Source organism: Lachnoclostridium phytofermentans (genome assembly GCF_000733755.1).
In the GTDB taxonomy this organism is placed as follows: domain Bacteria; phylum Bacillota; class Clostridia; order Lachnospirales; family Lachnospiraceae; genus Lachnoclostridium; species Lachnoclostridium phytofermentans_A.
Genome location: NZ_JPOF01000008.1, coordinates 346,028 through 437,535, shown reverse-complemented (window position 1 = coordinate 437,535; position 91,508 = coordinate 346,028). Strand labels below are relative to the sequence as shown.

The window sequence follows — 91,508 nt, the reverse complement described above, 5'->3', positions numbered from 1 at the left end:
GCGTATCTCTAATCCCATTCGTTAAAGCAACCCCAGGTAGTAACGGCATGATAGATCCTGCTATAATTAACTCCATCTCCGCATTTAAATGCAATAAATTAACAATACAAGTCGAACTAATAGCCATGACGGAACAAACCAGCATATTTGTTACAAAGCGGTTGATTCGCACCTTTTTTGACATAATATTGCTGATCATAATAAAGATACCATTCCACATAGCAAGCGAGCACTCTAAGAAATTTGCGCCAAGAAGGATTGCAAATCCTGGAGCTGCAATAATCATACATAGATAGACGAGCCAATCTGGATAACGTACTACTGTAGTAAGTTCTTTTAACTTTTCATTTGCAGCTTCAAGATCAATCTCACCACTGCATAATTTTCGAGAGATATCATTCGCATAATAGATGTTTCCCAAATCCGTTTGTCGCTCTGCAACTCGCCTTACCTGACTAATTGCATCAATAGAGGAATCCGCTAACGTTACAATAATTCCTGTAGACACAACAAAAACATCGCAGCGGTCAAACCCCGATGTTTTTAATATACGATAGATAGTGTCCTCAACTCGATAAGTTTCTGCACCTGAGCGTAGCATAATCTCACCGGCTAACACTGCGGTATCCACTAATAATTTATAATTCATTCACATCCTCACCTTCTTTGGATGTCAAAGCAGATCTAATTCCGCTTTGCTACTTATTCTAACCTTCAAACAGGTTCATTACTGTAATGATAATATCTGCTTAGCATTTGTTTTAAAGACAATAGTTCTTATAAAGGTTAAAATCTACCATTATTATAATGTGAGCTGATATAAATAGCAAGAGAATAGGGTTTATTGTCGCAAATAAGTAGTTTTCCCATATAATTACAACCTTAATCTAAATATGAACAAACAATTACATAAATTGTTCACAAATTATTTTAAATTACTTCATAGTTTACTCATATTTATTGACTATAATAAAGACATGAAAGTGAATCTTAAGTTTCACTCTCTCCTCCTCCCCCAATTATAATATATAAAAAAGCCTTAGTCTAACAGCTAAGGTTTTTTTCTGCTACTCGGCTTAGCTTTAAAAAATTTACGAATCTACTTGATTATAAGAAATATTTATATTCCTAAGACTTAGTTTATACTATTCAGATTTTTTTCATACTTAAAACACAAAATGAACACAAATCAAATTTATAATATAAACTAGATAGTGGTTAAACACTTTCTACTCCCACCCTATTATACGCAAGATGGTACATTGATTTGTACAATATTGTAATGCTGATATGGGTTACACTATACCTCCTCCCCGGTTGTATAGCTACCTAATATCACGTTGGAAGAACCTCCCTAGTTCTAATTACGTTTTAGCATTACAATAGCAAAAAGGCAAGCATCCCCTGCTTGCCTTTTTGTTTTATTTACAATTAAGATGATATAAAGAAGGAGTTTTACAGATTGTTAAGCCTGCAAAACTCCTTCACCTAATTTATTAATTATTCATCTTTTTCTTATCAAGGATTACATCCTCTACATTACTAAGAATCCTCTCATCTGTTGTATCAATCGCATCAGTCATTGCCGCCTCAAGTTTTTGTGATGACTGACTATCTTCTTTATCAGAAGATTTTAAGTCCTCCTCTGGGATCTTACGAACCCGAATCGAGGTAATCATGCGATTCTGTATTTCCATAAGTTCATATTCATATCCGCAATATCGAATGGTAGCCTTTTCATCGTCTCCTGGAATATGGTCTAATAACGATACAATAAGCCCATTTAACGTATCGTAATTTTTTATATCTTCTTCTGCAAAAGGAAGAGATAATATGTCTTCCAAATCTTCTAGGGAAGCTTCACCAGACACCAAATAAGTGCCATCTTCTAATCTTGTGTAAAGCTCCTCTTCATTATCATATTCATCCTGTATATCACCCACGATTTCCTCTAAGATATCCTCCATAGCAACGATACCGGCAGTCTGCCCGTACTCATCAATCGCAATTGCCATATGGATTTTCTTTGTTTGCATATCGTGGAATAATACATCGATACTTTGTGTATCTGGTATAAAATATGGTTCTCTGGCTACCTTTGACAAAGGTTCTTTCCTAAGTCTAGGATCCAGATGATATAACATAACATCCTTTAAATGAAGCAAACCTACAATATTATCAATATCCCCATCATACAGCGGGAATCTTGAATAATTCTCATCTAACATAAATCGAAGTGCCTCTTCGATAGAGAGTTCACAGTTGACTGCAACCATCTTCTTACGATGAGTCATAATATCTTTCGCAGCTTTTTCATTGAATTCTATGATATTGGATATCATCTCAGCTTCTTCTGCTTCAAGAACACCCTGTTCATGACCCTCATTTACCATAGACATAATTTCTTCTTCTGTTACATTCTCTTCAAGGTCACAAGGACGAATTCCAAGCAAACGCAGTATACCATTCGTATTCTTCTCCAATAGCCAAATAAATGGTGCAAATAAATGAGAACAGGTTAAAATCATTCCCGCCATTTTAAATGCACAAGAATCTGCATATTTTAGCGCTAGCTTTCTTGGTAACAGCATACCAAATAAAACGATAAGATATGTGATTAATATCGTAACCAATACCATTGCAATACTGGTTGTTATCGCCATTGCTTCTGGCAGTGTACTTCTTTCTACGAGTTTTTCAATTACTCCATAAAGCTGTAAAGAATACGTCATACCAATAAGTAAGCTAGCTAATGTTAGAAGAATCTCGATGACATTTATGTATCGATGAGGACTATCTAACAATCTAACTAAGCGTATTGCCTTTTTATCTCCCTCTTCTGCTCGTTTTCTGGCAAGGGCCTCGTTTACATTTTCAATGGCTGCCTCTGCAGCTGATGCTATCGCATTTAGTGCGACTAGTACAAGTATTAAGACAAGACCACGTATGGGATGTCCATCCATATGATTTCTAATCTCCTTTGATTTATTTTTCTGCAGTTTTTATTATACCATATTTAGCCGCCCTGCTGCGACTGTTTTTTGGAGCAGCTAATGGCTCAAGTTTGTCGCAGCACAAACCTGGTGAGTGAAAGATTAAAATCTATCACTCTTTTCTGCGATGTAAAACATGCTTCCTGAATGCTATGTAAAATATAGTTTTTTATACAACTAACTTCAAAAAATTGGCAAGCGTACCCTGCTTGCCCCGTGTCATCTATCAAACTTAGCCTATCTAGGCATCTTTTCCTAATTAATCTCCGTGCGTTTCACATCTTAACAAGAACAAAGAAAACAATTTATGAATTAACCTCACTTGTCTTGTCCCTATCTTGATAGTGAGTGCATACCGCACAGCGTTATAAGAATTACAGTTTCATAATAACTTATTTGCTCACCTTAAGAGCACGCTATTATGAGGCGCGGAAGTGAACTTAAGTCACAACCGCATTCATAATAAGTACGACCTATGTATCCAGGGCGAAGCTAATAAGTAAAGCTTTGTCAATACGCTTTAGGATATCTTGGTCTAAATGACACACTTTCTCTTTTAATCTGGATTTGTCAATCGTACGTACCTGTTCTAATAGGATTACAGAATCTTTGACAATTCCATATTTGTCAGCATCGATTTCCACGTGCGTTGGCAACTTCGCCTTATTCATCTTTGAAGTTATTGCTGCACAGATTACGGTCGGACTGTGCTTATTACCGGTATCATTTTGTATAATTAATACAGGACGTACACCACCCTGCTCACTTCCAATGACCGGTCTTAAATCCGCATAAAAAATATCGCCTCTTTTTATAATCACATAACTCACACTCCATCTTATGGCTTTAGCTTTATTATTACCACTTTTGACCATCGTATTCCATAAAACGTAACATTCTATGTAGATTGCGGTTATGTATTTCACATCTCCTAACAAAATATAGTTACTTTTTTAATGTCGGATCGATACGGGCTTTCCATTCTGATAATAAACTCTTGGAATTCTCTTTCCTACATTACAGACAAATTCATAGTTGAAGGAGCCAGCAAGGTCTGCAGGTTCTTCTACTGGTATGAAATTATCGCCATCCCTTCCGACTAACGTCACGATATCTCCTTGCTTCACATCTGGTATGTCTGTAACATCTATCATAAACTGGTCCATACATATTCTACCCACAATTGGGGCAAATTCTCCATGAACCAAGACTCTGCCAACGTTTGACAGTTGTCTTGGAAAACCATCCCCATAACCCACCGGTACTGTTGCGATCGTCATCGTTTTTTTCGTGACAAATGTACTTCCGTAACCGATTCCATGGCCTGGTTCCAGTTCCTTTACAAATGATATATGTGTTTTAAGTTCCATCGCTGGTTCTAATTTAAGTTGATTCTTATCAACCTCTTCGGACGGATATAATCCATAGAGACTTATTCCGAACCGTACCATACTAAGATTCATTTCCGGAAGGTCGATTGTCCCAGCACTATTTGAAATGTGTTGTATCTGCAATTTCACCCCATGTGCTTCTAACTGACGAATAAAGGTCGTAAACAATTCAAATTGTTTTCTCGCCGAAGTTTTATCTGCCATATCCGCACATGCCATATGCGTAAAGATTCCTTCTAACTTAAGATTAGAAAGCTTTTTCATCTGCACAATTTCATCTATGCTTTCGGCTGTCGGCTGGTATCCGATTCTACCCATACCAGTTTCTAGCTTTATGTGAATTTTGGCAATCTTGCCAAGAGTTCTTGCAATCTCATCCAAATTCTTCGCAATAGACAGTTGAAAAACTGTCTGAGTCAAATCATATTGGATTACCTGAGTCAAAAGTTCTGGTGCTGTATATCCTAATATTAAGATAGGCTTTGTTATGCCAGCTTCGCGAAGCTCAATTCCTTCTTCCACAATTGCAACTGCAAATGCTTCTACGATGTTTTGAATCGCTCTAGCGATTGGAACTGCCCCATGACCATAACCGTCTGCCTTAATTACAGCAATAATTCCAGTTTCTTTCCTTATGTTCTTTCTTGCTTCCGTAACATTGTGGATAATCGCATCCAAATCAATATTCGCGCTTACGCGCAAAAATCTTTGATTATACGTTTCTTCAATCATGATATCTTAAAACCTCCGGCAACGCTTCGATTATATCTCCTGCTAACATAGAGTAGGTTGATTTTACTTTGGCGGCTTCTTCTCCTGCCAACCCATGAAGATACACACCTAGTGTTGCTGCCTTTCCTGCTTCAAGCCCTTGTGCCATCAAACCAGCAATGATTCCCGTGAGTACATCGCCACTACCTCCAGTCGCCATTCCATGGGTCCCGGATACATTGATATAGCGCAAATCTTTTGAAGCAACGATAGTCCTGCTATCTTTTAACACATAAATCATTAAGTTATTATAAGTACAATAGCTGGTTATGTCAATTAAATTACTAGGAATTTTATTAAGTGGGTATAAAGTAAGCCTAGAAAACTCCTTTAAATGAGGTGTCAAGATAGTACCTTCTGGCAGAAAATCCTTTATATGGTAAATTCTTTGATACAAACGTTCCACATCATCTGTTATCTGTGATACCTTAGGTATCATTTCATCTAGTAACTGAGCTAGTAAATTAATTCCATCCGCATCTACAATAAGAGGCACTTTCGCTTCCTTACATACCTTTAACAGTAATCTCTTCGCTGATTCCTCAGTCGATAGACCTGGTCCAATCACAATAACGGATGCAACTTCCAAGGCTTTTTTAATCTGTTCCTCACTATCTTCCATATCATAGGCTGCAAACAAAGCTTCCGGAAGCATTCCCTGAAGTACGGGAATCGCCTTCTTTGCTGTAAGAATCTTTACTAACCCCGCACCCATACGATATGCTGCTGCCGCGCTAAAATAAGCTGCACCAGTCATGTTTTCTGTTCCTGCAATCACAAGTACTCTTCCATAACTTCCTTTGTTTGAATATGGCATTCTTATTGGTAGTTTATCTAAATCAGAAGCTTCATAGTAAGTATAAGTAAGACTGTCCATTTTTTCTTGTGCAAATCCGATATCTGCGATATGCACCTTTCCCGCGTAGGTTGCTCCTGGGTAAAGTAAAAGTCCAAGTTTTTGTTCACCAAAAGTAACCGTTTCGTTAGCTTTAACAGCACAAGAAAAGACTTGCCCATGACTTGCACTGACCCCAGACGGTATATCAACCGAAACCACATAACAGCCGCTTTGATTGATACTTTGGATCACCTTCGCATATTCACCACTCACCGGTTTGCTAAGACCAATACCAAAGATACCGTCAATTACTATATTATATTCTGATATCTCCCATTCGCTACGGATGGATAACCCTAAATTTTTCGCAATCTTCCACTGTTCTCTACATTCTTTCGAAAATTTCTCCGGATCACCGAGGATCCCGATGGTTACCTCATACCCCCACAAATGCAAAATGCGAGCAGCTGCAATTCCATCACCGCCATTGTTACCGGTTCCACAAACCGCAATAATCTTATCGGTCGGTTTTGCGTGTTCTTTTACATGCTCCGCTACAAAAAGTGCCGCACGCTCCATGAGAACCATTGCTGGAATTCCTATCTGCTCGATTGTCTTTTGATCTAACTTTTTCATCTGAACTGCGTTAAGTGCATACCGCATAGCTACCCTCCATTCTGCAGCACTAAGGCATCTTATGGAGCCTTAGAAATTCTCCTCACACTGCTCGCCTATTACATAAGCACTGACCAATTCCTTTGTATTTGTAATAGAGACATGAATCCTCCCGACATTATGTTCCCTCGCTGATTTTAGAGCATTTCCATATAACTTTACATAGGGTTTCCCAAGATTATCACGAAGTACTTCTATCTCCTTGGGTAAAATTGCACGAAAACCTGTTCCAAACATTTTTACAACCGCTTCCTTTACAGCAAAATTCGAAGCTGCCTTTCGAATATCCGAAAGAAACAGCTTCTGTTCCTGCTCCGTATATACCTTTGTGAGGAATGCTTTCCTTTCGCAGGCTTTCACTACACGGTTAATTTCTATCAAGTCAGTTCCAATTCCAAAAATCATCTTAAGAATTCCACTCTTTCTCAAGGGTAAGAATATACGTAATATACCTCAAATATTCTTAGTTTATACCCCTTATACGATAAAGTATCAGATTATAGCAAGTCTTGTTCTTCATCAATCTTACGCATCATCTCTGTTCCAAGCATATCATAGAGATATGTATAACTTCCACGATAATCCTTCTCTATTTCAAGTTTTTGCTTCTTTAATTCCCTAAGCCTTAATTCCAAATCCTTGATTTCATCTGTGATTGCTTTTTTTCGTAAGTTTTTTTCAAAAATGTTATCATAACAACGCTGTAAACTTTCTGCCATCAATTCTTCATTCTTAGCAGTTATCTCTCCTGGAATTTTTTCTAGGTTATCTTCTGCAACTAATAACTTTTGATTGATATCTTCGATAAGTTTACGGTTTTTTGCTAGTTTTCTTTCCTTTAGCCTACCAAGCGGTGTTTGATCTACTTCCATGTTCTCAACAATTTCCTGCAGTAGCTGAGCCTTATATCGTTTCATGCCTTTGATATCATCTAAGATTCTACTCTGATCCTTCATCAATTCTACAAGCTCGTCTCGTAATCTTTGTTGTCTTTGTGACATCTTTTCTTCCGGAAATAAGTTAATAAAGCGTTCATCAAGTGTAACAATTGGTATTTTTCGATTCCGAAAGATTTGACGAATACTAAACTCAGAGAAGATGTTATACTTATCCGCTTTCCATTTCCTTGGTTCAAGCATCTGAGATTCCACGGAACTTGAGGCTTTCAGATTCTCAAATTCTTGATCGAAATCCTCGTCTAAATCATCTAAATCTCCTAACGCCTTGGTTTTGGGTTCTGACTTATCGCCAAAACGTAATCCTTTTTTCAAATACCTTCCCTCGATTCTTCTGCCGCTTTTAAGTTATACGACAGTCTCATAAGACTTTCCGCCAAATGAACATTTTCCACCATAACATCTTTTGGCAAATGTAGATCGGTCGGTGCAAAATTCCATATCGCATGAACTCCAAGTCGTACTAAATCTGCAGCCACCTGTGGTGCTTTTGCTTTTGGTATCGTAAGAGCTGCTATATTAACTGTATTTGTTTTCATGAATTCTTCCAATTCGTCAATTAAACGGATTTCAATTCCACGAATGGAAATTCCGATTAATCTTGGATTAACATCAAAGATACCGCAGATATAAAATCCTCTTCTTTCAAAATCTGTATAATTTGCAAGCGCCTGACCTAAATTACCTGCTCCAATAATGATAACATTATATTTCTTATCCAACCCAAGTATTTTTCCAATCTCAGTATAAAGATACTCTACATTATATCCATATCCTTGTTGACCAAATCCGCCAAAGTTATTTAAATCCTGACGAATCTGTGATGCTGTTACATTCATCTTTTCACTTAATTCTTTTGATGAAATACGCACAACATCATTTTCTAACAATTCTCCCAGATAACGATAGTATCTTGGAAGACGCTTAATTACTGCTGATGAAATTGTCTTTTCGTACATGCTAACCCTCCTTCTTTCTCCATCCAGGTTATCCTATTCCTATACTTTTTATGCCCCGTAGCTAGAAGATTGTAACCCTGGTATTACAACAAATTATACACAGATAGGATGTGTTTTAATTATAAATATTATAGTAAATTGTGAATAACCTGTCAATGATTTGACGAAGGATACTGCGTATGATAGAATAATTCTACAATAAATTGAGCCTACACACTACTTCTATCCTATAGATTCGTAGGCATTAAGAAAATGTAAAGAAAAAACGTCTTCTTATCTAGAAAGTTAATTGAACTCATTCAAAGTTAATTATATTCCCTATTCTTGCACAGTTTTTTGTGCATAAAATGTTTGTGTTGTGAAATCACAGACTTGAGGTGAAAATTAATTTTATTGTTTACACTATTTCTAGATTTATATTTTGTGTCAGAACTGTGAGGAAACATCATGATACTAGCATGTAAGAATATTAGTAAAAGTTTTGGAACGACTCCAATACTAGATAAGGTCGCTTTCCATGTAAATGAACGTGAAAAAGTAGCTATCGTAGGAATTAATGGTGCAGGAAAATCTACCTTAATAAAAATTATCATGGGAGAATTAGCTGCTGATGAAGGAGAAGTCATCTTTGCCAAAGGTGCAACTGTCGGATATCTTGCTCAACATCAGGACCTCTCCACAGATAGTACTATCTATGAAGAAGTTTTAGCAATTAAATCTGATATTATCAAAATGGAAGAAACAATTCGTCGTCTTGAAGTGGATATGAAATCAGCTACCGGAACAGAATTAGAACGGATGCTTTCTACCTATTCAAGACTAACGCATGATTTTGAATTAAAGAATGGCTATGCTTACCGAAGTGAAGTAATTGGTGTGCTAAAAGGACTTGGCTTTACAGAGGAAGACTTTGACAAAAAAGTCTCAACCCTTTCTGGTGGTCAAAAAACCCGTGTCGCCCTAGGTAAGCTTCTCTTAAGTACACCAGACATTATCTTCTTAGATGAGCCTACGAACCATCTTGATATGGAATCTATTGCTTGGTTAGAAACCTTCTTAGTGAATTATTCCGGAGCTGTTGTTGTAATCGCCCATGACCGTTACTTCCTTAATAAAGTAGTTTCTAAAGTTGTAGAGTTAGATAATACAAAGGCAACCATGTTCGAAGGAAATTATTCTGACTATGCAATGAAAAAAGAGCAACTTCGTGAAACCATGATTCGTCATTACCTAAATCAACAGCGTGAAATTAAACATCAAGAAGAGGTCATAGCAAAACTTCGTTCCTTCAACCGTGAAAAATCCATAAAGCGTGCGGAAAGCCGAGAGAAGATGCTTGATAAAATAGAGCGCCTTGATAAACCAGTTACCGTAAATGATAAAATGCATATCGCCCTTGAACCAAATATTATAAGCGGCAATGACGTACTGACTGTAACTGATCTGCAAAAATCCTATGGTTCTCTAACACTGTTTGACCAACTAAATTTTGAGATAAAACGTGGTGAAAAAGTTGCAATTATCGGTAATAACGGTACCGGTAAAACAACCATATTAAAAATAATAAATCAAATTATAAAAGCCGATGCTGGTGAAGTAAAACTTGGTGCAAAGGTTTTTGTTGGATACTATGATCAGGAACATCACGTTCTAAATATGGACAAAACAATCTTTGACGAAATTCAGGATACGTATCCAAATATGGATAATACAAAAGTACGTAATATCCTTGCCGCATTTTTGTTTACTGGCGATGATGTATTTAAATTAATTAAAGATATCAGTGGTGGAGAGCGCGGTCGTGTATCTCTCGCAAAGCTTATGCTATCTGATGCGAACTTCCTTATCATGGATGAGCCGACAAACCACCTTGACATTACCTCCAAGGAAATACTAGAAAATGCAATTAACAATTATACAGGTACGGTGCTTTACGTATCCCATGATCGTTATTTCATTAACCGTACTGCAACTAGAATTCTTGATTTAACTAATCAGACTTTCTTAAATTATCTTGGTAATTATGATTATTATCTAGAGAAAAAACCAGAGATGGAATGGAGAGCTTTTGGTAATAACAATGGCTTTATTCAGTCCGACGCTAACGATAATGTGTTAAATGGACTTCGTATCAATAAGCATCTAGATCAGGCAAATAAAGAATTTCTAACTTCCTCTCTTCCACAAGAACCAGTCTCTGAGAATAAGCTTGACTGGCAACAACAAAAGGAAGAACAAGCTAGACTTAGAAAACGTCAGAATGAGTTAAAGAAAGTTGAAGATGAAATTACACGTTTGGAAGCAAGAAATGAGGAACTAGAAGAATTACTTGCCGACTCTTCTATCTATACGAACGCATCGAAACTAATCGAAGTTCATAAAGAAAAGAAGGAAGTGGAAGAAAAATTAGAGGTTCTTATGGAACAATGGGAAGAACTTAGTGAATAGAATAAAATCAAGTTCAAAAATATTCATGAACATCTTGAAAAATCAATATTAAAATCTAACGATCAGCAAAGTCAAAAGGTTAATCTATGGCCTTTTATAGACTTTTGCTGATCTATTTTTTTACTCTCTATCCTTCTAGTGTTTTTAATAAGGCTGTCGCTTAAAGGAGCTGCTCACTAATAACTTAGTGCGACAGCCCCATGTCCTTATTCAGCAACTGTCTTTCTCACGCAATTCCATCTTTTTATAAGTTTAGTAAAGTGACATAAAAAGTTTAGTAATAGAAAGATTTTATATTGACATACGAGTTTATCTGTGTATAATAATAGAAGTCGAGTTTAGAAATGCTAAACTTATGGTTTAATAAAATCTCAACTTCCTATTACTGGAATTCTAAAGAACATAATTGGATAAGTTGTTACTATTGGAGGTTATAAAACAAACTTCTGATAAGTCACATTACCAACTTATCCTTTCATAACAAATGATGATACATGTAAACATGAACCACAAAGAAAGGTTTGGTGAACAGCATGAAGATAGGTGCTAAAATAAAAGAATTACGAGTTCAAAAAAGCTTAACCCAAGAAGAGCTTGCAGATCGAGCGGAGCTCTCAAAAGGATTTATTTCTCAATTGGAACGTGATATCACTTCGCCTTCTATCGCCACCTTAGTCGATATTTTGCAATGTTTAGGTACGAACCTTGAGGCATTCTTTACGGATACAACATCAGAGCAGGTGGTATTTAAACGTGGGGATTATTTTGAAAAAGTAGATAATGAGCTGAATAATAAAATCGAATGGATTATTCCGAATGCTCAGAAAAATATGATGGAACCAATTTTATTAACTTTAGAACCAGGTGGATCCACCTATCCAGATAACCCACATGAAGGGGAAGAATTTGGATATGTACTTAGCGGTTCGATCACAATTCATATCGGCAATAAAACACATCGGGCAAAGAAAGGGGAATCCTTTTACTTTACACCGAATAAAAATCACTATATAGCAGCTACCGGTAAGACCGGCGCTACGCTCCTTTGGGTATCCACCCCGCCGAGCTTCTAGGAGGAATGAACATGATAGATAATAAATTAATCGACCTTATAAATCTTACAAAAAGCTATGGTAATAATGTCGTAATCGATGATTTAAATCTTTATATCCGCGAGAATGAGTTTCTAACACTACTAGGTCCCTCCGGATGTGGTAAAACTACTACTCTCCGAATTATCGGTGGTTTTGAACAGCCTGATCAAGGTCGTGTAATCTTTGATGGCAAAGATATTACGAAACTTCCACCAAATGAACGTCAATTAAATACTGTATTTCAAAAGTATGCATTGTTTACTCATATGACGATTGCAGAAAACATCGCATTTGGTCTTAAAATAAAGAAAAAGAGTAAGCAGTATATTAAAGATAAGATTTCTTATGCCTTAAAATTAGTAAACTTAGACGGTTTTGAAAATCGTATGCCGGATTCCTTAAGCGGTGGTCAACAACAACGTATTGCAATTGCCCGTGCTATCGTAAATGAGCCTAAGGTTCTATTGTTAGATGAGCCTCTTGGTGCACTCGATTTAAAGCTTCGTCAAGACATGCAGTATGAATTAATTCGTTTAAAAAATGAACTTGGTATCACTTTCGTATATGTTACTCACGATCAGGAAGAAGCTTTAACCATGTCCGATACCATTATGGTTATGAATCAGGGTTATATTCAACAGATTGGTTCTCCTGAGAAGATTTATAATGAACCAAAGAATGCCTTTGTTGCAGACTTTATTGGGGAAAGTAATATTATAAACGCAACGATGGTACAAGATCGTTTAGTTAATATTCTCGGAACTAATTTCCCATGTGTGGATGAAGGCTTTGGTAAGATTCAGCCAGTCGATGTGGTAATCCGCCCAGAGGACATCGATTTAGTAGATCCAGAGGATGGTATTATCACAGGACGTGTCACTTCCTTAATCTTTAAAGGTGTTCATTATGAGATGACAGTTATGGCAAATGGATTTGAATGGCTGGTACATTCTACTGACCTTTCACCAGTTGGTGCTGAGGTAGGTATTAAAGTAGATCCATATGACATTCAGATTATGAACAAGCCAGAATCCGAAGATGAGGAGGCGGTAGGTGTCAATGAGTAATCAAGAGGAAAGCAAAGTAACCACAGCTGAGGCTACTGTCACACTGGTGAAAAAGTCTCATCGCTTCAGTGGGAAGTCGCTCCTGTCCTTTCCATATATTCTATGGATGGGTGCCTTTATCATCATTCCACTGATTATGGTCGTTTACTACGGCTTAACTTCAAAGACAAGCAACGGCTTTACCTTAGAGAATTTGAAATTAATTGCAGATCCAATTAATCAAAGAGCTCTATTCTTAAGTTTAAAGCTATCCCTGATAAGTACTTTAGTATGTTTATTACTAGCATATCCGCTTGCCTTAATCTTAAAAAGTATGAAGTTAAAAAGTAACAGCTTTGTCGTATTGGTTATGATTCTTCCAATGTGGATGAACTTTTTACTTCGTACCATTGCATGGCAGAACATCTTAGAAAATAACGGAATTATCAATACCGTACTAAAAGCGTTAAATCTGCCAACGATTAATATTATTAATACGCCAACCGCAATTGTGCTTGGTATGGTATATAACTTCCTGCCATTTATGATATTGCCGATTTATAATACCCTTGCAAAAGTGGATGACAATGTAATCAATGCAGCTCGTGACCTTGGAGCAAATAGCTTCACAACCTTTCGAAAGATTATCTTCCCATTAAGTATTCCTGGTGTTATCAGTGGTATAACGATGGTATTTGTACCTTCTCTTACCACTTTTGTTATCTCGAATATTCTAGGTGGTAGTAAGATCGTTTTAATTGGTAATGTCATTGAACAACAGTTTCAGAAAGTTGGAAACTGGCATGCAGGTTCTGGTCTATCCTTAGTTTTGATGGTATTTATCCTTATCAGCATGGCAATCCTTGCGAAATATGACAAAGAAACGGAGGGTACTAACGTATGGTAAAGAAAATAAGCCAAAAAGTTTATGTTGGCCTCGTTATGATCTTCCTCTATGCACCAATCTTGGTCCTCATTGTCCTCTCTTTTAATAAATCCAAATCCCGTAGTAAATGGGGTGGATTTACCTTGGATTGGTACAAATCCTTATTTCAAAATGAGGAGATCATGAGTGCACTTTATACCACTTTAATCATTGCATTCTTATCTGCTTTGATTGCTACTGTAATCGGAACAGCAGCTTCTATTGGCATTAACCACATGCGTAAAGTACCAAAAACAATATTGATGGGTATCACAAATATACCAATGCTTAATGCTGATATTGTAACCGGTATCTCTTTAATGCTTTTATTCGTAGCTGTTAATTTTACACTTGGGTTTAAAAGCGTTTTAATTGCGCATATTACTTTTAATATTCCCTATGTTATATTAAGTGTAATGCCAAAACTAAAACAAACCAATAAAAATACGTATGAAGCCGCACTAGACCTTGGAGCTTCTCCTATCTCCGCCTTTTTTAAGGTTGTATTACCGGATATTCTTCCAGGTGTCTTTTCCGGATTCCTATTAGCTTTTACTATGTCATTGGATGACTTTATTATTACACACTTTACAAGAGGTGCAGCTGTTAATACTCTTTCCACTAAAATCTATGCTGAAACCAGAAAGGGTATTAAGCCTGAGATGTATGCTCTCTCTACTCTACTCTTTCTCTCTGTCCTAATTCTACTAATCTTAATCAATCGTAGAAACGACAGTATTGAAAAGAAGCGAAATTCTGTAGCACTTGCACCTTCAAAATAATTAAAAACGGAAAGAACGAGGTAATTTACATGAAAAAATCTAAACTTTTTGTAGCCCTCCTTCTTGTTTGCACACTGGTATTCTCCGCATGTGGCTCCAAGGAAGATAAAGGAAATAATTCAAATCAGGGAAATGGTCAAGAAAACACGGGTAACAACGGCTCTTCAGGCAATGGTTCCTCTAACAAAGGTTCCGGTGAAGTTTATGTTTATAACTGGGGCGAATATATTGACCGTGAAGTTATTGACATGTTCGAAGAAGAAACCGGTATTAAGGTTATCTATAACGAATTCGAATTAAATGAAGACATGTACCCTATTATTAAAACTGGTGCAGTAAATTATGACGTTGTTTGTCCTTCAGATTATATGATTGAGAAAATGATTCAGGAAGACTTACTTGCAGAGATTAATTATGATAACATTCCAAACATTGCAAATATCGATGAGACCTATTTAAAAACAGCAGAGAACTTTGATCCAGGAAATAAGTTCAGCGTTCCTTATTGCTGGGGTACTGTTGGTATTCTTTATAACAAAACAATGGTAGACGGTCCTATCGATAGCTGGAGCGCTTTATTTGATGAAAAATATAAGAATGAAATCCTTATGATTGACAGCGTACGTGACGCCTTCATGGTAGCTTTAACTTATCTTGGATACGACCAAAATACAACAAACGAGGAAGAATTAAATGCAGCCAGAGACTTATTAAAGGAGCAATATCCATTAGTTCAAGCATACGTTGTTGACCAGGTTCGAGATAAGATGATTGGTGAAGAGGCAGCTCTTGGTGTTATATACTCTGGAGAAGCAATCTATACTCAACGTGAAAACGAAAACCTTGAATATGTTGTTCCAAAGGAAGGCTCTAATGTATGGATTGATGGTTGGGTAATTCCTAAGAATAGCCAGAACAAAGAGAATGCGGAAGCATGGATTAATTTTATGTGCCGTCCTGACATCGCATTAAAGAACTTTGAGTATATTACCTATTCCACACCTAACAAAGCAGCGAGAGACTTAATTGAAGATGAAGATATCAAGAACAGCCAAGTTGCATTCCCAGAACCTTCTGTGCTAGAACGTTGCAAATCCTTTAAATATCTAGGTGAAGAGATGGAAAATCTATATGTAAACAAGTGGAATGAAGTTAAGTATTAAAGTCCGAAGATTATATAACAAGGGAAAGTACGCCAAGCGTGCTTTCCCTTGTTTGTTTGTTTAATCGTATGTCAAAAATCCTCTTATTTTGAATGATGAATTATTTGGTGTAATGTGTACAGAACACTACTCTTTGAATAAAATAGTAAAAAGGCTTTCCATAGCCATGTTTTTTAAGGGGATACCAATGGATAGACGAAATGATAAGAAATGTTGTAATTACTTAACCGATAGCCTTGGAAGACCAATTCCAAATGATACGAATTCTTTAACTATTGGACCGGATGGTCCGGTTCTTCTAGAAGATTTACACTTTATAGATAAGATTTCGCACTTTGATCGTGAACGAATCCCAGAAAGAGTCGTACATGCAAAGGGTGTTGGTGCTTTTGGTTATTTCCAACCTTATCAATGTATGGCTGATTATACCTGCGCAGAATTTTTACAAAATCCAAATTGTAAAACTAAAGTCTTCGTACGTTTCTCTACAGTAATTGGCTCTAAAGGTTCCGCCGATACAGTACGTGACCCTCGTGGTTTTGCAGTAAAATTTTATACCACTCAAGGAATCTTAGATATTGTGGGGAATGACCTACCAATCTTTTTCATCCGAGATGGTATCAAATTTCCGGATGTTATCCATTCTTTAAAACCATCACCAGATTCCAATTTACGTGATCCTCAAAGATTTTGGGATTTTGTCTCTCTCTCTCCAGAAGCAACCCACATGATTACTTGGCTTTATTCTGACCGCGGTACTATTAAAGATTACCGTCATGTTGATGGCTTTGGCGTTAATACCTTTATCTGGGTAAATGCTTGCGGAAAACGTGTCTACATCAAATATCACTGGAAGACTCAACAAGGATTACAAACCATTGACCGTTTTGAAGCAGAGCAATTATCAGGAACTGATCCAGATATTGCAGTAAGAACCCTTCACGAATCAATTGCAAATGGATGTTATCCTAGCTGGGAATTATGTGTTCAGATTATGGATCCAGAGGTGGTGGAATGTCTTGATTTTGATCCTCTAGATGATACAAAGATATGGCCAGAAGATTGCTTCCCATTAATGCCAGTAGGTTTAATGACCTTAAATTGTAATCCAGAAAATTTCTTTGCAGAAGTAGAGCAAGCTGCCTTCTGTCCAGGTAATATTGTTCCAGGTATAGAACTCTCTGCAGATAAAATGCTTCAAGGAAGATCTTTTTCCTATTTCGATACGCAGCGTCATCGTTTGGGACCTAATTTTACACAGCTTCCTATCAATAGTCCTATTTCCTGTATCAATAATAACCAAAGAGATGGTGCTTCCACTTTTATATTTAATCCAAACCCTATCAACTATTCACCAAACAGCTTAAATTGCGGTTTTCCAAAAGTAGCCGAAGTGTGTCAGTCAGAACCTGAATGTGTTAGTGGATATATTGCTCGTATACCTATCAAGAATCCATGTGACTTTAAACAAGCGGGTGAACGCTATGAATCATTAACCTGTGAGGAGAGATGCCATTTAATCGATAATATCGCTGTTGAGCTTTATAAATGCAACCAAGATATCGTAGACCGTGTTCTTTGTTACTTCCATAAAGCCAACGAAGAATTTGCAGAGCAAGTAGAATGTGCTATCAGCTATTACCGCCAAATGTGCTAAAAAAGGACTCTTTTTTTCTCCTCGTGTGGTTTAATGATATTATCTTTCAAATAAGAAGAAGTATACTTCGCGACTTTTCTTTATCATGAATTAAAGTGAGGAAACTAGATATTCTAAGAGTTGGTTATGACCTTCTCTTAAGTATCATGTTTCCTCACTTGATTCACATAATCTCATTTATACAACGAAATTCACGATACACTATTCTCAAATATTGGTTCGCTTCTCTATTGATGGCCTCTTGTTATGATAATACTTCACTTCCTTATGAGTTGACAATATTTCTTGTCTCACCTGATAAGTACGCCTTAATATTAAGGTACACTTCCCTCGCACATCGATTTCTCGCTTCCACAGTTGCCCAAGCTATGTGAGGAGTTATGATTAATCGTGTACTATCTTGAACTTTTAACAATGGATTATCAGGAAGCATTGGTTCTACAGCTAATACATCTAATCCCGCTCCACCGATGGATTTATTTAATAATGCCTCGGCTAATGCTTCTTGATTTACGATTGGTCCACGACCTAAATTCAATAAGATAGCATCCGACTTCATCATTGCTAATTCAGCCTCTCCAATCAAATCCTGTGTGACTTCATTAAGTGGTGCATGAATGGATACTACATCTGACTCTCTTAACAAAGTTGGTAAATCAACCCTTTCATAATCAGTATTATTATTTTTACCAGAAGTTGAGTAATAGACTACCTTACAACCAAATAATTCCGCTATTTTAGCCACTCCTTGTCCAATTTCTCCAAGTCCTATTATCCCAAAAGTCTTCCCATATAACTCATGAAATTTTACTTCGAAATTACTAAAGATATCACTTCTTGTATATTCACCAGACTTAACATAGTGATCATAATAAGCTAATTTTTCATAGACATAAAACAGTAGGGCAAAGGTATGTTGTACCACTGACTGGGTGGAATAGCCCTTTACATTGGCTACTGATATTCCACGTTCTTTGGTATACTTAAAATCAATATTATTTGTCCCTGTTGCAGTCAAACAGATTAATTTTAGTTTTTTTGCACCTCTTAAGATTTCCTCGTTCATTGGAATTTTATTAACAATGATAATATCTGCATCTTTTATTCTATTCGCATTTTCTATTGGATTGGATTCCCCATAGATTACAACATCTCCAAATTCTTGAAAGAGACCTAAATCTACATCCTTTCCCAACGTGTTTGCTTCCATGATTACAATTTTCATACTAACCTCTATTCTGCCATCTGTAATGAAGTTAATTCCTCAAAAGAGTCTATTACATATTCATACTCAGTTGCTTTACCAAACCCATAACGAGCATACACAAAAGGTATTTTTGCCTGATGGGCAGCTTCGCCATCTCCTTGCGTATCTCCTACATAGATTGGATTTCTTAATTGGTTACGTTTCATCACAATGCGAATATTATCCGCTTTTAATTTCCCAGTACCGCCAGGACACTCAAAGTCTTCAAAATACTGTCCCAACTTATGCGCTTCTAAAAAAGCTTCAATATAGCCACTTTTACAATTACTTACGATAAATAGACGGTATTTTTTTGAAAGCTTTTTTAATGTTTCTTCTATATTTCCTAACAGAATTCCTCCGTGCTCTGCTAAATAAGGGCACTGCGCTACGACACATTGTTCCATCGTCTCAATAGCAATTTCCTCTGGAACGCTTAAAAAGAGTCCAGTTGCTATTTCTTCCAAAGGTAACCCATAGAGAGCCTTTAGCTTTGGTGCAGTAACCTCGTCCGTGATACGGTGATCTTTTTGAGCTATTTCCTTCCACACGATAGCGGCATTCTCTGTAGAATCCCACATGGTACCATCCAGATCAAAGATAATACTGTCAAACTCTCTCTCTTCTACCATAACACCTAACTTTCTAAGCTCTCGTTTTGCCTGCCACAAGTTGTGAAATTGAATCGTATGAAAGTGAAATGCTTTTGCCCCTTCTAAGTTTGCTGCTAAATCATCTAAAAATACAGATTCCTCTGGCACAATCCCATACCGAGATAGTAAAGCTTCATAGATTTCTGGCTCTGGTTTTATATGTTGCTCCTCATAGGAAATAACTGCCCCATCCACGTGTTCTAAGAAACGAAATTTTTCCTTAACATAGGAGAAATTCTCTCTACCATAGTTAGATAATATATAAATCTGATACCCTTGATTCTTAAGACTTTTAACCAATGCTTCTGAATACTCAAATTCAATCACTAACTGACTGGTATCTTGAAAAAATAAACTAATTTCCTTTTCTATTTCTGGATCAAGCAAAATACAACGCTTCATAATCTCTTCTTTTGTTAAAACACCACGATCCACTTCATTCCAGTATGGAGATAACACAGTTGCCTTTGCTAATCTTTCTTTATATTCTTCTTTGATTGTAAGTTCATCAATATAGTCATGCCAGCGAAATTCTGCAAGCACCTGGCCAATATCAAAAACAATATTCTTTATCATATGAGTTCTCCAATCCTATTCATTATGGTTTTGATTATATACGATTTCTATAAAAAAATCTATGCAGTTTCGTAGGATACTGATTTTTTCTTTCTATCTTAGTCATACTATGTTATAATTCAATGCAGAGAAAATAAGGAGGTTAAATGTATCGAAATGGTACATTAATAAGAACGATGAAACCTATTGCAAGCTTTACAATTGATCATTTAAAATTACTCCCTGGTGTCTATGTTTCTAGAAAAGACAGTGCTGGAGATGCTATTATTACGACTTTCGATCTTCGTATGACACGTCCTAACTTTGAACCTGTTATGAATACTGCTGAGATGCATGCTATCGAACATCTTGCTGCTACCTTTTTAAGAAATCATACAGAGTATGGAAGTAAGGTAATCTATTTTGGACCTATGGGATGTCGCACTGGATTTTATCTATTACTCGCAGGTGATTACACTTCAGAAGACATTATCCCTTTGATGAAGGAACTATTTACATTTATTAGCGAGTTTGAAGGTGAGGTTCCTGGCGCTGCTGCAATTCACTGTGGTAATTATCTGGATATGAACTTACCAATGGCAAAATTCCTTGCGAAACGTTATCTAAGTGAAGTACTTGATTTCATTACAAAAGAACGATTGGAATACCCAAACTAGATTTAAGATAGACCGCTTCTTATACCAGATAAGAACCCGCGGTCTATTTTTATGTCTCATAGAATATATTGTTATAGGCAAGATGGCTAATGATACCCTATAACAACTCTACATTATGACTCTTGCATAATCGGACAACAAGGAGGAGCTCTTATGGAGGAGACGAATCAGGCTGAGAATAGCTCTGATAACATTACCTCTTTTTCTAGGCAAAGTCGTTCTTCCAAGATGATTCAAGCAGCAGCTCCATACCTTGATTCTGATACAAGAAAAACCTTGGATATATTCGTAAAGTTCAGTGATTTTATGGATGTTATCCAAAACTTAAGACAACAGGGAGGACTCAACGTGTTTGGTAGGAAGAAGACTGATTCAAAAGATAATACCGTTAGTGCTACCGGTCTTTCAGGACTGCAGGGACTTTTTGGCTTTGGTGGCAAAGAAGGTTCTATTAATTTTGAAGGCATCTTAAAAAGTATACGCCCATACTGTTCAACAACAGAAATATCAATTGTCGATAATGTACTTAACATATTTAATATGAAGCGCTTTATGGAGATGTATCAGAATATGTCTGGGATGATGAATACACCCGGATCGATGAATACGCCAGGAATGATGAATATGCCAGGAATGATGAATCTACCAAATATAATGAATATGATGAAAGGCTTTCCATTCGGAGGAACTCCTCCGGGTTCCCCTCAAGCAAACTCTCCTACTCAGGGCAATCATTCCACGGTGTCTCCATCGGATCTATCTGCTCCGTCAGCAGCATCCATAAATAACGATAATTCTTATTATGAAAGTACCTCTCCTACTCCATATGATCTACTATATCAAGCCATGTACGGCCAGAGCCCACCATCAGATAATCTTACTCAGACTGCAAATACTACGAGTCCAGTCATGACTCAATCACGTTATATCAATCAGCCCCCATATGATAATGGAAATAAGTATAAGGATGTTACGAGTGCACCTTATGATACCTCTGGTATCACACCTTATCGAGATATTAACTCGGCTGCTGATGCAGCAAGAAAAGGGAATTCTTCAAAACTCACTCAAAATGTTGCTAAAGCTGCAAATACTCAGTCCCAACAATCAGTCAATCAAACAGCAGCAAGGCCAAACAACCAGCAAATGTTTGATATGATTGCTAGTATGGTGCCTCCAGAGCAAAAAAGCACCTTTGAATCGATGAAGAAGATGTTTGAATCCGGGATGTTTATGCCAACCTAAAGTAGGTTGTAAGATAGGATAAGTAAGGAAAGAAATGAGGTAGAAAGTATGAACACAGATTGGATGAACAATGAAGCGCTACGAAATATGCACCCATTAAAAAAGCAAATTCTCCTTGAATTCATTAAGGAAACACAAGGATTACCTATGGAAAAAGCTCTGCCTAATTTAATGAAAGCAAATGCAAAACTAAAAGCAATGAATATGGACTTTACACCGCAAGAGGTTAATATCATTACAGATTTACTAACAGTTAATATGTCACCCGCAGATAAAATGAAATTAGAAATGATAAAAAATATGATGCCTAACCGTTAATAGTAATCTGCTTCTATCAAGAAAAGAGCCAACAACCATGAGAGGAATTCTCATAGGTTATAGGCTCTTTGTCTTTGCACCTAACTTTTTAACTCTTTGTAATGGGATTTCGTTAAAAGAAAACACAAGTTATGAACTTTCTACTTTTTCTTCCACTCGTAAAATGCCCATATCATTCCTATCCCTGAGATAGTTGATAAGGTAAGCCACCTTACCATACTAGTTTGATCACCAGTTTGTGGTGTTTTATCTTTTGGACGATTCCCTTGATTTGTATTTGAGTTTGTATTACCAGATGAACCAGTATTATCTGGATTTTTTGTAGGAGTCACACCTTGTGTTGGTTCTGGTGTTACCGATGTTGTTGGTTTTGGCGTTACCGTTGGTGCCTTGGATGGGGCTGGTATCTCCTCACTCTCCACGATATCATCAGTTAGGACAAAAGAGTAAATAGCATTTGCATTTACTTTAAATTTGACACATATCACTTCATTTACCGTTACAAGGGAGAATTTTATCGGTTTATTCCTTCCAGACTCAAGCTGATACATCTGAACATTTCTCGGTGTATCTAAGTATACATCTGGCAGAGGACATATAAGTTCTACATTAACAGCTCCATCCACTGGATAATATTCCTCATCCGCTTCCTGTTTGTATAGCGTAATTTCAACACCATAACACGCATCAGCGTCTACTGATATTCCCTGGGCTTCAAACGCTGCCAGCGTAACATCCGTAGAATCATAATCATCGAAAAGTGATAACAGATACCCTGATGTATCCTTCCGATTATTCATCTTTGCATAGATGGAATCCCAATCTGCTGTAAATGTCGGAAAATCCTCTACTCGTAAGTTATATTCTTTTTCATCTACCTTATATTCACTGATTGCAGCAAACGTCATGATTGGTTTTATTAATAGACCAAATATGGTTAATATACTTATGATCATTGCTGTTATTCTATGTTTCATTTTCTCTCCTTCTAACACACTCTTACGTAACTAGAGTTTATCTTTTAAGAGTTTTTCTTTCGTGCTACCACAACCAATCTTCCATCCTCAATGGAACGGTCGCAAGTTGATAACGTAATTAATTTATCACCATAGTCCACGGTTTGATCGGTATTATAGTAAGATAATTCACTGATATTTTCTAAGTAATTATAAAATTCTGCCTTATGAAACGGCTCGACAAAGTTGTAATATCGAAACGTATCTTCGTCCTGATAAGCAACTCTTGTTTGAAATACTGCTATAATGTCATAAACACCCTTCTCATAGATTGTATCAAATAATACTACTGGATGTTTTTTATAAAACTCTTCCTCTGCATAGTTCATCAAGGCGCTAAACATCGAGCCATTTTTCATGTTATGGCCATAGATAATCAAATTAGAGTCTGTTTTTGCATCACATCTTGCATCCATAAATGGTAATCCATTGATATCACTCTCTCGGTCAAAATCTCGAAGAAGATAATATTCCTCGTCTTCCCTCGTTTGCATCACCGGATAATTAATTACGGTTCCTTCAATTCGGATCCAGCCAATGAGATCTGGATTTCTCTCATATAAAGCACTATATTCATAAAGCACATCATTCTCAGTTTCCTCAACAGAAAACTCCTGATTTTGTGTTCCATCATCTTTTAATGCAATATTCTGATTCTTTGATTCTACCGGAAGTAAAATACTATTCACTAAATCATCAATCTTTTTGGCACTGAGATAACTAAGTACCTGATAACTTACCATTTGATAAATATGATAGAAAAAAATACAAGAAAATAATAATAAAAATACTAAGTATACTGTTTTTTTCTTCTTTTTTGTTTTCCTACGATTGCTTCTTTGATCTTTATCTATTGGTAGCAAATAATTTTGTGTTTGGCTACCTTGTGTTCTGTTTCCTTGATTTCTGCTACCTTGTGTTCTGCTACTTTGTGTTCTGCTACTTTGCTTTCTTCTACTTTGTGTTCTGTTTCTTTGTTCTTTAACTCTTTTTTTTCTTCTGCCCTCATGTCGTCCAGACAAAGCAGTCTCATCCTCTAAGTAGGATTCGGAATGAATTGCAGTATGCAATAAACTTTTAAGAAAGCCCCTCCCTAATTCCGTTTCAAAAAATGTTTGATCTAAAATTAACTTTTCATAGAGGTCTAAAGCAGTGTCTGGGTTATGGAGATCGAATTGGTTTTGTAGCCGGAGTATCTTTAATTTGTCTCTACTCTCTGCGCTAGTTTTGTTATCCGACATCTCTTTTTTTTCTATTTGTATCTTACTATCCATTCTTACTCCTGCTAGTAATTAACTACTCCATAACTGTTATCGGTTTGTCTCTTCACTCTCTTTACCCTTTTGGTACCATTTCTTTATGACAGTTTCTGCCTTTTTTCTATGAATATTAAAACCAACATCATTTTTTGCTTCTTCCTCCGTATCATAGATTACCGTGCTCCAATCCCACCAAAAGATTCCTTGAAACCATGGTTCCTCAAAGAACACCTCTAAACAGGACTCATAAAACGCAGCCTGCTCTTCTTCTTCTCTTTCAAGTTCTTTATGCATGAAATCCCACGGCATAGAAGCACAGCCTTTTGCACTCCGGCAACCGATTTCCATAAATAGAATTTTTTTATTTAACTTCTCACTTAATACTTTAAGATCATCTCGAATCTTAATCCACTCTTTCACCATACTATCTTTTGTGGCTCCACCTGCTCTTGCAACTGGATAATAAGCAGAGGTACCTATATAGTCAAGAGCATCAAACCAGGAGACTTTATCCTCTTTCCCATGATTGGTATTATAAGTAATCGGTCCTTTATAGACTTCACGGACTCTTTTAATTACTTCTCTCCAATATTCTTCCTTTCTCTCTGTACCAAGCATCTCACAACCAATACAAAACATCTCACAGCCTGTATCTTGTGCAATCTCTGCATAATGTATTAAAAATGCTGTATAGGATTCAAACCATTGTTTCCAATAGGTATCTTCTCCTAAAAAGTCTTCCTCAGGAAAATCGATATAAGCCCTCCAGATATGATCTTTGCAATTTACCATAGGTTTCAGACATACTTTAATATTCCGATCCTTGGCACGTTTTATTGCCGTTAAAATATCTTTTTCTGTGATGTCATATCGATAATCAAATCGAATTTTTGTTGATTGATAAGTATCTTGATACAGTGGAAATGCCAAACACATCCAATTGATTCCAATATCAAACATAGCTTCTTGTGATTTTTTACCCGCTTCACTTTGGTAAGCCCCTCTCTTAGCCATATAACCATAGGTAAATCCTCTAACTTCCATTTTACTACCTCCACATAAATAGTATTAGTTACCTTCCATAAGCATATTAATATAATTCAAATATCTCTTCGATATCATTTCTTCTTGACCATTTTTCATCATTTCCACGCAGTTTAGCAACACATCTCTACGTATTCCTTCTGGCAATGCTATTGTATGAAAATCAATTTTTAAGAGGCTATTTTGCTTACACCATTCTTGATACTCCAGCAATTTTTGCTCGTTTTGCAGCTTCTTTCGCTCTTGTATCGTTGCAAGAATTCTATCTTTCTCTATCTGTTCCTCATGATATCTTCTCTCTCTATCTCTTATTTCTCGTAGACGATTTTGCTCCCTTTCTTCCTTTTGTTCAAGTTCTATCTTCCTTCTTTCACACTCTTCATAAAAATCACAATCAAATGTGCCGTCTTTTGATAGTGTTATATCATGAATACTATATGTTTTTTGATATACCTTACTTTTTCGTTTTCTATTTTCTACATAGGTAATATGGTGTTTCATATGTAAGATCTCTTCTTTGGCATCAAGAAAAACACAGCTTCCACTTAGATTTTGAATATAGGTTTGATACCAGGATAGCTGACCTTTTTTTTTATCCTGTCTTACCCCCAATAAAAATACTGGAATAATCTCTTGCTCGTCAAAGTACTGAACTCTTAAATCCAGTTCCTTAATTGGTAACATCTGTAATCGATAATCAATTGCTAGATCATAACCTTCCTCATTTTTTACATAGCAGGTGGTATATAATCCATTCGAAAGACGATGTCTTATCTGTATTTCTTTTGATGGAAAACTTCGTTTTAGCATATGATAAAGAAGCCTTTTTCCACGGATCAGTTCCTGTGACTCCATTCTCTTACCATAGGCACAAGAAACAATATCATAATGAGCAAAATAAGGCTCTTTCTTTAAACCAGCGGCTAGATATACTGGACTACCACAATCAACACAGATTAACTTCTTCTTCGCAGCGTTTCTCTTCCACTCCAACACAATATCTTGATAATAAATTCCGGCTTCATCTTTCAAATCATAAGTACAAATCTCTCTACCATTATAAAGACAGATATCCATAAGATGCGACCCCACTCACCTAATTTTCACGATTCCTATTGTTATCTTGATTGTACCATAATAAACTTTTCATCACAAGAATAACACAAATATGCAATATTACACTTGATAAATTCCCTTGTTCTGAAAGGTTATATTTCCACATAAACTACAAAAAACAGATTTCTTATGGAGGGTCTTATGGATTCTGTTGTCCGTTTTATCTATGAAAATGGACTATTCGCCATGTTTGTAATTATTCTGCTTGAATACGGTTGTTTTCCAATCTCTAGCGAGATTGTCTTACCTTTTTCCGGTGCTGTTGCATCTCTTCAGAATATTCCTTTTCTTCTTATGCTTCCTGTTAGTGTATGTGCTGGAATGATAGGAACTAGCATCTGTTACTTCGTTGGTCGTATCGGTGGACACTGTATCTTAGAGAAACTAACGACGAAGTTCCCAAAAACAAAGAAAAGCATCGATGCCTCTTATCAAAGATTTGAGCGTTACGGCTCTTATGTTGTTTGCTTTGGACGAATGGTTCCAATCATTCGTACTTACATAGCGTTTGTTGCAGGAGCGGCCAAACAGCCTTATCCTGTATTCGCTTTATTTTCTATCATTGGTATAACCCTGTGGAATACTCTATTAATTGGTATAGGCTATCTCCTTCGTGGTAATTGGTCAAATACTGTTACTTATTACACTAAGTACAAAGATATTCTTATTCCGGTACTTTTACTAGTGATTTTATTTGTAATTGCTCGTAAAATCCGTAAGAAAAATCTAGCTCAAGATTCAAAAAGCTAAGTTAACGTTTGTAACATAGATAGCTATCTACTGTGATGCAAGGCTTCTTTTTATGCTTAATAGACAGATGGGGCACTACAGTAGAGGTACTTGCACCAACAAGAAAAAGCACGCTGCGCGCACTTTTCCTTGTCATGAATAAGATGCGTCAGCAATCTGTCGCACTTATTAAAAAAAGGAATGCATAAAAGATGCATTCCTCTTAATAAATATAGAATTATTCATGTACAACAGATTTATTCTTCCACTTTCCAGTAGCATATCGTATTGTACCAATTGCTCCTGTAATAAACCAGTTAAGTCCTGTTGCCCACCAGATTCCCATATAATCAATCGCAGGAATCTTGGTTAATAGACTGGCAAATATAACACGACATAGGACTTCTGAAACTCCCATAATCATTGGTATCTTCATATCTCCAGCACCACTCAAAACATTACGGGAAACATAAATCATGCCAACTGGGATATAAAACATGCAGGTAACACGTACTGCTTTTTGCCCAATCTCTGCAACTTCTTTTACATCGGTAAAGAGTTTCATTACAGAACCTGCAAAAAAGTACATACAAGGCATCATAATTAAACTAAATGCAACAATTATTTTAGTTGCAGACCAAAACCCTTTTTTCACTCGGTCAATACGCATCGCTCCGATATTTTGTCCAGTATAGGATGCAACGGATAAACCGAGCGACATTCCAGGCATTAGGACGAGCTGTTCAATACGTTGTGCCGCTGTTGCAGCTGCTACTACAGTTTTTCCATATTGGTTTGTCACACGTTGTAATACAATGGTTGAGATAGCAACAAAGGAGTTCTGAAGTGCCGCTGGTATCCCAAGATAGATACATTTTTTCATAATTCCTTTATCAATCTTAAATTCTTTGATTGGCATACGAATCAATGGTATTTTTCGAAACCCTGTTAGGATGCATCCGATTGCTGATACTGCCTGTGCTATAATCGTAGCAATTGCCGCTCCAGCAACTCCCCAACCAAACCCGATTACAAATAAAAGGTCTAAAACAAAAATTCAAGGCCCAAGTCGACCCTACAGCAGCAAGTGCACTATCTCCAACTACATTACCGACCACAATAGAATCTACCATACTATAGAGCTGTTGAAATAGATTACCAATTAGCATCGGTACTGCAAAGTGTACCAATAGCCTTGTAGGGCTCCCTTGCGTCATATCATTAATATATGTTTTCTTACTCATCGTTTCGCCTATACTCTATTTATTCTTTTTGAGATAGAGCCTGATTAATATCTTCTCTCATATCAATAACTGCTTGTCTAGAAGCATCTGCAAAATTCACGTCACCAAACTTCTCATATGCAGGCTGCTTATATGCAGCGATAATTCCACGTGAGGAATTGATGATTGCACCTAAGCCATCCTCATTAAAATATGGAGCCAAATCAGAAGCTTTTCCACCTTGTGCTCCATAGCCTGGAACTAAGATATAAGTCTTAGGCATTAATTTACGAAGAACTTTTCCCATCTCCGGATAGGTTGCTCCAACAACAGCACCAATATAGCTGTACTTTTCACCCATGCACATCTCGCCCCACTCAGCAACCTTTCTTCCAACTAATTCATAAAGTGGTTTCCCATTAATTAGCTGATCCTGGAATTCACCGCTCGATGGATTTGAGGTTTTCACTAAGATAAATAAGCCTTTCTTTTCTTCCTTACAAACATCGATAAATGGTATCACACCATCTGAACCAAGATATGGATTTACTGTTACAAAATCCTCATCAAAGCCGTAATAGGATTTACTACCTACATTAACTTTTCCAAGATGTCCAGTAGCATACGCTGTGGAGGTAGATCCAATATCACCTCGTTTAATATCTCCAATTACTACAAGATCTTTCTCTTTACAGTAATCAACAGTCTTCTTAAATGCAATCAACCCCGGAATACCAAACTGCTCATACATCGCAATCTGTGGTTTCACAGCCGGTATTAAGTCGTAGGTTGCATCTACGATTGCCTTGTTAAACTGCCAAACTGCTTCTGCTGCCCCTTCAAGAGTCTCACCAAACTCAGCAAATGCTTTCTCTAAAACATGCTTTGGGATATAGCTTAACATCGGGTCTAATCCTACAACAATAGGTGCATTGTTCTGTTCAATTTTGGTTATGAGTTTTTGTATCATATCGAATCCTCCAGGGTATATTTTTTCAAATGATGAAAGTATAGCATAAAAATTACTTGACTGCAATAGGAAACCAAATACCTAATCCGTAAAACAGGCAAGTAAATAAAACCGCCTTTCGATTAATTATCATCAAAAAGCGGTTGAAATATAAAATGATATAAGAAAAAGTAATCTTATTCTCTATACATTAATAAGATAAATTAACTTAGGAGTAGCAAAATTATTCTTCTGCCTGATACACAACTTCTCCAGCAGCCATCGTAAGCATTACCTTACCGCTTACCTTTCTCCCATGAAATGGTGTGTTCTTCCCTTTGGAATAAAACTTTGTTGCATCAATCTCATATTCCGCATCAAAATCAGCGATTACAATATCTGCCATCTTGCCAGGCTCTAAGCTCCCTTTGTCTATTCCAAGAATTTTTGCTGGATTGTAACTCATCTTCTCCACCATCTGCATTGGAGATAAATAACCGGTCTTTACTAACTCTGTATAAGTTAAGCAAAATGCTGTTTCAGAACCTACAATACCAAATGGAGCATTTGCCATAGATTTTTTCTTCTCCTCTTCTCCATGAGGAGCATGATCGGTAGAGATTACCTCCATAATATTTTGCTTTAATCCTTCTTTTAATGCCTCTACATCTTCTTTACTACGAAGTGGAGGATTCATCTTATAATTAGCATCATCACCAGGAATATCCTCATCACTTAAGATAAAATGGTGAGGGCAGACTTCAGCTGTCACCTTGATACCAAGTTCCTTTGCCATCTTAACTAATGCGACGGAAGCTTTTGTGGAACAGTGACATAGGTGAAGTTTCGCACCTGTTTCTCCAGCTAAAAAAATATCTCGTGCAGTAATTATATCTTCAACTGCATTTGTTATTCCACGAAGATTTAATTCTTCAGCTTTTTTTCCAGCATTCATCGCACCATTTCGTACTAACTGCCTATCCTCGCAGTGAGCTAACATAACAAGGCCAGCTTCCTTCGCTGCTTTTAAACCTTCGACATATACTAGCACATCCATCACAGATTTTCCGTCTTCGCTAAGTGCAAGGGCCCCGGCCTTTGCCATCCCCTCAATGTCAGCTAACTCTTTTCCCATCTGACCTACCGTAACGGCTCCTACTGGTATGATATGAATCTTTGCATCTGACTTAGATTTTTGAATTAAAAATTCAACCATTTCAGGAGAATCAATGGTCGGATTTGTATTAGGCATTGGACAAATTGTTGTATATCCCCCAGCAGCCGCAGCCTTAGCACCTGTTTGAATCGTTTCTTTATATTCAAAACCTGGTTCTCTAAGATGCACATGAAGATCGATAAAACCAGGCATTACATATTTACCAGAGGCATCAATTACTGTAGCGTTGGAATCTTCTATATGTTCTGCCACATTGCTTATTGTCTCACCCTCAATTAAGAGGTCAAATCTACCTTCTTTGTTCGTTGCAGGATCTAATATAAATCCATTTTTTATTAATACTTTCATTCTAATCCTCATTCTAGCGCTTTGGCGCCTTTTTATAAAGAGGTGCATTTGTGCACCAGCACAAATAGCCGTGTGAAAACTATTGATGTTCACACTACCCTCATTTCTGTATTGTATCTTATGTTTCTTAATTCTGTGATTGCATTGTAAGAACAGAATTGTTTCGTCATCCATCTATTTTTTTTAATAATAAATATTCACTATTTAAAATTCCATCACCATTCTTAAATCATGCAGGATATCCTGGTTATCAATATATTCTTCAAACTGAGATGGCTCAACCCACATCATCTGTTGCAGATCTTCTGAAAGGATGGTTTCTGTCTGTAGCGCAAAGCATTCGTAGCAAATTCCAACATGAAAGGTATCACCCACCATATAAGTCCAAGTATATAAGACACGATCCATCACCGAATCAATACCTAATTGTTCACGTATTAGTCGTACTACTGCTTTATCTGGTGCTTCTCCAAATTCAATCTGTCCATCGACAAATCCCCAACGATATGGATCTAATATTCTGTCATCATACCAACGTTGTACAATAGCATACTTCCCTTCATTTTTCACTAAACCCTTCACTACGATTTTATATTTTTCCATACTGCGCCTCCTAATGTAATTACAACACCTCTCCGGTGTCAATGCAGCAGACTTCCCACCCTAAATTAACTCTATGGTACAATGCTGACATGCTCTTTACTATTATTTATAATGCACTTCTGTTAAAAATAGACCTTTTGCATCAATGGTTTCACCGGCTTTCTCCCTATCTTTACTCTCTAAGATCTTCTTTAGTTCGACAGGCTCGATTTTTGATAATCCTACCTCAAGTAGGGTTCCAACCATAATACGTACCATATGTGGCCAAAAGTCATCTCCATGAACCGAGATTACTATTTCTTTTTCATCCCCATAGATATCAAGAGAATAGATTTCTCTTTCCGTGGATTTTTTCATTCTTTTATTATCAGAAAAAGATTTAAAATCATGCTTTCCTATCAGATACTTAGCTGCTTCCTTCATCTTTGCTATATCAGGACGTTTAAAGCAGTAATAATTATATTTTCGATCAAATACCGATGGTACTTCTCCAATGGAGATCTTATATTCATAAGAGAAGGATACTGCATTAAAGCTTGCATGAAATCTTTCAGGTACTTCTAAGGCTTCTAGAACAGCAATATCTCTTGGCAGATATCGATTTAGATATTGCTTGATTTCGTATACCTTCATATTAGTATTTGTCTTAAAATTTGCCACCTGTTGATAGGCATGTACCCCTGCCTCTGTTCTAGCTGCACCAATAACTTCGACGGCTTCATTCTCCATCTTATTTAAAACATCTTCTATCTTCTCCTGAATGGTCACTGACTTCTGATTTCCTGCTTGCTTTTGCCATCCATCATATCGAGAGCCATCATATTCTATGATTAGCTGAATATTTCTCATACTTTTCCTCATTTCTTCGCTGTCTTTTGTAGCTCAAGCTTATGTACAGCGTAACCACAAACTTGTTGAATAAAAGATTTATCTAATGCTTTCATGTTTTCTAACCAATTCTCCTGTTTAACCCTAGGATTCACCAATTGAATAAGAAATATCAAGCTTAGATAATCAAGCTTACCTATTTTTCTAGTACTATTGTATCATATTTTATTACGCTTTCAAGGTAAATTTCCTTACCTATGATAGATAATAATTTTGACGTTTAATAATTAGGAATATGAACTACAATTACATCTATTTTTATCAAATCGCTTGCTATCTGGTATGGTCAAAAACATTCAATCTGGACATTTTCATATGTCCAGATTAATGATAACATACGTCTAAGCTGATCAGAAGTAATCAATGTTGTGAAACAACAGAAAGAAATGAAACAAGAAAAAGCAAAATTTACTTGTTATAAATAATAGGAGGGATACATATGGACTCTATAAAGACCATAAATAAAAACAAAGGGGAAGCAAATTTAAACCAAAACAAACCTGTTACATTAATCATTGGAGCGATATTAACTTTAGCGTCCATAGCAGCAATTATCTATGGTTATCAAACAAAAGAAACCATCGAAGTAAGCCAGACAGATAAATTACTCATCTTCGGTTTGATTACCTTACTTTTTGGAATCGTAATTCTTATCAATGGTGTCCTTCAATTAAGAAAACCTGTCGTTTCTACTGCGAAATCCTCGATGAATGTTATTACACTCGCACAAGCTGCCCTTTTTGCCGCATTGGCTTATATCGGATTTAGCTACTTCCGTATTGATATCCCGGTAGGCCCTGGAAGCACTGCGTTCCATTTTGGTAATACCTTTGTTGTCGTAGCAGCTCTTTTACTCGGTGGCTCTTGGGGTGGTCTTGCCGGTGCAGTCGGGTTATCTCTTGCTGATCTGATGAGTGGTAAATATTTTACTGTAGCACCACAAACCTTTTTCTTAAAACTATGCATCGGGTTAATTGCTGGTCTGGTTGCTCATAAGATTTTTCACATTAGTACTCTGCATAAAAAATCAAAGATTCTGGTAGCATCTATCGTAGCTTCTGTTGCAGGATTAGGTTTTAACGTTATCGCTGATCCTGTGGTTGGTTACTTTTATAAGAAAATTATTCTCGGATTACAAGGTGATTTAGCGATTAACTGGGCTAAAATGACCGCTGTGACCACTTTTGTGAATGCGATTACATCGGCAATTATGGCTGTACTTCTTTATAACGCCCTACGTCCTGCTTTAATCAGTGCCAATATGTTTCTTAGAAAAGAATCGAAAGATGCAGAGAAAAAGTCTGAGAATGCTTAACATTTTAATTTCGATAGGAAGCCATTATAATATAAAAGCTAAATTAAAATAAACCCAACAAAGAAAAGGTAGGAAAATCCGAATGATTTTCCTACCTTTTGATTAAATATTTGATGATATGCTAAAACACTTTATGAACCCTAATCTTTTATTCGAGGTTAACCTAAAAACCAGTTTTACAAGCTCTGTAATGAATAGATTTACGCAAGCTGTAACTTTGAATAGATTTCCTCAAATAGATCATACTTTTCTTTAAAATCATCTTCCGGCAGTAATGTTCGTTGACCAGCATATTCCACTAATAAGCTGGTATATGCAACGAATGTAAGATGTTGGCGTAATAAATCAACACGATCCATATCATTATATTTCTTTACAACGTTCCAATTTGTAGTCGTTAGTTCATAGACATCCTCATCCTCCATAGAATTAAGGATTTCTATAATTGCTTCATATTTTTGTGCTACAAATAGTTCCCGTAGATCCATATCTCTGTTTTGTAATTCTTCGTTCATCCCTTACCTCTTTCCCTTAATGCGGCAATAATTTTGAATGATTATTTGGACTGTACGATTCCCCATATACTCATTGAGTGTAGGATAATACGTAAATGCTAAATCTACTTCATTATATTGCGAAAGATACATCTTTCTTACTTCTTCTTTTCCAAATTCCGCTTCTACAAACTCATTAAACTCTGTGATATCACCAAAATATAGGGCATCTATCGCAAAACCCTCTGGATTAATAACATTAAGTTTTAACACATTCTGGTTCTTCCCAAGAATTCGAGCTTGGCGTATCTGAAAGTGTTGTTCTGCAAACACTGGTTTATTATTTCCTTTTCCAAAGGGCTCAAGCTTTTCTAACTCTTCTAAAAAAGCTTCGTTTAGATAACCAATCGGAAGTGGAACATCAATTCTTACAATCGGAATAAAGTCCTCCTCAGTGAGGGTAGTGTTATGATTTAGCCTCTCTCTTAACAATTCTAAGTTTTCTGCTTCTAACGAAAGCCCCGCTGCCATTGGATGACCGCCGAATTTAGTTAATAAGTCCTTACACTTTAATAATTCTTCAAACATGTTATAACTTTCAATGGAACGACCAGATCCTTTTACACCATGTTCCACATCAACAAAAACTAGAGCAGGTTTATGATATCGCTCTCTTAATCGTCCAGCAATAATTCCAACCAAGCTTTCATGAGTATCTTTTAGCTTTACCACTAAAACTTTATCATGAATCAAATCTGAAGTTTCTATTCGTTCGATTGCTTGCTCTACACCTTGTAACGTCATATCCTTGCGGCTGTCATTTAATTTCTTTAGGGAGACAGCTAATTTTTTGGCTTCTTCCGCTGTTTTGGCACTTAGTAAATCAAGAGCAACCGCTACTGTATCAAGCCTTCCGGCAGCATTAAAACACGGACCAATCACAAAACCAATATGATATGCACTAATTCGCTTTTGTTCTAACCCACATTCTTCTATCAATGCTTGTATTCCTAAGTTTTTTGTATGACTTAATAACTTCAGTCCATATTTTACAATCAGTCTATTTTCTGAAACCAAATCCATTACATCCGCTACCGTAGCAATTGCAATAAACTCTAATAAATCATAGAGTTCTTCTTTCGGTATATGATAATGCTCATATAATAGCTCAATCAGCTTATATACTACCCCAGCACCACACAATCCCTTAAAAGGATACGGGCAGTCTTCTTGTTTCGGATTTACCACAACATCTGCCTTCGGTAGTAAAAACCTTCTACTACCATCCTCATCTTCTACAAACGCAACTTCATGATGATCTGTTACCACAACTGTCATCCCTAGTTCTTTCGCATAATCAATCGCATCAAATGCAGCAATTCCATTGTCGCAAGTTATAATAAATCGACTGCCTGCTTCATAGGCTTCCAATACAATTCGCCTGTTTAAGCCATATCCTTCTGAAATACGATCAGGAGCATAGACGACGACTCTTCCTCCGATTCTCATGATAGCTGTCGATAAACTATGCCCAGATAAGATTCCATCATTATCAAAATCTGTACCAATCGCAATTAACTGATTTTGTTCTATCGCTTCAATCACAAGATTACACGCTTGTTCCATTCCCTTCATCAAGAGCCCCGAATACATCTCCTTCAAATCACAAGATAGATAGCGTTGTATGTCTTCCTCTTTCGATAACCCACGATTCACTATAATACGTGCCAAAACCGGACTGATAGCAAAACGATTTGCCAATGCATCAAAATCAGCGCGCTTTGCCTCTAACATCCATTTTTCTTTCATTTTACTCTCCATTCCTTCGTATGTTCTTGATAATTTCACTTCATTCCTATTGATAACTTTGCATTAGGCAATAGTAAAACTCAACATTCATTTCTATCTTATAAGCACCTTTTTCACAGCGCTTTCCATCAGAATTTGGTTCTAAACTTCCGTTAAGCCATTCTCTAAGAAATTCGAAGCACTTCTTGTCGTTAGAATAACGGTATTAAAAGTAGCCACTCATTAGTATCTATTTCGTAGCTTCCAATAAGCTATCTTAACAAAACATGCATTATTTTGCAAATCTTATTTCAGTAGAAAATTAAGGATACAGGCATGCAAAAGGAAAAGGGAAAGGGTCTGTCTCTCAATGATTCTTCCTATAAAACAAGAAAAAGCACGCTTCGCGTACTTTTGCTTGTCATGAATAAGACATCCTCCCCTTAGGTTTGATTTTGGCCTAACTATTGGGGGTATGCCTATCGTTTGGGGTGCACTTCAAAATGCTTTCTATAGAAAAATTCTTATCGATCCAAGCCCTGATACACAATATCTTTAAATTTACCAAGTAAGGAATAGTTCTCACCAGCATAAGCATACATACCTACCATAGCACCAGTAAATCGTTTCCCACGCTTGATTCCTTCATCACATAGATAATAAACTCTATCTAACTGACCAAGGGTATGCCAGTTCGTATCCTCTTTCTCATCGATTGCTTGATAATAAAAACTTCTCTTAAGTCCTTCTGTCACAATACGTAGACGATATTCCCCTTTTGAGACCTTCGCCTGCAGACTCACCTTTGTTTCCTCATCGATATGTTCCACAACTTGTAAGAATAAACCTTCTTTGGTCTCAAAAAGTCCAAATTTTAGATACGTATTCTCATCATAATAACAGGTTAAACCATAGTCCTGACCAATACTAAGATCAACATCCCCCACCGTTACTTCAAAAATAAAATGAAAATCCTGCTGTCTACGTAGTAAGATATTTCTAGACTCTGTTGTATCTAAATCTTTTTTACTTCCCTGTATTCTTAAGTATCCATTACCGAAAGTATATGCATTCTCTAACGGTACACGAGGAGATACCCATAAACTACTTAATATACCATTCTCAAAATCATCTGTTTCCGGTTCTGTAATAAATGGAGGCAGGTCAGGCAGTTTTTGTAATACACTAGGGCCTTCTAAATTATTTACGATTGGCCATCCATCTGCTGTCCATGTAATTGGATCTAATGCTGTTTCACGGCCAAGTAAACTATATTCACCCTCTAATTGTCTGCCACACAAGTAAACCATATACCACTCACCATTTGGAGTTTTCACAGGCTTTCCATGGCCGCAACGTTTTATTGCTCCCTTTTCATCCTGCTGTCTCATAATAGGGTTATATGGACACGGTGTATACACACCAAATAATTCTTTTGATCTAGCAACAGAGATACGATGACCTAGACCAGTACCACCTTCTGCTTGGAAGAGATAATACCAACCATCTTTCTTAAGTAAATGAGATCCTTCTGGAGCTCTCTTTTGATGACCATAATATAAAAGTGTAGCTTCGGTAAGCTGCTTCTTTCCATCTTTACTTATCTCAAATATTCTTGCACCACGATTTAATAACATATAACGTCTTCCATCATCATCCGTAAATATAGATGGATCAATACCATCCTCATCTAGAAATACTGGTTCACAATATGGTCCTTCTGGCTTATCTGAAGAAACTACCATCTGTTTTCTATAAACGGTTCCGGTATCATTTAAACGATAGGTCGCGGTGATATAAAACTTTCCTTCATAATAAGAAATGTCAGGTGCCCAATAGCCTCGTCCACCTTCTAACTCGTCTAAGTACGCCCATTCCGGATTTGTAATTGCATGTCCGATTACTTTCCAATGAATCAGGTCCTTGGAATGAGAAATTGGGATACAAGGGAAGAAGATAAAGGAGGAGTTAACCATATAAAAATCATCCCCCACACAAACGATGGATGGATCGGGATGCATTCCAGTACGAATTGGGTTACGATACATCTTCTCATAGGGAGCCCCACAAACTTCTTCAAAAAAAGCTAGGATTTCCTGATTTTTATTATTATATGCAATTTCATATGGAGTTACCAAGTTAATATCTCCAGAAACCGGTGACATCCCTACTCTCTCAACTAGGTAACGAACAACGGAAATATCGCCGGATTCTACTCCATAATGAAGTATGTTTCTATTTAATTCATCTGTCTCGTTAAAACTTGCTCTAGAATATTCTACAATATATCGTACAATTCCTAAATCTCCTAGAGAAGCTGCTAAAAACGGTAGCCATATCCCCCCGGTCCTATCCTCAATCGAATTAGGATCCTTTACTAATAGTTCCTTCACTACCTCTAAATCTTTGTTTAATATTGCCTCGCGTAATGTCATTCTTCTACTCCTTAGCAACGTATTTGCTCTGCTGTCATTCATATAAGTTACTACCTCAGTGTAACATGAAAACCTGCAAAATAATACAGAATTTTTGCTTTCAAGTCTATAATTCTAAGAGTTTTTGTTAATTTCCAATTGCTGTTGATTTCTATCTCTTTTTGGTATAACCTATAGATAACAAATCGTAAGGGAATATAGAGCAACAAGTAATGTATTACGTACATAATACGATAATCTATTTAAAAATTATTAAGGGAAGGAGTCAACCAAAGAAGATTATTTGGTAAACACTCGTATGCAAAGACATATCCTATGGTATCAGGATCCAGCAGAAGACTGGAATGATGCCTTGCCTGTTGGCAATGGCAGACTTGGTGCAATGATTTATGGAAAACCCAATCATGAAATTATCCAAGTGAATGAAGATAGTATTTGGTCTGGTTTTGCAATGGACCGAAATAACCCAGATGCAAAAAAGAATCTGCCTATCATTCAACAACTGATTGCAGATGGTAATTTAGAGGAAGCACAGAATTCCACCTTACAAGCGCTTAGCGGAACTCCAGATAATATGCGATGCTATCAAACTGCAGGAGATATCCATATAACAACCGGGCATACCGAAGTAACAAACTATAAAAGACAGCTAAATCTTTCCGATGCAACGGTAACAGTTTCCTATGACTTTGAGGGGACCAATTTTATTCGGGAACATTTCATTAGTACACCAGCCGATGTTTTAGTCATGCGATTCACCAGTAAGGGGCCTAGAAAGCTAGATTTAAGTTTTCTTTTGTCAAGACCTCATTTTATGGATCGTTTATATTGCGAGGATGGGGACTCAGTCGCTTTAGTTTATCGTGGTGCAATTCCTTTTTGCAATCGTCTTACTGCAGCCTCTTGTGATGGCAGGATTCAAACGATTGGAGCCAACCTGGTAGTATCGGAAGCTACTACAGTAACCCTGTTTTTTGATATCAGAACGGCGTTTCGTAGCGAAAACTATATCAGCGATGTAAGAACTCATCTCATGGATGTAAAATCATTACATTTTGAGGAGTTAAAGCGTTCTCATAAAAAAGATTACCAAAGCTTTTTTAATCGTAATGATCTTATATTAACTCCGCAAGCGGAGGAAGTAGCAGAGGTTTCTGTTTTGGATACTGCGAAACGCCTTAGAAGAATGAAAAGGGGACATAATGATCTTAAACTATTAGAAGATTATTTTCATTTTGGAAGATATCTACTGATTAGCTGTAGCAGACCTGGTACTCTTCCAGCAAATCTTCAAGGAATCTGGAATAATAGTATGACACCACCCTGGGGTAGTAAATTTACTATTAATATTAATACGGAGATGAATTATTGGTTTGCAGAAAAGTTGAATTTTCCAGAGCTTCATCTACCACTCTTCGATTTACTTAGACGTATGCACCACAAGGGGAAAGCCACAGCAGAAAAGATGTATGGCTGTCATGGATTTGTTGCTCATCATAACACAGATTTATGGGGTGATTGTGCACCACAGGATTACTGGCTTCCTGGAACCTACTGGGTCCTAGGAGGTGCCTGGCTTTGCCTTCATATCTGGGAACATTATGAATATACGAAGGACATCAACTTTTTAATCAAGATGTTTCCTATTCTCCAAGATGCCTGCCTATTCCTAACTGAATTTGTAATTGAAGATAAGAATGGTAATCTGATCCTATCACCGACTGCCAGCCCAGAAAATAAGTATCGCCATCCAAATGGACAAATTGGTTACCTTTGCGCTGGTTGTACGATGGATCATCAAATTATGAGGGAGTTATTCCATCACTATATGGATGCCTATCATACTTTGTTAGATGCAAAAAACACGTTAGTAAATAAAGAATTCTCCGTCACTCTGAATGAGGAGCTTACGAAGTCGGTAGAAGACTGTCTTAGTCGATTGCCTGAGACAAGAATTCATAGTAACGGTACGATTATGGAATGGAATGAAGAATACGAGGAATTAGAATTAGGCCATCGTCATATTTCCCATTTATTTGGATTATTCCCTGGTACTCAGATTACACCAGAACAAACTCCGAAGCTATCCGAAGCCGCGAAAAAGACTCTGGAGAGAAGGCTAGCACACGGCGGTGGTCATACTGGCTGGAGCCGTGCTTGGATTATCAATTTCTGGGCAAGGTTGGGAGAGGGGGAATTAGCTTTTCAAAATGTTAAAGCACTTCTAACCGGAAGTACTCTGCCGAATCTTTTTGATAATCATCCACCATTTCAGATTGATGGTAACTTTGGTAGTGTTTCAGGGATTTGCGAGATGATATTCCAATATAGAAATAACACCTTATTCTTACTTCCTGCTTTTCCTGAGGAGATAAAGGATGTGACCTTCCTAGGATATAAAGCAACCTACGGTCTAACAGCTAGCTTAACTTATACAGAAGGTGAATTAAAATCCCTTGTTCTTACCTCAAAGGAGGATCGTGGCATTACACTAAATTATAGAAATAAAACCGTGACAATTAATTTAACTAAGGGTGTGAATGATGTTAATTGTAATATTTTTCCCTAAATAATGGAATAATTAAGGCTTATTCTATTTCATCAAACAAGAAAAAGCACGCTCCGCGAACTTTTCCTTGTCATGAATAAATAAAAGGACGATGTCTCAACGTATTGGTTTAGATATCGTCCTTATGCCTTAATTCTTTAACTTTTTAGTAACCGGTGGAAGGAAATGCTAGTAAAATAGCATTCCTGATTCCCTTGATATATTAATTTATTTACTTTCCTCTTTGCTATCATCCGTTAATGAATTTAACTGCTTCACTTCTTGCCAAGCCTTTTTCTCATTCACTTCATTTTGAATCTTTTTCTTTGGCAGACTCTTTTCACTCATAGCTAAGTTCTTTTCTATCGGGATCAATTTCATTAGTTTTAAAATGCAAAGGATACCTCCTACTAATACCAAAATGTTAACGACTACATTCAAAATTAACGCAACACTTTCACTGATCGCATGGTTCATGTAATCGGAGCCAAGATAATAAGTAAATAAGCGAAGAAATTCATATCCGATACGAATACCACCCACAACAGCTGCACCAATTGCAACTTTATGATCCATTACATACTTAACCAGTATTAAAACTAACGCGATATTTAAGAATACCAAGGCTGCCTGTTCAATCGCCTGAACGTAATAGGTCGCTTGATGCAGTGTAAGAAACGCCTCTTGGTACTTGTTGATTGCTTCCGCTGTAATGCCCCCCTGACCAATCATCGTATCATAGAAAGTCCCATCATTTATCATCCTTGCATGAGTAAATAGTTGATAATAATAGCTTGCTTGAAGCATAACCTGACCTACGGCAAATCCAACACCAAGCGAAAGACCTTTATATAAGCCAAGCCCTGATTTTTTAACATAATTAATGATAAAATAACGACCTAATAAGTCGAATGCTCCAATGATGACAGCCATCAAAATCATATAGAAAACAAACGATGAGTTCATTATGTTATTTATTGGTAATACGGATGAAAATAAGCTTCTCAAATTATTCGCAATCATGAAAACTGCAAAACCCATTACCATGAATAAAACCATCCCTCGTGTTTTAAATTTCTTAAAACAGTAAATTATGCATCCTGCCGGAAGCAGTATACTGACTAAAAACGCCATCATAAGACCAATTATTACTAAATTTGAAATCATTTTTTCCTCCAACGTATCTATATTTTCTTTTATTCTAGCATTTTTCCTTTACTAACTACAATGACTTCATAATTATTTAATAATCTTATTGAATACTATTATTTCCATTCAATGACTTATGAACAATCTGACTACTTTGAATTTCCTTCTCACACCGTCATGATTTACCTAAAAATAGTTCTAAGTAATTAAGTCTGTACTTTAAAATCTACCAAGCATTTTTGTCAAGAGAACCTGTTACATTGTCTTGTATGATAAAAAGTGCATCGGAGTTGGTCTATGAATGACCTCTTCCGATGCACTTAACTTAAAACTTATTTATTTTAGAAATATCGTTATCTTTATCCATCGAGACTATCTAAGTAAACGCTACTTATGATATGTTCTAAGTGGAAAATCCAAAGTGGAAGTATATATAATTTTTTAATCCACCTTATTCTTCTACTTTTGCAATCTTTTTCTCATATAAATACCACAAGCTTCCTGTGATACATACAGAAGAATATGCACCGCATACAATACCTGCGATTAATGGGATTGCAAACTCCTTCACAGATTCAACACCAAGGACTGCAAGCACAGCCACCATGATGAATGTTGTCAAAGAGGTATTAATACTTCTTGATAAGGTCTGACTGATACTAGAATTAACTACATCACGTAAAGAATCCTTTTTAAGCATTTCTTTCCGATTCTCACGAATACGATCGAAGATGACAATGGTAGCATTAATAGAATAACCAACGATTGTTAGCATACAAGCAATAAATGTATTTCCAACAGAAATACGTGCAACTGCATAGACCATTAATACTACTAAAACATCGTGTAGTAATGCTATAACAGCACTACTTGCAAATCCAATATTATTAAATCGAATCCAAATATAGATTAGCATACATATGGTTGAAATTGCGACTGCCCAGATTGCATCCGATTTCATTTCACCACTAACAGTTCCACTAATCGATTCGCTAGTAATTAATTCTTTATCAATGTCATATTCTTTGACTAAACGATTATCAAGTGCAGTCTTCTCTGCTAGAGATAGCTCCCTAGTTTTAATCATAACTGCATTTTCACCTTTAATCTGAACGATTTCACATGCAATTCCAAGTTCATCTAACACGAGCGCTTCAATTTCTTTATTTGTATTCTCCGTTAATTCGCTTGAGAAAGTAACCTGTGTAGAGGTACCTCCCCTAAAATCCAAACCGTAAGCTAATATATCGCCACTTGTTGATTTGTTTACCAGCATTGCACCTATTCCAATGGCAATCATTAATCCTGAGATAAGTGCAAACTTCTTTCCATGCTTTATAAAATCATAAACTTTACTTTGCTTTTGAACTCCATAGAATTTCTCCGTATCGAATCCAATGCTATAAAGTGCATTTAAAATAAACTTAGTTACGAATAACGCGGTAAACATGGATAAAATGATACCAATCGCTAATGTCTGTGCAAATCCTTTAATCGTACCTGAACCAAGTATGAAAAGGACAGCTGCTGCAATCAATGTTGTCACATTACCATCAATAATTGCAGATAATGCTTTATTAAATCCAAGCTTCATGCTGGAACGAACGGTCTTTCCAGTAGCAAGTTCTTCCCTTATTCTCTGGAAGATAATAACATTTGCATCGACCGCCATACCAATTGACAGGATAATACCTGCAATACCAGGAAGCGTTAAGGTTACATCGAAAATATTTAATGCAATAATAACAAGACCTACATACATGGTAAGCGCAATACTAGCAGCAACACCAGGAATGCGGTAATAAATAATCATAAATAAAAGAACTAAGATAAAACCAATTGCACCAGCAAGTAAACTAGAATTGATCGCTTCCACACCAAGTTTTGCACCTACAACGCTAGAACGTAGTTGTGTAAGCTCTAATGGAAGTGCACCGATTCGAATCACTGATGCCAACTCATCTGCTTCTTCTTTACTTTTTTGACCATCAATGGTAGCTTCTCCTGTCGTAATCGCATCCTTCACACTAGGAGCTGAAACCACTTGATTATCATAAACTATCACAATTCTCTGCTTATAATTGGTCGTATCCGAAGTACTAGTGTAGTTACCTGCTGCATATGTGGAGGCTGTACTAAACTTCTTTGCACCAGATTCATTGAATATTAACTTAACCAAATAATTTCTTACATTAAATTTATCTACGTACTCCGTTGTTCCAGCACTTGCAATATTAGATCCATCAACAACGACATCACCATTTGCAATAATCTCTTCCATGGTTTTTATTAATTTAAATTCTCCAGTTTTACTATCGAATTCTACGTTTTGAATACCATTAGGACCCTGACCATAGATAAAATAAATCGAACCTGCATTACCAAGCTGTTCTAACACAGCATTTGCATCGGTAACATCAGGAATGTCGACATTAATACGATTGCTACCCTCTTGGTATACTGCTGACTCTGTGCTGTAATTTTGTGCACGGAGTTGCATTTTATAAACCGTATCTGCCATTTCCTGCTCGGTAGGATTTTCTTTTACCGTTTCATAAGTAATACTAACACCACCAGCCAAATCAAGTCCAAGTTTTACATCATTGATACTTCCAATCTTATCAGAACCAATACCAAATGCAGCAATAAATGAAATGGCTGCAATGATAATGACAACTGACAAGAGGCTAAGGAAGCCTTTGCTCTTGTCTTTCATCTTGGTTTCTCCTTTTTCTTATGCTTATTATAACAGTAAAATATGTCATTATGATTGTTTCTTATTCCATTTCTGCCTCAGCAGCTTTTATCATAATTGCACATTCTACACGTTTTCTTTGTAACTCACAACCAATATCATAAGTATCATTAATGTTACCATGGAATTTAAAAGCATTTGCAGAACATCCGCCGCTACAATAGAATTTTGCAAAACAATTTTTACACTTATCCTTGGAGTATACATTACAACTCTTAAATTCTTCTCTTATGCCGGTTGCTTTTACTCCATCAAAGACATTACCCATTAAGTACTCTTCTTCCCCTACGAACTGATGACATGGATATAAATCTCCCCAAGGAGTTACTGCAAGATATTCTGTTCCTGATCCACAACCAGACAAACGCTTTGCAACACAAGGTCCACCGCTTAAATCAATCATGAAATGGAAGAAGTTAAACCAGTGGCCTGCTTTCCTTCTCCCAATAATGTATTTCGCTAACTTATCGTATTCCTCCATTAAGATAGGAAGGTCCTCTACCGTAATTGCATAAGGTTCTCCATCCTGTGCTACTACAGGCTCTACCGAAATCTGTTCAAATCCAAGCTCTGCTAAGTGTTTTACATCTTCAGCAAAATCTAAATTGTTGTGAGTAAAGGTACCACGAACATAATAATTGGTTTGATTTCTGCTATCTGCAAACTTCTTAAACTTAGGGATAATGAGGTCATAGCTACCTTTTCCATTACGGAAAGGACGCATGTTATCATTGACTTCTCTTCTTCCGTCGATGCTAAGTACCACATTACTCATTTCTTTGTTAGCAAATTCCATAATGTCATCATTTAATAAAACACCGTTTGTTGTTAGCGTAAAACGGAATTTTTTATTATGAATTTCTTCCTGACTTCTTCCGTATGCTACTAAATCTTTTACTACCTGGAAGTTCATTAATGGTTCTCCACCAAAAAAGTCAACCTCTAGATTCTTACGGTTACCAGAATTAGAAATTAAGAAGTCAAGTGCCTGTTTTCCTACTTCATAGCTCATTAAGGCACGTCTTCCGTGATACTCGCCTTCTTCTGCAAAACAGTAACGACAAGCAAGGTTACAATCGTGAGCAATGTGAAGACACAACGCTTTTACAACAGTCTCTCTCTTCTTAAAACTTCCGATATAATTCTCATAAATATCTTCCGTAAATAAATTACCATCTGTCTTCATCTTTGTTACTTCATCGTAAATATTACTGATTTCTTCTTTTAGCGTTTCTTCGGATAGTTCAGGATAATCCTTCTTTAAATCAGCAAAGTTGTTCTCCTTGCTATATTTATCCCACATCTTATCAACAATTTCCTCTTTGCTCTCATTTTCATAGAGAGCAATTATATCATATGCAAGATCATCTACAACATGTACCATTCCGCTATTTACGTCAAGTACGATGTTGAAACCATTATTTTTGTATTGGTGTACCACTGTTGTTACTCCTTTCAATATAAGTCCTCATAAGGACAAAACCTTTTTACTTCCATCTTATGTTACATGACATTTCATTTATGTCAAGAAACGAATGACCTAATAAGCTTATATAAGGCCAGGACTAATTCATTCCTAAAAATGAATCACTCCTAGTCTCATATGTCCCAAACATGGAATAAGCAGCGACAAAATGCGCTGCTTACTAAGTTCTCTTTTATGCAGTTCATCGAACTACGTTTCATCCAAATAGATGAATATCGTCCTTATCAGATAGGGATATCAAGACTGCTATTATTTATTTTCGCAGCTCTGATTTCCTACTGTACAAGAAGTCTTACAAGCAGACTGACAAGAAGTTTGGCACTCGCCGCATCCGCCCTTTTTCATTGTATCTTTTAAATTCTTTGTGTTTAAAGTTTTAATATGCTTCATTATGTAGCCTCCTAAATATCGTTAACTTATGATATTATATCATAGTTTATAGAAATAGCAAAGTGTTTTTTTATGGCATATAAAATTATGTTATTTTTGTTTCTGTTCTAACTTGAACTGTCCAAAACAGAGTGGTATAATAGGTTATATAGTATTGAATACTACTTGATGTTTTAATTATTACAATGTTATTCCTATGTACTTGAAAGATGGCCTCATCCTCTATCCTACAAGGTTAACTTGTACCGCAATCATAAGTGGTTTCGTGTATCATTATAAAAAAAATAACGGAAAGTAAAATAAATGTAAATAAAATTAATATCTCGCTCTAGAAAAAAACTTTTTTCTTGCAAGATAATAATATTTAATGTGTATATAATAGTATTGAGTTATATTATGTCTAAAAATAACCAATAAACAAAGTAATATTAATTCATATAAGGAGAATTCATTATGAGAGATTATATTATTTCTACTGATTCTACTGCAGATCTTCCAAAGGAATACGTGAAGGAACATAATATTTTTTTACATCCATTATACTATAATTTAGATGGGGATATTTATGGCGGCGATAAAGATCTTGAACCTAAAGATTTTTATAATAGAATGAGAAATGGTCTGATGCCAACAACTATGGCTTCTAATCCGGAATTTGTTTTAGAATCCTTTACAAAGCAGGTTAAATCAGGCGTTGACGTACTTCATATTAGCTTTTCCTCTGCTCTTAGTGGAAGTTGTAGTAATGCTACCGTAGCAGCTCGTGAAGTTTGCGAAGAAAACCCTGAGGCTAAGATTGTTGTCTTAGATTCTTGCTGTGCCTCCATGGGACAAGGACTTTTGGTATATAAGGCAGTTCAACTAAAAGAATCAGGGAAATCTTTAGAAGAAGTCGTTGCTTATATAGAAGAAAATAAGAATCATATCTGTCACCAATTTACTGTTGATAATCTCTTCCACCTACATCGTGGTGGTCGTGTTTCAAAAGCTACTGCAATCATTGGTACTTTAATCAATGTAAAACCAGTACTTCATGTCGATAACGAAGGAAGGTTAATTCCTCTTACCAATGTTAGAGGTCGTAAAAAAGCTTTAACTACGCTAGTAGATAATATGGAGCACAAGATTAAAGGTTATGAAAATGATGTTGTATTCATTAGTCATGGTGACTGCATCGAGGACGCAAATTTCGTTGCAGATTTAATTAAGGAACGATTTGGAATCACAAACATCATGATCAACTATATCTGCCCAACCATCGGAACACACTCCGGTCCAGGAACTGTCGCACTGTTCTTTATGGGCAGTGAAAAGTAATAATAGATACGATACTTTCTGATTTGTGAAAGAGCTAATGAATTGTAATGCCAGCAAGAAAAAGCATGCTTCGGGACTTTTCCTTATCAAGAATAAAAAAATCCGGTGCATATCAATCATATGATATGCATCGGATTTTTTGTTATCTACTAAATCGAATGCTGACTTTAAATAAATCTCCATCCATAATAATCTGAAATACTCCGCCTTGGATTTCTACAAAGCTCTTTACAATTGCAAGCCCTAATCCAGAACCTTCCGTATTTCTTGCTTTATCTCCACGGATAAACCTCTCACTAATTTCTTCTGGAGTTAGGTTAAGTTCTGTTGCTGAAATATTCTTTAATGTTATCTCTACAGAAGCCTCCTCTAATTGTACAGTAAGATATGCTCTTGTTCCAGGCATTGCATACTTAATCACATTTACAAATAAATTCTCAAAGATACGATATGTCTTTTGGCTATCAAGCATTAAGATAACTTTCTCTTCTGGATACTGAGCACGAACATCGATTCCAGACTCTTCAAAACGATCACTTAGTTCTAATTGAACCTGCTTGATTAATTCTGCAAGATCAACTTCCACCGGATTTAAGGTTATATTGTTGCTGTTAATTTTACTTACTTCAAACAAATCTTCGATTAACTGCTTTAAACGTAACGACTTACGGTCAAGAGTATCAATATACTCCATCTGCTGCTCCTTAGTTAGATTATCTTCCTTTAACAGATTTACATAAGTAATAATTGCTGTTAATGGTGTTTTTAAATCATGAGAAACATTGGTGATTAATTCTGTTCTCATATTTTGGCTCTTCACTTCTTCGTCAACAGCTCTCTTAAATCCATGTTGAATTTTACAAAGCTCATCCCCAAGTGGCTTTAATACACCCAAGTCTTGTTCAATTGGAACCTCAAGATTCCCCTGAGCCATCTGATGAGTAACATGAAGTAGATAATCATGTTTCTCCTTCAAATCCGTTAGGTATTTTTTCATAAAATAATATAAAATAATCGAGTACAGAATAAGTACTGGAATACCAAAAAACCAGACGCTACACATAATTAAAATGACTAGAAAGTTAACAATTACATATTTTAGTACTGTTTTATTTACTTCATCACCTGATTTAACGGTCAGAATTGATTTTACTATACGGCCTATTCCACGATTCACAAATGCAAAAAAGCGAATGAATAGCACATTTTCTAATAGATAACGTTTTAATCCTTTACGGAATAGCTGTAGAAGTGATATTAACACTACATAAATGCTAGAAAGATAGAGGAACCACCCACCATACACTGCCAGATTCGAAAACATTCTTGCATAAAAAGGGGCAAAATTAATGTCCATAAGATAATCTTCTATAGCACCACTTGGATAAAACGTACTAATATAAGCGATACCAATTGTAGCAAAAACAATTCCAGTAATGAATAAAATATCAAGTTCGAGTGGTATTCTACTTAAGAGACCATTTCCAATCCCCAGTGGGCGAATACAGAACAGAATGATTCCAAATAATATTACTACACCGATTGCTACTGTAAATAAGATTACCAAACCTTGCATCTGCGTCTCATTGTAATCCACAAAAAAGTTATAAGAGTAATCAAATAATGCCTGATAACTTTTATCTATCGCATACACCATAGCAACATTGGTCGGCTCAACAAAAGAAATATCTTCTGGCTTGATATCTAGATAGGTTTTATCACGATATAGATAAGAAAAATTATTCTCTAGTTTAATGCCCTTAAGAATGCCTGATACCTTTTCAACGTCAATTCCATAGGATTTTTGGATTGATGCAACCCCATCCTTATCATATTCGACTACAAGATATCCAGCATAGGTATTTTTTAACCTCTCCTCCATGGCTGTATCTAAAGTGGTACTTTCTAATAAATAAGTTAAGTATTCTTCATTCCCTGACATTTCCCCATATCGATTATTAGTTCTGTCAATAATCGCATAATCTAAAGATCGACTATAATGCATACGGTTTCTGTAGGAATAAATATTTTCATTAAAACTATCGATCTCATGTCCGTGAAATTCATATTCGGATACTTCATTATCTAAAATATAATAGTCATCCTCTGGATAATCTTCTATAGGATTTCCGATATCATCCTCTAAATTTGTGTAATCATCTTCCGGTACATAGGAATTATCAGCTTCATCTAATGGATTCTGGACTTCGCCATTGTTGTTTTTCTCATTGTTGTTTGAATCTTGCTTATTCTCTGAATCTTGATTCTTATTTGATTCTTCCTTATTTGTATTCTGCTTTAACTCCTCTTGTTTTTTATATTCTTCTCTTATTTGCTTAAGTTTTGGAATATACACTTCCGTAGGGTCTACTGAATAAGTATTATTTCGTTGTTCAATGACGCTTAAGTAAAGACCATAACTCGATTCTAACAAGTCATCAAACCGTATGTCTTCCATTTCTTCTTTTCTATTCTCCCAGAGCTGTTTCGCTACATCAACAGAAATGATACTTACTCCAAGTAGTAAAACAATCACAAGTAATATACCAATAACACTTCCAAAGAGCGGTGATTTTCCATTGGTTTGTGATATTAGTTCATCTCTTTCTAAATTATTGTTTGAATCCATTCTTATTACCTCCACTTTTTATCTACAAAAAGTTATTAATACTTCTCGATTTTATATCCAACTCCCCAAACAACCTTCAAATATTTTGGTTCTTTCGGGTTTATCTCAATTTTTTCTCTAATTTTTCTCACATGAACCATAATGGTATCGGTTGTAATCGGTTTTTCATTCCATACGCGTTCATAGATTTCATCCGGTGAGAATACTCTTCCTGGATTTTTCATTAAAAGAAGTAATATCTTAAACTCGATAGGAGTTAATTTGACAGCCCTTCCATCCACAGATACTTCCACCGTATCCTCATTTAATTCTAGTCCCCCAACAACATAATAATTTTCTGGTTCCTTCTCTTCCACAGAATCGACTGCTTTTAAATATCTAGCATAGCGGCGAAGATGGGAATTAACTCTAGCCATCAATTCCATTGGTGTGAACGGTTTTGTCACATAATCATCTGCACCGATATTAAGTCCTGTTACTTTGTCAATTTCTTCTGATTTTGCAGATAACATAATAACAGGAAAATCGAATTTTTCCCTTAATTTCATCGTCATAGTAATTCCATCCATAACAGGCATCATAATATCTACAATCGCAAGATGGATGGTTTCTTTTTCTAAAATTTCTAACCCTTTTTTACCATTCTCAGCTTGAAATACGATATAACCTTGATTTCTTAGATAGATTCCTATTCCTTCTAAGATTTCTTTATCATCTTCAACGATTAATACGTGATATGAATCCATACTCTATTCCTCCTATTCTAACCAAACGAATTTTTATCTATAAATACTATCGTCACGTCTTAACATCTTTTCAATTATTCCTTATCAATATCTTACTGGATAAATCGAAAAAATATCTTGTAGTAAAACGAAAGAAATTCTTAATATTGTTGTGAAATTAATTAAAAATTTAAATTGAACTTTTCTATATTTTTCTATTAACTCTTCATTTCCCTAACATCATCTACCATAAGTAGTCTTCTTACTGCAAAAAATTAAGCCAACACATAAGGTTCCCTCGACTTAATATAAGTTTAGCTATAGTCTTCCTAAGAATCATCAAAACTATTGAATAACTTAAATATTAAGATAAGGGAAACAGTGCTGGCTCTAAGGTATCCTCCTTAGATTGTAGTAAATGTTACTATACTATTAGCGAAGCGAACTATAGACAATCTGTCTCATTTTTCTTCTTAGACTTAACGAAGCTCCATGCAAATTTTGTTGCATATAGATAAGAGTTAATTCCTCTTTCGGATCTACCATAAAGTAAGTACCTGGCAGTCCGTCCCAACCATATTCACCAATACTTCCATTACTTCCTGCAAGGCTTTGATCAATCATAACTCGCATTAAACTTCCATATCCATAGCCATACATGCTATCAAACCAAATAGACTTTCGTTGCTCGCTTGTTAACTGATTTTGAGATATAAACTCAACAGTTTTTCTCCCAAGTATTCTTTTTTCTTCATACGTACCATACCCCAAAAGCATCTCTGCAAATTTACTATAATCTGCAAGCGTTGAAAATAATCCTGCACCACCTAGTTCATAGGATGGTTCTGTATCTGGTAATACTACAAAATAATTTGCTAAGTCATCTTTCGTTATCTCTACTAAACTTCCATCCACATCTTTCTTATACATAGGAACAAGGCGCTCTTTTTTTTCATCTTCTATAGAAAACCCTGTGTCTTTCATACCAAGTGGTTCAAATATCTCTTTCTTTAAAAAATCTCCATATCTCATACCACTTATGATTTCCACAATACCACCAAGTACATCTGCCGAAGCACCATATGCCCACTCTTGGCCAGGTTCAAATGCTAACGGAGCTTTCCCTACCAAATTACATACCTCAACTGTACTTGGATAGGTATTTTCTTTTTTAAATTGCTCTACGATTTCTTCGAACTTAGCACCTGCTGAATATAGTTTTTCTGGATACACAACTCCAGAGGTCATATTAAGTAGTTGCTGTATGGTAACCTCTTTTCCAACCGGTCTTTCACCATGTTCATCTAGAACTGTCTGATTGCAAAATCCTGGAAGATACTTTGATACCAGATCAAATAAATCAAGTAATCCTCTTTCGTATAATATCATGGTTGCAACTGCTGTTATCGGCTTTGTCATAGAGAAGATACGATAAATAGAATTAGATTTATCTGTGCCATAAGATTGTTGAAACACCTTCTTGTTTTTGTGATGAACTAGGATGGAACATCCTTTTAGCTTACCACTAGAAACTTCATTATTAAAAATTTCAGTTAATCGCTCTAAACACTTTGTATTCATAGGGACCTCCATTTCAGTGCATCATTTCTTGCATCTTATGTTTTTAGAAGTTTATATTATAGTAACTTTTTCTTCTTTAAGATTAAAAGTGTAATGAAACAAATTACAAGCGTAATCATACAGACAATTAAGAATCCATAATCACTATGTGCGAATGGCATTCCATCTGTATTTACATTCATTCCATAAAGCCCAGAAATAATTGTTGGTATCGACATAACTACCGTTATGGATGCCAACAGCTTCATAACTGAGTTTAAGGTATTGTCAATAACAGAAGCAAATAATTCCCTGGTACCATTGATAATATCACGATAAATACCTGACATCTCAATCGCCTGCTTATTTTCTATTATAACATCATCTAATAAATCCCGGTCTTCCGGATAGGATTTTATTCTTTCATTGCGTGTCAGTTTATCAAGCACAACACCATTGACACGAAGTGAAGTAGCAAAATACACTAAGGTAGTCTCTAATTCATGTAGCTCAATTAAATCACTGTTCTTCGTATGTTTACTAAGTCTTGCTTCGATTGCCTCTCTCTTTTTATTAATTGTTCTAAGACAATTTTGATAAACCGTGGTGCTACTGTATAATATTTGATATAAAAAACGGCTTTTTTTAGCCGTACTAAATTCTTTCACTTTTTCCATCATAAATGGTTTTAACACGATAGTATCTTCCAGGCATACGGTTACTATTGCTTTCTCCGTTAATATGATAGCCAATGGCATAGTGGTATAAAACTCGTTACCATGCCTTGTTTCTTTGGTCGCTACGTCAATTAAGATTAAGGTATACTTATTTTCAACCTCAATACGGGATGCCTCCTCATCGTCCAAAGAAGCTTTAATATCATTCGTTTCAATGCCAGTCTGACAGGCGACAAATGCGATCTCCTCGGGGGAAGGGTTTGTTAAATTCACCCACACATTTTCTTCAATGTCTTCTAACTGCTTTAACGTACCTTCATTTGTTTTAAAAATTCGAAGCATCGTTTAGCCCCCTTTCAGTTGTTTTTCTTTCTCTTAAAAGTTTACCATATAATAATTTTGGACGCAAATGTTCCTTTTCATTGGACTCTTCCGTTATTTAGATTTAATTGCCTTCTAACAAAGAGCTTACGTTAGATTTCCGATAAGCTATATTATAAATATTTTAGAAAAAATTACAAGTAAAGGTTTTGTATATAATATGATTTTTTGTAATCTTATCGTGAAGTATTCCTCATATTAAAATAACAGTAAAATAATATTATGAAAGGATAGCATCTTATTCAAGTTAACACATTAAGTCAAAAGTAATTAACATAACAGTATTGAAAAAATAAGATAACAGAAAAGTAATAAACCCCTCTCTGTTATCTTATTTTCTATCTTATGATTCGATTTTACTTGTTATATTGTATGAGAAAAATACATTGTGGTTAAAATTACTCTTCTTAGCACAAACTCTTTAACTGATAGAGACACTGATGCTATTTACTCTGCCATCTCTGACATCCATTGATTCTTTGCATGGTAGCTTTGATTCTGAAATCTGTTTTATTTCACCGTCTTCATACTGTAATGTATAGCTTTCTACTTTATATCTTCCTGGTAATAAGGCTTTCTTCTTTAAAAGCTGATAGCATACTGGTATCTTACCAAGGAAGGTTGCCTTAATTACACCATCCTCACCAATTAAATATTCTGGTAAGATAGGTTCTAAGGATAGGTAAAGCTCTTCCTGCTCATACCGGAATGGATTATGTCCAAACATCATAATCTGCCACATATGAACAAATTCCGCTGTGGAACCACTAAGTCTTGCAACAAAGCCTTTTCCATGAATCTTCTCATCAGGATTTGCACTGCTTGCTAAGAACGATGAATTCTCTAAGATACTTCTACCATACTTCTTTTCCTCTAGAAATGGTATTAGGCCATTCTTAAAATCTTCAAAATACTCCTCATATAGCCCTGACTTTAATAATTCTAAGTAATATTTGTATTCCATATGGAGCCAAATAGACTCATTTTCAAGCCACCCCGGTGTAAATGCGGTGGAACGACCTACTTCAAAGGACGCCTTATGCAGTGATTCATTCACCTTATACATCTTAAGCTTACGGTCATACAGATTACTCTCCTTCACGGCTTGATATAATCTCTTCTTTTCCTCTTGGCTCTGTTCGAGCTTAAGGTAATGGACTGGACCTTCTAAGAAATAAGGCATTGACATAAGTTCAAACTCTTTGATGAAGATACCATCTTCTTTCTTTTCATACTCCTTTGCCTTGTAGTAGAAATACGTAGGACAGATTCCTTTTCCAAGCTTTACTGCTTTCTCAATTCCTTTCTTTACAAGGAAAGACCAGGTAGTAAGCATGGCTCTGATATCTTCTACCATGAGAACCTCTTTGGTACCTTCGACACCTAATTTTGTTTTCTCTCTGTAATTTTCCTTACTATTATTCCTTAAATCCCATGCCTCCATGGAAGTAATCTCTCTTCTTGAAACTTCATACAGATTTTCCATTAGTTCTTTTATTTCCAACGCTACTGGAACATTGTTTGGATAACGATTCACGATAGATAAAACAAAGGATATCATACGCTCCAATTCTATTGTTTCACACATAGATGATCCAAAGATTCCCGGCAAACCATTTAATGCATCATACCACCCGGGTTTTCCTGCTTCCATCTCAATACCCATTCCTTCCGGATCAAGGGTAGCAATTTTGATGGAAATTAATAATAAAAGTTTTTCTAATAATGATGTTTGATACACAGAACCTTTTCCATAATCACAACGTAACTGCTTGTGCGCAACTTCTTTTTTACTTCCCTTATCTAGAGACTTATACTGACGAAGTCCATTCTTAGTTTCAACATAACGATTCTGCCTTTTATTTACGATAGCCATTGATTCAAAATAAGTATACGTAATATCATGATAGAATAAGTCTTCTTCTCTCTCCGGATAAATCGATAGAAAAGCTTCCACCAAATCTAAATTATAGGTCCAATGATCCACCCAATAACCTTCTCCGAAGGAAGCTGCGATTTCACTTTCGGAAACTTCCATTACAGAGGATAAGGTGTTCTCTAGTGTCTCTTTATCAGTACATCCCTGCTGTTCTAAGAAACCCAAAAAACTCCCTGGAGTAAACGAGTTTTGAAAGAAGTTGTAACCATTCACCTTTTCTTTGATTGGTAGTATTGATACGGCTTCCTCCATTTTTTCCGAAGGTATACAAAAGGTAGCTTTTTGCACCGCCAACGGATTATATCCATCGATTTGAATCAGATTATAAAACATTTTAATGCATTCATCTTCAACAAAGGGTGAAAATAATACGTCACATCGTCTGTTTTGATTCACATCTCTATAATTTGCATTCCCCTGAGAGTAGTACTCCGGTAACATGCTAAAAAAGTTATAGTCTCTCTCAATATCACCATGTTTTCTGGAATAAAGATAGAATATTTTATCTTTCCCTAACTTTATTGGATAGCCACCACGTAAAATATTATCAAGATAGGTTTGTTTGCAATAGGCATCAAATACAGGCGATGCAGTTTTCGTTTCAATTCCTTTACAAAGATCCTCCGTTAAAGCGATTGCTTCTTCATATTTTTTCTTGAAATATCCCTCTGACACACAACTGGTGGCGAATTCCCGAACAGTAGCAATGCTCTTTGCCTGCCCAATCACCTCATAAATTGTAAACTCTTCTTCTGGCATTAATATTTTTTGTTTTGCAAAGAAACTACAAGGAAGATTATTGGTTACCACCTGATTCTTTCTTAATAAGTAATTGAGTTCTCCCTCTTTAAAGCCAATTGCCTTTGTAAGAGAAGTATCGTAACCAAAAACAAGATAAGGATCTACTAAAACAGGCAGAAGCCCCTTACCATCAATTCCAAAAGAGAAATGTCCCCCAATAACTTCATGAACATCGACAGAATCCTCCATACTGGCTCTTACTTTAAAAAATGGCAAACGCTCTGATAAATTTTCAACTTGCATCCAGGCTTTTGTGGTCTGCCCCATCTCCTTCATTGAATTGAGGCTTACTCCATAGGGTATTAAGGAAGGCATACCATCTAATAGTTCTACTAGATGTTCCGTAGTATCAATATTTTTCACTGTAACTTTTCGAACTAATCCACCAAGCGCTTCATTTGGTAAGGTAAAATATGTAACATTCACACTTATTTTTTGTTCTATCTTTTCTTCCAATTCCAGCTCATTCATTCCGATATACATCGCATGCTCTCTGTCTTCCTCGGTAAATGCTTCCGTATAGGAGTGGTCAATCTTTAAAAAAGTTCGAAACCCATTGGTTTTCGTTATTTGATAAGCCTGATGCGCAGGATAGAATTCCATGATAGAATGATCTTTATCCAACACTCCAAAACTAGTCACTGCCTGTCCCCGATTTACATAAAAACACCAGATTGGAATTCCGTATTTTCCACTAATTCCAGGTAAAAAGCTTGCAAAAGGACTCTCTTTTGCATAATTTCGTATTATAAATCTTCCTTTGTTGTCAAACATATATTTTCCTCCATTCCTATGTAACTAAAGTTTGATCCGAGGATAATGCAGGTACAAAACTTCTAATAAGCCCTTACACAAAGCACATTACAATGACGAAGTCATGCACATTGGTATTTGACTTATAACGCATACATAATCTGCAAACTTTACTAATCTTCATTGATTCTATAGGACGACACTGTTTTCTCTAGGTCTTTTACTGCATCTTCTAGTGCTACCGCAACGAGACCAAGCGCATCGACTGAAGAGGTTTGATTTCCTGCTGTAGACAATAATTGATTCGTTGCAGCTGCTGTTTGTTGTGAGGTTGCAGTAATATTTTCAATTGCTCTTAACGTACCATTCTTTACCTCCTCAATATCTCTCATTCCGTATAATATTGTTTGAAGATCTTCCGATAGCTCAGTTACTCTTTCACCAATATTACCAAATGCTTTCACGGTTCGTTTTAAAGAAACTTCCTGAGAGCCTACAATCGTCTCTGCCTTCTTTGCTGTACCTACAGTTTCCTTTGTCTGTAGTGCAATATCTTCGATAATTTTGGCAATTTCATTTGCTGCATTTTGAGACTGCTCTGACAGTTTTCTAATCTCCTCTGCAACAACAGCAAATCCACGCCCTGCTTCCCCAGCTCTTGCTGCTTCAATGGATGCATTTAGCGATAGCAGATTCGTCTGTCCCGCAATTTCGTTTATTGTTCCAAGGATTGCTTGGATTGCACCTGATTTTATCTGGAGCTTCTCAATATCTTCTATCACGACCTTAGTAACCGAAACCGTATCATTTGCTTTCTTTGTTAATTCCTCAACAACTACCATGCTTTCCGTTACTACCTGCTTTGTAGTTTGCGCTATTGTATCGATATTTGCTGCTTTCTCACTTACTGTCGTGATCTGCTTTGACAAATGATTCATCTGATTTAAGCATTCACAGGAATCTGTTGCCTGCAGGTTAGCACCACCTTCAATTTCTTCCACTGCTTTGCTGATTTCTCTAGTGCCATTTCTCATGATTCCAGAATGACTTGTTAATTCTTTTATATTCGTAAGAACCACATTGCTAACATCCGTCATTCGGATTAATAACTGCCTCATACTAGAAATCATTGTATTAATACCTTGAGATAGATTTGCAAATTCATCTCTTCTTTTTAACATTAGTCTAGTATTTAGATTACCTTCAGAAGCCTCATATAAGGTTTTGTTTGCTTTTTTTATCGTACTTCCGATACCATTTGCTATCTTTCCTCCAAGTATAATTGCAATAATACATGCCACAATAACGACAGCAATCGTAATTCTTAATACCTCGTCTGCCTGTTTTGTAATCATATTCCGTGGGATTAGTGCACAGATCGAAGCATTTTGTTCCTTTAACGGTACCGTTAGAAATAAATATTTCGTTCCATCGTAGGTAACATAGGAGCTATCTCCTAATTGTAAGGAGGTATCGATATCACTGGATTTTTCTTTCATGGATTCATAAAATGGTGTTTCTAGAAACCTAAAACTTTCTTTGTAATCACCGGATAACAGCTCTCTTCCATCTCCTGTCACAAATCCAACGATAGATCCCTCAAGGAAATTCGCATCCTCCATTGCATTAATAAGAAACTCTTTTTTAATATCAATAACAATGAGTCCTATCTTTTTGTTATTGGCATTATAGAGATACCAATTGAGTGAGAATCCATAGTCTCTTCCTTCAATGTTCACGACTTCGTCAAAATAATGATGATAACCGTTCCATTCATATCGTGCCTTCGATTCTATAAACGCTTTACCCTCGTCAGAATTTTGAAAGGTCTGATATAAATTCGCGGGTGCACTGCCACGGGTGGAAGCACCATTACCATAACTGCCAAAAACAAAGATATCTTGCACAACACTATCATTCATCGCATAGGATACAAGATGATTTTGGACGATACGAAACTGTTCCAATTCCTCTGTCTTATTGCCTTCGAAAGCTCCGGAATAATACTTCCTAATACTTTCATTGGTATTAATCTGAGTTGCCTTCCCCTGAACACCTTCAAAACCAAGTTTAAAATAATTTGCCATCATCTCTAGCGTTGATAAACTGGAAGTCTCATAACTATGTATAATCCCTTTGGAGGATTTGCTATAAGAGAGGATTCCAAGTAATATAATAAGTGCAACTGGAACCAGATAGGCACCAATTAATTTGTATCGTACTCGATTACTATATGCCAAAAAACCAGATGTTTTTTTCTGCTTTACTTTTCTTAATTTAGCCCCCATCGTATCTTCTCCTTTGCTACTGCACTGGTTTTACTTTCCCAACATATGAATTTTTTCGATATTCCGATGGTGACACTCCACAGTGATGTTTGAATATCTTCATAAAATGTTTTTCATTTTCATATCCGACTTCATTACTGATTTCCACTATCTTTTTTTCTGTTTCTGTAAGTAATTCTTTCGCTTTTGCAATTCGAAGGTCTTTTAAATATTGAACAAAATAGGTACCGGTATACTGCTTAAAAGCATAGGAAAACAAGGAATAGTTCATCGAAATAAAATTAGAGACAACTGCCATATTTAAGTCCTTGTTGTAATTTTGTCTGATAAAAATTAATGCAGTTTGAATCTTTTGTTTGTTCTTAAAATCAGAGAACTCAGACATAATCCTACCATGAAGTACATTCAGCCATTCCATTAATCTCTTTAAATATTTTATAACGGTATCATATTCATAGATACTCTTATGGTGTAGCACCTGGAAATCATTAAAATCTATCACATTTTGATAATTGCTCTTAATTCCCTCCATTAAATAATGAATAGTATGTTCAAATTCCTCTGGGGTAATCTTTCCACATTTCACATTGTAATGTAGATTTTTGATAAATTTATCATTCTGTTCCCACTTGCTTGTTCCAAACAGTTGGACATATTGATCAATCTCATTTTCCTTATATTCAAATACTATTTCATCGGAAGAGTCGAGTTTAATCTCTTCTCTCTTATTGTTATCTTTCTTATAGTTTTCTTTCTTATTCTTTTCTTTCTTATGCTCTTCTTTCTTATCCTCTTCTTTCTTCTCATTTTTACATAATTTATTACAATAATCTTTATAATCAATCTGATGAATTTCTTGATAAAAGGATTGTTTTCTTGCAAACAATGCTTCTTTAAAAGTAAGCTTTAATTCTTCAAACTCAGTATGTTCCTCACTAAATCCAATATAATCATCACAAAAGATCTTCTGCGCCTGTTCCTTTTGCGATGCTCTCATTATGTATATATTTTGATACTGCATCTTTGTTAAGCCTATGATATCGGTTTCCTTTAACCAATCTTCATTCCAAACATTTGTGCAGCATAAAAGATATGGCTCTTTTTGTAGAAACTCTTCAAAAGCCAACTTACAACCTTCTCTATCTAAGCTAGCATCCTCTAACATGCAATAACGCAACTGCTGTTGCCACACGATATTTCTCTTTTCTTCTTCTTCCTTCTCCTCACAAAGTTCCTTTTCTAACTTTGTTAAAACATCAAATATTTTTTCACGTTCTATTGGTTTTAATAAATAATCCTTAGCTCCACAGCGTAATAACTCAACCGCATAATTAAAATCATCATAACCGCTAATTACTACTGTTTTGGGTACATGCGGCAAGTCTTGAATCTCTTTTACTAACGTTATACCATCTTTCCCAGGCATTCGAATGTCTGTAATCATGACATCGATTACCTCATTTTTTACCACTTCTAATGCTTCTTCCCCATTTTTACATTCTATAATTTGCTCGATTTTAACAGGTGCACGCATTGCGATACTTTTTAATCCCTGCCTGATCATTTTCTCGTCTTCTACAATCAAAAGCTTCTTCATGGAATTCCCTCCCTATCTTAGGATCAATGGTATCTTTACGATAACCTTGGTAAACAAGCCCTCCCTTGATGCTACGCTGATGCCGTAAGGTTCTCCAAAACTAATTTTGATACGATCTTGTACATTCTTTAACCCTATACCATTTCCGGAGCTTCCACTTGTTTCTATCTCACCAGAAATTTTACGTTGCAGCCTTCTAACCTCTTCTTCTGACATTCCCTTACCTGAGTCGGTGATTTCAATGGTACAATAATCCTCAAACACTATCCCCTTCATATAGATGCTCGTATTCTCCGCAATCTCTTCAATTCCATGACAAATCGCATTTTCTATGATTGGTTGTAATGACATCTTAGGTATTTCCTGACTCCAAATAATCTCAGGCATATTAATACTTAAATAGATTTCATAATCAAATCGAAGATTTATGAGGGCCAGATAATTTTTAATATAGTCAACTTCCTCTCTCACTGTTACGTTCTTTGATACCCATTTCATGCTATAGCGTAACAACTTACCAAGCGAGGTAACGGCATCTGCTATATCGTAACGTTCCTCCACCTCTGCCATCATCTTAATGGATTCCAGTACATTATAGATAAAATGAGCATTGATTTGATTCTGTAGTGCCCTAATCTCACTATCTTTCACTAAAAGTTCTCTTTTTAATTGATCCTCCATCAAACTAGTAATCGTATCCATCATGTCATTAATCTGTCCGCTTAATTGACCGATTTCATTACTAGAACAGACAGGGACTCGTATCGCTAAATCCCCCTCCTTTACCTTCGTAACCGTATGAATTACTCGATAAAAATCACGAAGTACCAAGCGAACCAGGAAATTTGCTGCAAAAATTAGAACCGCCACAACGCCAAAGAATCCAATAAGGAATACATTTCTCTTTTCATTAATATCTTGAAAAGCTTTCTTTAAAGATACAATCTTAAGCAGATGTCCATTAAACTGCTCCAGCGGAATATACCCAACTACGACTGGTTCTTCATCAAGATACATATTGTAATAATAAGATTCCTTGGTATCCTTAGGTATTGTTTTAAATACTCCCTCCGCAAATTCTACCCATTTCTGATTGTGATCTCCTTCACCATAAAAATACGTCCCCTGCTCATCTACAAAACAGGTCCACTGCTCTTCATCTGCTTCGTAGATATCGGGAAATAAAACATCCATCTTCGTAGCTACTTCGATTAACGCATTGATCTTTTTCTTGGAAGCACGAACTTTCGTGGTGAGCGATACAATATGTTTCGATGGTTTTAATACATAATAAGGGAAAATGGTGTCTACATAATCAAAATTCCATACCATCTTTCGACTATCCTCTTTTTCATACCAATCAAAGTTATCCAATCGATCCATATGATAAAGGATAGGCATCATTTCTGGAACTTTTTTGGTTGGTATGTAAATTCTTATTTGATAAAGATAAGGATTACTATTTACTAATCGTTCAATGTTTCGGACATCAATTCTTGAGAATTCTAATAGTTCATTTTTATCCACAACTTTGGAGTTTTGAAACTCTATTAATTTGTCCCAAAAATCTTCACTGTTTAAGATAACCTGAGTTGACATATGACATAGTTCCACATTTTTTTGAATATGGTTATAGCTTTGATTAATGCTAATTTCAACATTTTTTACTTTTTCTTTTATTATGGATTCCCTCATGTTTTGAAAAAGTAGGACAGCTAAAATAACCATAGGAATCACTATGGTCCCAATGATCAATACCGTTATTTTATGATTTAACTTCATTGTTTGAAAAAGCTGTTTAAGTTTTCTCATAGCGACACCTATTCCTGCACTTAGAATCGTGCATTTTTATGTTTATGTCAAAACTAAGCTCCAACTTGATATGGGAAAAACAACCTGTAAAATTCCTTAGAACAGGCTGTTTTTCCAACACACGATATCAGATTATAGCGATAAGACTATTTGATTCTATTTTACTTAAGTCCTAATTCCAATTTTACTTAAGTCCTAATTTTTCTTTTGCTACGTTCATCATTCCGGTCTTTGTTTCAAGAACTTTATCAATACCGAAATCTTTTCTCTTCTGAATGAATGCGTTCCAGATATTATCAAAATCTGCTTCTGTCTTAGCTAATAATAACTGTGGTAATACAACACCCCATTCATTATCTACCTTACTCTGGATATCACTTTCATCGGAATCTGCTGCAAGGCTTACATCATATTGGGATACTGAAATTACATATGGGAAGGTCCAGCGCTCCATCTGTCCAAGTGGTTCTGGTGTTTCAACAGCCCATTTTAAAGACATTGCATTGTCCTGGAACATCCAGTAGCAGGAATCTGCTCCATACTGTTTATCATAAGCAGTACGGTCTGTTGTTAAAAGCTCCTTAACTTCTGGTTTCATTGTCTCTTTACCATCTACATAATCCCAAGTTACACCTTCCACACCTAACCAAGTCATGTGCTGTCCACGTTCACTCATTAAGTAGGAACATAATTGGATTGCACGATCAGGGCGCTCACATTTCTTAGAAATCATGGTTACACACCAGCCATTGATACCTGTTCCAGGTAACGTATAAGCATCACCTTTGGAGTTCTTTGGTCCATCTACTGCGATATAGATACTGTTTGGATCGTTCTTATATAATACTTTTTGCTGATCTGCTAAGTCGGTTCTCTGATATAACATGCAGAAGTAACGTCCCTGTGCAATCTTTTCTTCCATCTGTGCTCTCTTGTCAACAAAGATATCTTCTTTTAGAAATCCTTCTGCACCTAACTCACGGAATGCTTTTAACCAACGAACTAACTCAGCATCGGTATATCTGTCATAGTACTGTCCATCTTTTTCATATGGAATTGCTAAGAAGTTTGATAAATACTGGTCAAAAGATACATTACCAGTTGCTCCGAATTCATGAGCACCCACTGGAATGATTGGCTGTCCATTCACTTCTGGGAACATAGCTGCCGCAGCTTTTACTGCTGCAATAAATCCTTCTGGTGTTGTCATATCTGGGCTTCCAATTGCTTCATACATATCTTTTCTTACAAGAAAAGTCTGATTGGAAGAGATGTTATCATATTTTTCATAATCCTGTGGCGAGAAAGAAGAGTTTGGATATCCATAGATATGTCCATCATCTTTTGTGAACCAGCCAATACGTCCTTCATCTGCTACTTCAAACCAGTAAGGATCATACTGTGTTGCAAGTTCATCCAAAGCATAAACCATACCATCTTCAATCATCTGATTTACTTGACCTTCCCACCAGCCAAGTGTTAATAAATCTGGTAAAGAATCTGATGCGATCAAGGAATTTAACTTCTCTGCTTCGTTACCAGCTGGAACGATAAATTCAATGTTACATCCTGTTTCTTCTGTGATTGTCTTGGAAACTAAGTTCTCACCCCAAGGAGTAGTAAACCAAGAGAAGTTTATGTACCATGTTAAGTCAACCTTATCGGATGCGTTTTTCTGCCAACCAGGGACTACTTCTTCCTGATTGTTATTATCCTTGGTTCCATCTGTAGTACCATCTGCTGCTTTAGTTGGTTCCGTTGTCGCCCCCACTGTTGGTTCCGCTCCGGTTGGTTTTTCTTTCTTCTCACCACATGCAGCGAGAGAAAACAGCATTGTAAAAACCAATAGTAATGCAATCCATTTTTTGCTACCCATTTTCATTGTAAAATCCTCCCTTAATATTTTATTCCTTAACTGCACCTATCATCATTCCTTTTACAAAGTATTTCTGTAGGAATGGATAAACACAGCATATAGGTAATGTTGTAATAACCATAGCTGCCAATTTTATCGCGGTTGAAGTACTGTCTTTTGCACTGATATTAGAGGCTATGGAACCTGCCATCTGCGAGGACTGTACCTGTGCTACCATTCGATAAAGATAGGTCTGAATTGGCTCCAGAGAACGGTTATCTGTGATATACATTAAACCACCAAAGTAGTCATTCCATTGTCCAACTCCTGCAAACAAAGCGATGGTTGCTAACACAGGTTTTGATAACGGAAGTATTACCTTACGAAAGATGGTAAAATCATTGGCCCCGTCAATTTTTGCAGATTCCTCCAATGCTTCAGGAATCTCTCGAAAGAAATTAATCATAATAAGAAGATTAAAAAAGTTAAATGCTGCCGGAATAACATAAACCCAAAAATTATTTAATAATCCAAGCCCCTTAAATAAAAGGAAGGTTGGTATTAAGCCGCCAGAGAAAAACATTGTAACCGTTCCAAATGCCATATAATACTTTCTTCCAATTAAGTTTTTCTTGGAAAGCGGATAAGCTACCATAGCGGTAAATAGTACGTTAACTGTGGTACCAATTAAAGTCTTTGCGATGGTTACCTTAAAAGCCTGTAGTACACTGCTATCACTGAATACTGTCTTGTAATTTTTCAAGGAGAACTGCCTTGGCCACCAATAGATACCTCCCATTAATGCATCCGTTGCATCATTTAAAGAGTTAACGATGACATACCATATTGGATAAATACAGATAAAGCAAATAAACAACATGAATATCGTATTTAGAATATCGAAGATTAAAGTTCCCTTGGAACGTTTGATTTTAGATGATACACGTCTTTTCATATTGCAACCTCCTAGTATAATGACCTGCCAAGCAGTTTCTTGCTGGAAAGGTTCGCTATTAACAGAAGCATTAAAGCGATTACTGACTTAAACAGGTTAACTGCTGTTGCATACGAATATTTACCGAGTGTCATACCAACTTGATATACGTAAGTATCAATTACTTGGCTTCTGGAAATATTAATCTGATTTTTTAGAATCATAATCTGATCAAAATTAGCATTTAATAAACCAGAAATCTGTAAAATCAACATGATAGCGATAGTTCCTTTAATTGATGGTAAGGTAATTTTCATTATCTTTTGCATCTTGGAGGCCCCATCTACTGTAGCTGCTTCATAGAGCTGTTGATCCACCGAGGAGATGGCAGCCAGATAAATAATTGCTGACCATCCAAGTTCCTTCCAGCTGTCTGAGATTAATGCTACTCCCCAGAAGTATTTGGGATTACCAAGATAGGAAACCGGCCCGCTTGTAATATGTAGAGCTTGAAATAATTCATTAATAACACCGGTACTATTTAACCAAGTTGTTAAGATTCCACCGAGTACTACCCAAGATAAAAAATGTGGTAAATATGATATTGTTTGCGTAAACTTCTTGAATTTAAGATTTCTAATCTCGTTAAGAAGTAATGCAAAAATAATTGGTAGCGGAAATCCTATGATTAACTTTAATAAACTAATACCAATTGTGTTTATCATAATGTTGCTAAAGTTGGAATCCTGAAAAAACTCCTCAAAATATTTAAACCCCACCCAAGGAGCTTCTGCAATCGATTTGGTTATTTTAAATTTTTTAAAAGCGATTACAATACCACCCATAGGAATATAGTTGAAGATAAACATCCATATAAGCCCTGGGATAACCATAAGCTGAAGATATTTCTGATTCATAAACTTACGCATGGTAACCGATTTTTTTCGTTTCTTAAGATTACTCATCTCTGTCATGGTCTGTCCTCCGTTTCTTGTTCTATCTTTATTATAAAGACCATAGACCTTGATTATAAGGAACCGTATTTTGAAAAGGTGTCATTTTTTTAGTATGAGTTTCCCCTATGTTTAGTTTCAATTATGTAATAGTTGTGCTCTTGGTATAATCCATTAAGTTGACCTTTCAACCAGGTATCGAAGGATTCATAATATCTACTTTTTCCCACACACTATCATTTACCTTCACTTGATACTCTTTTTTTAGCTCTTTGTAATTTTCTTCAAAGCGTTGTTGTGCTTCTTTTTCATCCGTTGAGAGTGTTATGAGATAGTCCTCATAATATTTTGTCGAAAGTGATATTTTCTTTTGTATCTCTTTTATTAGTTCGTCCGTTAATCCTAAGGCTTGTAGTTCGTTTGCTGGTATTGTTTTTTCAATATCCTTTGCTTGGTCTTGGCATATCGAAAGTTCTTCTTCTGTTAAGGAATATCCTTCTTTTTCTGCCATCTTATATAAAATTTCATACTTTATTGCATTATCAAGTGCATATTGTTTCATTTGATCTGCCATTGTAACGGATGGCTCATATTCTTTCTTCCAAAAATCTTCTTCTCCTAAAAATGAGGCATAGAGTTCTCCTTGCATCTTAGCAAGTAGAACATGATACATCATTTCATCTAAGGTTATGGTTGTTTCTCTCACAGAGACTACAGAAGAATCTACAGTTAAGGAAACTTTTTTACCACAACTATTTAGTACCAATAGAAGACAACTTAGAAAAAGGACAAAACTTAACTTTTTATAATGTTGCATATTTAGCCTCCATGCTGCGACTAGTGGTAGGAGCAACAAATAGCTCAAGTATGTCACAGCGCAAACTTGAGTTACTTTTATTGCTACTGTAATAGTTATTTTAATTACTACTACAAGTGTTACTCATATTACTACAGTAAGAGTTACTTTTAATTGCAATTATAAGTGTTACTCTTCTGAGCAGATTACTGTAACGATACTATGAGAACTTAGCTTTATTTCCTTACCAATTCCATTCTCCTTAAGTACTACGGTTTCCTCGTGATCTGATTTATTTAATAGAATCACAACACGCTCTTGGTTTGGATTAAGAAAAGCTGCTACTTCAACATGATCCGTATACTTGGTATAAGCAATCCGTTTTGCACCTGGCATAATATACTTACTAAAGTGACCTATATAATAGTAAGAAAGATTAAATAAAATACTATCCTCCTCTAAATTACACATGATAGGTGCTTGACAGAAATTTCCCACATGATTTGGTCCGCCCTTCTCATCGAGTAGAAGATTCCAGTCTATATATCCATGCATTCCATGATTTAAATTTCCTAAGATATCATGAGCATACATTTCTGCTTTCCAAACTTCAGAAGAATCAAAAAATCTCCCATACTCCACACAACCTTCTGTGAATAAAAGCTCCTGTTCCGGAAATTGTTCTCTCACTAAATCAAGCGCCTCAAAATGATCTCCGGTATACCAATGAAAGGCTACACCGCTAATGTACTCTCTTGCCTTAGTATCAGAGAGGATTTCTTTTGCTCGTTCATATAACAATTCTTTATTATGGTCCCAAATATATATTTTCAGATCAGAAAGACCCTCTTCCACTAATACTGGTCCAAGATAATCTCTAACAAATTCCATCTCCTGCACTGCACTATAACGGCAGGAATCCCACACCTGCGTTGCTTCTGGCTCATTTTGTACCGTAAGCATGGAAATAGTAATTCCGTCTTTTTTACAATCCTTCACATAAGTTGCTATGTATTTCGCCCAATCTTTTTTATATTCCTCTTTTAATTCACCTCCATGATTCATATCATGATTGGTCTTCATAAACGCTGGTGGAGACCAAGGTGACGCTAAGAAAGTTATAGGACTCTTGCTAAATTTCATTGCTGCTGTTACCATAGGTACTATATATTCCCGGTCTCTATCTCGGTTAAACTTTTGATTCCCATCTTCTCCTTCTTCTAGATATGCATAGTTTGATAAGGAAAAATCACAACTATTGATATGTGTTCTTCCTAAGGTATAATGAATACCATTCGTGCCAAAATAAGCATCTAAAACTATCTCTTTCTTCTCCTTACTAAGTTTTGAGAAATTATATCCGGAAGCTTCTGTAAATGCACCACCAAATCCTCGAATGATTTGGTAAGTTCGTTCTGGATAGATGTTTACAACCTGATTACTCCCTACTTCTTTGGCTATTAATTCCTCTGATTCTTGTAAAAATAAATTCTTATGATAATCTGTTGTTACTGTCCTAATTCTCATTCCAACCTATCTCCTTCCTATTTCTTACTACACATAACATTCCCTTTCTGGTTGCAGATTTAAGATAGCCATTCCTAGTGTTCTTTTCCTATTGCATTTGCCCAAACTATAGAGTGCCTATTTCAAAATAATATAAAGAAAAGGGTATTTGCAATGTACCTTCTTAAGAAGAACTACTATTAACAAACCCCTTTTTATCATAACGAAAATCACACCCTCCTATCATATCTTTATTTCTAATATGGTGTCATTTTTTTAGTTTCACTTAACCTTTTACTGCTCCTGCAACAAGACTTTGCTGCACTTGATTACTTAGTAAGAAATAAATTAGAATCGTTGGTAAGGTTGCGATTACCATACCTGCACCAATTAATCCCCAATCGGTAGAATATTGTCCGGCAAAAGACATGATTCCAACCGGTAGAGTTCGATAGGTGGAGCTATCCACGAGCGTATTTGCAAACATCAATTCATTCCATGTTGAAAGAAAGGTAAAGATGGATGCAGTAGCAATCGCTGGCTTAATAATTGGTAGTATGATTTCTAAAAAGCAACGGAAAATTCCACTTCCATCGATATATGCTGCTTCTTCGATTTCCTTTGGTATCCCTTTATAAAAACCTGTCAAAATCATAATACTCATTGGAAGTGCAAACGAAATATATGGAATTAATAATCCGAGATACCCACCCTTTAATCCCAAACGATCTAACACTTGAAATAAAGGAAGTAAAGCAGCCTGAGTTGGTATCATAATTCCAAGTGAGAATAAGCCAAAAACGAAGCCACTAAGCTTCCATCTCATTCGAGCAATCGCATATGCTGCCATCGCAGAAAATAATCCGGATACGATTACCGTCACAAAGGAATAAAAAACTGAATTTAAAAAGTATTGTAAGATACCGCCATCGGTTAGCGCGGTTTTATAATTGATCCAACGAAATTGTCTAGGTAGTCCAATGATATTTTCTCCAAAGATTTCAACATTGCTTTTCAATGAAAACGTTATCAACCAATAGAGTGGAAATAGCTGTGTAATTGCAATCAGAATTAAGATAAAAAGTAACATAATCTTTTTTACCTTTTTTGTTGTTATTTTCTTTCCCTTCATAGTTAGCCTCCATTCTGCGACTGTTTTTGGGAGCAGCTAATGTAGTGAAAGTTTTTTCATCTTTCACTCTAGCCTCAATCTTTTCTTAGATTGCTGATGCATTGTCTTCTGCTTTTTTAAACATTCTACCAATCAGATAACTAAACAAAAGACATTCCACAACAATTAAAAAAGCTTGCGCACTACCATAACCATATAAGCCACGACGGAATAAACTATTGTACATTAATGTTCCTGGAACCTCACTTGCATGATTTGGCCCGCCTCCAGTCATAACATAGATTAAATCAAAGGCACGAAGAGACCCTGTCAGGGAAAAGATAAGGCAGGTTTTGATTACTGGAGCTAACAAAGGAATGGTAATCCGAAATGAAATTTGACGATTTGTTGCTCCATCGATCTTTGCCGCTTCATAATAGTCGCTAGAAATTGACTTTATCCCTGCATAAAATAAAAGCATATGATAGCCAATATATTGCCAAACTGCAGGAATTACTGTTGCTATAAATGCAGTAGATGGAGTGGAAAGCCAGGAAAATTCAAACTCCTTGTTTCCAAACAGTCGAATTATCATATTCAGCAATCCATATTCACTGTGAAACATCTTCATCCACAACTGTCCGATTACCATACTTGAAATGACAACTGGTACAAAATAGACTGTGCGAAAGAACTTTTCTCCTTTTACACCTCTTGCTAAAATTATCGCGATTAATAACGAGATAGGTAACTGAATAAAAATTGAAGCTCCTGCCAGAATAAATGAGTTTACTATTGCTTTAGAGAAATATTGATCTTTGGAAAATAAATCAATATAATTTTGTAAACCAATAAAGTTCTTAGTACCTACTCCATCATATTCAAACAAACTATAGATACCAGATGCTACCAAAGGCGCAACAACAAAGCAGAGAAACAGCAACAATGCAGGTAAAATAAAGAATGCAATTGTTCTCTTCTTACCTAACATACGATCCATAGATATTCCCTCCCATCCTAAATTCAAGGGCGTTTGTCAGACAAAGTGAACCCTTTTCAGTATTTTTGCTTATAAAAAGGGCTGTGTAAAATGACAGTTACCTATTCATTTAGACACAGCCTTTCTTTACCTTCCTTGCGAAAAGATAAGATTACATCATTTATCTTATTAACCTATCGTAAGCTACCCTTCTATTACTTATTAATTGCCGCTTGATGTTCTTCAATAAATGCTGTTACATCAGCATTTGGTGCAAAAAGTGTCTGTACTTGTTCATTGTGAATCGTTGCTGGATTAGCATCTAAAGAAGTATCCCATGCTAATACACCTTCTACACTATCCGCTAATAAGCCTTTGATCTGAATAAATAAAGGATTTAATTTACTCTCATCTAATTCGACATTCCAACCACAGAAGCCAGTACCGGTTTCATAAGCTGCTTTACCCATCTTCTCATTGATATAAATTGCGAATTCAGCTGCTTCTTTTTCGTACTTTGTATTCTTATTCACCCAGAAGGACTCAACAAAACCACCAGCATAATCTGTAGCATTTCCCTTACCTTCAATCACTGGAATCTTACAAGCTACTACATTCTCAGGATTTATTGTCGCTGTGGTATCTGTATATACTTGATTCGCAAACCAGCTTCCCATTATCCTTATCGCAGCCTTTCCACTGATAAAGGCTGAGTTTGCATCATCATTGCCAGATTCTAAAGGATTTTTACCGAAGGCACCCATTTGATATAAATCTACAACCTTCATAGCTGCTTTAGCATATCCTTCTCCTTCAAACTTTGCATTGCCACTTAACATGGAATTAATACTTGTTGCACCAACTTCACGAAGTGCTAATGCCTGATATATAAATGCTGCATTCCAACCATCTTTGGCTCCTGCAGCGATTGGTGTTACACCGTCTAAAGTTTTCAACTTATCAACTGCTGCTACAAGCTCATCGTAAGTTGTTGGAATTGTTGCACCTGCCTGATCAAACAGTTCTTTGTTGCAAAACATCGTCATATACCAGGAAAACATCGGTACAGAATATGTTTTTCCGTCGTATACAAATGCTGTGGTTGAACCAGGAAGTATCTTCGCCTTTACCTCTTCTGTCAGATAATTGTCAAGTGCAAGTAATTTATCTGCATTCACAAGCTTTCTAGCCATTCCTGCACCCCAGTAGTAAAATACATCAATACCACTTGCTTTTCCTGCAAATTCAGCTGAAATCTTTGTCTTATATGCTTCCGTATCTAATGTCTGTGTATTTATCTTCACATTTGGATGATCCTTTTGATATGCTGTTACTGCTTCATCATAAAGTTTTTTTAATTCATTAGTGTCATTCGACCATTGATGCCAAACATTAAGAGTAATTGTATCTTCCCCATCTTTATTAGATGCTTTATCATTGTTCTTGCCACAAGCTGCCATACTAAAGGTTAATGTTCCAACTAAGAATAATGCTGCTATCCTTTTTACTAATTTTCTCATAATACCCTCCATTCTTACGCTTTAGCGCCGTTGTATAACAATATTAACTTTGCGCACTTGCACATAATTGTTGAAAATTTTCCTTTCAACATACCTCCATTTGTTTCAGCTTTCCTAAAACCCCTATCCAATTTCTAATTACAATGATTCTCCTATCTGTGACCTTATCCTGCTCGCTTGCAAGACGGCATCAAAAGCCAACTACATTCCTTATAGCCTCTTAATATCCCTCTAAGAAGTCAATAAGAACACTTCCTATGTACGTACCATTATCTAACATTGCATGCTTTGTTGATAAGTAAAGTATATTAAAAAATGACGGTTAACTCAATTTAATATTTTTACATAAAAGGTTACTATTTTTACTATAGTAATAAAATTATCCTACAAATTGGTTCTCCTAAAAAATTATGTTTTTCTTTTTTCAATTCTAGGTACCAATGAAATCGATGAAACAAGAAAAAGCACGCTTTGCGTACTCCTCCTTGTCATGAATAAAAAAGTGAGTAAGTAGCTTTCCCCATTCTACTTACCCACTTTAATTGATTCTTTCATAAGTATTGAAATAGCTAATTATTTTCCAGCCTCAAACACTTATTATACACCCTAAACTCCCAATCGTAACTGCTATAGCTTTTATACCCGTTGCTTTTTATATTCCTTAACCATAACTCCAACATGCTTTTTAAAACAGATACTAAAATAATGAGGATCGTTAATTCCTACTTTTTCTGCAATTTCATAAACCTTTAGATCTGTCGTATCCATTAGCCTCATGCTTTCTTCTATCCTCTTTCTAGTAATATATTCAATTAAACTTTCGCCCATTTCCTTCTTAAATATACGACTTAGATAGCTTTCATTAACATAGACATCTTTTGCTATTCTCTTAAGTGTTAAGTTCTGCTCATAAACATGCTCATCAAGATAAGTAACTACTTGGTCAATCAATTTATTGCTTTTTTTGCTTCTGACGGTATTATGAAAGTTTAAAATTGCACCAATACTTTCTTCCAAATACTGTTTCATACTCCATAAAGTATCAATTTTTGAAATCTTGTCATACATATCCTCCTGATCAATAATATCCTCCAGACTTTTTCCATACTTCGTTAATACGGTTGATACTTTTAATAGCATACTCATCGTGCTTAACTTAAGATAATTCGGATCAAATAATCCTTCTTTACTCATGGCCTCAAGATAATAATCTATGTAATCAAAAACCTGACTCTCCATCCCATTCTCTATGGCAACAATAAATTCCTTCCAATCAAACTTCTCCATAGAACTACTTTTTCTTTTTATTCTACGGTACTCACGATAGGGAATCACACAATTCTTACCTAAAATAACACTCGTCGATATTGCTTTTTGACTTTGAACATAAGTATGAAGAATACCTTGAAACCCTTCCTGTACCTCGCTAATTCCGATAATACATTCTAATCTCTTTTGTTTTAGAATACTTTCTAAAAGCTGATGCGCAATCGCTTCTTCCTCATTCTCTTTAAGGCTTGGAAGAAAGAGAATGATGTTATATAAGAAATGTTGAAAAATAACCATGTCATCACTGCTAATTGACTTTGCAGCAGAGAGCATTTCTCTGCTTAATTGTAATTTTTCTTCCTCCTTTGTATCGGATAGGAAAATAGGTTTGATATTAATACAGCGATTTCTCTTTAATATTCCTTCAAAACCATAAAGAGTAAGTTTATTCCTTGCTTCCTCTTCTTCCACCCTTCCTTCTACCAGACGCTGTAGAAAGCTCTCTATTACGATTTCATGATGTTCATGAACAGTTTCTTGTAACTTAACGTATTCCTTTTTTATACTCTTTTGCTCTTCAATTTCTTTTTTAATCTTCGTTACCGTTTCTTCTAAATCTTTTATATTCACTGGTTTTAATAAAAAATCCTTCACTCCAAGTTTTACAGCCCTTCTGGCATAATCAAATTCTCGGTAACCAGTGACGATAATGACTCTGCATTGTGGATACTGTCTAAGAATCTCTTCCGTAAGTTCTAACCCATCCATAAAAGGCATATTAATATCTGTAACGACCAGGTCTGGTTGTTTGTGTTTCATGATGTCTAAAGCTTCTTCTCCATGGGAAGCCTCACCGATAATCTCAAAGCCTCGCTCCTCCCAATGGAAACCTTTGCGAATCAATACACGCTCTAATTTTTCATCATCTACTAATAAAACTTTTATCTTCATATAAACCACCATCTCTACGCTTTTTAGTATTATTAAGACTCAAAACCATCGTATCAATTGATTTTTCTTCCTGTTTCTATTCTTTGGATTTTCTTAACACGAAGAATAACTTCTGTACCAATTCCAACTTCACTATGAATTGTCATAGGATTTTTTATATCATAAAATAACGCGATCCTTTGAATCGAACTATGCAAACCAAAGCCTGATTTTCCTGTCTTTGTTTTCCCCTCAAGAATTTGCTTTATCCGTTCCTCGGGCATTCCTACACCATTGTCTGTAATAATAAAAATCATGTCTTCCTCATCTAGGTATCCTTTCACATGAATCGTTCCTTGTACCTCCTTATAACGGATTCCATGATGCACTGCATTCTCCACGATTGGCTGAAGAATAAGCTTTAAAATTGGCTCTTTTTTTATCCTATCCTCTATGTCCCATAGAAGAGTAACCTTATTATCGTATCGAATATTTAATATGGTCACATAACTATCAATACAACTTTGCTCATCCTCCACTGTTACTAAATCCTTGCCGCTATTCAAGCTATTTCGGTAAAAATTCCCCAGGGCTTGTGTCATTTTAAGGCAATTTTCATGATCCTCAATAAGTGCCAGTGCAGAAACAGCATCCAGGGTATTGTATAGAAAGTGAGGATTGATTTGTGCCTGTAATAATTGCAGTTCTCCTTGTGCAATAATCTTTTCTTCTTTCTTCACCTGATGGATTAAATCAATAATTGCCCGCACCATCTGGTTAAATACTTTTTTCAGTTGTGAAATCTCATCGGTATGCTCTGGTTTCACAGGCATCTCTATAAATTCGCCGCGTTCCACCATCTCCATTTGTTTTTGAACCTTAGATAACGGATGGAAAATTAACTTCGTTAACACTAGGGAACATACAAAAACAAATATGAAATTAAGTCCGATGATAAGTAGAATAGAAGATTTATAGTAGTCACTTAGATTCATATTATCACTGACAGGAAGCATCCCAACCAACTTCCAATCGTGAATACCTAAGTCTTGCCTTGCCAGTATCATAGATTGATTATTGGCATGACAAACTTCATACCCATTATCCACCTCTTGTTCCATCAGAAAATACTCGTCCATTGTCTTATCATAATTGGAGGGGTAAATGATATAATTGCCTTTAGAATCAACGATGCAATACTGTGAATTGTACTGTTTTCCGACCTCATCAAAGTATTTTTGAATTGTTTTTTCATCTATGGTCAGTAAAAGAGTTGCCAAAGGGGAATAATCCTCAACGTCTGATATTTCACGGACAAGTGAGATATAATTATGATCTGGTCTCGTAATAAACTGAATGATATCTTCACTTTTTGAGATAAACATTGGTTCACCCTTGTTTTGTTTTAAATCCTGAAACCAGTTGGTTTGATGAACCTTATCTTTATCTACTGCGATGGGTCCAATTTTATAAGAGTAATAATAGTTGTTATAGATATCAAAGATAAATACACTCGATATGTAATCACCAGAAAGTAACATGTTCACAAGGCTACGCTGTATTGTCTGGTGGATATGCGGATCAATGCTGGCAGAATCAATGTTTTTTAATGAATTTTGAACACTGCGGTCAAAATAAATCAGCGTGGAAAACTGACTGACATTATCGAAAATAAAATTCAAATTTCCCTTTAATGCATTGACAGTCTGCATCGTAGCATCACCGACTTCTCGTTCCAAACTTTTTTGATGAATAATACGAAATATCCCAATAGAAAGCGTGAACGATAAGATAAGAACACTAAGATATAAGAGAATTATCTTAGTACGTATGTTAATTCTTTTTTTGATTGCTTGGACTGCCTTCCCTATGTTCATACTGTACCCTCCAAGTTCACGCTTACCTCATAGTTATTAGAATCTATTTGTTTTATAGTAATATTGCATAAATATTATACCATACTTTTGGTAATAGTGGTAATTTTTTCGAAACATTTTCGTAATTTTCCCTTCTGTTCTAAATTTAATAAGATAGTTGGTGAATTTTCATCTGAAGTATCCTGATTTTCAACAATTAGCACTTTTCCTTTCTGATTTAAGGTATGAGTATGCCAAACTCCTTTTTTTATATTATATATCCGATTCGGTTCCATAAAGATAACATCGATTTCTTCTAAACTATCACCCATACCACCAGTGAATAAGGTGCATTCTCCTTCTAATAAAACAAATACTTCATCCGTTTTATTGTGTTTTTGCATCTTTCCAATCTGTTCAATTAAAAGCTCATCACAATAATTTAAGATAGCAACTCTCCAAGATCCATAGTCTATTAACGGTTGATATCCCTCTTCTTCATAGCTAACTACTTCAATCCATTCTTTTTTCATAGCATTTCTCCTCACTAGCTTAATATAATTGTAATGAAGTGCTTTCGATGTTCAGAAAGTTCAAGTATATCCCTACGTCTTATACAGCCAAATTCCTTTGACTCATAATGCGTTCCATCTAATACAATTCTAGCAACTTGATACTCTGTTACTTCCATCTTCTTACTGTTTTCATACGTAACTTCAAAAGATCTATCAGCAAATATAAATTCAACCGTTGCAGTACCATCCTGCTTAAACTGCTCTAACAACAGTTTTGGTTCAAAATATAAATCACCATATTTCCCTTTAATTCCAAACATTTCAGTAAGAACTGTTAGTAATAACCAGCTTGCTGAGCCTGTCAGATAATGATATAGTCCACGTCCATTTTCTCCGATATATTCTGGAATTCCAGGATAGATTCTGCTCACCGAAAAATTATTGCAATGCCGAAATAGGCTATCTATCACATGATACCCCTCTTTTACAAAACCTCGTTGGTATAAGGCATTGGCATACATAATTGCCATATGGCAAAATACTGCTCCATTCTCTTTTTGACCATAAGCAAATCCAAACATTCTACCTAAATCAAGTTTTACTTCTCCAAAGTCAGTATTAAGACGATAGCCTCCTATCCGTTCTTCATAGAGATAGTGATCTGCTGCACGAACTACATCCTTAACTTGATCCTTTGTTGCAACCCCTGACATAATCGTAAAAACCTGGCTGGTTAGCATCATACGAACACCCTGTGAAAAATCACCTTCTACCCTCTGACCATGATTATCATAATAACCATTAAACCAATGAAATCCTTCCGCACTTGTTAACCATTCTTCACTACGGATGTGTTCTTTTATCCATTCCGACATGTTCTTTAAATTATAAACTAGATTGGATACTAAAACCTCCACTTTATGTCCACTCACAGTCTCCTTCACCTGCTTACAATAATCATAAAGGATTTCTTTTTTACGCTTGATATTGCCATAACAGATAATATCCTCTGTGAATAAAAGTTCCATCTCTTTTGCAAGAAGTATCCTAGTAACTCCACTTTCCTCAAGTTTTTCTAAGAGCTGTGCTAGTGTAGTAAGATTCAATGCATAGGCAGCTGTAAATGCTACACTTTCTCCACGTTCCTTTGCCATATCAAGTGCATCATTCCAATCCGCGCCACGTAAGCGGATGTGATTGTGCTCACCCACATCATAGAATGCAGTTAAGTTCTGAAGCAATAAGTGCTCTAAGATTGTTCCCCGGTATTCTTCCCCTTCAACTGTCCTAACCCTTTTTCCAAGACTATCGTTATATTGGGTATCCTTTTCTTCCCCTCTGACCGCTTGCATATCTTTAAAATAGCCTGCTTCCTCTAATAGGAAGCTAATATCACCGCTATGTTTTATGTACAAATCCGTGGTAAACAAAGGCCAGACTCCATGATCCATCCATACCCTGGTGATATTATTACGATCGGCAATAAACTCTCCCTGTTTTGCCCCTATGATAGTTGCATTGGTACCATCCATACGAATTCCTGAAAAATTATCATGAAGCATCTCCCGAACACCCGACGGGTTCATCATAAGTAGCGCTAAACAATCTTGCCAAAGATCACGCCACCCTCTTCCTCCTTTTCCATAATCGTGGTGTGGCAGGAAGGAGCACCCATAGATTCGTCGTAACATCGGTTGAAAGTTTACCCAATGCATAAAATGATCAAAATCCTTATTTTTAGTATGATAGTGAATGTTGATTTTCTGATTCCAATAATTTTTCGTATAGAATAAGATATCCTCAAAAGCTTTTGATGAAAGAAACTTCATAGCTTCTTTCTTAAAATCTTCCTCCGAGGTGCCATACCCCATTGCTATAAGATATGATCTTTCTTCTCCCACTCGTAAGGTCACTTTTTCAAATACAAGTCCACCAAGTGCCTCATATCCTGCCACTTTCTCACCAGCTGTAACTGCAACAATGTCCTTAGTATAAAGGGCTCTAGGTTGTTCGAAACTTCCGCCCTCACCAATAAATTCTTCTACTGTAGGGTAGAAAGATACAGGAGGATCAGCTTCATTCGTAGCACCCAATACTCCATAAATAACTTCATTTTTCTTATGTCCACGTTCATCAAAAGTAAGGGTAGGATTTACTATGACACCATATTCTGTTGTACAGATTCGATGCAATAAAGAGGTAACATGACGATGGTCTCTGTAATTATCCGCTGATCTCGCATAGAGTGGTATTGCAGCAATTGGTGTAAAGGTTATATTATCATTTCCAATGTTTTGTATCGTTACTCTCATAAGCTCAACGGTCTCTCCGGAAGCAGGTACCAGAGATAGCACCTTGGCTTTCAGTCCGTTGCTTTCTGAGCTTCTCTCGACCTCCTGCCACATAACCCCTGCTCTTAAATAAGTTTTCTCTTTTCCATCTTGAAACAGTTTTGCCTGCTGGTCACTGGAATTTCCAACCACCGACCAAGGTTTTCTCCCTTCAATGTTGCACCAAAAATTTCGCGCTACTTTACTATTGTGTAATTCCTCTGCACTCACAGGCGCCAATAAAAATGTATTTTGCCCCATCTTATTGTCCCCATGTAAGGAAGGTGTCACAGATGCCATCACCCCATTTTCATTTGCAATCGGAAAATAGAGATAACTTGTTAACTCTGGGTCCTCTAACATAAAATCAGCATATTCATTCAAATATTGATATTGTCTCATTTCATATTCTCCTTTCAATCGATCTACCGATTCTTATTCCTTCATAAAAAATAACCAGGGCTGCATAATCCCCCCAGTATCTATTATAGAATTCTACTTGAAAATAAAAATCTAATATTTTTAGTTTTTGGTGCAATATTTTTACTCTTTCCGTAATTTACACGTAAGTTTATTTAAGAAGGTAAGAACATTGATAACTTACTCTTGATAGTTCGTAGTATAAAATGATATTATATTATTAAAACAAACACATGTTTTAATAATCCGAAAAACTATATTATTAAAACAAATGCATGTTTTAATAATCCAAAAAGATATATTATTAATACAAATACATGTTTTAATAAGGTAGTGTAAAATATTATGTGTAAACAGGTTCTTCTAGAAAAATAATACTAGAAAAGGGAACCGACTTCTTTTATAGTTTAAAGTGACCAAACAATAAACACAAAAGAAGGAGTTCCCTTATGTCTTATCTTAACACAAAATTATTGTCTGCACTATTAAAAAATGAATCAGTTGATGAAATTTTTCGTCAGGAACTTGAAACGGCTACTAACGAAATACTAACTACTGAGCTTACTGCTTTCCTCAACTATGAGAAATACTCTATAGAAGGCTATAATTCAGGCAATTCTAGAAACGGTTACTATGAAAGAACGATTCATTCTCATTTTGGGGACCTGAATATTAAAATCCCTCGCGATCGTAATGGAGAGTTTTCGCAGAAGACAGTTCCGGCTTATCAAAGAAACACGGATTCTTTAGAAACCACTGTGATACAGCTGTATAAAAAAGGAATCACAACCCGTGAGATTGCTGATCTTATAGAAAAAATGTATGGTCATCACTACAGTCCAGCGACTGTTTCAAATATAACCAAAGCTGTCCAGGCGCAAGTTGAGGCTTTTCATCAGCGTCCTATTTCTGATAAATATGCCATTATCTATGGCGATGCGACTTACCTTAGTGTACGTCGTGATAGTGTTGCCAAGGAAGCTCTGCATATCCTTATTGGTATCACTCATGAGGGAGAGAAAGAAGTCTTAGATTATGCTCTTTACCCAAGTGAAACAGCTGATAATTACAGAGAAATGCTACAGTCCTTAAAACAGCGTGGTTTGGAACAGGTTCTACTCTTTGTTACAGATGGACTCAATGGTTTTAAAAATGCTTGCTTAGAAGTATACCCAAAAGCAAAGCATCAAAGTTGCTGGACTCACGTTGCTAGAAATGTAATGAAACATGTTCGTGCAAAGGATAAATCCAAAGTGATGGATGACTTAAAACCAGTGTATAAAGCTGAAACCATTGAAAAAGCGAAAGAGTTCTTAGATTCCTTCATGAAAAAGTATGCTGTTGTATATCCAAAGGCAGTCAAGGTTCTTAAAGATAATGATAGCCTGTTTACTTTTTATGAATTTCCTACTCAGATTAAAGCAAGCATTTATACTACTAATCTGATAGAAGGCTTTAATAAAAATCTCAAAAGAGGAACCAAACGCAAAGAACAGTTTCCAAATGAGGATTCCTTGGAGCGTTATGTCTGTAGCTTTTGTAGTGATTATAACAACCGTTTCAGCACAAGAATTCATAAAGGTTTTGCTCAGGCGTCAGCTGAACTAAATGAACTCTTTGATTAAAGTTAGCCCAGGAGTGGTCTACCTGGTAGGAAGTGTTTACACAAAATTCTTGACGCTATCTTTAATAATCCAAAAAGATATATTATTAATACAAATACATGTTTTAATAATCCAAAAAGATATATTATTAAAATAAAATTCATGGAGTAACTATATGAGCATATACAAGTCAAAAGAAGGACGAAAAAAATCGCTTGAATTATACGATATGCAACTTTCAAGATTGGGTTTGCCCTGTTTAGATGTTTATGTAGAAACATCATTCGGTAGAACCCATATAGTCGAAACTGGAAATAGAGAGGGAACTCCATTGCTTGTATTTCATGGGGGTAACAGTACATCAGCATATAATTCGCTAATGTGTAATTTTCTTATCGATGATTTTCACCTATATGCAGTAGATATAATTGGACATCCAGGAAAAAGTGATGAAGTATGTTTGTCGCATAGAGGATATGACTATGGAAAATGGGCAAGTGAGGTTATTGAAAAAATTGGTTACGAAAAAATCTCTTGTTTTGGCGGTTCGTTCGGTGGTGGTGTCTTAGCCAAACTAATGTGTGTTGCTCCAGAAAAGGTTGAAAAAGCAGTTTTAGTTGTACCTGCAGGAATAGATAATGCCTTCCCAATATCATCAATGAAAATGATGATACCTTTATTGCAATACTGTATTACGAAAAAAGATAAATTTCTTATAAAAACTGCGTTACATATGGCATTAAACGAAGATGTTCTTGATAAAGATACTTTAGATATAATAAAAGATAGCTTTGATAATGTAAAAACAAAAACTGGTATGCCAACAAATGTTGAAGCCACAAAAATGTCTGCTTATAATTCTCCAACACTTGTTATTGCTTCCGAGAAGGATTGTCTGTTTCCTGCTAAAAAAGTTTTAAGAAGAGCAAAGCAAATCATTTCAAATTGTAGCACTTATGAACTGAAAGATAGTGGTCATATGCACATTATGCCTCAAAGTATAAAAAATGTCATAGTAGACTTTTTAAAAAAATAGTTTCTTAATATGATTTTAATAGAAAATATTCATTAACTACTAACTGTAAAATACTAGTAGTCTTTTATTGCACAAACTAGAATTAAAATAGCTCAACATCCTCTACTTAGGCATGCTTTAGAATAACATACTCAGGGTTTGACATAGAGCTAGAAAAAAAGAGCTTTTTCTACATAGATAATCACTTATCTATATGAAAAAGCTCTTTATTCTGATTGCTTATTCTTCTATAATTTTAGCAAACTCTATGCCGGCAATTTTTCAAACTGGCTGTTATAAAGATTTGCATAAAAACCGCCAAGTTTCATGAGTTCTTCATGATTACCCTGCTCAACAATATCGCCATCCTTCATACAAAGGATAATATCTGCATTTCGAATAGTAGAGAGACGGTGAGCAATGATGAAGCTAGTTCTACCCTTCATTAAGTTATCCATTGCCTTTTGGATCAATACTTCTGTTCTGGTATCAACAGAGCTTGTTGCCTCATCTAAGATAAGTATCTTTGAATCTGCAAGTACTGCTCTTGCTATCGTTAACAACTGCTTCTGTCCTTGGGATATATTACTTGCTTCTTCATTTAATACCATCTGATATCCATCAGGTAACGTACGAACAAAGTGGTCCACCTGGGCAGCCTTCGCAGCCTTTATAACTTCTTCATCGGTTGCATCTAATTTACCATAACGGATGTTATCCATAATGGTGCCGTTATATAACCAGGTATCCTGAAGTACCATACCAAACTCGGTACGAAGATCAGAACGAGAGAATTCCTTGGTGTTATGACCATCTACATAGATGGCACCACTATTGATTTCATGGAATCTCATCAATAACTTAACCATCGTTGTCTTACCAGCACCAGTTGGTCCGACAATCGCTACCTTCTGCCCTGCTTTTACCTTAACAGAAAAGTCTTTAATGACTACCTGATCAGTATCCTCATATCCAAAACGTACATGCTCAAAGGTTACATCACCCTTTAGATCAATATCCTTCATAGCAACCTTTACATCATCTGCGCTTTCTTCTTTTTCATCTAAGAATTCAAACACACGCTCCGCAGCAGCTACCATCTGCTGAATCTGATTTGAGATGTTTGCAATTTGGGTAATTGGCTGAGTAAAGGAACGAACATATTGGATAAATGCCTGGATACCACCAATTGTCATAGTTCCACCTGCTGCCATCGATGCACCAACGATACAAATTAATACATAACCGAGATTACCTACAAAACTCATAATTGGCATCATTAATCCAGAAAGGAAATTAGATTTCCAAGCACTCTCATAAAGCTTTTCATTCTCTTGATCAAACTTTTCAAGAGATTTTTCTTCTCCATTAAAGGCTTTAACAACCAAGTGTCCGCCATACATCTCTTCGATATGTCCATTGACGCGACCAAGATATTTTTGCTGACCTTGGAAATACTTTTGAGATTTCTTCACTACTCCCATTACTAAAAGTAAGGAGAATGGAAGGATTAAAACTGCTATGATAGTTAACTTCCAACTGATAGAAAGCATCATGATTAATACACCAATCACCGAAGTTACTGAAGTGATCATTTGGGTAATACTCTGATTTAACGTCATATTTAAAGTATCGACATCGTTCGTAATTCTTGATAATACTTCTCCATGACTGGTTTTGTTATAGTAGCTAAATGGTAGCTTATTCATCTTCTTCATAATTGCATTTCTTAGATTATAAGCCATATCCGTGGAAACTCCAGCCATTAGATGTCCCTGCATATAGGAAAATATCGCGCTAATTACATAAAGAAGTACTAACCACAACATGATCATCGCGATGTAGGAAAAATCAATTCCTCCACCTTTTCCGCTGATTTTACCCATGATGCCATTCGTTAATTCATCGATTGCTTTCGCTAATATCTTAGGGCCTACAATTGTAAATACCGTGGAAATAGCAGCAAACACGATAACAAAGATAATTTGTATACGAAACGGTGCCAGATATGACATTAACTTTCTTAAGCTACCTTTAAAGTTCTTTGCCTTCTCACCGCCCATTCCCATGCCGCCCATCGGACCACCCATTGGTCCTTTCATTCGGCGCTGCGGGCTCTTAGGAGTTATGCCTCTTTCTTCACTCATGCTAATTCCTCCTTTGACAACTGGCTTTCCGCAATTTCTTGATACTCTTTACAATTAGCCAGAAGCTCTTTATGAGTACCAATACCAACTACTTTACCTTCATCCAACACAATAATTTGTTCTGCATTCATTATTGTGCTAACACGCTGCGCAACAATTAATACGGTTGCATTGGAAGTGTATTTCTTTAAAGCAGCACGAAGTGCGGAATCTGTCTTAAAGTCTAATGCAGAAAAACTATCGTCAAAGATATAGATTGGTGGTTTTTTTACTAATGCTCTAGCAATGGACAAACGCTGTTTCTGTCCACCACTGACATTGGTACCTCCTTGTGCAATCGGTGTCTTGATACCATCCTCTGTAGAATCAACAAATTCCTTTGCTTGAGCAACCTCAATTGCTTTATCAATTTCAGAAATTTCTGCCAGCTCTTTACCGTAACGAATGTTAGATTCGATATCACCAGTAAATAAAACACCCTTTTGCGGTATATATCCGATTAAATCTCGAAGTTCTTCTTGTTTTAAGTCTCTAATATCAACACCATCAATTTCGATACTACCTTTCGTAACATCATAAAATCTAGGAACTAAATTAATGAGTGTTGATTTACCAGAACCAGTCGAACCGATAAATGCAGTAGTTTCACCTGGTTTTGCAGTAAAGCTAATATTCTCTAACACATCGGATTCCGCATTGTGATAACGGAAAGATACATCTTTAAATACAACTCTTCCCTGTACGCTTTTCCCATTTTTCTTAGCATCTTCCACTAAGCTAACAGTCTTCTTTTTGTCAGTAATCTCTAGATTAGTATCTAGTACTTCACGAATACGTACCGCAGAAACAGAAGCTCTTGGAACCATAATAAACATCATTGCGATCATTAAGAAGGACATGATGATTTGCATTGCATATTGCATAAAGGCAAGCATATCACCAATCTGTAAGGTAGAGTCCGCTATCGCATGGCTACCACTCCATACAATTACTAATGTAACACAGTTCATTAAAAGCATCATGGCTGGCATCATAAAGGCCATCGTTCTTTGTACAAAACGATTTGTTTTACTTAACTCACCGTTAGCAACTTCAAAACGATTTTCTTCATAACCTTCATTTCCAAATGCACGAATTACCATCATACCACTTAAGTTCTCACGGCTAACCAAGTTAAGTCGGTCGATTAACTTTTGTAACGCTTTAAATTTTGGTAACGCGACCCCGAATATAATCGCTATTAATCCGAGTAATACAAGTACTGCAACTGCGATAATCCAGCTTAAGGATACGGATTTGTTTACCGCAAAGATAATACCGCCGATACCCATAATTGGTGCATAACACATCATTCGAACGCCCATACCAATTAGCATCTGAACCTGTTGTATATCGTTTGTAGTTCTTGTAATCAAAGATGCTGTAGAGAATTTATCGTATTCGGCACTTGAAAAGCTTTCTACCTTAGAAAATACATCTCTTCTCATACGCTGTGCCACTCTCGCTGACATTCTAGAAGCAAAAAATCCAACTAAGATTGCAGCAATCACACCAGCTAATGCAATAGCAAGCATCTTTAGTCCAGTAAGTATAATATAAGTTCTTTGTATATGGTTGATATTTATACCAAGTTCTTCATAAAACATCTTGGTAAATGTAACACCCATCTGTGCATGAAGGAAAGAATCACTTGCTGATGCAACCTGTATAAATTCCGCCATAACTTCCTTTGGCATTGCCTCGATCATTGGTAGAACTTCATATAGCTTTTCTGTCGTCATTCCAGCAAAATTTTCATCCTCTGAGTTGCTTGTTTCGTTTTTCTGTCCAGCTTGTTGTTCCATCTGCTTTTGCATCATGGTTACAAAAGCTAATGTAGCTTTACCATAACTGTCTTCTATTGGAACTAATTCTTCTTTACTTAAATTTTTTCTTACATATATAGATTCCTGGTCTAATAACTCATAGTCATTACGATATTCGCTTGCTTCCTCGGAATCTTTATCTATGAATTGGTATGAGTTAAGAAACTGTTGTTTGTCTTCCTCTGTCATAAAGGCTGTAATAAGGGTCATCCCTTTCTCACTAATTGCCTTTGGTGCCTGTTCTTCAATACCACTATTTTGTATACCATTCGTTACAATGTCACTCATTAGGGTTGGTAAGCTTAAATCACTCATCGCCTGCCCAAACAAAAGCAAAATACAAAGCACCACAACCCCTGCAAAGGGTTTTAGGTATCTCATTATTAATTTCATGCTTTTTCCTCCTTGTCATTTTCCATATCATCTACTGCTTTCGCAATTTTAAACATTATCTCTCGCACAGCTTTTATCTCTTCTTCGGTCAATGACTCAATAAGCTGTTGATGAAATTTTTTCATCGTACAGCCTACCTCCTGCGCTATATTCTTCCCCTCCTCACTTAGAATTATCTTATATTTTAAAACCCCAGCACTCGTATAATCTCTAAATACATAACCTTTTTCTTCTAATACATTAACGGCTCTGGAGGTATTTGCCTTATCGACACAAAGCTTTTCACATATCTCTTTGAATGTCATACCCTCTGGTTGATGCATCAATACCACAAGATACATGGCATGAATACTGGAAAGACCATAAGGTTTTAATGCTTCCTGCTGTCGTCTTTGTGCTATTTTTTTAATTTTATCAAACCAGATTGGAAAATATTCTGACCTATGTTCATACATGATAATCCTCCCTATCTTATCATTTCTATAAAAAATAACGAGCCATTTGATAAAACCATCCACTTTACAGTCACACGATTTTTATCTTTTACTTAGCGTTTTACTTAATAAAACACTGTTTCTTAAAAACTAAAAATGTTGACTACTCAACAGATTGCTATTCTAGCACCATTTTGTTGAGTAGTCAACAGATTTATTTAGATTTAATTTTTATTTAAGCAAATACTAATATTTTAAATTTAGTATTTACTTCCTTCTCTTTTTTATCCTTTCTAGTAATCAAAATACCTTATCTTTGACATATCTGCGTCATACTTTTGTCAATTTTTTACTGTAAATTAATCTTGAAGCTTAAATCACAATGTTAGGAGGTTGAACATGAAACTAAAGAAAATTACTAAGATCTTATTCTCTTTTTTCCTTACTATACTCATGAGTTTTCCATACAGTACTGTTAATGCTGCCAGTCTCCCTGCTGGGAAATTTGATGCAGCTACTGACACAGCTTATAAATTAGAGCTTGATTATCAACTGTTAAATCTAATCTTTAGCACGAATGATAATGCAAATTCTGTTACTTCCTCAATTACTCTGCCAACTGTTTGTGCTAATCAATCAACCGTAATCTGGTATTCCGATAATCCAGCAATTATTAGCACCACTGGTAAGGTTACTAGGCCAACTGGTTCGGATACTTATGTAACTTTATCAGCAATCTTAATTAACAATAATCAGACAAGAGTAAAACAATTTTCCGTAATTGTAAAAGGTACTCAAGTTATCGTCCCTAACTTAACTGGTGTTAGTGATAACTATGTTGTTGCAGAGGAAGAAACCTTATTCCTTAGTGGTATGGTATATGCCACCTCAAAATTAACAAATGTCACCGTACAGCTTTGTAGAAACGATTGGTATAATACAAAAGTTATAACAGAAGTCAAAGTAAATCCACAAGCAACCAGTTATAATTTAAGTAGCATATCCTTTGATACAGATTATCTAGATTTATCAGAAGGTACGTATCAAATAAAGATTTTTGTTACTTCAGAAAATTATTTTGATTCCACAAATCCACTGAAAGTGAGTACCTTAACAATTACGGATGATAAAAAAGATTTATTGGAGGATGAAAGCGATATCCTCTCCATTATCTTTTCAAACAATGATAAATCCAGTAGTGTTATTTCAAATCTTATACTACCGGTATTAGGAAAATACGGATGTACTATAACTTGGCAATCTTCTGATCCATCCATAATAAGTTCTCAAGGTATTGTAACTAGACCATTATATGATACAAAAGTAAAGTTAACCGCTACGTTATCATTTTACGGGATAAGTGTAAAGAAATCATTTAACCTGGTAGTTCTCGGTACTTATGTAAAAAATTCAATCACTATAAAACAATCTGATAATGTTAATAACAATAACAAGAATACGGTTTCTCTAAGCTGGAGCTCTAATCTTCGGGGCCGTGATCACAAATCAGTCCGTCAAACATCGATCCAGATTTTCACATATGGAACGAATGAACTTCGTTTTGAAATGACTGCAGATACTACTCTTACTTCCTGTACTACAAGGCTTGATCCTGGGGTTTATACCGTACGAATCACCTATTACTCCTCATCACGTAAGGCTTTGGCATCTGGAGAGACAACTATTGTCATGAAATAGGTACTCGAAACAAGAACACTTAGTGTTATTCTTTACATTCGATTTTTCCATCGAAGTTTCGTCATAACTAAAATCCATTCTAAGTAGAAAGCACCCAGTTAAGAATTCCTTCTTAACTGGGTGCTTTCTACTTAGATCAATATAATATTATAATACTTTTGATAAGAAATCCTTTAATCGCTTATTCTGTGGATTCCCAAAAAATTCAGCAGGACTATTTTGTTCCTGAATAACACCTTGATCAATAAAAATAACACGGTCTGCCACTTCTTTCGCAAAACCCATCTCATGAGTAACAACAACCATCGTCATTCCTTCTCTACCAAGTTCCTTCATAATGTCAAGAACTTCACCAACCATCTCAGGATCTAAGGCAGAGGTTGGTTCATCGAATAGCATAACATCAGGATCCATTGCAAGTGCTCGAACAATTGCAATTCTTTGTTTTTGACCACCAGATAATTGGGATGGATATGCATCCGCACGATGAGCCAATCCAACACGATCTAATAACTCAAGCGCCTTCTTCTTTGCTTCTTCTTCACTTTTTCCTTGAAGTTTCATAGGTGCTATCATAAGATTTTTTAACACTGTCATATGAGGAAAGAGGTTAAAATGTTGGAATACCATTCCCATTCTTTGACGGTGCTTATTGATGTCTGTCGCCTTGTCTGTAATGTCTGTTCCTTCAAAATATATCTTGCCTTCTGTTGGAACTTCTAATAAGTTTAATGATCTTAAAAAGGTTGATTTACCAGAACCGGATGGTCCAACAACGACAACAACCTCGCCTCTTCTTATCTCTTCATTGATTCCATTTAACGCATGTACTTTATTGTAGACCTTATGAAGATTTTCAACTTTGATTATTACTTCTGCATCAGTGGTCACTGCTTCTCAACCTCCTCTCCAATGAGTTAACTAGTTTCGTAAAGATAATAACTAATACCAGATAAATTAATGCAACTGCGATGAGTGGCATAAAAGCATCATAGGTACGGCCACGAATAATATCTCCAGCTTTTGTTAAATCTTCTAATGCGATATAACCACAAATTGAGGTTTCCTTTAATAAAACAATAAATTCATTACCGAGTGCAGGTAAGATATTCTTAATTGCCTGAGGTAAAATAATGATTCGCATAGTCTGAGCATAGGTAAATCCAAGACTTCTACCTGCTTCAAACTGCCCTTCATCCACTGCCATAATACCAGAACGTACAATCTCTGCTACATAAGCACCAGAATTTAATCCAAAGGCTAACACTGCTACAAATACTTTATTTATATTAACGGAACCAAAAATAACAAAATAAATAATTAATAATTGAACCATAACTGGTGTACCACGAATTACTGTAATATAGATATTACATAAAAAATTTAAGATACGTAACTTACCAGTTTTGGTATAAGTGGAGCGAATTAACGCTATGATAAAACCAAGTAATGCACCTATCAGAACAGCAAAAAAGGTTACTACTAACGTAATCATTAACCCCTTTACTAGGTACATATAACGGTCATCCTCTATAAAATTCAATACAAATCGATCACAAAACTTTTGAAACTTTTCTTCTATTTTCTCAAACATTGTTAACTCAACACTTCCAAACAAACCGCAACCCCCTTACAAAGTATATCTTTACTTCACTTCCAAGTGCTCCTACCCAAAAATCACGCAAAGAAACGTTCGCATTAGCGGACGTTTCCTTATGCCTAGCACTATCTTATCAGCTTCAATTCTTACTCTTTTATATAAATTTTCTTACTCTTTTACGATGATTACTTGTCG

General features: G+C 35.9%; 68 protein-coding genes and 1 pseudogene (1 of these 69 cut by a window edge). 16 read left to right on the top strand and 53 right to left on the bottom strand.

Annotated elements, in window-relative coordinates:
* The 8 genes from CC92_RS0120580 to CC92_RS0120545 form a co-directional block, all read right to left on the bottom strand.
* Nucleotides 1-649, bottom strand: a 649-nt coding sequence (locus CC92_RS0120580) for a threonine/serine exporter family protein (RefSeq protein WP_031420755.1), incomplete at its 3' end; no start/stop codon positions are given.
* An 847-nt stretch (nucleotides 650-1,496) separates the two neighbouring features.
* Nucleotides 1,497-2,963 carry a hemolysin family protein gene (locus CC92_RS0120575; RefSeq protein WP_051650590.1) on the bottom strand — a complete coding sequence of 489 codons (1,467 nt, stop codon included), beginning with the start codon at nucleotides 2,961-2,963 and terminating at the stop codon, nucleotides 1,497-1,499.
* Between the two features lie 503 nt (nucleotides 2,964-3,466).
* A complete protein-coding gene (locus CC92_RS0120570; protein ID WP_029501644.1) occupies nucleotides 3,467-3,814 on the bottom strand; it encodes a type II toxin-antitoxin system PemK/MazF family toxin in 348 nt (115 codons plus the stop codon).
* 132 nt (nucleotides 3,815-3,946) lie between these two features.
* Nucleotides 3,947-5,116, bottom strand: coding sequence for an alanine racemase (gene alr / locus CC92_RS0120565; RefSeq protein WP_029501645.1), 1,170 nt, complete (start codon nucleotides 5,114-5,116; stop codon nucleotides 3,947-3,949).
* On the bottom strand, nucleotides 5,109-6,656 hold the full coding sequence (locus CC92_RS0120560; RefSeq protein WP_029501646.1) for a bifunctional ADP-dependent NAD(P)H-hydrate dehydratase/NAD(P)H-hydrate epimerase: 1,548 nt from the start codon (nucleotides 6,654-6,656) through the stop codon (nucleotides 5,109-5,111). The genes alr and CC92_RS0120560 overlap by 8 nt, the downstream gene beginning before the upstream one ends.
* A gap of 42 nt (nucleotides 6,657-6,698) precedes the next feature.
* A complete protein-coding gene (acpS, locus tag CC92_RS0120555; protein ID WP_029501647.1) occupies nucleotides 6,699-7,073 on the bottom strand; it encodes a holo-ACP synthase in 375 nt (124 codons plus the stop codon).
* A 92-nt stretch (nucleotides 7,074-7,165) separates the two neighbouring features.
* Entirely contained in the window at nucleotides 7,166-7,939 is a 774-nt protein-coding gene (locus CC92_RS0120550; RefSeq protein WP_029501648.1) for a hypothetical protein, read from the bottom strand.
* A complete protein-coding gene (locus CC92_RS0120545; protein ID WP_029505410.1) occupies nucleotides 7,936-8,583 on the bottom strand; it encodes a redox-sensing transcriptional repressor Rex in 648 nt (215 codons plus the stop codon). The genes CC92_RS0120550 and CC92_RS0120545 overlap by 4 nt, the downstream gene beginning before the upstream one ends.
* A 447-nt stretch (nucleotides 8,584-9,030) precedes the next feature.
* On the opposite strand from CC92_RS0120545, the gene CC92_RS0120540 reads away from it, so the two are divergent.
* The 6 genes and pseudogenes from CC92_RS0120540 to CC92_RS0120510 all read left to right on the top strand — a co-directional run bounded on the left by CC92_RS0120540 (nucleotide 9,031) and on the right by CC92_RS0120510 (nucleotide 17,698).
* Nucleotides 9,031-11,031, top strand: a complete 2,001-nt coding sequence (locus tag CC92_RS0120540) for an ABC-F family ATP-binding cassette domain-containing protein (RefSeq protein ID WP_029501650.1) — start codon at nucleotides 9,031-9,033, stop codon at nucleotides 11,029-11,031.
* Nucleotides 11,032-11,564: 533 nt separating this feature from the next.
* Complete coding sequence (locus CC92_RS0120535) at nucleotides 11,565-12,104, top strand: helix-turn-helix domain-containing protein (protein ID WP_029501651.1); 540 nt, start codon at nucleotides 11,565-11,567, stop codon at nucleotides 12,102-12,104.
* A 14-nt stretch (nucleotides 12,105-12,118) separates the two neighbouring features.
* Complete coding sequence (locus CC92_RS0120530) at nucleotides 12,119-13,192, top strand: ABC transporter ATP-binding protein (protein WP_029501652.1); 1,074 nt, start codon at nucleotides 12,119-12,121, stop codon at nucleotides 13,190-13,192.
* The gene (locus CC92_RS0120525; RefSeq protein ID WP_242841318.1) at nucleotides 13,185-14,078 is read left to right on the top strand and encodes an ABC transporter permease; all 894 of its coding nucleotides are present in this window, start codon (nucleotides 13,185-13,187) and stop codon (nucleotides 14,076-14,078) included. The genes CC92_RS0120530 and CC92_RS0120525 overlap by 8 nt, the downstream gene beginning before the upstream one ends.
* Nucleotides 14,072-16,041: pseudogene (locus tag CC92_RS23700) on the top strand (extracellular solute-binding protein). Before CC92_RS0120525 ends, CC92_RS23700 begins: the two are co-directional and overlap by 7 nt.
* Before the next feature lie 187 nt (nucleotides 16,042-16,228).
* Nucleotides 16,229-17,698, top strand: coding sequence for a catalase (locus tag CC92_RS0120510; RefSeq protein ID WP_029501656.1), 1,470 nt, complete (start codon nucleotides 16,229-16,231; stop codon nucleotides 17,696-17,698).
* 265 nt (nucleotides 17,699-17,963) lie between these two features.
* Here CC92_RS0120510 and CC92_RS0120505 read toward each other — a convergent pair whose 3' ends face one another.
* Both CC92_RS0120505 and CC92_RS23435 read right to left on the bottom strand, forming a co-directional pair.
* Nucleotides 17,964-18,923 carry a D-2-hydroxyacid dehydrogenase gene (locus tag CC92_RS0120505; RefSeq protein ID WP_029501657.1) on the bottom strand — a complete coding sequence of 320 codons (960 nt, stop codon included), beginning with the start codon at nucleotides 18,921-18,923 and terminating at the stop codon, nucleotides 17,964-17,966.
* Nucleotides 18,924-18,931: 8 nt separating this feature from the next.
* On the bottom strand, nucleotides 18,932-20,173 hold the full coding sequence (locus CC92_RS23435) for an HAD-IA family hydrolase (RefSeq protein ID WP_081841752.1): 1,242 nt from the start codon (nucleotides 20,171-20,173) through the stop codon (nucleotides 18,932-18,934).
* A 176-nt stretch (nucleotides 20,174-20,349) separates the two neighbouring features.
* Between CC92_RS23435 and CC92_RS0120495 the strand changes: the two genes are divergently transcribed.
* The 3 genes from CC92_RS0120495 to CC92_RS0120485 all read left to right on the top strand — a co-directional run bounded on the left by CC92_RS0120495 (nucleotide 20,350) and on the right by CC92_RS0120485 (nucleotide 22,392).
* Nucleotides 20,350-20,829 carry an S-ribosylhomocysteine lyase gene (locus CC92_RS0120495; protein ID WP_029501659.1) on the top strand — a complete coding sequence of 160 codons (480 nt, stop codon included), beginning with the start codon at nucleotides 20,350-20,352 and terminating at the stop codon, nucleotides 20,827-20,829.
* A gap of 153 nt (nucleotides 20,830-20,982) precedes the next feature.
* A complete protein-coding gene (locus CC92_RS0120490; RefSeq protein ID WP_029501660.1) occupies nucleotides 20,983-22,074 on the top strand; it encodes a hypothetical protein in 1,092 nt (363 codons plus the stop codon).
* Nucleotides 22,075-22,122: 48 nt separating this feature from the next.
* Nucleotides 22,123-22,392 carry a hypothetical protein gene (locus tag CC92_RS0120485; protein ID WP_051650591.1) on the top strand — a complete coding sequence of 90 codons (270 nt, stop codon included), beginning with the start codon at nucleotides 22,123-22,125 and terminating at the stop codon, nucleotides 22,390-22,392.
* Nucleotides 22,393-22,532: 140 nt separating this feature from the next.
* On the opposite strand, the gene CC92_RS0120480 is transcribed toward CC92_RS0120485, so the two are convergent.
* The 4 genes from CC92_RS0120480 to CC92_RS0120465 are packed head-to-tail and all read right to left on the bottom strand — an operon-like array spanning nucleotide 22,533 to nucleotide 26,788.
* On the bottom strand, nucleotides 22,533-23,369 hold the full coding sequence (locus CC92_RS0120480; RefSeq protein ID WP_029501662.1) for a hypothetical protein: 837 nt from the start codon (nucleotides 23,367-23,369) through the stop codon (nucleotides 22,533-22,535).
* A 44-nt stretch (nucleotides 23,370-23,413) separates the two neighbouring features.
* The gene (locus tag CC92_RS21975) at nucleotides 23,414-24,682 is read right to left on the bottom strand and encodes a class B sortase (RefSeq protein ID WP_051650592.1); all 1,269 of its coding nucleotides are present in this window, start codon (nucleotides 24,680-24,682) and stop codon (nucleotides 23,414-23,416) included.
* A 36-nt stretch (nucleotides 24,683-24,718) separates the two neighbouring features.
* Nucleotides 24,719-25,711, bottom strand: a complete 993-nt coding sequence (locus CC92_RS0120470; RefSeq protein ID WP_029501664.1) for a glycoside hydrolase family 113 — start codon at nucleotides 25,709-25,711, stop codon at nucleotides 24,719-24,721.
* A 24-nt stretch (nucleotides 25,712-25,735) separates the two neighbouring features.
* Entirely contained in the window at nucleotides 25,736-26,788 is a 1,053-nt protein-coding gene (locus tag CC92_RS0120465) for a competence protein CoiA (protein WP_029501665.1), read from the bottom strand.
* A gap of 180 nt (nucleotides 26,789-26,968) precedes the next feature.
* Between CC92_RS0120465 and CC92_RS0120460 the strand changes: the two genes are divergently transcribed.
* The gene (locus CC92_RS0120460; RefSeq protein ID WP_029501666.1) at nucleotides 26,969-27,577 is read left to right on the top strand and encodes a DedA family protein; all 609 of its coding nucleotides are present in this window, start codon (nucleotides 26,969-26,971) and stop codon (nucleotides 27,575-27,577) included.
* A 217-nt stretch (nucleotides 27,578-27,794) separates the two neighbouring features.
* Here CC92_RS0120460 and CC92_RS23175 read toward each other — a convergent pair whose 3' ends face one another.
* The 6 genes from CC92_RS23175 to truA all read right to left on the bottom strand — a co-directional run bounded on the left by CC92_RS23175 (nucleotide 27,795) and on the right by truA (nucleotide 32,705).
* A complete protein-coding gene (locus tag CC92_RS23175) occupies nucleotides 27,795-28,439 on the bottom strand; it encodes an MATE family efflux transporter (protein ID WP_242841319.1) in 645 nt (214 codons plus the stop codon).
* A 16-nt stretch (nucleotides 28,440-28,455) separates the two neighbouring features.
* Nucleotides 28,456-28,800: an MATE family efflux transporter gene (locus CC92_RS23170; protein WP_029501668.1), complete on the bottom strand. Its 345-nt coding sequence runs from the start codon at nucleotides 28,798-28,800 to the stop codon at nucleotides 28,456-28,458.
* Nucleotides 28,801-28,819: 19 nt separating this feature from the next.
* The gene (pyrF, locus tag CC92_RS0120445; RefSeq protein ID WP_029501669.1) at nucleotides 28,820-29,749 is read right to left on the bottom strand and encodes an orotidine-5'-phosphate decarboxylase; all 930 of its coding nucleotides are present in this window, start codon (nucleotides 29,747-29,749) and stop codon (nucleotides 28,820-28,822) included.
* A gap of 223 nt (nucleotides 29,750-29,972) precedes the next feature.
* Entirely contained in the window at nucleotides 29,973-31,253 is a 1,281-nt protein-coding gene (locus CC92_RS0120440; RefSeq protein WP_029501670.1) for a dihydroorotase, read from the bottom strand.
* A gap of 204 nt (nucleotides 31,254-31,457) precedes the next feature.
* Nucleotides 31,458-31,856, bottom strand: coding sequence for an NUDIX domain-containing protein (locus CC92_RS0120435; RefSeq protein ID WP_051650593.1), 399 nt, complete (start codon nucleotides 31,854-31,856; stop codon nucleotides 31,458-31,460).
* 102 nt (nucleotides 31,857-31,958) lie between these two features.
* On the bottom strand, nucleotides 31,959-32,705 hold the full coding sequence (truA, locus tag CC92_RS0120430) for a tRNA pseudouridine(38-40) synthase TruA (RefSeq protein WP_029501672.1): 747 nt from the start codon (nucleotides 32,703-32,705) through the stop codon (nucleotides 31,959-31,961).
* 478 nt (nucleotides 32,706-33,183) lie between these two features.
* On the opposite strand from truA, the gene CC92_RS0120420 reads away from it, so the two are divergent.
* Nucleotides 33,184-34,059 carry an ECF transporter S component gene (locus tag CC92_RS0120420; RefSeq protein ID WP_081841754.1) on the top strand — a complete coding sequence of 292 codons (876 nt, stop codon included), beginning with the start codon at nucleotides 33,184-33,186 and terminating at the stop codon, nucleotides 34,057-34,059.
* Nucleotides 34,060-34,259: 200 nt separating this feature from the next.
* On the opposite strand, the gene CC92_RS0120415 is transcribed toward CC92_RS0120420, so the two are convergent.
* The 3 genes from CC92_RS0120415 to CC92_RS0120405 form a co-directional block, all read right to left on the bottom strand.
* Nucleotides 34,260-34,574 carry a hypothetical protein gene (locus tag CC92_RS0120415; RefSeq protein WP_029501674.1) on the bottom strand — a complete coding sequence of 105 codons (315 nt, stop codon included), beginning with the start codon at nucleotides 34,572-34,574 and terminating at the stop codon, nucleotides 34,260-34,262.
* 3 nt (nucleotides 34,575-34,577) lie between these two features.
* Complete coding sequence (gene recJ / locus CC92_RS0120410) at nucleotides 34,578-36,362, bottom strand: single-stranded-DNA-specific exonuclease RecJ (RefSeq protein ID WP_029501675.1); 1,785 nt, start codon at nucleotides 36,360-36,362, stop codon at nucleotides 34,578-34,580.
* Between the two features lie 503 nt (nucleotides 36,363-36,865).
* Nucleotides 36,866-38,776, bottom strand: a complete 1,911-nt coding sequence (locus CC92_RS0120405; RefSeq protein WP_029501676.1) for a family 43 glycosylhydrolase — start codon at nucleotides 38,774-38,776, stop codon at nucleotides 36,866-36,868.
* 298 nt (nucleotides 38,777-39,074) lie between these two features.
* Between CC92_RS0120405 and CC92_RS0120400 the strand changes: the two genes are divergently transcribed.
* A complete protein-coding gene (locus CC92_RS0120400; protein ID WP_034218352.1) occupies nucleotides 39,075-41,345 on the top strand; it encodes a glycosyl hydrolase family 95 catalytic domain-containing protein in 2,271 nt (756 codons plus the stop codon).
* Nucleotides 41,346-41,552: 207 nt separating this feature from the next.
* On the opposite strand, the gene CC92_RS0120395 is transcribed toward CC92_RS0120400, so the two are convergent.
* The 4 genes from CC92_RS0120395 to scfA all read right to left on the bottom strand — a co-directional run bounded on the left by CC92_RS0120395 (nucleotide 41,553) and on the right by scfA (nucleotide 47,104).
* Nucleotides 41,553-42,491: a YhfC family glutamic-type intramembrane protease gene (locus CC92_RS0120395; protein WP_029501678.1), complete on the bottom strand. Its 939-nt coding sequence runs from the start codon at nucleotides 42,489-42,491 to the stop codon at nucleotides 41,553-41,555.
* Between the two features lie 433 nt (nucleotides 42,492-42,924).
* A complete protein-coding gene (locus CC92_RS0120390) occupies nucleotides 42,925-45,189 on the bottom strand; it encodes a protein translocase subunit SecDF (RefSeq protein WP_029501679.1) in 2,265 nt (754 codons plus the stop codon).
* Between the two features lie 61 nt (nucleotides 45,190-45,250).
* Nucleotides 45,251-46,669 (bottom strand): thioether cross-link-forming SCIFF peptide maturase, encoded by a 1,419-nt coding sequence (scfB, locus tag CC92_RS0120385; protein ID WP_029501680.1) that lies wholly within the window; start codon nucleotides 46,667-46,669, stop codon nucleotides 45,251-45,253.
* Between the two features lie 294 nt (nucleotides 46,670-46,963).
* Entirely contained in the window at nucleotides 46,964-47,104 is a 141-nt protein-coding gene (gene scfA / locus CC92_RS21275) for a six-cysteine ranthipeptide SCIFF (protein ID WP_034218354.1), read from the bottom strand.
* A 453-nt stretch (nucleotides 47,105-47,557) separates the two neighbouring features.
* Between scfA and CC92_RS0120375 the strand changes: the two genes are divergently transcribed.
* The gene (locus CC92_RS0120375; RefSeq protein WP_029501681.1) at nucleotides 47,558-48,421 is read left to right on the top strand and encodes a DegV family protein; all 864 of its coding nucleotides are present in this window, start codon (nucleotides 47,558-47,560) and stop codon (nucleotides 48,419-48,421) included.
* A 142-nt stretch (nucleotides 48,422-48,563) separates the two neighbouring features.
* On the opposite strand, the gene CC92_RS21970 is transcribed toward CC92_RS0120375, so the two are convergent.
* The 20 genes from CC92_RS21970 to CC92_RS0120270 form a co-directional block, all read right to left on the bottom strand.
* On the bottom strand, nucleotides 48,564-51,050 hold the full coding sequence (locus CC92_RS21970; protein WP_051650594.1) for a histidine kinase dimerization/phospho-acceptor domain-containing protein: 2,487 nt from the start codon (nucleotides 51,048-51,050) through the stop codon (nucleotides 48,564-48,566).
* Between the two features lie 35 nt (nucleotides 51,051-51,085).
* Nucleotides 51,086-51,796 carry a response regulator transcription factor gene (locus CC92_RS0120365; protein ID WP_029501683.1) on the bottom strand — a complete coding sequence of 237 codons (711 nt, stop codon included), beginning with the start codon at nucleotides 51,794-51,796 and terminating at the stop codon, nucleotides 51,086-51,088.
* A 411-nt stretch (nucleotides 51,797-52,207) separates the two neighbouring features.
* A complete protein-coding gene (locus CC92_RS0120360) occupies nucleotides 52,208-53,356 on the bottom strand; it encodes a serine hydrolase domain-containing protein (RefSeq protein WP_029501684.1) in 1,149 nt (382 codons plus the stop codon).
* Nucleotides 53,357-53,412: 56 nt separating this feature from the next.
* A complete protein-coding gene (locus tag CC92_RS0120355; RefSeq protein ID WP_029501685.1) occupies nucleotides 53,413-54,354 on the bottom strand; it encodes a magnesium transporter CorA family protein in 942 nt (313 codons plus the stop codon).
* Nucleotides 54,355-54,814: 460 nt separating this feature from the next.
* Nucleotides 54,815-57,907, bottom strand: coding sequence for a hypothetical protein (locus CC92_RS0120350; protein WP_029501686.1), 3,093 nt, complete (start codon nucleotides 57,905-57,907; stop codon nucleotides 54,815-54,817).
* 152 nt (nucleotides 57,908-58,059) lie between these two features.
* Nucleotides 58,060-60,174: a methyl-accepting chemotaxis protein gene (locus CC92_RS0120345; RefSeq protein WP_029501687.1), complete on the bottom strand. Its 2,115-nt coding sequence runs from the start codon at nucleotides 60,172-60,174 to the stop codon at nucleotides 58,060-58,062.
* A gap of 16 nt (nucleotides 60,175-60,190) precedes the next feature.
* Nucleotides 60,191-61,771: a response regulator transcription factor gene (locus CC92_RS21270; RefSeq protein WP_034218355.1), complete on the bottom strand. Its 1,581-nt coding sequence runs from the start codon at nucleotides 61,769-61,771 to the stop codon at nucleotides 60,191-60,193.
* A 12-nt stretch (nucleotides 61,772-61,783) separates the two neighbouring features.
* A complete protein-coding gene (locus tag CC92_RS0120330; protein ID WP_029501688.1) occupies nucleotides 61,784-63,583 on the bottom strand; it encodes a sensor histidine kinase in 1,800 nt (599 codons plus the stop codon).
* Between the two features lie 184 nt (nucleotides 63,584-63,767).
* Nucleotides 63,768-65,465, bottom strand: coding sequence for an extracellular solute-binding protein (locus CC92_RS0120325; protein WP_031420742.1), 1,698 nt, complete (start codon nucleotides 65,463-65,465; stop codon nucleotides 63,768-63,770).
* Between the two features lie 22 nt (nucleotides 65,466-65,487).
* A complete protein-coding gene (locus CC92_RS0120320; RefSeq protein ID WP_029501690.1) occupies nucleotides 65,488-66,393 on the bottom strand; it encodes a carbohydrate ABC transporter permease in 906 nt (301 codons plus the stop codon).
* 11 nt (nucleotides 66,394-66,404) lie between these two features.
* Nucleotides 66,405-67,346: an ABC transporter permease gene (locus tag CC92_RS0120315; protein WP_029501691.1), complete on the bottom strand. Its 942-nt coding sequence runs from the start codon at nucleotides 67,344-67,346 to the stop codon at nucleotides 66,405-66,407.
* Nucleotides 67,347-67,512: 166 nt separating this feature from the next.
* On the bottom strand, nucleotides 67,513-68,142 hold the full coding sequence (locus CC92_RS0120310; protein WP_029501692.1) for a hypothetical protein: 630 nt from the start codon (nucleotides 68,140-68,142) through the stop codon (nucleotides 67,513-67,515).
* Between the two features lie 168 nt (nucleotides 68,143-68,310).
* On the bottom strand, nucleotides 68,311-69,648 hold the full coding sequence (locus CC92_RS0120305) for a glycoside hydrolase family 30 protein (RefSeq protein WP_029501693.1): 1,338 nt from the start codon (nucleotides 69,646-69,648) through the stop codon (nucleotides 68,311-68,313).
* Nucleotides 69,649-69,913: 265 nt separating this feature from the next.
* Nucleotides 69,914-70,759 (bottom strand): carbohydrate ABC transporter permease, encoded by an 846-nt coding sequence (locus CC92_RS0120300; RefSeq protein ID WP_029501694.1) that lies wholly within the window; start codon nucleotides 70,757-70,759, stop codon nucleotides 69,914-69,916.
* A gap of 85 nt (nucleotides 70,760-70,844) precedes the next feature.
* A complete protein-coding gene (locus CC92_RS0120295) occupies nucleotides 70,845-71,738 on the bottom strand; it encodes a carbohydrate ABC transporter permease (RefSeq protein ID WP_029501695.1) in 894 nt (297 codons plus the stop codon).
* Nucleotides 71,739-71,932: 194 nt separating this feature from the next.
* Complete coding sequence (locus CC92_RS0120290; protein WP_155998258.1) at nucleotides 71,933-73,237, bottom strand: ABC transporter substrate-binding protein; 1,305 nt, start codon at nucleotides 73,235-73,237, stop codon at nucleotides 71,933-71,935.
* 636 nt (nucleotides 73,238-73,873) lie between these two features.
* Entirely contained in the window at nucleotides 73,874-75,457 is a 1,584-nt protein-coding gene (locus tag CC92_RS0120285) for a response regulator transcription factor (RefSeq protein WP_029501697.1), read from the bottom strand.
* A 53-nt stretch (nucleotides 75,458-75,510) separates the two neighbouring features.
* Entirely contained in the window at nucleotides 75,511-77,313 is a 1,803-nt protein-coding gene (locus CC92_RS0120280) for a sensor histidine kinase (RefSeq protein ID WP_029501698.1), read from the bottom strand.
* A gap of 74 nt (nucleotides 77,314-77,387) precedes the next feature.
* The gene (locus CC92_RS0120275) at nucleotides 77,388-77,825 is read right to left on the bottom strand and encodes a hypothetical protein (protein WP_029501699.1); all 438 of its coding nucleotides are present in this window, start codon (nucleotides 77,823-77,825) and stop codon (nucleotides 77,388-77,390) included.
* Between the two features lie 14 nt (nucleotides 77,826-77,839).
* A complete protein-coding gene (locus tag CC92_RS0120270; protein ID WP_029501700.1) occupies nucleotides 77,840-80,539 on the bottom strand; it encodes a GH36-type glycosyl hydrolase domain-containing protein in 2,700 nt (899 codons plus the stop codon).
* A gap of 467 nt (nucleotides 80,540-81,006) precedes the next feature.
* On the opposite strand from CC92_RS0120270, the gene CC92_RS0120265 reads away from it, so the two are divergent.
* Complete coding sequence (locus CC92_RS0120265) at nucleotides 81,007-82,182, top strand: IS256 family transposase (protein WP_029501701.1); 1,176 nt, start codon at nucleotides 81,007-81,009, stop codon at nucleotides 82,180-82,182.
* Nucleotides 82,183-82,336: 154 nt separating this feature from the next.
* Nucleotides 82,337-83,197: an alpha/beta fold hydrolase gene (locus tag CC92_RS0120260; protein ID WP_029501702.1), complete on the top strand. Its 861-nt coding sequence runs from the start codon at nucleotides 82,337-82,339 to the stop codon at nucleotides 83,195-83,197.
* A 245-nt stretch (nucleotides 83,198-83,442) separates the two neighbouring features.
* On the opposite strand, the gene CC92_RS0120255 is transcribed toward CC92_RS0120260, so the two are convergent.
* From CC92_RS0120255 to CC92_RS0120245, 3 genes are read right to left on the bottom strand one after another with little or no spacing between them, the layout of a single operon-like run.
* The gene (locus CC92_RS0120255; RefSeq protein WP_029501703.1) at nucleotides 83,443-85,323 is read right to left on the bottom strand and encodes an ABC transporter ATP-binding protein; all 1,881 of its coding nucleotides are present in this window, start codon (nucleotides 85,321-85,323) and stop codon (nucleotides 83,443-83,445) included.
* Nucleotides 85,320-87,581, bottom strand: a complete 2,262-nt coding sequence (locus CC92_RS0120250; protein ID WP_029501704.1) for an ABC transporter ATP-binding protein — start codon at nucleotides 87,579-87,581, stop codon at nucleotides 85,320-85,322. Before CC92_RS0120250 ends, CC92_RS0120255 begins: the two co-directional genes overlap by 4 nt.
* Nucleotides 87,578-88,036, bottom strand: coding sequence for a MarR family winged helix-turn-helix transcriptional regulator (locus tag CC92_RS0120245; RefSeq protein WP_029501705.1), 459 nt, complete (start codon nucleotides 88,034-88,036; stop codon nucleotides 87,578-87,580). Before CC92_RS0120245 ends, CC92_RS0120250 begins: the two co-directional genes overlap by 4 nt.
* A gap of 378 nt (nucleotides 88,037-88,414) precedes the next feature.
* Between CC92_RS0120245 and CC92_RS0120240 the strand changes: the two genes are divergently transcribed.
* Nucleotides 88,415-89,713 carry an immunoglobulin-like domain-containing protein gene (locus CC92_RS0120240; protein WP_029501706.1) on the top strand — a complete coding sequence of 433 codons (1,299 nt, stop codon included), beginning with the start codon at nucleotides 88,415-88,417 and terminating at the stop codon, nucleotides 89,711-89,713.
* Nucleotides 89,714-89,860: 147 nt separating this feature from the next.
* Here the strand turns inward: CC92_RS0120240 and CC92_RS0120235 are convergent, their stop codons facing one another.
* From CC92_RS0120235 to CC92_RS0120225, 3 genes are all read right to left on the bottom strand, one after another.
* Nucleotides 89,861-90,604 carry an amino acid ABC transporter ATP-binding protein gene (locus CC92_RS0120235; protein WP_029501707.1) on the bottom strand — a complete coding sequence of 248 codons (744 nt, stop codon included), beginning with the start codon at nucleotides 90,602-90,604 and terminating at the stop codon, nucleotides 89,861-89,863.
* Nucleotides 90,594-91,307 carry an amino acid ABC transporter permease gene (locus CC92_RS0120230; protein ID WP_029501708.1) on the bottom strand — a complete coding sequence of 238 codons (714 nt, stop codon included), beginning with the start codon at nucleotides 91,305-91,307 and terminating at the stop codon, nucleotides 90,594-90,596. The genes CC92_RS0120235 and CC92_RS0120230 overlap by 11 nt, the downstream gene beginning before the upstream one ends.
* A gap of 174 nt (nucleotides 91,308-91,481) precedes the next feature.
* Nucleotides 91,482-91,508 carry the 3' portion of a transporter substrate-binding domain-containing protein gene (locus tag CC92_RS0120225; protein ID WP_029501709.1) on the bottom strand. Its footprint extends 762 nt past the window's final position, so 27 of the gene's 789 nt are visible here — the last part of the coding sequence; the start codon falls outside the window, past its right edge; its stop codon occupies nucleotides 91,482-91,484.

Coding starts and splice junctions, on each gene's coding strand:
- CC92_RS0120575 (WP_051650590.1), bottom strand. CDS start 2,963: ATGGATGGACATCCCATACGTGGTCTTGTCTTAATACTTGTACTAGTC.
- alr (WP_029501645.1), bottom strand. CDS start 5,116: ATGATTGAAGAAACGTATAATCAAAGATTTTTGCGCGTAAGCGCGAAT.
- CC92_RS0120560 (WP_029501646.1), bottom strand. CDS start 6,656: ATGCGGTATGCACTTAACGCAGTTCAGATGAAAAAGTTAGATCAAAAG.
- acpS (WP_029501647.1), bottom strand. CDS start 7,073: ATGATTTTTGGAATTGGAACTGACTTGATAGAAATTAACCGTGTAGTG.
- CC92_RS0120545 (WP_029505410.1), bottom strand. CDS start 8,583: ATGTACGAAAAGACAATTTCATCAGCAGTAATTAAGCGTCTTCCAAGA.
- CC92_RS0120540 (WP_029501650.1), top strand. CDS start 9,031: ATGATACTAGCATGTAAGAATATTAGTAAAAGTTTTGGAACGACTCCA.
- CC92_RS0120535 (WP_029501651.1), top strand. CDS start 11,565: ATGAAGATAGGTGCTAAAATAAAAGAATTACGAGTTCAAAAAAGCTTA.
- CC92_RS0120525 (WP_242841318.1), top strand. CDS start 13,185: ATGAGTAATCAAGAGGAAAGCAAAGTAACCACAGCTGAGGCTACTGTC.
- CC92_RS0120510 (WP_029501656.1), top strand. CDS start 16,229: ATGGATAGACGAAATGATAAGAAATGTTGTAATTACTTAACCGATAGC.
- CC92_RS0120505 (WP_029501657.1), bottom strand. CDS start 18,923: ATGAAAATTGTAATCATGGAAGCAAACACGTTGGGAAAGGATGTAGAT.
- CC92_RS23435 (WP_081841752.1), bottom strand. CDS start 20,173: ATGATAAAGAATATTGTTTTTGATATTGGCCAGGTGCTTGCAGAATTT.
- CC92_RS0120495 (WP_029501659.1), top strand. CDS start 20,350: ATGAAACCTATTGCAAGCTTTACAATTGATCATTTAAAATTACTCCCT.
- CC92_RS0120490 (WP_029501660.1), top strand. CDS start 20,983: ATGGAGGAGACGAATCAGGCTGAGAATAGCTCTGATAACATTACCTCT.
- CC92_RS0120485 (WP_051650591.1), top strand. CDS start 22,123: ATGAACACAGATTGGATGAACAATGAAGCGCTACGAAATATGCACCCA.
- CC92_RS0120480 (WP_029501662.1), bottom strand. CDS start 23,369: ATGAAACATAGAATAACAGCAATGATCATAAGTATATTAACCATATTT.
- CC92_RS21975 (WP_051650592.1), bottom strand. CDS start 24,682: ATGGATAGTAAGATACAAATAGAAAAAAAAGAGATGTCGGATAACAAA.
- CC92_RS0120470 (WP_029501664.1), bottom strand. CDS start 25,711: ATGGAAGTTAGAGGATTTACCTATGGTTATATGGCTAAGAGAGGGGCT.
- CC92_RS0120465 (WP_029501665.1), bottom strand. CDS start 26,788: ATGGATATCTGTCTTTATAATGGTAGAGAGATTTGTACTTATGATTTG.
- CC92_RS0120460 (WP_029501666.1), top strand. CDS start 26,969: ATGGATTCTGTTGTCCGTTTTATCTATGAAAATGGACTATTCGCCATG.
- CC92_RS23175 (WP_242841319.1), bottom strand. CDS start 28,439: ATGAAAAAATGTATCTATCTTGGGATACCAGCGGCACTTCAGAACTCC.
- CC92_RS23170 (WP_029501668.1), bottom strand. CDS start 28,800: ATGAGTAAGAAAACATATATTAATGATATGACGCAAGGGAGCCCTACA.
- pyrF (WP_029501669.1), bottom strand. CDS start 29,749: ATGATACAAAAACTCATAACCAAAATTGAACAGAACAATGCACCTATT.
- CC92_RS0120440 (WP_029501670.1), bottom strand. CDS start 31,253: ATGAAAGTATTAATAAAAAATGGATTTATATTAGATCCTGCAACGAAC.
- CC92_RS0120435 (WP_051650593.1), bottom strand. CDS start 31,856: ATGGAAAAATATAAAATCGTAGTGAAGGGTTTAGTGAAAAATGAAGGG.
- truA (WP_029501672.1), bottom strand. CDS start 32,705: ATGAGAAATATTCAGCTAATCATAGAATATGATGGCTCTCGATATGAT.
- CC92_RS0120420 (WP_081841754.1), top strand. CDS start 33,184: ATGGACTCTATAAAGACCATAAATAAAAACAAAGGGGAAGCAAATTTA.
- CC92_RS0120415 (WP_029501674.1), bottom strand. CDS start 34,574: ATGAACGAAGAATTACAAAACAGAGATATGGATCTACGGGAACTATTT.
- recJ (WP_029501675.1), bottom strand. CDS start 36,362: ATGAAAGAAAAATGGATGTTAGAGGCAAAGCGCGCTGATTTTGATGCA.
- CC92_RS0120405 (WP_029501676.1), bottom strand. CDS start 38,776: ATGACATTACGCGAGGCAATATTAAACAAAGATTTAGAGGTAGTGAAG.
- CC92_RS0120400 (WP_034218352.1), top strand. CDS start 39,075: ATGCAAAGACATATCCTATGGTATCAGGATCCAGCAGAAGACTGGAAT.
- CC92_RS0120395 (WP_029501678.1), bottom strand. CDS start 42,491: ATGATTTCAAATTTAGTAATAATTGGTCTTATGATGGCGTTTTTAGTC.
- CC92_RS0120390 (WP_029501679.1), bottom strand. CDS start 45,189: ATGAAAGACAAGAGCAAAGGCTTCCTTAGCCTCTTGTCAGTTGTCATT.
- scfA (WP_034218354.1), bottom strand. CDS start 47,104: ATGAAGCATATTAAAACTTTAAACACAAAGAATTTAAAAGATACAATG.
- CC92_RS0120375 (WP_029501681.1), top strand. CDS start 47,558: ATGAGAGATTATATTATTTCTACTGATTCTACTGCAGATCTTCCAAAG.
- CC92_RS21970 (WP_051650594.1), bottom strand. CDS start 51,050: ATGGATTCAAACAATAATTTAGAAAGAGATGAACTAATATCACAAACC.
- CC92_RS0120365 (WP_029501683.1), bottom strand. CDS start 51,796: ATGGATTCATATCACGTATTAATCGTTGAAGATGATAAAGAAATCTTA.
- CC92_RS0120360 (WP_029501684.1), bottom strand. CDS start 53,356: ATGAATACAAAGTGTTTAGAGCGATTAACTGAAATTTTTAATAATGAA.
- CC92_RS0120355 (WP_029501685.1), bottom strand. CDS start 54,354: ATGCTTCGAATTTTTAAAACAAATGAAGGTACGTTAAAGCAGTTAGAA.
- CC92_RS0120350 (WP_029501686.1), bottom strand. CDS start 57,907: ATGTTTGACAACAAAGGAAGATTTATAATACGAAATTATGCAAAAGAG.
- CC92_RS0120345 (WP_029501687.1), bottom strand. CDS start 60,174: ATGGGGGCTAAATTAAGAAAAGTAAAGCAGAAAAAAACATCTGGTTTT.
- CC92_RS21270 (WP_034218355.1), bottom strand. CDS start 61,771: ATGAAGAAGCTTTTGATTGTAGAAGACGAGAAAATGATCAGGCAGGGA.
- CC92_RS0120330 (WP_029501688.1), bottom strand. CDS start 63,583: ATGAGAAAACTTAAACAGCTTTTTCAAACAATGAAGTTAAATCATAAA.
- CC92_RS0120325 (WP_031420742.1), bottom strand. CDS start 65,465: ATGAAAATGGGTAGCAAAAAATGGATTGCATTACTATTGGTTTTTACA.
- CC92_RS0120320 (WP_029501690.1), bottom strand. CDS start 66,393: ATGAAAAGACGTGTATCATCTAAAATCAAACGTTCCAAGGGAACTTTA.
- CC92_RS0120315 (WP_029501691.1), bottom strand. CDS start 67,346: ATGACAGAGATGAGTAATCTTAAGAAACGAAAAAAATCGGTTACCATG.
- CC92_RS0120310 (WP_029501692.1), bottom strand. CDS start 68,142: ATGCAACATTATAAAAAGTTAAGTTTTGTCCTTTTTCTAAGTTGTCTT.
- CC92_RS0120305 (WP_029501693.1), bottom strand. CDS start 69,648: ATGAGAATTAGGACAGTAACAACAGATTATCATAAGAATTTATTTTTA.
- CC92_RS0120300 (WP_029501694.1), bottom strand. CDS start 70,759: ATGAAGGGAAAGAAAATAACAACAAAAAAGGTAAAAAAGATTATGTTA.
- CC92_RS0120295 (WP_029501695.1), bottom strand. CDS start 71,738: ATGGATCGTATGTTAGGTAAGAAGAGAACAATTGCATTCTTTATTTTA.
- CC92_RS0120290 (WP_155998258.1), bottom strand. CDS start 73,237: ATGAGAAAATTAGTAAAAAGGATAGCAGCATTATTCTTAGTTGGAACA.
- CC92_RS0120285 (WP_029501697.1), bottom strand. CDS start 75,457: ATGAAGATAAAAGTTTTATTAGTAGATGATGAAAAATTAGAGCGTGTA.
- CC92_RS0120280 (WP_029501698.1), bottom strand. CDS start 77,313: ATGAACATAGGGAAGGCAGTCCAAGCAATCAAAAAAAGAATTAACATA.
- CC92_RS0120275 (WP_029501699.1), bottom strand. CDS start 77,825: ATGAAAAAAGAATGGATTGAAGTAGTTAGCTATGAAGAAGAGGGATAT.
- CC92_RS0120270 (WP_029501700.1), bottom strand. CDS start 80,539: ATGAGACAATATCAATATTTGAATGAATATGCTGATTTTATGTTAGAG.
- CC92_RS0120265 (WP_029501701.1), top strand. CDS start 81,007: ATGTCTTATCTTAACACAAAATTATTGTCTGCACTATTAAAAAATGAA.
- CC92_RS0120260 (WP_029501702.1), top strand. CDS start 82,337: ATGAGCATATACAAGTCAAAAGAAGGACGAAAAAAATCGCTTGAATTA.
- CC92_RS0120255 (WP_029501703.1), bottom strand. CDS start 85,323: ATGAGTGAAGAAAGAGGCATAACTCCTAAGAGCCCGCAGCGCCGAATG.
- CC92_RS0120250 (WP_029501704.1), bottom strand. CDS start 87,581: ATGAAATTAATAATGAGATACCTAAAACCCTTTGCAGGGGTTGTGGTG.
- CC92_RS0120245 (WP_029501705.1), bottom strand. CDS start 88,036: ATGTATGAACATAGGTCAGAATATTTTCCAATCTGGTTTGATAAAATT.
- CC92_RS0120240 (WP_029501706.1), top strand. CDS start 88,415: ATGAAACTAAAGAAAATTACTAAGATCTTATTCTCTTTTTTCCTTACT.
- CC92_RS0120230 (WP_029501708.1), bottom strand. CDS start 91,307: ATGTTTGAGAAAATAGAAGAAAAGTTTCAAAAGTTTTGTGATCGATTT.